A 108,962-nucleotide genomic window follows, 5' to 3' on the forward strand; every position below is an offset into this window, starting at 1 on the left:
CAGGTTTCCACTGAGGACTTCCAGGACGGCCACACGCGCTTTGGACATGACCCATGACTGTCACCTATGACGCGGCTTATCGACCATCACTGCAGATGTCACCCATGTCCCGACTCATCTGTCACCTATGTCATGAACTCACACACCTCCGCCACCGCCATGAGTCGGCTGCGTTTTGCGCTCACCCCCTCCCGTTGACTCTGCGTCCACCAGGCATCCCACTCGGACTTCTGCCTGGTGAGCGCAGAGTCAACGCTTAAGAGCGGGGGATCTGTGCGGTGATGGTGTTCATCAACGCGCTATAGCGTTTGACCTCCGGATCCTGCCCGGGCTTGCCGCTGGAGATCAGCCCGGCCGACAGGCCGCGCTCGGGGTCGGTCCAGATGGCGCAGTTGACCAGCCCGAGATGCCCGAACGCGGCGGGGGCACCGCGGCCGAACGGCCCGAACCGCTCCGAGCCCAACATGAATCCGGTGCCCCAGCGCAGCGGTGCCAGTCCCGTCGCCACGTCCGGGCGCAGCCGTCGGCACTGCGCGGTGGCGGCCCGCAGGGTCTGCGGCGCCAGCACCCGCACTCCGTCGAGTTCGCCACCGCGGCGCCAGATCTCGGCGAACCGGGACAGCTCGAACGCGGTGGAGATGGTGTTCGACGACGGCACCACCGTGGTGAGGAAGAACTCGCTGTTGGTGACCGGAATGATCTCGTGCACCGAGCCGCCGATCGCCTTGCGGAACACCGCAACCGCCGCGCCCGCAGGTTGGCTGCCGGTCGCATGACTGGGCGCCACCCGTGGAATGTCTTGCGGTGCAACACCGTAATTGGTCCACCGGAAGCCCAGCGGATCCAGGATCTCCGTTGCCAGGATCTCCCGGATGTCCCGGCCGGTGGCGGCCCGCACAATCTCGCGGGTCAACGGGCCCCAGGTCAGCGCGTGGTACATGTGCAGCAGCCCGGGGCGGTACAACGGTCGCAGTTTGGCCAGCTGCGCCTGGGCATACTCGGGGTCGTCGGCGCGGTTCAGGTCGGGCTTGGGACCCGTTGCCAGCGGAACTCCGGCGCTGTGCGTCATCACGTGCCGAATGGTGGTGCGGTGCTTGCCATGACTGGTGTAGCCCGGCAGGTAGTCGCAGACCTTGTCGTCCAGCGCGAAGGCGCCGCGCTCGGCCAGCATGTGCATCACGGTGCTGGTGATGGCCTTGGCGGTCGAATACACGCAGAACGGGGTGTCGACGCCGACCGGAATCCGTTCGGCGTCCGCGGGGTCGTCCGGGCCATTGCCCCACCCGTGCCCGATCGCGCGGTTGAGCACCACGCGGCCGTTGTGGCGCAGACACAACTGGATGGCCGGGTGCAGGCCGCCGGCATACCAGTGCCGGGCCGCCTGCCAGATCCGCTCCACGGCAGCCGGGTCGATACCGGAGTGGTCCTCGTCGCCGACAGCGGTGACGGTGTCGAGATCGGTGGGGACGCGGATGGCGCCCTGGGGTGTCATGTCGCCAGGTTACGTGGGCGGGCCGGCGGGCCTCAGCGCCGTGCCCCGCGGCCGAAATAGAGTTCCTGCGTCGCCAGGCACACCAGCTGCCCCGCCCGGTTGTACATGGTCGAGGTGGTCAGACCGCGCCCGGCGATGCCGCTGGGCGTGAACTGATCCGAAAGCACCCAGTCACCCAGGTCGACGGGGCGTTGAAACCACAGCGCGTGGTCGATCAGAGCATTGAAGGTGCTGGCCTGGTCGGTGCGTCGCATGGCCAGCGCCGCCTCGACCATCTTCGTTCCGGACAGGTAGGTCAGCAGGGCGCTGTGCATCACCGGATCTGCGGGCACCGCCTCCACCGGCTTCCACCACATCCGCAGCCGGGGCGACGGCTGGCCGCTGTGCGCTGCCAGGCGCGGCGGCGTGTCGACATAGCGCACGTCGAACGGGTGGGGCTGCACCCAGTAGCCGCCCAGTTCTTCGGCGAAGGCCGCGTGTTGTTGCTGCGCGGTCGGCAGCGACTCCGGCTCGGGGACTGCCGGCATCGGCTGCTGGTACTCAGGGGCGTCGACGGCCGTGGTGAACGACGACAGCACTTCCAGCAGGATCTGGCCGTCCTGGCGGGCGGTGACCTGCCGCGTCGACAGCGTGCCGCCGTCGCGGGCGACCTCGACGTGCAGGTCGACCGGGCGCCGCGCATCCCCGGCCCGCAGGTAGTAGACGTGCATGCTGTGCGGCACCCGGTCCGGCGCGGTCCGGCTGGCCGCGATCAGCGCCTGACCGGCGATATGCCCGCCGACGATGTGGTGGGCGGGATTGTCCATTTGGGTGGCCACGAAGTGTTCGTCGTCGCGCCGGTCGACGTCAAGGGTGGCGATGATGTCGGCCAGCTCCGGTTGACGGTGCGGCATCCGGTCGGTCATGTGTGTGCGCCGATCTCCAGCAGGTAGACCCCCGCGCCGATCAGCACCACGCCACCGGCCATCGTCGGGGTGAACGGATCGTCGAACAGGAACCGGGCCAGCACCGCGGTCAGCGTCAGCCCGACGCCCGACCACACTCCGTAGGCCACACCCACCGGGACGCCCCGTTTGAGCACCATGGCCAGCAGCACAAACGACACCACGTAGCCCACGGCGACCGGCAGCGCCCACTGCCATCGGCTGAAGCCGTCGGAGGCGCGTAGCGACAGCGTCCCGGCAACCTCGAACCCGATTGCGCCGAGCAGCAGCAGCCAGGCCATCACTCGCCGGTGAAATGCGGCTTGCGTTTGCCCATCATGGCGCCGATACCCTCCAGCAGGTCCTTCGACGCCAGGAAGGCCGAGTTCCAGGCCGCGACGTAACGCAGGCTGGCCGACACCCGATCGGTGCGCTGCTGATCCAGCACGTCTTTGATGCCGTTGATCGTCAACGGCGGGTTCGCGGCGATCTCGGCAGCGGTCGCGTGCGCGGCGGCCAGGCTGGCCTCGGCGTCGGGGTAGACATCGTTGACCAGGCCGATCTTCTCCGCCCGTGCCGCGTCGATGTCCTTGCCCGTCAGCGCGAGTTCGCGCAGGTGACCGTCGGACAGGATCATCGGCAGCCGCGCCAGGCTCCCGACGTCGGCGACGATCGCCAGCTTGACCTCGCGGACGCTGAATTTGGCGTCGGCAGAGGCATAGCGGATGTCGACCGCGGAGATCAGGTCCACCCCGCCGCCGATGCACCAGCCGTGGACCGATGCGATGGTCGGCGTGCGGCAGTCGGCCACCGCGGTGATCGAGGCCTGCATGCGCTGCAGGTCGCGGTGGAACTCCGCCCGCGGCCGGGCCAGCGCGCCTTCAGCCAGCATCGGGGTCATCGTGCCGCCCATGGCGGCCACGTCCAGCCCGTAGCTGAAGTTGTTTCCCGAGCCGGTCAACACGATCGCCCGCACATCCTGGTCGGCATCGAGTGCGGCGAAGGCCTGCGGCAACTCCGCCCAGAACGCAGGGCCCATCGCGTTGCCCTTGCCCGGCCCGATCAAGGTGACCTGGGCGATGTGGTCTTTGATCTCTACGGTGAGCGACTCATAGGTCTCGGCCATACCACAGACCGTAGCGTGGTCATATGGCCTCCGATCTGCGACCCGGTCCCAACGATCCGCCAGCCGACGAGCTCGCCGCCGCCGAAGCCGCGTGGGCGGTGCTCGAGCAGGTGCTCAGCGGTATCGCCAGCGACCAGTGGTCCAATCCGACACCGTGCTCGGAGTTCGACGTGGCGCAGCTGACCGAGCATCTGCTGCGCTCCGTCACCCTGCTCGGCGGCGTGGCGGGCGCGCAGTTCGGGACCGGCGACCCCGGCGAGACGCTCGCTGCGCGAGTCGGCGCGAAGGCCCGGCCCACCCTGGACGCCTGGCAACGCCGCGGGCTGGACGCAACCGTGACGATCGGCGAGCACGAGCTGCCGGCGCGGGTCGCGGCCGGAATTCTGTCGGTGGAATTCCTGGTGCACGCTTGGGACTACGCGGAGGCCACCGGCCGCGGCGTGGACGCCGGCGAGCCGCTGGCGGAGTACGTGCTGGGCTTGGCCCGCGCGATCATCACCCCGCAGGGCCGGGTGCAGGCGGGGTTCGACGAGCCTGTCGCGGTCGCCGACACCGAACCGGCCTTACGCCGGCTCCTCGCTTTCACCGGCCGGTCATAGCCTCGCCACCTGCGCGCCAGCCGCCTGTCGCCCACGCCGTCTACCGTGGGGGACACATGAACGTCACGGGGTGGGTTTGGGGGCTGACCGTCGTCGGCCTGGTGGGGCTCGTGGTTTTCGACTTCGTCTTCCACGTGCGGGAACCGCACGTCCCGACGCTGCGGGAAGCCGCGATCTGGTCGGCCGGCTACGTCGGCATCGCGGTGGCCTTCGGGCTCGGCCTGCTCGTGTTCGGCGGGGGCGTCGCCGCCTCGGAGTACTTCGCCGGCTACATCACCGAAAAGGCCCTCTCGGTCGACAACCTCTTCGTCTTCCTGGTCATCATCACCTCGTTCGGTGTTCCCCGCGAACAGCAGCAGAAGGTGCTGCTGTTCGGGATCACGCTCTCCCTGGTCGCCCGGACCGGCTTCATCTTCCTCGGAGCCGCCCTGATCAGCACCTTCTCCTGGGCTTTCTACTTCTTCGGGCTGATCCTGCTGCTCACGGCCCGCAAAATGCTGCAGTCGGGCCGGCGCGAAGCGTCGCACCAGGCCCATGCCGGCGTCGTCCGGTTGGCCCGAAAGGTCGTCGGGGGCCCGATGCTGCTGGTGATGATCGCCATCGCCGGCACTGACGTGATCTTCGCCCTCGACTCGATCCCGGCGATATTCGGGCTCACCCAGCACACCTACATCGTGTTCACCGCCACCGCGTTCTCACTGCTGGGCCTGCGGCAGCTCTACTTCTTGATCGACGGCCTGCTCGACCGGCTCGTCTACCTGTCCCAGGGCCTGTCGGTGATCCTCGGGTTCATCGGGGTGAAGCTGATCCTGCACGCGCTGCACGACAACAACCTGCCGATCATCAACGGCGGCAGACCGGTCGGCGTCATCGAGATCGGCACCGGGCCGTCACTGCTGGTGATCCTGGGCGTACTGATCGTCACCGTCGTCGCGTCGTTGGGCCACCGACGGGAAGCGCGGGACGCACATCGCAGTGCGACCGGGCGCCATCCAGAGCTTGCGCGGCGGCGCTGACTCCCTGATCGCCGCCCAACGGCTTTACCGGCGGTCGCCCTCGGTGTCGTCGAAAAACCGCCACTGGCCGTCGAGGTCGACTTCCATCCGCCACCCCAATTCGGTGTTGTCGGCCTTGACGTCGACAAACCAGGCGTGCGCGTCTTCGGCGCTGGCGATGTCTTTGGTGTCCACGACTTCGCCCTGTGGGTCCAGTACTCGATAGGTTGACATGCGTTGGGGGTTCCCGCACGCCGGCGCGGCGAATCGTGGTTGTCCGCCGCAATCACGCTTAAGCGCGGCCCTACACCCGCTCGAGATAGAAGTAGAAGTACTTGCCGTTGTCCAGCACACCTTTGCCGTTCATGATGCCCAGCACGGTGTCCTGGTCGATCCGCTTGAAGTGATCATGCGTGGGCTGGCCGTCGTAGACCATGGTCGCCACCACCTCGCCGCGGAACTCCTCGGCCCACAGGCTCGCCTCGCCCTTGCCGAGCTTGACGTTGGAGAACTTGTTGCCGTCGTCGTCCAGGCACACCAGCGGCTGCACATCGGTCACCGAGTTGAAGGTCTTGCCGAACCACCGGGCCTTTTCCAGCAGGCCGTTCATCCGATGGCCGGTGACGAACTCCCCGCCGCGCCACTCGCCGATCATCTGGTCGAGGGTGGCCGGCGGCAGCAGCGCCCAGAACTCGTCGATCTCGGCGTCGGGGATCTGCCCGGTGCGTTCCCGCAGGGCGCGGAAGGTGGTGCGGGCCTGTTCTTCGTTCATCGTCGACATTCCTTTCAGGCCTTTCAGGAGGCCTTGTTCACGGCCCGCTTGAGGCCGAACAGCAGAGCGTGGGACAGCACCGTGGCGATCCCGGGCAGCCGATTGTCGGCGCTGACCGTGTAGCGGATCTCGGTTCCGGATCCCGTCGACCGCAGAGCCACCTCGCCGACGTAGTTGCGGAACGGGATACCCGACACGCCCCGGTAGCTCAGCCGCTGTTCGGGCTCGAACGCGATGATCTCCTCCACCAGCGGCGCCATCCCCGGCACGGCCTGGATGCGACGCTGGGCGCCGACGCCGTTGGGTGCCGGGGTTCCCGGCGCGATCACGGTGATCTTCAGTCCGGGAGCCCAGCCGGACATGCCCTCGTAGTCGGTGAGAACCGTCCACACGTCGGCCGCGGATGCGGTGACGGTGGCAGTCGCGGTCCCGTGCATAAGTTCCTCCTCAGCGGTACGTCTGTGCGAACCGTAACAGCGCGTCGTTCTCCTCGGGCGCGCCGATGGTGACCCGGACGCCGTCCTGCCCGTAGGGGCGGACCACGATGGCCGCCGCTGCGGCGGCGGCCACGAAATCACCGGTGCGTTCGGCCAGCGGCAGCCACACGAAGTTGGACTGCGAATCGGGCAGGGCGAACCCGGTCGCACGCAGTGCGGCGGCAACCCGGGCGCGTTCGGCCACCACCGCGTCGGTGCGGGCCATCAGCTCGTCGGCGGCGTCCAGCGAGGCGATGCCGGCGACCTGCGCCACGCTGGAGACCGTGAACGGCACGTAGACCTTGCCCAGCGCGGTGATGATCTCCGGATCGCCGACCGCATAGCCCAGGCGCAGGCCGGCCAGCCCGTAGGCTTTCGAGAAGGTCCGCAGCACAACTACATTCGGGTACTGGCGGACCAGACCCAGGCTGTCGGGAACCAGGCCGTCGCGAATGTACTCCACGTAGGCCTCGTCGATGGCGACCAGAACGTGCGAGGGCACCGCGGCGACGAACCGGGCCAGCGCGGCGGGGTCGACCACGGTGGAGGTCGGGTTGTTGGGATTGCACACGAAGATCAGCCGCGTGCGGTCGGTGATGGCGGCCAGCATCGCGTCCAGGTCGTAGGTGTGCTCGCGCAGGGGCACCTGCACCGGCACAGCGCCGGCGGTGCGCACCTGCAGGGGGTAGATCTCGAAGCTGCGCCAGCCGAACACCACCTCGTCGCCCGCGCCGGCGGTGATCTGGATGAGTTGCTGGCACAGGCTCACCGACCCGCAGCCCGCGGCGACGTGTTCCGGACCGAAACCGACGTGCTCGGCCAGGCGGGCGCGCAGGGCGGCGTAGCCGTTGTCGGGGTAGCGGTTGGTGTTGGCCAGGGCGGCCTCGACGGCCTTGACCACGCTGGGCAGCGGACCCAACACCGTCTCGTTGCTGGCGAGTTTGATCGAGCCCGGGACCGTCTTGCCCTCGACGTAGGCTGGCAGAGCGGCCATCTCGGGGCGCAGTCTGGCGGTCACGGACCACAGCATATGTGGGCCGTTGCTGGCGTTGTGCCCCGCGGTTTCAGAACTGGGGGAGTGATCCGGTACCCTCAACGAGTTCGAGGAGGCGTGCCAGAGCGGCCGAATGGGACTCACTGCTAATGAGTTGTCCTCTTTACGGGGGACCGGAGGTTCAAATCCTCTCGCCTCCGCAACGGCCGAGCCTGCTCGACCGACAACTGAAGACCGGCGCCCGTAGCTCAACGGATAGAGCATCTGACTACGGATCAGAAGGTTGGGGGTTCGAATCCCTTCGGGCGCACAAGAAAGACCCCTCCGACCTGTGTCGGAGGGGTTTTCTGTGTCCGGGCGCGCCGGTCTCAGACGGGAGCCTGCGTCGACCTGGAGTCACGCCCGAGCACGCTGCTACGGGTCAGAAGGTTGGGGATTCGAATCCCTGGGGGCGCACTCATCGCTCGCCGCTGCGCGGTTGGGCCGGAACCACGCTTTCTTGGCCTGCCACGAGCGCGCCAGTCCGTAGGCGAAGATCCCCACCGACAGGCAGACGCAGACCCAGATCACCGGCCCGGCGTAGCGGCCGATCGCGATGGAGATGATCGCCACCACGCAGGCGGTCACCGCGAAGGCCATCGCCGCCAGGTACAACACCAGCGTGGCTCTGGCTCGGTGGTCGGGGCGCAGGGCCACCATCAGCCGGCCGACATAGCCGCTCAGGAACAGCAGCAGTGCGCCGGCGGCCACCTCGAATGCCGTCAACCAACGATCACCGTTGAGGCGAATGAACATGTCGGGCTCGAACTCCCGCTCGGAATTGAAGAACGCGACCAGCATCACCGCGATCCCCAGGCCGACCGGTACCAGGAGGTGCTTGCGCATCACCGGCCACACGTGCGGAGCCGCGGTGAGCCGCACCAGCATGTGGTAGATGTTGCCCATCACCCCGGCGATCAGGCACAGCCAACCCGCCACCTGCTGAACGTTCCACAACCCCAGCAGACTGTGCAGGGCCGGGCCCAGCTGGGTGGCGGCCCATGGGGTCAGCAGGAACAGCGCGCACCCCTCCATCGCGATGGCGAAGGTGGCGCCGGCCTCCCACCGTGACCGCCAGGTGTCGCGGCGAACCCACAGGCAGTAACCGACGATCGCCAGGGTGGCCGCGGCGATGGCAGATATCAGCATGCGCCGGTCACCGCCCCCTGCCGCCGGAGGTGAACCAGGCGCTCTTGGCCTTCCAGGATCGCGCAGAGCCGTAGGCGAAGGTTCCCGCCGCCAGGCAGATGCAGAACCAGATCCCGGGGCTGGCGTCGTCCCCGGCGACCCAGGACGAGCCGACCACCAGAAGGGACGCGGCGATGGCGGCCGTCATCGACACCAGGTGCAGATCCAGGGTGCGCCTGGCGCGCGGATCGTGGCGCAACGTCAGCATCAGCCGGCTGGAGTAGATGCTGAGGTAGAAGGCCAGCGACCCCCCGACCAGGAAGTACGTCACCATCCAGCCATCGGTACCGGGGCTGGCGAGCACATCGGGCTGGTAGGTCTGATCGGACCGCAGGTAGGCCAGCACCATCACGGCAACGCCCAGGCCGATGGGGATCAGCAGGTGGCGGCGCATGATGACCCGCACCTGAACGGGGTCGGCGAGCCGCAGCAACATGTGATAGATGTTCGCCGTCACCGCCACGAGCAGGCATAGGTGGCCGATCAGCGCCTGGGCGTTCCACACCCCCAGACCGTCGTGGAGCACCGGGCCGATCTCGGCCGCGGCCCACGGCGACATCAGGAGCAGCGCAAAAGCCAGGAGCGCCAAGGTGAGGGTGGCGGCGTTCTCCCAGCCTGTCGACCAGGTGTCGCGGCGCACCCAGAGGCTATAGGCGAGCAGCGCCAAGGTGGCGATCAGGAGTGCTGTCATGGCGTGATCTCAGGACAGGGCTTGCGGGGGTTTCGGCTGTGCCACCGGACGTTCGGAGCTGCTGAACCACGCCGCCTTGGCCTGCCAGGACCGAGCCGACCCGTAGGCGAAGATGCAGATGGCCGCGCACACACACAGCCAGACCAGAGTGCTCAGGTCGGCGTGGATCCAGGTGGTGCTCAACTGCACCAGCATGGCTGCCAGGCCGAAGGCCGACGACAGCGTGTAGAGCTCGACGGTCTCCTTGGCCCGCGGATCCGCCCGCGATATCAGCAACAGCCGGGTCGCGACGATACCCAGGTAGATCAGCGTGGAGGAGACCACCGCCCAGTACGCGGCGTGCCAGTGGTTGGAGTCCACCGTGGCGAAGCCGTCCGCGCTGTATCCGGAGGCGGCGGCCGGGAACAGCGCCACCATCGCGACCATGGCGAACTGGACCGGGCGCACCACCCTGTGTCGGAACCAGGGGCGCATCTGGTCCAGCGAGGCCACCCGCGCCAGGACGTGATAGGCGTTGGCCGCGATGGCGATGACGAAGCAGAGGTGACCGGCCAGCTGCTGCAGGTTCCATATCCCGGTGGCCCGGTACATCAACGGCCCGAGGGTTTCGGAGACCCAGGGCGACATCAACGCCAGTCCGATGGTCTCCAGCGCCAGGGCCAGGGTGACGCCGATCTCCCAGCGCGACCACCAGGTGTGGCGGCGCACCCACAGGCTGTACAGCGTCACCAGCACGGTGACACCCATGAGGGCCGACATCATGGGTCGACCGTACTTGGTGGCGGCGCCGTTATACGGGCGGTTTGTCCAGATTGGCTTTGAGGTCGCCCAGGCGCAGCGTGGGCGTCGGGGGCGGCGCCGTTTCCAGGTATTCGGCCACGGCGTCGTGCTCGATCAATCCGAACCGCACCTGAAGGTCGACGGGATTGAGCCCGAAGTACCTCGCCACTCGGATCAAGTTGTCCGCGCTGATCAGCCGCCCTTCATGTGCCGCCTTGTAATAGGCGGACTTGCGGTAGCCGAATGCCTCGTAGACCTCGCTCGCGCCGAGCGGCCTGCCCACAAGGTATGGCAACACTACGGTTGGGTCTTTGTGACGATCGTCCACAGCAATACACCTTAGCTCTCGTTCGTGGACCGCACAAGTATTTTAGCGACTCGGCGGAGCGTAATTCCTACTAGGACCGACTGGGAGTAAGCAATTCAAGCATCCCACGGGCCGCAATCCTGGTTCCGGCTGGGATAGCGGAAAGGTCGACCACATAGTCCGGCGAATGCGGGGTATAAGGGAACAATTCGCCCCGTTCAGCGCACTTCTCGTACACCTTCGGATCGGCGATTCCGACCAGGAGATACGCCAGCGGCACCTCAAGATGCGGCCCTTTGAGCAAGTGACAGTCCTCCGAGCCCGTCATCGCCGGCAGGTCGCGCAGGACGTGGGATTCGCCCAGCAGATCGCCCAGCGCGGCGGCCACCCGATCGGTGAGAGCAGGGTCGTTGACCAACGGCGGGGCGCCACCGGCCATGGTGATGGTGGGCAATCGATCGTCGGGCATGCCGACGCTGCGCGCGATCCCGGTGCAGATCGCCCGAATGCCGGTCAGCATCTGCTCGCGCACCTGCGGATTGAACCAGCGCAGGTTGACCTTGAGCAGCGCCCGGTCCGGGATCACGTTGTAGGTGCCGCCGGCCTGCACCGAACCGACCGTCAGCACCGCGGTCTCGCTCGGCGCGATGGTGCGGCTGACGATGGACTGGAACTGCACGACGGCCTGCGCGGCCATCAGCACCGGGTCGCGGGCCAACTGGGGCATCGACCCGTGCCCGCCGACGCCGTGGAAAACCACGTCCAGCTGGTCGGTGCCGGCCATCCGCTCGCCGCCGACCGCGGCCACCATCCCCACCGGTATCGGGGCGGTGTGCATCGCCAGGAAGGCATCCGGCCGCGGGGCGACGTCGTACAGGCCCGCGGCGACCATGGCCGCCGCGCCACTGATCAGCTCCTCGGCCGGTTGACCGACCAACACCGCCGTACCCGACCACGAGTCGGTGGTCTGGGCGAGCACCTTGGCCATCCCCAGCATCCACGTGACGTGCGCGTCGTGCCCGCACATGTGGCCCAATTCCGGGATGCTGCTCGCGTAGTCCAGTCCGGTGGCCTCCGGCACGCGCAGCGCGTCCATGTCGGCGCGATACATCACCACCGGGCCCGGGCCGTTGGCCAGCACCCCGACCACCCCGGTCTGGCCGATTCCGGTGGTCACCGTCAGGCCCAGGTCGCTGAGTGCCTGGGCGACGGTCCGCGCGGTACGCACTTCGTGAAACCCCAACTCGGGGTGGCGATGCAGATCTTTGAAGATCTCGACCAACCGCCGGGTGTCGGCGGCGACGATGTCTTCGACGCGGTCGGTCAGGCCGGTCACGTCGCACCGACCATCCAGGTGCTCTGGGCGCGCTCGAAAAGCCAGACGGCGGCCTCGTGCAAGGTCTGGCCGACTTCCCGGTCGGCCATCCCGGCGCAGGCTCGTGCCAGCGTTCCCTCGATCACAATGGCCAGTTTGAACCCGGCCATCACCGTGTACCACCCGATCTGCGACAGATCGCGGGAGCTGCCCGCGGCGTAGCGCTGCACCAGATCATCGGTGGAGGCCAGCCCGTCCATACCGGTCAGCGTGTGGCTGAACACGCTCGACCCGTCGTCTTGGCGCCAGGTGGCCAGCAACCAGCCCAGGTCCAGCAGCGGGTCACCGATGGTCGACATCTCCCAGTCCACGATCGCCGCCACTTCCGGTCCGGTGGGCGAGAACATCACGTTGGCGGCGTGGTAGTCGCCGTGCAGGATTCCCGGTTGCCAGGATGTCGGCACATTGTGCTGCAGCCAGGCGGCGACCTCGTGCAGCCCCGGCAGGTCCGGCCCCGGGTAATTCTCGAACTGCCCGTAGGAGTCCAACTCGGCCAGCCAACGCGGAACCTGGCGTTCCAGGAAGCCGTCCGGCTTTCCGTAATCCGCCAACCCCACCGCGACATGGTCGACGGCGCCGAGCTTGGCCAGCGCGTCGGCCATCGACAGACCCATCCCATACCGGACCGTCGGATCACCGGCGTGCAGGGCGGGTAAGTCGCCGCTGGCGTTGAACCCGTCGACGGGCTCCATCAGATAGAACACGGCGTCGCCGAGCACCGCCGGGTCGTCGCAGACGGCGATCAGGCCCGGGTGCGGCACGTCGGTACCGGCCAGCGCGGCCAGCAGCCGGGTCTCGCGCAGCATCACCGCGTTGCTCCGCGGCCGCAGGTGCCGCGGACCGCGCCGCAGGACATAACTGCGGCCGGCTCGGGTGAACCGCAGCATGACGTTCTGCGTGCCACCGGACAGTTCGGTGACGTCATCCAGCGGGCCCTCGCCCAGGCCCTGAGCGGACATCCACGCCGCCACCGCTTCAAGGTTCACGGGGGGAAACCTACCCGTCACCGCAGTGCGCTTGAGTGGATTTGCCGACCCGCGTCAGCTTTTCGGCCGCGCCTGCTGGGAGATCGTCTGCACCCGAATCGAGTCGTCTCCGAACACGAAGGTGTCCACCCCGTCGACTTCGAATGCCGCAGCGGCCAGCGACCATTCCAGCAGCAGCACATCGCCGCTGTAGGTCTGCGACTTGATCTCGAACTCGGCGTCGGCCAGTGCGGCGGACAACTGGCTGAACGCGGCCCGGATTGCGCTTCGGCCGCGCGCCACACCGGCGGCGGTGATCAGCTCCGAGTCGTCGGTGTAATCGACCAGCAGCTCATCGACATCGCCGGCGAGCAGCGCCTTGAGGTGGTGGTCGAAGATCTCTTGCGGTGAACGTGCCATCGGAAGAACATAGCCGCGCGACCGACATACTGGAAGGCGATGACGGCGCCACGGGGATCGGTCGAGCGTGTGATGATGGCGCGCGCCGACGGAAAGCCCATCACCGTGCTGGTGGTCGACGACGAGACGGTGCTGGCCGAGATGGTGTCGATGGCGCTGCGCTACGAGGGCTGGACCACGGTGACCGCCGGTGATGGAGCCTCGGCGATAGCCGCCGCCAAAGCCGAGCGTCCCGATGTCGTGGTGCTCGATGTGATGCTTCCCGACATGAGCGGGCTGGACGTGCTGCACCGGCTGCGCGACATCAACCCGCGGCTGCCGGTGCTGTTCCTGACGGCCAAGGACGGCCTCGAGGACCGCCTCGCGGGGCTGACCGCGGGCGGCGACGACTACGTCACCAAGCCGTTCAGCATCGAAGAGGTGGTGCTGCGGCTGCGGGCACTGCTGCGCCGGTCCGGGGTGAGCACCGCCGAATCCGGCGCTCAGATCGTGGTCGGCGACCTGGTCCTCGACGAGGATTCCCACGAGGTGACCCGCGGCGGTGACCCGATCACATTGACGTCCACCGAGTTCGAGCTGCTGCGGTATCTGATGCACAACGCCAGACGGGTGCTGTCCAAGGCGCAGATCTTGGACCGGGTGTGGGGCTATGACTTCGGCGGGCGGGCCAATATCGTCGAGCTCTACATCTCCTACCTGCGGAAGAAAATCGACAACGGCCGTGAACCGATGATCCACACGCTGCGCGGCGCCGGCTATGTGCTCAAGCCGGCTGGGTAAGTCGCCGCACGCCGGCACCTGGCGCGACTGGTCGCTGCGGGCGCGGCTGCTGGTCAGTCAGATCGTCCTGCTGACCGTGGCCTGCCTGGGGATCGGCGCGGTCACCGAACTGGCCCTGCACCAGTTCTTGGTCAGCCAGCTCGATCACCAGCTCCAAGATGCCTCGCGTCGCTCGGCGCGGCTGCACGGTCATCCGCTGGCCGCGCACCGGCATCACCGGCCCCGTCCGGGTCCCGGCCCGGACTTCCTGGACGCGCCCGGGCAGCCGGCGGGCATGGTCGGCGCGGTGGTGGATCCCGGTGGCCCGACCGCAGAAGGTCCCGATGTGCAGGCCGGCTATCTGAGCACCTCCGGGCAGCGCGAGCAGCTGAGTCCTTCGGCCGCAGTTCAATTGAGCGAGGTGACTGCGGGCGCCCCGCCGGTGACGCGCCGGCTCGAGGGGATCGGCCGCTACCGCGTGGTGGCGACCACCACCCGTCGCGGTGATGTGGTGGTCACCGGGCTGCCGCTGGCGGCGGTGGAGGACACCTTGGTCCGGGTGCTGCTGATCTTCGGGCTGGTAACCCTGGTTGCGGTGGCTGCGGTGGCCGCGGCCGCAGGCGTGGTCACCCGGCGCGCGCTGGCGCCGCTGCGCCGCGTCGCGCAGACCGCGGGCGAAGTCGCCGGCCTGCCCCTGGACCGCGGCGAGGTGACACTGCCGGTGCGGGTCGCCGAATCCGACGCCAACCCCCGTACCGAGGTCGGGCAACTGGGCGCCGCGGTCAACCGGATGCTCGATCACATCGCCGCCGCCCTGGCGACCCGCCAGGACAGTGAGACCCGGGTGCGTCAGTTCGTCGCCGACGCCAGCCATGAGCTACGCACGCCACTGACCGCGATCCGCGGTTATACCGAACTGGCGCAGCGCATTCCCGTCTCGGACGGTGCGGACTCCGCAGCGCTGGCGCACGCGCTGAGCCGGGTGCAGTCCGAGACCGAGCGGATGACTCAACTGGTCGAAGATCTGCTGCTGCTGGCGCGGCTGGACTCCGGCCGCCCCTTGGAGCACGAGCCGGTGGACCTGTCCCGGCTGGCGGTCGACGCGCTCAGCGATGCCCACGTCGGCGGCCCGGAGCATCACTGGCGCCTCGAGCTGCCCGACGAGCCGGTGATCGTGCCCGGCGACGCCGCCCGGTTGCACCAGGTGGTGGCCAACCTGCTCACCAACGCCGGCGTCCACACCGGTCCGGGCACCGTGGTGACCCTGCGGCTGGGCGTCGACGGCCAGGAGGCGGTGCTCAGCGTCACCGACGACGGTCCGGGCATCCCGGCGCAGTTCGTGGCGGAGATCTTCCAGCGGTTCGCCCGCGGGGACACCTCGCGGTCCCGCACCGGCGGCAGCACCGGGCTCGGGCTGGCGATCGCCTCGGCGGTGGTCCGGGCGCACCGCGGGTCCATCGCCGTCAGCAGCACACCCGGCCGCACCGTGTTCACCGTTCGGCTGCCCCGCTAGCCGTATCAAGGGTTTGCGCCCGGCGCCCGGCGGGTAGGCGATCGGGATGAATCCCGAAATGCCGCCCGAACCGGGCCGGCCGGACGAGCCGCCTGAGCGCCTGGCGCCCGCGGAGGCACCGGAACGCCTGGCGCCGAGCGAAGTGCCGGAACGGCTGGTCCCCGAAGACCCGCCGGAGGATGCGGCGCAAGCGGTGAGCGATGCGCGCTGAAGAAGGCGACGAGTCGATCCGCGACTACGCCCGCGAGGCACGCGAGACCCGCGACCGGGTGGCGCGCCCCTCGTGGCCGACGCGGCTGCGCCACGCATTGACCGCGTTTCGGCGGCGCCGCTGACGCCTGTGGCCCGGCCGGCAGTGGCAAGCTTGCGCCATGGAGAACCAGCCGGTCAGCGCGTCGATCGAGGCCGCCCACGCGCAGCTGCGCGCAACACTGCCCTTCGATGACACCGCAGACTTCGCCGATGCCGACCGCGGGTTCATCGCCGCCCTGACGCCCTGCGTCATCACCGCCGCCGACGGCCGGGTGGTCTGGGACAACGACAGCTACGACTTTCTGGCCGGCGATCCGCCGACATCGGTGCATCCCTCGCTGTGGCGGCAGTCCCAACTGGCCGCCAAGCAGGGGCTCTACGAAGTGGTCGAGGGCATCTACCAGGTGCGCGGCTTCGACATCTCCAACATCACCTTCGTCGAGGGCGACCACGGGATCATCGTCATCGATCCGCTGATCTCCACCGAGGTCGCCGCGGCGGCGCTGGCGCTCTACCGCGCGCACCGCGGCGGCGACCGGCCCGTCACCGCGGTCATCTACACGCACAGTCACATCGATCATTTCGGCGGCGTGCTGGGCGTGACTTCCCAGGCCGACGTCGACGCCGGCCGGGTGGCCGTGATCGCCCCGGAGGGCTTCATCGAACACGCCGTGGCCGAAAACGTCTACGCCGGCACCGCGATGCTGCGCCGGGCCGGCTACATGTACGGCACCGTGCTGGCGCGGGGCCCGCGCGGGCAGGTCGGCTGCGGGCTGGGACAGAACACCTCGACCGGGGAGGTGTCGGTCATCGTCCCCACCGTCAGCATCTCCCACACCGGCCAAACACTGGACGTCGACGGCGTGCGGATCGAATTCCAGATGGCGCCGGGAACCGAGGCGCCCGCGGAGATGCACTTCTACTTTCCGCAGTTCCGGGCGCTGTGCATGGCCGAGAACGCCACCCACAATCAGCACAACCTGATCACGCTGCGCGGTGCGCTGGTGCGCGACCCGCGGGCCTGGGCGGGCTATCTCACCGAGGCCATCGACACCTTCGCCGGGCGAGCCGATGTGGTGTTCGCCTCGCACCACTGGCCGACGTGGGGAACCGAACGGATCGCGCAATATCTGGGGTTGCAGCGCGATCTGTACGCCTACCTGCATGACCAGACGTTGCGCCTGCTCAACCGCGGTTTCACCGGAGCCGAGATCGCCGAGGAGTTCGCGCTGCCGCCCGCCCTGGACAACGCCTGGCACGCCCGTGGCTACTACGGGTCGGTGAGCCACAACGTCAAAGCTGTCTATCAGCGGTACCTGGGCTGGTTCGACGGCAACCCCGCCCGGCTGTGGCCGCACCCTCCCGAAGCCCTGGGCCCGCGCTACACGGCGGCTTTGGGCGGGCTGGACCGGGTGGTCGAACTGGCCGCGGCCGCCTTCGAAGACGGTGATTTCCGGTGGGCGGCAACACTGCTCGATCATGCGATGTTCACCGACGCCGAGCACGCCGGGGCGCGGGCGCTCTACGCCGACACGCTCGAACAGCTGGCCTTTGGCTCGGAGAACGCGACTTGGCGCAACTTCTTCCTGTCCGGGGCCACCGAACTGCGGACCGGCACCTTCGGGACTGCCGGCAACGTCACCTCGGCGGCGCTGCTCGCCCAGCTGAGCCCCGAGCAACTCTTCGACGCCCTGGCGATCCGGGTCAACGGGCCGCGGTCCTGGGACCTGGAGCTGGCCCTAGACGTCGTATTCAACGACACCGGGAGCAACTACCGGCTCACCCTGCGCAACGGGGTGCTCGTGCACCGCAAGACGCCCGCGGACCCGGCCAGCGCGGACCTGACCGTCACGGCGGCCGACAAGTCAGCACTGCTGGTGGCACTGGTGGGCGGCGGGACCGTGGAGTTCTCCGGCGACCCGACCGCCTGGACCACCCTGCGCGACGTGCTCGAGCACCCCGACCCGAACTTCAACATCGTCACCCCGTGATACCGGCCGCAACCGGCCCCTTAGGGTGGCAGTCGTGCAGTTGCTGCTGATCCGCCATGCGCTCCCGCTGCGCAGTGAGTATGGCCAGGGCTCAGACCCGGAGCTGTCCGAGACCGGATTCGCCCAAGCCCGGCGCCTGCCGGATGCGTTGGCTCGCTTCCCGATCACCCGCCTGGTCAGCAGCCCGCAGCGCCGGGCGATCCAGACCGCCGAGCCGCTCGCGGCGCAGCTCGGTCTCGGTATCGACATCGACGAGCGGTTCGCCGAATACGACCGGGAACTGGCCGGCTACCTGCCGATCGAACAGCTGCGCACCGAGCGGCCCCAGGACTGGGCGCGAATGGCCCAGGGGCATCTGCCCGCCGGCGTCGACGAGGCCGCGTTCTGCGCGCGGGTCGCCGCCGCCCTCGCCGATGTGGCCGCCGGCGCGGCACCCGACGACACGATCGCGGTGTTCAGCCACGGCGGTGTGATCAACGTGGTGCTGCACCAGATTCTGGGCACCGCGCGGCTGCTGTCGTTTCCCATCGACTACGTGTCGATCACCCGGCTGCTGTACTCCCGGTCGGGTCAGGCCGCGGTGGCGTCGACGAACTGCACCGAGCACGTGTGGGACCTGCTGCCACGCAACCAGGCCCGGTTGCCCGGCGGACAGCACGCCGCGGGCTGAGCGGCGGGTTACCGCTGAGCCGCGATGTTGCGTTTGGCGGCGCGCCGCAGCTGGAAGATTCGCGCGGTGCCGACCAGGGCGGTCAGCAGGCCGCCGCTGATCGCAGCCAGCAGGATCGCCACCCCCTTGGGCAGGCTCCAGGTCCAGGCAAAGAATGCCAGGTCGACCGGACCGGTGTTCTGCATGATGAACACCAGCAACACGATCAGGATCAGGAACCCGCCGATCAGCGCGCTCCAAAGCGCACCGGCACGGGTGAACGGCATCGACGCCGACTGCGGCGGCGGTGCACTGTGCTGGCCCTGCGGGTCGACGGGCATTGTCGAGTCGCTGCTCATAAGGACATCTTGCCGGTTTGGCGCCCGAAATGAATCGGATCTTGCGGGTTTGCGCACCGGGGGCCGGTCTGCGGACCGTGGGCCGGTCCCTTACGGTGGGCTGATGAGCGCAGCCCCCTCCGGCCCGTGGCCAGCGATTTTGACCTGGCGGGCGCCCGACGCCTCCCGGATGGAGTCGGTGCGGGTGCAGCTCTCGGGAAACCGGATCAGAGCCAATGGCCGGATCGTGGCCGGAGCCACCGCCGAGCATCCGGCGTTCGGTGTCTACTACGACCTGCACACCGACGAGTCCGGCGCCACCAAACGGCTGGGGCTGACCGTCACGCTCGCCGAACGGGAACGTCAGCTGGTGATCGCCCGCGACGAGGAGAACATGTGGCTGGTCACCGACGCCCGGGGACAGTCCCGCGCCGGGTATGACGGCGCGCTGGACGTCGACATGCTGTTCAGCCCGTTCTTCAACACCCTGCCGATCCGGCGGGCCCGGCTGCACGAGCGGGCGGCGGCGATCACCTTGCCCACGCTGTACCTGAACCTGCCCGACATGTCCGTGGTGGCGGCGACCGCCAGCTACAGCAGTGCCGGAACCCAGCCGGGGATCAAGGTGACCACCCCGGGAACCGACGCGGGCGGCACCACCGTGACCGTCGACTCCGAGGGGTTCGTCATCGACTATCCCGGGTTGGCAACGCGGATCTGATCACCCCGCCGGCCCGGCCCGCGGCGGCCAGCTCCCGGCGCCAGTCCTGCGCTCCGACCACGACCGTGACGATCTCGCTGCGCGGAAAGTTGTCGTAGCGGGTGCGCGCGGCGTGCCCATGATTGACCAGTTCGGCCACCGAGTCCGACGCCGACAGCGAGTCGCGCGCATCGGACAGCAGGGCGATGGCGCGGTCCAGCGCCGGCAGCAGGCGTCGCCAGTTGGCCTCGCACATCGCCCGGACCAGGTCCGGTGCCGTCCCGGCCACCCGGGTGCCATCCCGGAATGATCCGGCGGCCAGGGCGAACGCCAGCGGGACGTCGGCCGCGGTGACGGCCAGTGCCTCGGCCAGCAGATGCGGCAGATGGGAGATGGCGGCCGCGGCCGCGTCGTGCTCCTCCGAGCGTGCGGGCACCGCCACCGAACCGCAGTCCAGAATCAGGTCCAGCACGGTGGTGAACACCGCCGGATCCACATGGTCGTCGACGCTGATCACCCACGGTGCGCCCTTGAACAGATCTGCGTGCCCGGCCGGCCAGCCGGAGTGGGCGGTCCCGGCCATGGGGTGGCCGCCGACGAAACGGGCCTGCAGTCCGGCGGCGGCGATCTCGTCGAGGACCGGGCTCTTGACGCTGGTGACGTCGGTCAGGGGGCAGTCGGGGGCGAGCCGGCCGATGGGGCCGAGCAGCATCGGCAGCGCCGGCACCGGTACCGCGATCACAATCAGCGCACCGGTGTCAGCGGCGCGCGCCAGGGCCGTGTCCAGCTCGGTGGTGGCGTCGAAGCCGTCGGCTATCGCGGCGTTCACCCCGTCCGCCGACCGGTTGTAGCCGAACGCTGTGCGGCCCGCCGCGGCGGCCGCGCGCAACACCGAGCCGCCGATCAGCCCGAGCCCCAAGACACACACCGGAGTTTTCACTGTGCTTACCGCCACTTGTCCAGGTTGGCACACGCTGGTCAAGGGCGTGGACGGCGACTACCGTAGGCGCCCATGGAAGCACAGGGTCCGTCCACGCAGGACCGTCCAGCCGGCACGCTGGACGGTTTCGGGGTGGCCGTTGTGCGGGAAGACGGCCGCTGGCGTTGCACGTCGATGCGCGCCGCGGCGTTGACCAGTCTGGCCGGGGCGGAGACGGAGCTGCGCGAGTTGCGCAGCTCGGGCGCGGTGTTCGGTCTGATCAACGTGGACCACGAATTCTTCGTGATTGTGCGCCCGGGTCCGGCCGGTACCCGGCTGCTGCTCTCGGATGCCACGGCCGCCCTGGACTATGACCTGGCCGACGAGGTGCTCGAGGCGATCGACGCCGATATCGACGCCGACGATCTGGAGGATGCCGACCCGTTCGAGGAGGGCGACCTGGGGCTGCTCGCCGACATCGGGCTGCCCGCCGCGGTGCTCAGCGTCATCCTGGATGAGGCCGACCTGGCAATCGAGGAGCAGCTGCACCGGATCGCCAGCGAGATGGGATTCGACGACCAGCTCAGCGCGGCACTGCCGCGACGCCGTCGGTGACCGGCCCGCCCAGCGACGAGGACCTGATCCGCGCGGCCCTGGTGGCTGCCGGGCAGGCCGGGCCCCGCGACGTCCCGGTGGGAGCGGTGGTGGTGGGCCCCGACGGCACCGTGCTCGCCCAGGCGGCCAACGCCCGAGAAGCCCTGGCAGACCCCACCGCGCACGCCGAAATGCTGGCGATCCGCGCCGCGGCCGCCGTGCTGGGCGACGGTTGGCGGCTGACCGGTGCCACCCTGGCCGTCACGCTGGAGCCGTGCACCATGTGCGCGGGCGCACTGGTGGCCGCGCGGGTGGCCCGGCTGGTGTTCGGGGCGTTCGAACCCAAGACCGGCGCGGTCGGCTCGCTGTGGGACGTGGTGCGCGATCGCCGGCTCAACCACCGGCCCCAAGTGCGCGGCGGGGTGCTGGCCGCGGAGTGCGCTGCACCACTGGAGGAGTTCTTCGGCCGGCAGCGATTGGGCTGAGAGCCCCTTTGTTGGGTACGCTGTCCCGCGGTGGCGTGTCCGAGCGGCCTAAGGAGCACGCCTCGAAAGCGTGTGTGGGGTAACCCCCCACCGAGGGTTCAAATCCCTCCGCCACCGCCAAGTGATGAGCTACCTCATCCGTCACGGATTTCCCCGGCTTCGTGCCGGGGTTTTCTGTTTGTCGAGCCGCATGCAGTGATGCCGCACCGCGGCTCAGCCGCCGCGCCGTGAACCGGTGCCGGGCGCCGGCTTGGGCCGCACATTGGCCAGCACCATCTGCAGAAACGGTGTGTGGAGGTCTTCGCCGTCCAGGTGGGAACCGATGGTGATGCCCTCATTGGTGGCGATCAGCACCTTGGCCAGCTGGCGGGCCGGCAGCGCCAACTCTCCGCCGAGTCGGCTGATGTGCTTGTCGATGTAGTCGGCCAGCGAGTCCAGCGCCTGTTGCCGTTTGCCGGCCAGGCGTTCGCGAGCCTCGGGATTGCGCAGCAGGAACAGCGAGAACTCATGGCCCAGGGCGGCGCTGTCGGGACCGCCCGTCACCAGTTCGCGCCACCGCTGGGCGAACTGCGTCACGTCGAGTTCCCCCAGGGTCTCGAAGGAGCTGATGACGTCTTCGAAGCTGGTCAACAAGCGCTGCAGGTGCCGCTCGATGACGGCCAGGAACAACTCCTCCTTGGCCCCGAAATGCGAGTAGATCGCGCCGCGGGTGTAACCGGCGGCATCGGCGATGTCCTCAAGCGCGGCCCCCGCGTAACCCCGTCGGGCGAACACTTCCTCGGCGGCGTCCAGCAGCACGCTGCGGGTATGTTCCACGCGCCGTTGCCGGGTCCATCGCTGCGCCACGCGACTCATTGTCCCAGTCCAGTCGCCGTTGCACCCATCAACACCGCCAAGCCCTAGATGCGAAGCTGTATTCAATATACAGTTCTGTATGTGAGGCTGACGTGTCGTACGGCTCGCCCCTGCCGAGCCGGCTGCGGAACTCGTCGCTTTCCGCCAATCGTCTTGCACCACAACCTGTTATGCGAGGGAGGTCCGCTGTGAAGCTGGAAGACCGGATAGCCAAGCACCGCCGGATGGCCGAGAGCTACCGCGACAAGTACGTACTGCAGCAGGTGCAAGACGGCCAGACCTACGACGAGTGGGAGTTCACCGACGACGCGGTCTACACCTCGCCGTACTTTGTGGCCGATCAGGAGTTGGTACTCAAAGAGGTAGCCACCCATTGGAGCATCGCGGCCACCATCGAAGCCAAGGCCTACGGGTTGACCTTCCCGGACTGGAAACCCGTGGAGTTCAAAGTCTGGCCGGCGGAAAACGGTTTCGTCCAGCGCTATCGCTGGGAGGGAACCAACGTCAACACCGGCAAAGTTCAGGGCTTCTACTCGATCAGCTTCGTGGAGACCGACGACGACTGCAAGATCGTGCACTGGTCGACCTATGTCAACGACGACGAGTACGGACCCTTTCTGGAGGCGGCGATCGGCGCCCGTGGACCGTTCCACGGGGACGGCTATATGCAAGCCCTGGCAAGCCATTTCGAGAAGCACGGCATCACGTTCTAGTCACCGGGGCGGTGCGCTGGAGCGCGGCGCCGGGCCTGCGACTGGTATTCGGACGAAGGAACACACCATGACCACCAGTGCCGTCGACGAGTTGTACTACGACCCGTGGGACGCCGACCTCAACGCCGACCCGTACCCGATGTTCAAGCGGTTCCGGGACGAAGCGCCCGTGTACTACAACGCCGCGCACGACTTCTGGGCGGTGAGCCGCTTCGATGACGTCAACCGGACGCTGCTCGACCACCAGACGTTCAGCTCCGCGCGTGGCGTGGTGCTGGAGATCATCAAGTCCGGTATGGAGATCCCGCCGGGCATGCTGATCTTCGAGGACCCGCCGATCCACGACATCCATCGGTCGCTGCTGGCGCGGGCGTTCACCCCGCGCAAGATCAGCGCCCTGGAGCCCAAGATCCGGGAGTTCACGCGAAAGTGCTTGGACCCCTTGATCGGCGGTGACCGGATCGACTTCGTCAAAGACCTGGGATCGGTGATGCCGCTGCGGGTCGTCGGGATGCTGTTCGGAATCCCCCAGGACTACCAGCGCCGCATTCAGGAAGACGGCGACAAGCACGTGCGCACCCAGCGCGGCGGGCAGATGACCGACAACGCCGACGGCGTCCTGGCCGACGGCCAATTGTTCGCCGAGTTCATCGACCATCGCGTCCGCCACCCGGCAGACGACCTCACCACCGAACTGCTCAACGTCGAGTTCGAGGACGAAACGGGAACCACCCGAAAGATGCGCCGCGACGAGCTGCTGATGTTCATGAACGTCGTCGCCGTTGCCGGCGCCGAGACCACCACCCGGCTTATCGGATGGACCGGCAAACTGCTCTCCGAACATCCCCACCAGCGCCGCCACCTCGCCGCCGACCGCTCCGCGCTGCCGCAGGCGATCGAGGAGATCCTGCGCTACGAGCCGCCGGCGCTGCAAGCAGCCCGCTACGTGACCCGCGACGTCGACGTCGCCGGAACCACCATCCCTGCCGGCAGTTCCATCCTGGCCCTGGTCGGTGCGGCCAATCGCGACGAGCGGCGGTTCGGGCTCGACGCCGAGCACTTCGATGTTCTGCGGCCACCGCGCAGCCACCTGACCTTCGGCGTCGGCGCGCACTACTGCCTGGGCAACGCCCTGGCGCGCATCGAAGGACGGATCGCCCTCGACGAGATCCTGAACCGCTTCCCGGACTGGACCGTCGATCTGGACCAGGCGGTCTTCTCGTCCTCCTCGGCCGTGCGCGGGTGGGACAGCATGCCCGCCCACCTCGGCACCTGACGGCCTACGCCGCGGCGCCCCGTCGTCGGCCGGGAATCATCGCGGCCGGTCCACCGCGTAGGTCCCGGCGTCGTCGGCGAACTCCACCAGCACCTGGCGTAAGGCGCCGCCGACCAGCACCGTGCAGGTGAAGCTGGCGCCCCTGCGCACCGTCGGGTTGACCCCGTTGTTGCATCGGACGTCGGTCACGTCGTCGCGGCCGTAGCCGTTGACCGGGTCGGTCAGCACCCGTCGGACACCGTCTTGGGCTGCCCGCACGTCGAGTTGTATCTGCTCGGAATCGCCGACGGTGGTGACCAGCACCCAGGCCAGGAGTACACCCAGGGCGAGCAGCGCGGTGACGCCCGCGGTGATCAACAGGGTCCGATTCGACGGGCGTTGCAGGTCGGGTTTCTGCGCGGTGGCAGCCGGGGAGACCTGCGCGGGCCGCGGACGCGGCGCGTTGGTCAGCGGCCGCGGGCCCGGCGGCGGCCGGTGGGTCCGCGGCGGCGGTGCCGGCCGGCGGAACTCCAGATACCAGGGTTGCTCGGGCGGGCGTGGGCGCTGGTTTGCGGGCCCGGGCGGCCGGTGTGGTTGCTGTGGTGGCCGCGGTATCGGCCGCCCGTGGGGCGGCTTGCGCGGATCTTCCGGAGCGTTCATGACCGGCCGCTCATCCCGGGAACCGCTCGAAGCAGCCGTCGGTGTCGCCGTAGAGCCCCGACCGGAAGGCCAGGATGCGGGTGAAGCCCGCCGGCACGGTGTTGTCGTCGGCGTCACTGGCGACGATGCCATTCATCAGCAGACCGGTGACCGCCTCATCGAGGTCGCCGCCGGCCAGCATCAGACCCGGTCCGCCGGACACCGTCATCGGTGCGGACATCCGGCGCTGCGCCACCCCGCTCAGACACGCGGTCCGCAACGCCGCGGTCGCCGACTCCAGGCTCACCTCGCGCTCACGCTGCACCGCCAGCGCATAGCGCGACGTCACGGCCGACAAGCCGGTGTTGTCGCCCTGCGGCATACCGAGGGTCGATTGGTCTGTCGGCGCGCTGAGCTCCTGCAGGCCGGCCATGTCGACGACGATGAGGTTGGACTCCGGGCAGTAGGCCACCGGATCGGGATGGTGGCCGCTGGGGCACTTGCCCGAGGTGGACAGTTCCGGCGGGCGGGACAGGCCGAAGATCTGGCCCAGCTGTTCCATCAGGGTCGACAACACCGACTGGTCGATCGTGAGATCGCTTTGGGGAGTCTGCGCGTCGAACAGCGAGCCCGGCAGGTTGCCGCGGCGCTTGCGCACATCGTCCATGGTGATCTCGGCGCACATCTGCGCGTCGCCGTCGAAGCCGGTCTGGAAAGCGCCGACCCGGTCCAGCGCGGTGCCGTGTTCATCGGAGACCGACACCGGATTGTCCGCCGTCGACACCGGGTCGCGGATCACGATCAGGCCGGCCAGCACGTGGTTGAGGCCGTCGCCGGTACTCAGTTGCAGCCGCGGCGAATTGCCCGCCGCCACCCAGCGCAGGTACACGCCGGCGAAGCAGTCGGCCTGCTGTTCGCGGACCAGGGTGCGCGTCAGCGGGTTGACGGTACCGGCCATGTGCTGCAGGGCGTGGCCGTATTCGTGCGCCAGCGTGCCGCTGATTGCCATGTCGCCGAAGTACTTTCGTGCCGTGGGTAGGAACTTGGCGCGGTCCCAGGCGAGAGTGTCGGGCTTTCGGCAGTACATCGCGTTCGGCAGGTGGTAGACGTCGCCGCCGCACACCGGCGGGCCGTCGGGATCGGTGGAGTCGTAGGACATCAGCGTCGAGACCGGCTCGAAACGCCCCGGCAGCATCTGCGCGTAGTGCTGCCTCCAGAAATCCTCGATGTCGTCGATGGCCAGCAGCGACAACCGGTCGATCTGCCCGCCGTCGCTGTTATGCACGCGGGGGGTGACCGGGCCGACCTCACCGCGCGGCCCGCTGGGGCCTTCCGCGGTGGGCAAGCCGCCGACCCGCCCGGGATCGTACAACATTGCCATCGCGCGACCGGCGATCACCGTCGGTGCGGTCGGCTCGGCGCAGGAGCACAACGCCAGCATCAGGGCCGCCACCCCGAAAAGCGTTGCGGTCCGTCGGTGAGATCTGCGTCGCGGCATTCTCACCTGCTCAGGTAGGCCACGATTCCCGTGGCGACGGCCGCGGCGTACTGCGCTCGCCCGTCGGCGCTGTCCAACAGCGCCGCGTCCTGCGGGTTGCGCATGTTGCCCAGCTCGACCAGCACCGCCGGATATTCGGCCAGGTTCAGCCCGGCCAGATCCGCCCGCCCGTAGAGGCCGTCGGCGCCCAGGTAGCTCGACGGTGCAATCCCGGCGGCGCTCAGGGCATCCCGGATGTCGCCGGCCAGCGCCACGGCGGGGCCGGACTGGGCGTCGTTGAGCGGCGGGCTGGAGTAGTTGACGTGAAAGCCCCGGCCCGAGGCCGGCCCGCCGTCGGCGTGGATGGACACGATCGCGTCCGGGCGCGCGGCGTTGGCCGCGGCGGCCCGGGCGTCGATGCACGGGGCGGGCGAGGAATCGTCGCCGCGTGAGAGCTCGGTGTGCACGCCCAGGCTCTCCAGTTGCGCCCGGATCCGGTTGGTCACGTCCCAGTTCAGGCTGTGCTCGGGGTAGCCGGCGTCGGTGGCGGTTCCGCTGGTCTGGCACGGCTTGGTGCCGCCGCGGCCGTTGGGGACCTGCCGGGAGCTCGAAGCATCGTTGGCACCGCTGTGCCCCGGGTCCAGAAACACCGTCTTGCCGGCAACGCCGGGATCGGCCGATGCGGTGGGCGCCACGATGCCGACCGCGAGTAAGCACGCGGCCGAGGCGATGCACACGGTCCGGCGACGCACGGGCCAAGACTAGCAAGCGGCCAACGGGTGGGCCGGGGTGTAATGGATCGATGCAGCTGATGTCACCGCTCGATTCAGTCTTCCTGCTGACCGAGACGCGCGAGCATCCCATGCACGTCGGCGGGCTGATGCTGCTGGAGCCGCCCGAGGGCGCCGGGCTGGAGTTCGTCGGCGAGATCTACCGGGACATGCTGGGTGCCCGGGACCTGCAGCCGGCTTTCCGCAAGCGCCCGGCGTCGCCGCTCGGGGGAGTCTCCAGCGTGGCCTGGGCCTTCGACGACGACGTCGACCTGGAGTACCACGTGCGGCGCTCGGCGCTGCCGGTGCCGGGCCGGGTGCGCGATCTGCTGGAGCTGACCTCACGGCTGCACGGCAGCCTGCTCGACCGGCACCGCCCGCTGTGGGAAGCCCATGTGGTCGAAGGCCTCAACGACGGCCGGTTCGCCGTCTACGTCAAGGTGCACCACAGCCTGATCGACGGTGTCTCGCTGTTGCGGCTGCTGGGCCGCACCCTCTCGACCGATCCACGCGATCCGGAGCTGCGGACCCCGTGGACGGTGCGGCCCTCGTCGCGGCCACGCCGCCCCGCCCCGTCCCGACTCGGCGAACTGGCTCAGCTGGTCAAAGACACTGCGGCCCTAGGGCCGTCGACGGTGAAACTGGCACGTGCCGCGCTGCTCGAGCAGCAACTGACCCTGCCGTTCGAAGCGCCGCGAACCATGCTCAACGTCAAGATCGGCGGTGCCCGCCGGTGCGCGGCGCAGTCCTGGCCGGTGCAGCGCGTGGCCGCGATCAAAAGGGCGGCCGGGGTCACCCTCAACGACGTGGTGCTCGCGATGTGCGCCGGGGCGCTGCGGGCCTACCTCGACGAGCGCAATGCCCTGCCGGAGCATCCGCTGGTGGCGATGGTCCCGGTGAGCCTGCGCACCGAAGCCGAGGCCGACTCCGGCGGCAACCTGGTCGGCACCATCTTGTGCAACCTGGCCACCGACCTGAGCGACCCCGCTGCGCGGCTGGCGACCATCAGCGAGTCCACCCGCAGCAACAAGAAGGTGTTCAGCGAGCTGCCGCGCGCACAGGCGCTGGCGCTGTCGGCGGCCAACATGGCGCCGCTGGCGCTGGCCGCCGTGCCCGGTTTCGTCTCGGCGGCCAAACCGCCGTTCAACGTCGTCATCTCCAACGTGCCCGGCCCGGCCGAGCCGCTGTACTGGCGGGGTGCCCGCCTCGACGGCAACTATCCGATGTCGATCGCCCTGGACGGGCAGGCGCTGAACATCACGGTCATCAGCAACGCCGGCAACCTCGACTTCGGGCTGGTCGGCTGCCGGCGCTCGGTTCCGCACCTGCAACGGTTGCTCGGGCACCTGGACACCGCGCTGGCAGACCTGGAACGCGCCGTGGGTGTGTGAGTGTGGCCAAGCGCAGCGCTGGACTGCTGCTCTACCGATGGGGGACCGGCGGTGGCGTCGAGGTGTTGATCGCCCACCCCGGCGGACCGTTCTGGGCGCGCAAAGACGACGGCGCGTGGTCGATCCCCAAAGGTGAGCAACCCGACGGTGAGGACCCGTGGCAGACCGCACGCCGGGAATTCGTCGAGGAGATCGGCCTGGCGGTACCCGACGGCGAGCCGATAGAGCTCGGCGTGCTGCATCAGGCCGGCGGCAAACTGGTCACGGTGTTCGCGGTCTGTGGCGACCTGGACGTCACCGACGCCCGCAGCAACACCTTCGAACTGGAGTGGCCGCCGCGGTCGGGGAGGCGCCAAGAGTTTCCCGAGGTCGACCGGGTCGGCTGGTTCCCGATCGAGCAGGCACGCGTCAAACTGCTGGCCGGGCAGCGCCTCGCCCTGGACCGGTTGACGAGTCGTCTGGGGATCGAGCCCTAACCCTGGACCGGCGGTGTTCCCTGTTGCTGCTGACGCCGCTGCGCCAAGCTGGACACGATCATCTTGGCCAGCGTGCTCGCTCCCGTTGGCGGCGGGGATGCCACGGCCGGCGTCGCCGCCGCAGCATGCCACTGCGCCAGCGCATTCAGTTCGCCGGCGAGGAACTGGCGCCGGCATTCGGCCCGCTGAATCTTGCCGCTGGAGGTGGTGGGCACCCGCATCGCCGGCACCAGCAACACGTCATGGGTCTCCAGGCCGTGCTGCTCGCGGACCGCCGCGCGGATGGACTCCATGATCGCGGCGTACTCGCTCTCGGCAACCTGCTGCCGATAGTCCAGTTCCTGCACGACCACCAGTCGGGTGTCGTCATTCGGTTTCGGTTGCACCGCGAAGACCGCGCCGCGGTCAGCCAGCAACGCCGGGTGGCTGGCCTGCACCGTCGGCTCGATGTTGTTCGGGTAGTAGTTGCTGTCGCCGATGGTGACGAGGTCCTTCCACCGCCCGGTGACGAACACCTCGCCCTGGCAGAGGAATCCCATGTCGCCGGTGCGCAGGAAGGGGCCCTCACCGGTGTCGGACAGGAATCCGGCAAAGCTGTGCCCGTTCTCTATCGGTCGTGCCCAGTAACCCTGCGCAACGCTGGGTCCGGATACCCAGATCTCGCCGACCTCGTCCGGCCCGAGACAGCGGCGGGTCTCGGGGTCGGCGATCACGACCCGTTGGCCGTACACCGGTGGGCCGCAGCTGACCACGGCGACGGCGTCGGTGGTGGCGTCGACGTCGACGGTGCGGTTCTCGCTCAGCGCCTTGCTGTCGAGGTAGCGGACGCCGGCGACGTCCGGGCTGGGGTCGGCGGAGACCAGCAGGGTGGCCTCGGCCAGGCCGTAGCACGGCAGAAACGACGGGATGCGGAATCCCGCCGGAGCGAACGCGTCGGCGAACTCCTGAATGGTCGAGGCGTGGATCGGCTCGGAACTGCTCGCGGCGGTGGTCCAGTGCGACAGATCCAGCGCCGCACGCTCGTCGGGGGTGCTGTTTTTGACACACAGCCGGTAGGCGCTGTTCGGTGCCGCGGTCGTGTTGGCCTTGAACCGGGACATGGCCTCCAGCCACGCCATGGGCCGCTGGAAGAAGACGATCGGTGACATCAACACGGTGGTGCAGCCGACGTAGATCATCTCCAGGACTCCGCCGATCAGTCCCATGTCGTGCTGCTGCGGCAGGAAGTAGACGCTCGTCTCGTGCTCGTTGCCGTGGTAGGCCCGCCGGATGGACTCCAGGTTGTGCATGAGGTTGCCGTGCGTGACCACCACGCCCTTGGGGGATTTGGTCGAGCCGGAGGTGTACTGGATCATCGCCGTGCTGCTCGGGGTGATGTCGGGCGGCTGCCACGCGTCGGGGTCGACGCCTTGGTCGGTGGCTGACCACCGCAGCGCCGACATGCCGGGCACATCGGCGGCCGCCATCTTGAGTTGGGTCTGGGTGGTGGAGGTCGCCACCGCGAAGGTTGCCTGTGCGTCGGGCGCGACCAGTCTCAGGCGGGCCAGCGGAGTGTCGACCGGGACCGCGATCGCCCCCGCGTAGAAGCAGCCGAAAATGCTGATGATGCTGTCCAGGCCCGGGCGGCAGATCGCCAGCACTCGTTGCCCGGCAGCGCCCTGGCGCTGCAGGTCGGCCGCCACCGCCCGAGCCTGGGCGTCGAGTTCGCGATACGTCAGGCTGGCCGTGACGTTGTTGCCGTCCGGGGCGAAGCGGAACGCGACTTTGTCCCCATACCGCTCGGCTTGTAGCCGCAGCATGTCCACTAAGGTGTGGGCGTTTGGCATGAACTGCTCTGGCATCCAGACACCATAATGCGTGCGGCCCGCGGCGGGGCTAGGAGCGTGGCGACTCCGCGTGGCCGGCGCACCACTGATCGGGCGGCACCTGCGCGCGTACGTCGGCGATGTGGTCGCCGCAGCCGTCCCAGGTGATCTTGCCGCAGACCCGACACGGCACGGGATAGCACATCGGCGGCTCCTTTCAGGTGGCGGGAAACGCAACCGCCAGAGTATCGATGACGTTGCGGATCTTTTCGCTCACCTCGGCGGCGATGTCCCCCAGCGCCGGGTTGTCGACGATCTCGGCCATCAGCTGCGGGTTCATCGCCTCCACCAGAACCGTGCCCGGGTGCTCGGTGTCCTCGCGGACCACGACGTTGCACGGCAGCAGCACCCCGATGCGTTTCTCGGCCGTCACGGCGCGGTGCGCCAAAGGCGGGTTGCAGGCGCCCAGGATCAGGTAGCGCTCGATCTGCTCGCCCAGCTTGGCTTTCAGTGTGGCCTGCACATCGATCTCGGTCAACACGCCGAAGCCGTTGTCTTTCAGAACCTCTCGCGTCTTTTCGGTAACCGCGTCGAAATCGGCGCCGGTCACAGCGGTGCTCAATGCCACGGACATGGGAACCTCCTCGGTTGGGATGCAATCAGTGTATCAGACACCCCCGGGGGTATATACGCGCCCGGTATCGTCGCCCCATGTACACCCTGCGCACGCCCGAGGACAGGTTCGCCGGCCTCCCGGATTTCGCCTACCCGCCGCAGTTCTGCGACCTCGACGACGATGACGGCGGCACGCTGCGGGTGGCCTGGGTGCACGACGGTCCCGAAGACGGCGATCCGGTTCTGATGCTGCACGGTGAGCCGTCGTGGTCGTTCCTGTACCGCAAGATGATGCCGATCCTGGCGGAGGCCGGATATCGGGTGATCTGCCCGGATCTGGTCGGGTTCGGCCGGTCCGACAAGCCGGCCCGCGCTCAGGACCACACCTATGCACGCCACGTCGAGTGGATGCGCGCCCTGGCGTTCGACGTTCTCGATCTGCATGAGGTGACCCTGGTGTGCCAGGACTGGGGCGGGCTGATCGGGCTGCGGGTGCTGGCGGAGAACCCGGACCGGTTCCGCGGCGTCGTCGTGGCCAACACCGGACTGCCCACCGGCGACATCGCGATGCCGGAGGTCTGGTGGCATTTTCGGGAGGCGATCCAGGCCGCGCCCACGATCGACGTCGGCCGGTTCGTGCAGGCCGGGTGCCGCCGGCCGATGAGCGATGAGGTGCGGGCCGGCTACGACGCCCCGTTCCCCGACGACAGTTATTGCGTGGGACCGCGGACCATGCCGTCGCTGATCCCGACCAGCCCCGAGGACCCCGCGGCCCCGGCCAACCGGGCGGCGTGGGCCGCGTTGTGTGCTTCGCAGATCCCGATGCTGGTCGCGTTCAGCGACGGCGACCCGATCACCGGCGCCATGGGGCCGATCTTCCAGCGCGAGATGGCCGGTGCGCGGGGCCGCTCCCACCCGGTGATCGAAAACGCCGGGCATTTCCTGCAGGAGGACGCCGGCGAAGAACTCGCGCGCCACGTGCTGGAGTTCCTGCGCCGCTGAGCGTGTGCGTCCACCGGGGAGTGATCCCGCCGGCGAGGCATTGTGAAGTTTGCCCGCCTTTGAGCGACAACGTCCGCTGGTCCGGCGCGGGCGCGCTGCGGTTTGTCGCTCAGAGGTGGGCAACAGACACATCACCCGCCGCGCCGTGAATTCTGTGACAGACGAGGTCGCAGCATCCATCATGGACAGCATGGACCTGCCCGTGGCCCCACCGGTGGCTCCGATGCTGGCCAAGGCGGCGGCCAAGGTTCCCGCCGAGCAAGGGGCAGCCGGAGCCTGGTCCTACGAACCGAAATGGGATGGCTTTCGTGTCATCGTGTTTCGCGACGGCGACGACGTGCTGCTGCAGTCCCGCAACGGCAAACCGCTGAGCCGCTACTTCCCCGAACTGCTGGACGCAGTGCGTGCCGAAGTCGCCCCGCGTTGCGTGCTCGACGGTGAGGTGGTGGTGCCGCGCCAGGTCGGCGGCCGCACCCGCCTGGACTGGGACTCGCTGAGTCAGCGCATCCATCCCGCCGAGAGCCGCGTGCGCCTGCTGGCCGACCAGACGCCGGCGCAATTCATCGCCTTCGACGCACTGGCCGCCGGCGACACCGCCCTGCTCGACGAGCCGTTTCGGGTGCGGCGGGCGGCCCTGTCCGAGCTGATCACCGGTGGCGCCAGCTGTCACGTCACCCGCGCCACCGCGGACCCCGAGCAGGCCATGCGCTGGCTCACCACCTTCGAGGGCGCCGGGCTGGACGGGGTGGTGGCCAAGCGGACCGACGGGCCGTACCTGCCGGGCAAGCGGGAGATGGTCAAGGTCAAGCACCACCGCGACGCCGACTGCGTGGTGATGGGATACCGCATCCACAAGAGCGGTGCGGGTATCGGCTCGCTGCTGCTGGGGCTCTACCGTCCTGACGGCGAGCTCGCGATGGTCGGCGGCGCGGCCTCGTTCAGCGACGCCGACCGGCTGGCGTTGCACCGCGAGCTGGAGCCGCTGCGCATCGGCGACGTCCGCGATGGCGAGCCCAGCCGGTGGAACTCGGCTGCCGACAAGCAGTGGGTTCCCATCCGGCCGGAGCGCGTCGCCGAGGTCGCCTATGACCAGATGGAAGGCGACCGCTTCCGGCACACCGTGAAGCTGCTGCGGTGGCGCCCCGATCGGGACCCGGCCAGCTGCACCTTCGACCAGCTTGAGGTGCCGCTGAACTACGACCTCGCCGACGTGCTGGTGACCTGACATGGCCGAGCCCGAGGTGGTGGACGTCGACGGTGTCGCGGTCCGGGTCACCAGCCCCGACAAGGTGTATTTCCCCCGGTTAGGCGCGGGGGGCACCAAGCGGGCGCTGGCCGCCTACTACCTGGCCGTGGCGCGCGGCCCGCTGCTGCACGCCCTGCGGGACCGGCCCAGCCACCTGCAACGGTTCCCCGACGGCATCGACGGCGCGGAGGTCTACCAGAAGCGACTGCCCAAGGGGCACCCGCAGGAGCTGGAGACCTGCCGGGTCACGTTCCCGTCGGGGCGTACCGCCGACGCTCTGAAGGTCACCCGGCCCGCCGACATCCTGTGGGCGGTGCAGATGAGCACCGTGACCTTCCACCCGTGGCCGGTGCGCTGCCCCGACACCGACCACCCCGACGAACTGCGCATCGACCTGGACCCGCAGCCCGGCACCGGATTCGACGAGGCGCGGGCGGTCGCGCTGCAGGTGCTGCGCCCCCTGCTCGACGAACTCGGGCTGATCGGCCACGTCAAGACCTCCGGTGGCCGCGGGCTGCACGTGTACCTGCGGATCAAGACCGACTGGGACTTCATCGCGGTCCGCCGGGCCGGTATCGCGCTGGCCCGCGAAGTGGAGCGGCGCGCGCCGGACGCGGTCACCACGTCGTGGTGGAAGGAAGAACGCGGCGCGCGGATCTTCGTCGACTTCAACCAGAACGCCCGCGACCGCACCATGGCGTCGGCCTATTCGGCGCGGGCCACGCCGATCGCCACCGTCTCGACTCCGTTGACCTGGGACGAGTTGCCCGAAGCCGACCCCGACGACTACACCATTGCCACGGTGCCGGATCTGATCGCGCGGCGCGGCGATCCTTGGAGCGCCATCGACGACCTCGAACAGTCCCTCGACCCGCTGCTGGCCCTGGTGGCCGACGACGAGGCCCGCGGGCTCGGCGACCTGCCCTACCCGCCGAACTATCCGAAAATGCCGGGCGAACCCAAACGGGTGCAGCCGAGCCGGGACACCGCCCATCGGGAGGCCTGAGCTGTTGCGGCCGCGGCCCTGGCCTCGGCGGCGCTCAGTCCTGCCCCAGCAGCCCGACGCAGGTGGCGGTGAGCAACCGGGTCAGGGCGGTGGAGAAGTCCAGGTTCCAATCGGGCGGAACCTGAGTCTCGGTGGCGTAGGCATCGGCGAGGTCCGCCGGTGGATGGGCGATCTGCCACAGCGGCGCCGCCAGCGAGTACGACGCCAGCAGCAGATCCAGTGCGCCCTCTTTGCCCAGGGCCGGCAGGGCGCGTTCGATGGCGTCGGCCATCGCCAGGCCCGCCGCGGAGCTTCGCCGGCGGACCTCGAGCACCCGGTCGACCTCGACTTCGTGTTCGAGGTGCAGGTGCAGGTTCGCCAGCATGTCGCAGAACAGCGGGTCGGCCACCAATCCGCTGGTCAAAGCGGTCGCGACCCGCCCGGGGGACATCGGGCCGGGTTCGCTCAGGGCGGTGCAGACGCTGTCCGACCAGCGTTCCCAGCTCTCGGCGGCCAGCAGCAGCAGCACCTCTTTGTGCGAGCTGAAGTAGCGCCGTACCGCCGAATAGTGCACGCCGGCGCGACTGGCGACGGCGGTCAGCGTCACCGACGCGACCCCGGTCTCGGTCGCGACCGATCGGGCCGCCTCCATCAGCGCTTCGGCCCGCTGGCGCTTCTTCTCTTCGCTGCGGGCGCGTTGGAAGGTCGCCTGACGCACAGCGACGAGGATAACGCACGTGATGTGCGTTGCAGGTCTCCGCGGAAGTGCTGTAGCGTGCGCTTACGCTCGTGAACGTGGGTTAGGGTACCCAAAGAATGCTTGGCGAAGGGGACTCCGATTATCAAGGTATTGAGTCGGGTGTGGATACCCCTGGTGATACTGGCCGTGGTCGGAGTCGCCGCATTTTCGGTAACGCGCATCCACGGCTTGTTCGGCTCCGAAAAGCGCCCCTCCTACTCTGACGGCCAACTCGACGAGACCAAGCCCTTCAACCCCAAGCGATTGACCTACGAAATCTTCGGGCCGCCCGGAACAATCGCCGACATCAGCTATTTCGACGTCAACTCCGAGCCGCAGCGCGTCCAGGACGTCGCGCTGCCGTGGCATCTGGACATCGTCACCACGCTTCCCGCGGTGGTGGGCAGCATCATGGCGCAGGGCAACAGTGACAGCATCGGCTGCCGCATCACCGTCGACGGCGAGGTCAAGGCCGAACGCATCTCCAACCAGGTGAACGCCTACACGTTCTGCCTGCTGAAGGCCGCATGAGCGGGCCCGGGACACACGGCGCCGGCGCACAGCCCCAGCGACCGTTCATCGCACGCACCATTCGGCGATTCGCGATTCCGATCATCTTGGGCTGGCTGGCGCTGATCGGCGTCCTGGTCGCCACCGTTCCGCCGTTGGAGGTGGTCAGCAAGCAGAACGCCGTCTCGGCGAGCCCGACAGACGCGCCCGCCATGCAGGCCATGACCGAGATGGGTCGGGTCTTCCAGGAGTCGGACTACGACAGCACCGCCATGATCGTGCTGGAGGCCGACCACGAACTGGGCGACGCCGAACACGCCTACTACGCCGAACTGGTCGACAAGTTTCGCGCCGACACCGCACACGTCCAGCATGTGCAGGACTTCTGGGGCGATCCGATGACCGCGGTCGGCGCCCAAAGTCCGGACGGCAGAGCCACCTACGTCCAATTGAACCTGGTCGGCAACATCGGGCAGTCCGCCGCGAACGAGTCCGTCGAGGCGGTCCGCGACATCGTGGACTCCGTCCAGACCCCGCCGGGGCTGACCGTCTACGTCACCGGTACCGCCGCGCTGGCCGCCGACATGAACCATGCCGGCGACAAGTCGATGTTCAAGATGATGGCGGTCACCATCCTGGTGATCCTGACCATGCTGCTGCTGGTCTACCGATCGATCACCACGGTCGTGCTGCTGCTGGGCATGGTCTATATGGAGATGAACGCCGCCAGCGGGGTGGTGGCGTTCATGGGCCATCACCACTGGGTCGGATTGACGACGTTCTCGGTGAACCTGCTGGTGTCGCTGGCGATCGCCGCCGGCACTGACTACGCGATCTTCCTGATCGGCCGCTACCACGAGGCGCGCCAGGCCGGCGAGGACCGGGAATCGGCGTACTACACCGCATTCCAGGGCGTCGCTCACGTCATCCTGGGCTCGGGGCTGACCATCGCCGGAGCGGTGTTCTGCCTGCACTTCACCCGCATGCCCTACTTCGTCACGCTGGGTATCCCGTGCGCGGTGGGGATGACCATCTCGGTGCTGGCGGCGTTGACGCTGGGTCCGGCGTTCATCACCGTCGGCAGCCGGTTCGGCCTGTTCGACCCCAAGCGCGCCACCAGCACCCGCGGCTGGCGGCGGGTCGCCACGGTGATCGTCCGCTGGCCCGGCCCGGTGCTGGTCGCCTCGCTGGCCGTCGCGGCCGTCGGCCTGCTGACCCTGCCCGGATACGCCCCGGCCTACGACGACCGCAAATACATCCCCGCCGACATCCCCGCCAACGAAGGCTTCTCCGCGGCGGACCGGCATTTTTCGCAGTCCCGGATGCTGCCGGAGATCTTGCTGATCGAGGCCGACCACGACATGCGCAACCCGTCGGACTTCCTGATCATCGACAAGCTGGCCAAGTCGGTGTTCAAGGTCGTCGGCATCTCGCGGGTGCAGGCGATCACCCGGCCGCAGGGGACGCCGCTGGAACACACCTCGATCCCGTTCCAGATCAGCATGCAAAACGCCGGTCAGCTCCAGACCATGCAATTCCAGAAGAAGCGCATGGACGACATGCTGACCCAGGCCGAGGCGATGGCGCAGACCATCGCCACCATGCGCCAGATGTACGGCTATATGAGTCAGATGGCCGGCATCACCCACGAGATGATCGTCGACATGGACGAGCTGCAGGCCCAGATCTACGACATCCGCGACCACATCGCCGATTTCGAAGACTTCTGGCGGCCCATCCGCAACTACTTCTACTGGGAACCGCACTGCTACGACATCCCGATCTGTTTCTCGCTGCGCTCGGCGTTCGACATGGTCGACAGCGTCGATCCGATGAGCGCGAGCATGGACAAGATGATCGCGCACATGGGCGACATGGACGCACTTCTGCCGCAGATGCTGACCACGTTCCCGCCGATGATCGAGACCATGGAAACCATGCGGACGATGATGCTGACGATGCACAGCACCATGTCCGGCATCTTCGAGCAGATGGACGAGATGAGCGACAACGCCACCGCGATGGGTAAGGCGTTCGACGAGTCCAAGAACGACGATTCGTTCTACCTGCCGCCGGAGGTCTTCCAGAACCCGGACTTCAAGCGTGCGATGAATATGTTCTTCTCCCCAGACGGCAAGGCTGTCCGGATGATGATCTCGCACCGCGGCAATCCGGCTACGGCCGAAGGAATTTCGCACATCGACAAGATCCGCGTCGCCGCGGAGGAAGCGCTCAAGGGAACGCCGCTCGAGGACGCCAAGATCTATCTCGGCGGAACCGCATCGCTGTTCAAGGACATGCACGACGGTTCCAACTACGACCTGCTGATCGCCGGAATCGCTTCGCTGTGCCTGATTTTCATCATCATGCTGCTGATCACCCGGGCATTGGTCGCCGCGCTGGTGATCGTCGGCACGGTGGCGCTGTCGCTCGGTGCCTCGTTCGGCCTGGCGGTGCTGTTCTGGCAGTACCTCATCGGCGTGCCGCTGCATTGGCTGGTGCTGGTGATGAGCGTGATCGTCCTGCTGGCGGTGGGCTCGGACTACAACCTGATGCTGGTCGCCCGGCTGAAGCAGGAGATCCACGCCGGCCTGCATACCGGCATCATCCGGGCGATGGGCGGCACCGGCAAGGTGGTGACGTCGGCCGGGCTGGTGTTCGCCTTCACCATGACCTCGATGGCCGTCAGCGACCTGCAGATCATCGGCCAGATCGGCACCACCATCGGTCTGGGGCTGATGTTCGACACGCTGATCGTGCGGGCGTTCATGACGCCGTCGATAGCGGCGCTGCTGGGGCGCTGGTTCTGGTGGCCCATCAACGTCCTGCCCCACGTGGGCGGGAAAGCGGCCCGGCACCGAGCCGCTGCCGCCCGCGCGCGGGGCGAGGACGCCGAGACGGCCGAGAATCTGGCCCCCAACCGGTAGCCGGCGGCGGCTGCTCACGGCACCGGAGACCGAAAACTAATTAGGTAGCATGGCTAAAGTTATGTAGCATTGGGCATCGCGCCCGGGAGCCGTACGGCCCTCCGCCGCCGCACCCACCTCGCCGGATCCACCCGGCTCAGAGGCCCCATCGGCGGGTTTGGTGCTCGACAAACTCACAGAGGAAAGGACCGGGGGAATGGCTACAGTGGATCGCATGCGTATGCACCGCTCGACTCTCCGCGGGGCCGCCGTGGCCGCTGCCGCCGCAGGCGCGGCGGTGGCCGCAGTGTTGCTGCCCGCCACCGCCTCCGCCGACGCAACCGACGACTTTCCGATCCCGCGGCGGGTGATCCACACCGACTGCAGTGCCGAGCAGATGCTGGCCGCCAGCCGTGACCTGTCGCCGATCTACTACGAGCGCTACATGATCGACATGCACAACAAGCCGGTGCAGGTGCAGCAGGCCACCATCGACAAGATGCACTGGTTCTTCTCGCTCAGCCCCGAGCAGCGCCGGGCCTACTCGGAGGAGCTGGCGACCAATTTCGCCGACCCGCTGACGGTGGCCTGGCCCAACCACGCCAAGATCTTCTTCAACAACAAGGGCGTCGTCGCCAAGTCGACGCAAGCCTGCGATCAGTACCCCCGCGACGACATGTCGGTGTGGGACTGGGCCCCCAAGCCCTAGCGGCAAGACCAGCGGTCGACACGCACGCCGGCCCGGACTCGGGCATCACGGGTTCGCGCTGAGCCCCTGGTAGCGGCGCGTCAGGGCCAGCGCCTGCTGAGCCCGGTGTTGGTTGTCGGTCGCCGCGTCGGAGACCACCCGGTGAATCTCGCGCGTCTTGGCGGTCAGGAACTGCTGGAATTGGCGGCATCCGGCGGGTGTGTCCAGCCCCGGCCAGGTGCCGGCCGATTCGCGGACCTCGGCCTCGATGGCATCCAGACGCTGCCGGGCATCGGCGTTGCTCTGCACGGCCTGTCGTAGCAGCGTTTGAAGCTCCTGGTCGGCCGCCGCCGACGCCGCCAATTGCTGCGCGAGCGCGTCGTGGCGCGCGCGTGCCGCATCCGCGGAGCTGCCGGGATTCTCGGCCATAGCGCTCAGGGTAGTCGGGCCGGATCGGACTTAGTTGTCCTTTTTCGCCCGCCGCTTGCCGGACGGGCGCGGTTTGTCAGTCGTGGCGGCGGCCGTCTCAGGTGCTTCCTCGCCCGCCGATTCGTCCTCGGGGGTTTCGGCGTCGGCGGTTTCGTCGCCCGCCTCGTCGGGGGTCTCGGCGTCAGCGGTCTCGTCGTCGCCGGTGTCTTCGTCGGTGTCTGAGTCCTCGGCCGCCTCGGCGTCGGCCTTCTTGTCCCGCCGGCGCTTGCGCTGCTTTTCTGCCTTCGGCTTGATCGGTTTCGGTGGCGGCGGCGGCATCTCGGCGACAAACGCCAGGTAGAACGCGCCGATACCCAGCAGGGCGATCGCGGCCGCGGCCCCGTAGATGCCGAACAACCACGTGCCCGCGTCATCCAGCGACAGCCAGATCTCGCTGACCGCGGTGCCGGCGATCAACACGGCGGCCACCGCGTGCGCCACGATCGAGCCGGTCAGCAGAGTCAGCGCCAGCTGCGGGGTGCCGAACTCCGGCTTGCGGGCCTGCTTCAACACGGCGGCCACCGGCAGGGCCATCGCCCCGATCAGCACGCCCAGGAGCACCCGCATCACGGTGCCCAGCGTGTGCGGGCTGAAGCCGGTCAGCTCCCACCATCGGGGCAGCACGAACAGGAAGTAGAGGATGGCGGCCAGTGTTGCGAGTGACGCGTGCCAAACCGTGGCGACGGTACGACTCACGCCACCTCCCATGTTCGTCAGCTAGTGATTCAGGTGCGACCGGACCGTGGAGCCGAGGTCCGGTCGCACCTGAATCGGGTGCGGAGGATGCGGGATTTGAACCCGCGAGGGCTATTAACCCAACCCGCGTTCCAGGCGAGCGCCATAGGCCACTAGGCGAATCCTCCGTCGGCAATGGTAGCTGAACCCCGGACGAGCTCCGCACGCTGCTCATATCCGCCCGGCTTCGCCGCGCTCGCGACCACCGCTGTGCCCGATGGCGGTGGCCCGCAGCGCCCGGCTTCGCCGCGCTCGCGACCACCGCTAGACTTGCGGGCGGACCCCGCGCGGCGTCCATCCTGTGAACTCCCCCAGGGCCGGAAGGCAGCAAGGGTCAATGGGCTCTGGCGGGTGCGCGGGGTCCCCTCATGTCGGGCCTTCGACGCTGAAAGGCGCACCCGTGTCGCTGCAATCCCTCAACCGTGCCGACCTGACTGCGCAGCATGAGCGCTACCAGCGGGAATACGCCGAACTGCAGGCCAAGAAGCTCTCCCTGGACCTCACCCGCGGCAAGCCGGCGCCGGAACAGCTCGACCTGGCCAACGGGCTGCTGGCTCTGCCCGGCCCCGACGACTTCCGGACCGACGACGGCACCGACACCCGCAACTACGGCGGCCTGCAGGGCCTGCCCGAGCTGCGGGCCATTTTCGGCGAGCTGCTGGGCATCGCGGTGCCCAACCTGATCGCCGGCAACAACGCCAGCCTCGAGTTCATGCACGACGTGGTCGTGTACTCGATGCTGCACGGGGGCGTGGACTCGCCGCGTCCGTGGGCCCAGGAGCCGGCCGTGAAGTTCTTGTGCCCGGTCCCCGGTTATGACCGGCACTTCGCGATCACCGAGACGCTGGGCATCGAGATGATCCCCGTGGCGATGCGCGAGGACGGCCCAGACGTCGACCTGATCGAGGAACTCGTCGCCGCCGACCCGGCGATCAAGGGCATGTGGACGGTGCCGGTGTTCGGCAACCCGACCGGCATCACCTATTCCTGGGAGACGGTGCGCCGGCTGGTGCAGATGCAGACCGCCGCGCCCGACTTCCGGCTGTTCTGGGACAACGCGTACGCGGTGCACACCCTGACCACCGAGTTTCCGCACCAGATCGATGTGCTCGGCCTGGCCGCCGCCGCGGGAAACCCCAACCGGCCGTACGTGTTCGCCTCCACCTCGAAGATCACCTTCGCCGGTGCCGGTGTCAGCTTCTTCGGCGGCTCACTGGGCAACATCGCCTGGTACCTGCAATACGCCGGCAAGCGTTCGATCGGACCGGACAAGGTCAACCAGCTTCGCCACCTGCGGTTCTTCGGCGACGCCGACGGCGTCCGGGTGCACATGCGCCGTCACCAGGAGATCCTGGCCCCGAAGTTCGCGATGGCCGCCGAGATTCTGCAGCGGCGCCTCGCCGACGCCAAGATCGCGTCGTGGACCGACCCCAAGGGCGGCTACTTCATCAGCCTGGACGTCTGGCCGGGCACGGCACGCCGCACCGTCGCGCTGGCCAAAGACGCCGGTATCGCGGTCACCGAGGCCGGGGCGTCCTTCCCGTACCGCAAAGACCCCGAGGACAAGAACATCCGGATCGCGCCGTCGTTCCCGTCCACCGACGACCTGCGCGATGCCGTCGACGGTCTGGCCACCTGCGCGCTGCTGGCCGCCGCCGAGCACATGTTGGGCTGAGCGTGTCGAAACCGGCGTCCACGCCGGTGTCGCCGCCTAGCATTCTCCGAAGTTGTGTCAGCGAGGCTGTCGAGAGTCCGGTGGAGGCCCGAGGAATGGCGATCAAGTTCGGTGTCTGCGGCTGCGCGGCGCTGGCGATAGGTCTTAGCGCGCTCGCGCAGGCGCCCGCCGTACTGGCAGATCCCGTGCTCGACGTCTCCTCCGCGCAGGCGCTGGACATCGCCCCCGACCCCGCCGTGTCGGCGATGCCGCCGCGGGCCGCCCAGGAGCTCGACGTCTTTCGGCGTGCCGCCGCCGATGCCGGGCTGGGGCATCCGGTGATGTACGGCGACGGCCAGTGCTACCCGCTGGTCCAGGAGTACATCCACGCGGTGGGCTCCTCGTGGCGCAACAGAGACCCCAGCGGCAACGCCTTCGACCTCTACGAACATTTCCCCACCAACGGACTGGCCCAGTTCTTCGACCAGGTTCCGTTCGCCGGCGGCCTCAACGAGCCGCAGGTCGGGGACATCGTCGTCTACGGCCCGGGTGGCTATGTCAGCGAGCACGGGCACGCCGCGGTGGTCACCGATGTCCGCGGCAGCGGCCCCCTGCTGAGCTATGAGGCGGCCGAACAGAACTCCGGCGGCCGGCTGTTCGTGACGCTGAACTGGCGCGATTACAACCCCCTGTACAACACGTTGGGCTATCTGCGCCCGAAGCTCTAGCGCTGTGCCTGCCGGGCCTGCACCGCCGTCGGCCCGAGCAAGTAACCTGCTGGCGTGGCGCTCTACCGCAAATACCGGCCGGCAACCTTCGCCGAAGTGGTGGGGCAGGAACACGTCACCGACCCGCTGTGCACCGCCTTGTCGGCGGGCCGGATCAACCACGCCTACCTGTTCTCGGGGCCTCGGGGCTGCGGCAAGACGTCCTCGGCGCGCATCCTGGCCCGGTCGCTGAACTGTGCCGAGGGCCCCACGCCGACGCCGTGCGGAACCTGCGACTCATGCGTGGCGCTGGCCCCCAACGGGCCCGGCAGCATCGACGTCGTCGAACTGGACGCGGCAAGCCACGGCGGTGTCGACGACACCCGCGATCTGCGGGACCGCGCCTTCTACGCCCCGGCTCAGTCGCGCTACCGGATCTTCATCATCGACGAAGCGCACATGGTGACCACCGCGGGTTTCAACGCGCTGCTCAAGATCGTTGAGGAGCCGCCCGACCACCTGATCTTCATCTTCGCCACCACCGAGCCCGAGAAGGTGCTGCCGACCATCCGGTCCCGCACCCACCACTACCCGTTCCGGCTGCTGGCGCCGCGGACCATGCGCGAGTTGATCGGGCGGATCTGCGCCCAGGAGCGAGTCGCGGTCGACGACGCGGTCTATCCCCTGGTGATCCGTGCCGGCGGGGGATCGCCGCGAGACACCTTGTCGGTGCTCGACCAACTGCTGGCCGGTTCGGAGCCGATGCCCGACAGCCCCGACATCAGCCACGTCCACTACCAGCGGGCGCTGGGCCTGCTGGGCGCCACCGACGTCGCCCTGATCGACGAGGCGGTCGACGCCCTGGCGGCCGGGGACGCCGCGTCGCTGTTCGGGGCGGTGGAATCGGTGGTCGACGCCGGTCATGACCCGCGCCGCTTCGCCGTGGACCTGCTGGAGCGGTTCCGGGACCTGATCGTGCTGCAGGCCGTCCCCGACGCGGCGGCCAAGGGTGTGGTGGACGCGCCGGAAGACATGTTGGAACGCATGCATGAGCAGGCCACCCGGCTGGGCCCGGCCACCCTGGCCCGCTATGCCGAGGTGGTGCACGCCGGCCTCGGCGAGATGCGGGGTGCGACCGCGCCCCGGCTGCTGCTCGAGGTGGTGTGCGCCCGGCTGCTGTTGCCGTCGGCGTCGGACACCGAAGCCGCACTGCTGCAACGGATCGAACGCATCGAGGGCCGCCTCGACATGTCGATTCCCGCGGCGCCGGCACGGCCCGGCTCCCCCGCGGGCGCGTCGCCGGCGGCTGCCGAAGCCGCGCCGGCGGCCAAGCAGTTCACCCGCCGCTCTTCCCGCGCCGCTGAGCCCGAACCCGAGCCCGTACCGGCAGCCCCGGTAACCGCGCCGGCAGCCCCGCCCGCTCCAGTAGCCCCGCCGGCACCGGTTGCCTCACCCGCTGCACCGGAACCGGCGCCTGCACCGGTTGCCGAACCGCAACCCGCACCCGCGCCGCGGCCCGTTCCCGAACCCGCGCCGGCACCCGCGGCGGCAGCCACTCCCGGCGAGCCGGACGTGGCGGCCGTCCGCGCGATGTGGACCACGGTGCGCGACAAGGTGCGTCAGCGCAGCCGCACCACCGAGGTGATGCTGGCCGGTGCGACCGTGCGCGCGGTGGACGGCAACACCCTGGTGCTGACCCACGAGTCCGCGCCGCTGGCCCGGCGGCTGTGCGAACAGCGCAACGCCGAGGTCATCACCGAGGCACTCAAGGACGCCCTCGGGGTGAACTGGCGGGTCCGGTGCGAAGCCGGTAGCCCGGCACCGGAAGCGGGCCGTGCGCCCGCGCCCGCCGAGGTCGACATGGAGTCGGCGCGGCGTGCCGACGAGGAGGCCATGCTGGCCGAGGCCGCCGCGGGCTCGGAGGCCGCGCCGCGGCGCGATCCCGAAGAAGTGGCGCTGGAGCTGTTGCAGAACGAGCTGGGCGCCCGCCCCATCCGCGGCGAGTGATCTAGGGCTGCCACCAGGGCCGCAGCGGCAGATCGTCGTCGCCGTCGCCGTCGACATTGCTGGCCAGCACCTGGTGCAGCTGAAACAGGTTGCGCTCGAAGCACAGCACCGACGCCGCCATGTACAGTCCCCACACCTTGGCCCGGCCCAGCCCCACCTGGGCGACGGCCTCGTCCCAGTGCGACACCAGGTTGCTGCTCCACTGCCGCAGTGTCATCGCGTAGTGGTGGCGGAAATCCTCTTCGTGCAGCACCTCGAGTCCGGTCTGCTGGATGTCGGAGATCACCCGTCCCGAGCCGGTGATCTCCCCGTCGGGAAAGACATACCGGTCGGTGAAGGCGTCGCCCCGGTAGATCGAGTTGTCCGGCAGTGTCACGCATTGGTTGAGCAGCAGCCCTCCGGTGCGCAGCTTCGACTTGAGGCAGCCGAAGAAGGTCCGGTAGTTCTTCACTCCGATGTGCTCGCTGACCCCGATGCTCGAAACGGCGTCGAAGCCCGTCTCGCGCACATCGCGGTAGTCGCTGTGGCGGACCTCGGCCAACTCCGACAGGCCCTCGTCGGCAATGGCGCGCTGCGCCCACGCCACCTGCTGGCCGGACAGACTGACCCCCAGAGCGTGGACGCCCCGGCGGGCGGCATAACGAACCATGCCGCCCCAGCCGCAGCCCACGTCGAACAGGCGATCACCGGGCTGCAGGCGCAGCTTTTCGAAGATCAGCCGGTACTTGTTCTCCTGGGCCTGCTCCAGGGTGGCATCGGCCGTCGGGTAGATCGCGCAGCTGTAAGTCATCGACGGACCCAACACCCATTCGTAGAAGGTGTTGGAGACGTCGTAGTGGTGATGGATCGCGTCGGCGTCACGGGTCTTGGAGTGCCGCAGTCCCTCGGCTGCCCGGCGCCATTTGGGCGGCGCCTCCTCGGGCGGCGGCGCGATCGGCTTGAGGTTCTTCAACCCGATGGACCGGACGATATTGGCCAGGTCCCGCGGTGACGGGTGCTTGAACTCCAGATCCGTCAGGGCGTTGAGCACCGGATACGGATTGCCCGGATGCACCCCGTGCAGTTCCAGGTCTCCCGCCACGTAGGCGCGGGCGATCCCGAGTTGACCCAACGAGGTGGCCAGATAGTTGGTGGCGCGCGGAGTCAGCAGCTCCACGCCCAGGGTCGCATCCGGCGGTCCGACGCTGCTGCCGTCATAGGCCGAGATCCGCAACGGTGGCTGCCCGCCGCCGGCGAGCAGCATCAAAACCTCGGCCAAGCCGAGCCTGTCCGTCTGGGTAACCGTCATCGCCGCATCCCCCCGGCGATACCGACAATGGCCCGCACCCCTCCGCGGTGGGCATCGCCTGCCAAAGAGCCTAGGGCCGGCCTATCCGCTGAGCAAGACCGCCGCGGAACCGTGAAGGAACCCGTATGGCGTGCCCGCTGTTGTCTGCCCGGTAGCGTGGGCTGGCGTGACTGACACCACCACATGCGCGATCGTCGGTGGTGGGCCGGCCGGAATGGTCCTGGGCCTGCTGCTGGCACGAGCCGGCGTGCGGGTAACGCTGCTGGAGAAGCACTCCGACTTCCTGCGCGACTTCCGCGGCGATACCGTGCACCCCAGCACCCTGCGACTCCTCGACGAACTCGGCCTCTGGGAGCGCTTTTCGACGTTGGCGCACAGCGAGATTCACCAGGTCCGGCTCGACATCGGCGGACGCGACACCACCGTGGTCGACTTCGGCCGGTTGCGCCGCCAGCCGCACCCCTACATCGCGATGGTGCCGCAGTGGGACCTGCTCAATCTGCTCGCCGAATCCGCCCAGACCGAGCCGACATTCACCTTGCGCATGCGCACCGAGGTCACCGGCCTGCTGCACGAGAACGGGCGGGTCGCCGGGGTCCGCTATCAAGGCGCCGACGGACCCGGTGAACTACGCGCCGATCTCACGGTGGCCTGCGACGGCCGTTGGTCGGTCGCACGGCACGAAGCGGGCCTGCACTCGCGGGAGTTCCCGGTGAACTTCGACGTGTGGTGGTTTCGCCTGCCCACCCGCGCCGCCGCCCAACCCACCCTGTTGCCCCGCCTCGCCCGGGGCGCGGTCGCGATCATGATCCCGCGGGACAACTACTTTCAGGTCGCCTACCTGGGGCGCAAGGGTACCGACGCAGACATGCGGGCGCGCGGCATCGAGGCCTTCCGGCGCGAGGTGGTCGAGCTCATTCCCGAGGCCGCGGACTCGGTGGAGGCGCTGCGCAGCCTCGACGACGTCAAACACCTCGACGTGCGGGTCAACCGGCTGCGGCATTGGAGCATCGATGGACTGCTGTGTATCGGTGATGCCGCGCATGCCATGTCCCCGGTCGGCGGTGTCGGCATCAACCTGGCGGTGCAGGACGCGGTGGCCGCGGCGCGGATTCTGGCCGAACCGCTACGGCAAGGCCGGGTGAGTCGGCGTGACCTCGCCGCCGTGCAACGCCGCCGGGAATTTCCCACCGTCGTCACCCAGTCGATTCAGCGGGTGGCCCACCGGGCGCTGAACCCGATCCTGCGGGGTGAGGATCTGCGCCCGCCGGCGGCCGCGGGCGCCGTCTTGGCCGCATTGCCGTGGCTGGCGGCTGTTCCGGCCTATCTGGTGGGCGTGGGGGTGCGCCCCGAACGCGCCCCGGATTTCGCGCGCCGCAGGGCCTGATCGCGGCGACCCGCGGCGCCCGGCTTCGCCGCGCTTGCGATCGCCGCAGGGCCTGATTGCGGCGACCCGCTAGGGCTGCCACCACGGCCGCAGCGGCAGATTCTGCGCACCGGCCCCGTTGGCCGCCAGCACGTGGTGCAACTGAATCGCGTTGTGTTCGAAGCCAAGCCGGGAGCCGGCCATGTACAGGCCCCACACCTTGGCGGTGGCCAACCCGACCTCGGCGACGGCGTCATCCCAGTGCGCCACCAGATTCGCGCACCAATCGCGCAGGGTCAGCTCGTAGTGGTTGCGCAGGTTCTCGTTGTGCAGCACTTCCATGCCGGCGTCCTGGATCTCGCTGATGATGCGGCCGGACCCGGCCAGTTCCCCATCGGGGAAAACGTAGCGGTCGATGAAATAGCCTGCCGTCGCAGTGGACTTGTTGTCGGCCCGCGTGATGCAGTGATTCAGCAGCAGCCCCCCGCGACGCAGCTTGGACTTCAGGAAGCCGAAATATGCGGGATAGTTGGCGACGCCGATGTGCTCGGTCATGCCGATCGAGGAGACCGCGTCGAAACCGGACTCGCCGACATCGCGGTAGTCGCAGTGCCGCACCTCGGCCAGCTCGGACAATCCCTCGTCGGCGATCGCGCGCTGGGCCCATCGCGCCTGCTCCGCCGAGAGGGTGGCGCCGATGGCGCGCACTCCTTGCCGGGCCGCGTAGCGCACCATGCCGCCCCAGCCGCATCCCACGTCGAGCAGGGTGTCACCGGCGGACAACCGCAGCTTGTCGAAGACCAGCCGGTACTTGTTCTCCTGGGCCAGCTCCAGGGTCGCCTCCGGGTGGGGGTAGACGGCACAGGTGTAGGTCATCGACGGTCCCAGCACCCACTCGTAGAAGTCGTTGGACACGTCGTAGTGATGGTGAATGGCCTCGGCATCGCGGGATTTGCTGTGCCGCAAACCTTCTGCGATGCGCCGCCAACGGGGGAGGGCCTCTTGGGGTGGCGGGGCGATCGGCACCAGGTGCTCGATGCCGATCGAGCGCACGATGTTGGCCAGCACACGCGGCGAGGGCCGTTTGAAGTGCAGCTCGTCGGCCAGCGCCTTGAGCAACAGGTAGGGATCGCCCGGGTGCACCCCGTGCACGCCCAAGTCGCCGGAGACATAGGCGCGGGCCATCCCCAGATCGCCTGGAGCCGTGGCCAGGTAGGTGGTGCCGCGCGGGGTCAACAGCTCCAGGCCGAGGGGTGCGTCGTCGGGTCCGGTGCTGCTGCCGTCGTAGGCGGTGAAGCGCAGCGGCAGGTGGTTGTCGGTGGTCAGGGTCTCCAGAACCTGGGCGAGGTTCAGTCGGCCGGTCGCAATGCGCAGCTGTTCGCTTTCGATCGTCATCGTCGTCGCACCGCCTTGGCGTAGAGGTCCAGGAGCCGGGAGTCGGGGTCGTAGGTCTGCTTGATCGCCCGGTAGGTCTCCCCGCCGTAGAGCTCGTCGAACTCGCTGGGGGTGTAGTAGGCGTCGGAATACAGCGACTTGTGGCCGTCGAGTTCACTCACCTTGGCCTCGATGAGGCGGTTGGTGGCGCCTTCGGTGGCACCCGCCGGGACCGACGACCAGAATCCGACGTTGACATAGGTGCGGTTGGGCCGGATCGGGTACAGCGGCCACTGTTCGTCGCCGCGCAACCGCAGCGGGCACAACCACACCGGCTCGATCGGCACGTGAGCCAAGAACCAGTCGAGGAATTCCCCACAGCGTTCCAGGGGGACTTCGATGTCTTGCACCACGCGCTCCCGCGGTGGGCGGTTATGCCGCTTTTCGATCCGGTCGGCGATGGAGAACCGCTGGTCGTAGGCGATCAGCTTCGAGTAGACGCTGCTGCGCCGGTAGCGCCGCGGCCACCACCGGCGTATCAGGGGGCGTTGGGCCCCGAACGCCCGCGAGCACCAGAACCAGTCGGTGTCCCAGCGCCAGAGGTAGTCGTGAATGGTCAGCCGGTCGTCTTTGATGCCGCGGCCATGCCGGATCGAGCGGTAGTAGATCTGCTGGCCGGTGTAGTCGCTGACCGCGCCGGGGGAGTCGGTCTGGATACCGACACACAGGTAGCTCTCCCGCGGGCTGAAGACCACTCCGTCGAGGTAGTCCACCGGGACGCCCTCCAGCCCGCCGGTGTCGATGATGCGGTCCATCGTCGACACCAGCTCGTCCAGGGAGTCGAAGCGGATGTGCCGCAGGGCGACGAAGGGCTTGACGGCTTCCAGCTCGATGCGCAGGCGGGTCGAATACCCCAGGGTCCCGTAGGAATTGGGAAACGCGTGGAACAGATCCTCATGCTGCCCGCGCGACACCGTGAGCAGTTCGCCCGCTCCGGTCAGCACGTCCATCTCCAGCACCGACTCGTGAGGGAGGCCGTTGCGAAACGATGCCGACTCGATTCCCAGGCCGCTGACCGCGCCGCCCACCGTGATCGTCTTCAGTTGCGGGACCACCAGCGGGGCCAGGCCGTAGGGGAGGGTGGCGGCGACCAGATCTTCATAGGTGCACATGCCGTCGACATCGGCAGTCCGGTTCTCCGCGTCGACGGCGATGACGCTGACCAGCCCGGAGGTGTCCAGGCCGGGCCCCTGGCGCTTGGCGCGCGCCCGAAAAAGGTTGGAGGTGGGCTTGGCCAGCCGGACCGCTGCGTCAGCGGGGATGTTCCGGTAGCTGTCCAGCAGGCGTTGCACCCCCCGCGTGTGGGATGTCGGTGTATCGGCCGGCCGAACGGACATCACTTTCCACGCTAACGGCGGATCGGCAGATGTGCACGTAGCACCGCCGCGGGTCAGGGAAGCAGCGTTTGGCTGCTCAGAAAGCTGGCGACGCCCCGCGCGACGGCGTCGGCGTAACGCTGCCGGCCCGCCGGGCTTTCCATCAGGGCGGCGTCGGCAGCGTTTTTCATGTTGCCGAGCTCCACCAGGATCGACGGGTACTCGGCCAGGTTCAGCCCGGCCAGGTCGGCTCGCCCTTTGAGACCGTCGGAGCCGATGTAGTTGGCCGGGGGGATGCCGGCGGCCTGCAACTGCCCCCGCATCACCTGCGCGAACCGTACCGCCGGGCCCTCCTGGGCCGGGTTGAGCGGCGGTGCGGAGTAGTTGACGTGGAAACCGCGGCCGCTGGGCGCCCCGCCGTCGGCGTGGATGGACACGATGGCGTTGGGATGCAGGGAGTTGGCCATCGCGGCGCGCGCATCGATGCAGGGAGCCGGACCGGTGTCGTCGCCGCGCGACATCGCGGTGCGAACCCCCAGACCGGTGAGTGCCTGCCGGATCCGCAGCGTGGTGTCCCAGGCGAAGCTGTGCTCGGGGTAGCCGGAATTGGTGGCGGTGCCGCTGGTCTGACAGTTCTTGGTGCCGCCCCGGCCGTTGGGCACCTGGCGGGCCAGGGCCGCGGGGTCGCCCCCACCGCTGTGTCCGGGGTCGAGGAACACGATCATCCCGGCGATGCTGCCGGGAGCGGCCGAGGTCAGCGGGGCGCTCGGTACCGCGGCGGCCACCACCACGCCGGCGGTGATCGCGATACCGACACGGACAAGAACTGGTACGCGCACACCGCCAACGTAGGCTGGGGCCGACTACGCTGGGTTTCTCACACGCAGCGGGTCTCTCCAGCTGAGACCAAGCCGCAACCCGGTCGAGACCGAGCTCACCACAACGCAAGGAGTGTCATGCAACCAGGAGGCCCGCCCGACATGTCGGCGCTGCTGGCCCAGGCTCAGCAGATGCAGCAGCGACTGCTGCAGGCGCAGCAGGAGCTGGCCGCCACCGAGGTGCACGGAGAAGCCGGCGGCGGCCTGGTCAAAGTCACTTCCAACGGCAGCGGCGAGGTGCTCGCGGTGCAGATCGACCCGAAGGTCGTCGACCCGGACGACATCGAGACGCTGCAGGACCTGATCGTGGGTGCGCTCGCCGACGCCTCGAAGAAGGCGCACACGCTGGCCCAGCAGCGGCTGTCGCCGTTGGCCGGCGGCATGGGCGGCGCGCTCGGCATGCCGGGGGTCTAGGTGTTCGAGGGTCCGGTTCAGGACCTGATCGACGAGCTGGGCAAGCTGCCGGGCATCGGCCCCAAGAGCGCCCAGCGGATCGCCTTTCACCTGTTGTCGGTGGAGCCCCCGGAGATCGATCGGCTGACCGCGGTGCTGACCAAGGTCCGCGATGGCGTGCAGTTCTGCGAGGTGTGCGGCAATGTCGCCGATGCGCAGCGGTGCCGGATCTGCGGGGATCCGCGCCGTGACTTCGCCCAGATCTGTGTCGTCGAGGAACCCAAGGACGTGGCGGCCATCGAGCGCACCCGGGAGTTCCGGGGCCGCTACCACGTGCTCGGCGGTGCGCTGGACCCGCTCTCCGGCATCGGCCCTGAGCAGCTGCGGGTGCGTGAGCTGCTGAATCGGGTCGGCGAGCGGATCGACGGGGTGGACGTCAGCGAGGTGATCATCGCCACCGACCCCAACACCGAGGGCGAGGCCACCGCCACCTACCTGGTGCGGGTGCTGCGCGACATCCCCGGTTTGGCCGTGACGCGTCTGGCGTCCGGGCTGCCAATGGGCGGTGACCTGGAATTCGCCGACGAGTTGACGCTGGGCCGGGCCTTTACCGGCCGGCGCGCGATGGCCTGACGTCCCGGCCGCTCGCCGCTACCGGGGACGGGCCACTTCCACCATCTCGAAATCGGCCTTGGCCGCACCGCAGTCCGGGCAGCTCCAGTCCTCGGGGATGTCGGCCCAGCGGGTGCCGGGGTCGATGCCGTCCTCCGGCCAGCCCAGCGCCTCGTCGTATTCGAATCCGCACTGCAGGCACCGGAACAGCTTGTAGTCGGTCATAGGTTCGCTCCCGTCGATTCGTACCCGCAGCCCGGGCACTGGTATGCGGCCATCAGGGGACTGTCTGGTAGCGGGCCAGGATCTCTTCCCGGCGGCGCGGCGAGATGTTGACCCGGGTGATGTCGCCGTCGTAGTGCGCGAGCACCCGGTGGTCCATCAGCCTGCGCCACAGCGGCGGGAAGTACGTCACCCCGATCAGGGCTCCGTAGCCGGCCGGCAGGTTCGGCGAGTCGTCGAAACTGCGCAGCGTCTGGTAGCGCCGGGTCGGATTGGCGTGGTGATCGCTGTGCCGCTGCAGGTGGTAGAGGAACAGGTTGGTGACGATGTGGTCGGAGTTCCAGCTGTGCTGCGGTGTGCAGCGCTCGTAGCGGCCGTTGTCCCGCTTCTGCCGCACCAGCCCGTAGTGCTCCAGGTAGTTCACCGACTCCAGCAGCGAGGCTCCGTAGACCGCGTTGATCGCGACATAGGGCAGCAGGGCGACGCCGAACACCGCGACCATGACGCCCCAGAACACCACCGACATCGCCAACGCGTTGACCACGTCGTTGTCCGGCCAGGTCCGGGGGTTCCACGGGTTCTTGCCGGTCCGGCGGATGCGTTGCGCCTCCAGCTGCCACGCCGAGCGGATACCGCCGACGACGGTGCGCGGCAGGAACTCCCAGAACGACTCGCCGAAGCGCGCCGACGCGGGGTCTTCCGGGGTGGCCACCCGGACGTGATGGCCGCGGTTGTGCTCGACGTAGAAGTGCCCGTAGCAGACCTGGGCCAAGGTGATCTTGGCCAGCCAGCGCTCGAGCTTCTCGCGCTTATGGCCCAGCTCGTGGGCGGTGTTGATGCCCACCCCGGCCACCGTCGCCGCGGTGAACGCCACCCCGATCTTGCCCAGCCAGCCCAGCGAGCCGTCGTAGCCCAGCCAACCCAGGTCGGAGGCGGTGAACAGGTAGGCGCCGAAGATGGCGGTGGCGTACTGGAAGGGGATGTAGGCGTAGGTGGCGTAGCGGTAGTACTTGTCCTCCTCCAGCGCCGCCATCACCTCATCCGGCGGGTTCTGCCCGTCGGCGCCGATCCAGAGGTCCAGCGTCGGAAGCAGCACGTAGATCAGGAACGGCCCGACCCACAGCAGGATCTGCGACGCGATCTGCCAGCCGGCCTGGTTCATCGCCCACACCAGCGGCAGCACGGTGAACAGCATGGTGGGCGCGATCAGGCCCAACAGCCACAGGTGACGCTTCTTGTCCTGCCAGATCGCCGGCTCGCCGGCCACGTCGGTACTCACCGCGGTTCACCCTTTCGTCTGGGTCACGCCACCGCACCGGTGGATGCCCTGACGTTAGAGGGGGCCGTGGCCGCGCCGCTCGTCCCGTGCAGCCGGAATTCGGCGGGCTATATGTCCGCAGAGGACAACACGGCAGCGCCGTACCACTGGCACAGCAGCAGGGCGATCTCGACGTCGAGACGGTCCTCGGCGATCGGGCGCCCGCGTCGCTCCACCGCCCGCTGCACCCGGTACTTCACCGTGTTGACATGCAGGTGAAGCTGTTCGCCGGCCGCTTTGAAGCTGGACCCGGTCCGCAGGAACACCCGCAGCGTCTCGCGCAGCCGGCCGTCGGCCTCGGTCGCGCAGGCCAGCGGGCCGAGCACCTCGCCGACCCACGCCCGCGCGCCCGCCAGATTGTCGCCGCCGAGCAGCGCCGCAGCCGACAGTCCGGGGTCACCGGCCGCGCTGACGCGAGCGGCGGGTTCGCCGGCGGCGACCGCCAGCCGGTGCGCCGCCATCGCCTGCTGGTGTGAGCGACGGAAACCCTCGACACCGGCGAGCGGATCACCGATGGTCACCCAGGGCTCGTCGTCCGCGGCGAGCGCGCAGGCCCGGATCTGTTCCACCACATCGGTTTCGGCCGCCGACGGCAGCGGAAGCCAGGCCCATCCGCATGCGCTGTCGGCCGGAACGAACAGCGGCGCCCCGCGCACCGGCAGTGAGTCGGCCAGTTGCTTGACGAAACTCTCCGCTGCCGCCAGCCGGTCGCCGGCGGAGTCGGGATACCACACCACCACCCCCACATGGGTGCGTCGCAGCGGGTAGCGGATCGCGGTGGTCATGGCGTCGACGTCGAGGCTCTCGTCGGCAAGGATTTCGCGGACCCGCAACGCGCGCACCGCGTTTCGGCTCTCCAGCCAGCGCTCCCGCTCGGCCTGGTAGACGGCGGACACCTGTTGGGACATCTCGTCGACGTAGCCGAACATCAGCGTCGACATGCTGCCGAGGACGCTCAGGCTCAGATCGGGGTCCAGCTCGGCGGCACGGATCTCCGCCAGCACCAACTGCAGCGCCACCGAGTGGCCCAGCCGGTAGCCGCGCACCAAGGCGTTGACCGGCACCCCGCGCTGGGCCAGCCGGCGGGCATGCTCCAGAGCGACTGCGGGAGCCGCGATCTCGGTGACCGGGATGTTGTGGCGGATCGCCGAGAAGTACGCCTCGACATTGGCTGCGACGGTCTCATGCAGCAGTTGCAGCAGCGACGAGTCGCTGGTCAGGTCCGGCGACTGCTTGGCAACCAGATCCTCGATCACCGCGATCGTCTCGGCCAGGCGATCGTAGAGGCGCTGCGAGATGGCGATCGCGGCCTCGGCGACGTTCGCGTCGTCGGTGGGAGCGGCCATAGCCAGACCGTAGTCGCCGGCTCGGCGATTGCAACGCGCCGGGCGACGCGGCTCAGGCCCGCCGGGGTGCGGCCAGCCGCTCCCGGCGCAGCAGGTTCACTTCCGGCAGCTCCAGGGCGGGCAGGTCGCCGACCACCTTCGACAGCAGCAGATCCGCCAGCTCGGGGTTACGGGCCAGGCACGGGCCGTGCAGATAGGTGGCCACGACGCTGCCCTGCACCGCGCCGTCGTAGCCGTCGCCGTCCCGGTTGCCGGCGCCCTTGGTGACCGCACTGAGCGGCGCGGCGTCCGGTCCCAACACGGTGCCGCCACGGTGGTTCTCGAACCCGGTCAGCGGCGCGCTCAACCCCGCCAGCAGCGGGGTGGCCACCACTTCGCCGATGCTGCGCGACTCCTGCGGCGAGGTGGTCACGTCGAGCAGCCCGACCCCGTCGACCCGCTCCCCGGCCGAGGTCTCATACCAGTGCCCGAGCACCTGGATGGCTGCGCAGATCGCCAGCACGGGCGCGCCGCGTGCGGCCGCGCGCTGCAACCCCGGGTGGGTGATCAGATGCCGGGTGGCCAGCCGCTGCGCGTAGTCCTCGGCGCCGCCCAGGGTGTAGAGGTCCAAGGATTCGGGCACCGGCTCGGCCAGGGTGATCTCGACGATCTCGGCGGGGATGCCGCGCAGCAGCAGTCGCTGCCGCAGCACCACGGCGTTGCCGCCGTCGCCGTAGGTGCCCATCACGTCGGGCAGCACCAGCCCGATCCGCACGGTGCTGATCGCGCTGTCAGCCATTGCCCAGCCTCCGCTGCAGTTGCAGGAACGCGGTGTAGTTGGCGACTACCTCGACCGGCCCGGGTGGGCAGGATGCGATCGCCGCCAGGGTGTCGTGCACCAGCGTGTGCGCCACCCCGGCATAGCCGAGCCGCACCGCCAGATCGGTGCCGCGCTCACCGGCGGCCACCACGTGGACACCCTCGAAGTGTTCGAACCGGACGTCCCACAGCCACGAGAGGTCTTCGCCGTCGGGCACCTGCCCGTTGACGGCGATCACCACCCCGGCAGCATGCTTGTCGACCATCGACAGGGCTTCCTGCCAACCGGCCGGGTTCTTGGCCAGCAGCATCCGCACGGTGTGGTCGCCCACCTGGATGCTGCGGTAGCGGCCGGCCACCTCGTCGACCGCGGACACCGCCGCCACCGCTTTGGCGGGATCGGCGCCCAGCGCCACCGCCGCCGCGACGGCCTGGGCGGCGTTGCCGCGGTTGACGGTGCCGGGCAGCGCCAGATGCATGGGCAGCACCAGGCCGTCCGGTCCGTACAGGGAGTCGTCGTCGAACCACCACTGCGGGGTGGGGCGGCTGAATTCGCTGCCCGTCGAGCGCCAGTGCTCCTCGAGGCGATCGATCACCTCGCCGCTGCGCGGGCAGCTGACCGAGTCGCCGGACCAGCCGGCGCGTGCGGAGACCCAGACCACGTTGGGGCAGTCGTAGGCGGCCGAGGTCATCAGGACGTCGTCGCAGTTGGCGACCACCACGGTCTGCGGGTGACGCGCCAGTCCCATGCGCAGGGCGCGTTCCACGGCGTTGATCTCGCCGACGCGGTCCAGCTGGTCCCGCGACAGGTTGAGCAGCACCACCACGGCCGGTGACACCGCGTCGGCGACGTGCGGGACATGCATCTCGTCGACTTCGAGCGCCGCCAGTTGCGCGCCCCGGTCGGCGGCCAGCGCCGCCACCAGCCCGGCGTCCATGTTGGCGCCCTCGGCATTGGTGGCCACCGCGCCCAGATCCTGCAGGGCAGCGGCCAGCATGCGGGTGGTGGTGGACTTGCCGTTGGTGCCGGTGACGATGGCGGTGCGCCGCCCCGTCCCGAGCTGACGCAGGATCGAGCGGTCCAGGGTCATGGCGACCAGTCCGCCGATCATCGCGCCGGCCCCGCGCCCGGTCACCCGCGACGCCCACCGGGCACTCGCCCCGGCGGCCAGCGCCATGCGTCCGCGGGCGGTGATCATGGCCTGATTTTAGGGTGGCGGCAAGCCCGGGGCGTGCGCCGGGCAGTTCGAGCGGCGACACGGGCGGCGGCACCCCGTCTGGGACTCCCCGTCATGCCATCCTCGTCACATGAGTGCTCGGTGGGGCCGCCCGGCCCGCGAAACCGGCGACGGTTGGGTGGTCGTCGACGTCGAGACATCGGGCTTTCGGCCCGGGCAGGCCCGGGTGCTCAGCCTCGCCGCGCTGGTGCTCGACCCGCAGGGCCGGGTGGAACATTCGGTGTCGCATCTGGTGAATCCCGGTACCGACCCGGGCCCCACCCACGTGCACGGGCTGACCGCCGAGATGCTGGCGGGGCAGCCACGATTCGCCGACGTCGTCGACGAGGTCGCCGCGCTGCTGCCGGGGCGCACTCTGGTGGCCCACAACGTGACGTTCGACTACACGTTCCTGGCGGCCGAAGCCGAGATGGCCGGTGCAGAACTGCCCGTCGACTCGGTGATGTGCACTTTGGAGCTGGCCCGCCGGCTGGACCTGGGTCTGCCCAACCTGCGGTTGCAGACGCTGGCCGCGCACTGGGGCGTGGTCGCGACCCGGGCGCATGACGCACTCGATGACGCCCGGGTGCTGGCCGGGGTGCTCCAGCCCGCGCTGCAGCGGGCCCGGGAACGCGACGTGTGGCTGCCGGTGCGGCCGGTGAGCCGCCGCCGCTGGCCCAACGGCCGGATCACCCACGACGAACTGCGGCCGCTGAAGGCCCTGGCCTCGCGGATGCCGTGTGCGTACCTCAACCCGGGCCGCTATGTGCGGGGGCGCCCGCTGGTGCAGGGCATGCGGGTGGCGCTGTCGGCGGAGTGCACCCGCACGCACGAGGAACTCGTGGAACGCATCCTGCACGCCGGCCTGGCCTACAGCGACGTCGTCGATGCCCACACCTCGCTGGTGATCTGCAACGAGGAGCGGCCCGAGCAGGGCAAGGGCTACCTGGCGCGCGAGCTGGGTGTGCCGACGGTCTCCGACCGCGACTTCATGGCCTGCGTCGAGCGGGTGGTTGACGGCACCGGCATCGAGGAGTTCGTCGACGCCGGTGCGGCCGGTGAGCAGATTTCGCTGTTCTGACGCAACTTCCTCGTCCGTCACTGCAGCCGCTTCTGCCTCGACTGTCAGCGCTGGGCGGGCGTAATGCGTGTGCCCGCCTCTGAGCGACAACCCCGACAACCACCGCCGTGGCGGCCGTTGTCGCTCAGAGGTGGGCGCAGGTCACCCAGCCGATCCGCGGTTGCCCATGGGGCGGATGTGGCGCTGGGGAACTGTTGGGGAACTTCAGCCGAGCCGGGCCGCCCGGTTCACCGCGGAGACCACCGCCCGCAGCGACGCGGTGGTGATCGACGGTGCGATCCCGACGCCCCAGACGGTGTTGTCGCCGACCCGCGCCTCCACGTAGGCCGCGGCCTGGGCTTCCTCGCCGGCACTCATCGCGTGCTCGGAGTAGTCCAGCACGTGCACGACCACGCCGACATGACTCAGCGCGTCGACGAACGCGGCCAGCGGGCCATTGCCCGCCCCGGTGATGGTGGTCTCCTCGCCGTCGACCTTGACCACGGCTTCGATGCGGTCGATACCGTCGTCGGTCTCGGCGGCGGTCAGCTTCTGGTGCATCCGCTCCAGCGGCCGGATCGGGTTGAGGTACTCCTCGGCGAAGGCGTCCCACATCTGTTTGGGGGTGACCTCGCCGCCCTCCCCGTCGGTCAGTTGCTGGATCACCTTGGAGAACTCGATCTGCAGCCGGCGCGGCAGCACCAGCCCGTGATCGGTCTTCATCACATACGCCACGCCGCCCTTGCCGGACTGCGAGTTGACCCGGATCACCGCCTCGTAGGTGCGGCCCACGTCGCGGGGGTCGATCGGCAGGTAGGGCACCTGCCACAGCATGTCGTCGACGTCGGAGTCCGCGGCGTCGGCGTCGATCTTCATCTGGTCCAGGCCCTTGTTGATGGCGTCCTGGTGGCTGCCGGAGAACGCCGTGTAGACCAGGTCGCCTCCGTAGGGGTGGCGCTCGGGCACGCCCAGCTGGTTGCAGTACTCGACCGTGCGGCGGATCTCGTCGATGTTGGAGAAGTCGATCTGCGGGTCGACGCCGCGGGAGAACATGTTCAGGCCCAGCGTCACCAGGCAGACGTTGCCGGTGCGTTCGCCGTTGCCGAACAGGCAGCCCTCGATCCGGTCGGCGCCGGCCTGGTAACCCAGCTCCGCGGCGGCCACGGCGGTGCCGCGGTCGTTGTGCGGGTGCAGGCTCAGGATCACGCTGTCCCGGCGCTTGAGGTTGCGGCTCATCCACTCGATCGAGTCGGCGTAGACGTTGGGCGTGGCCATCTCCACCGTTGCCGGCAGGTTGAAGATGATCGGGTTGTCCGGCGTCGGCTCGATCACATCGCCCACCGCGTCACAGACCGCCTTGGCGTATTCGAGTTCGGTGCCGGTGTAGGACTCCGGCGAGTACTCGTAGCGCCACCGGGTGTCGGGATACTTGGCGGCTTCCTCCAGGCACTTGCGCGCCCCGGCCACCGCGATGGCCTGCACCGCGGCCTGGTCGGCGCGGAACACCACCCGGCGTTGCAGGACCGACGTCGAGTTGTAGAAGTGCACGATCACGTTCTTCGCGCCCGCGCAGGCCTCGAAGGTGCGCTCGATGAGCTCGTCGCGGCACTGGGTCAGCACCTGCAGGGTGACGTCGTCGGGTACCGCGCCGGTCTCGATGATCTCGCGGACGAAGTCGAAGTCGGTCTGGCTGGCCGACGGGAAGCCGACCTCGATCTCCTTGTAGCCCATGGCGACCAGCAGGTCGAACATCCGGCGTTTGCGGGCCGGACTCATCGGGTCGATCAGGGCCTGGTTACCGTCGCGCAGGTCGACCGCACACCACAGCGGCGCGCGATCGATGACCCGGTCGGGCCAAGTGCGGTCTGCCAGGGTGATCGCCTCGACCTCGTCGGCGAAGCTGCGATAGCGGTTGACGGGCATGGCCGAACCGCGCTGGGGGTTCCAGACGGGCTGGCCGGGGGCGCGCGGCCCCGCGGGTTGGGTGATGGCGCGCGCGGACGTGAAGGCGTCCGGGCTCGAGGGGCTGGAATAGGTAGTCACGATTTTCGCTCCGGCTTGTGAGGGCTTGTCCAAAAAGACTCAGACCGGCGCATCGGCGAAACCCGCGACGGGAAGCCGGTCCTGGTCAGACCCCGTCGCGGCGTCCGAGCAGGAGCGCGCGCAGCACGTCGAAGAGTTTACACGCCGATGGCATGGCCCCGGCGCGATGTCCTCGCACGATGCCGCTCCGGAGGCCGAGTGAACGGGCGAAATGCTTCCCCTATCCTTGTTGAGGTTATAGAGGCCCGATCAGTCAAATCGGCGGAAAGGACGACCGTGGCGCTCGTCGTGCAGAAATACGGCGGATCGTCGGTGGCCGACGCCGACCGGGTTCGTCGGGTCGCCGAGCGCATCGTCGAGACCAAAAGGGCCGGCAACGAGGTCGTGGTGGTCTGTTCGGCGATGGGCGACACCACCGACGACCTGCTGGACCTGGCGCAGCAGGTCTGCTCCGCGCCGCCGGCCCGTGAGCTGGACATGTTGCTGACCGCCGGGGAGCGGATCTCCAATGCGCTGGTGGCCATGGCCGTCGAGGAGCTGGGCTGCAACGCGCGTTCCTTCACCGGCTCGCAGGCCGGCGTCATCACCACCGGGGCCCACGGCAAGGCCAAGATCATCGACGTCACACCGGGCCGGCTGCAGGCCGCCCTCGGCGAGGACCAGGTGGTGCTGGTCGCCGGCTTCCAGGGCGTCAGCCAGGACACCAAGGACGTCACCACGTTGGGCCGCGGCGGCTCGGACACCACCGCGGTGGCCCTGGCCGCGGCGCTGCACGCCGATGTCTGCGAGATCTACACCGATGTCGACGGCATCTTCAGCGCCGACCCGCGCATCGTGCCCAACGCCAAGCGCCTGGACACCGTCACCTTCGAGGAGATGCTCGAACTCGCCGCCTGCGGCGCCAAGGTGCTCATGCTGCGCTGCGTGGAATACGCCCGCCGCTACCACCTGCCCATCCACGTCCGGTCCTCCTACTCGGACAAGCCCGGCACCATCGTTTCCGGATCGATCAAGGACATCCCCATGGAAGACGCCATCCTGACCGGAGTCGCGCACGACCGCAGCGAAGCCAAGGTGACCGTGGTCGGCATCCCCGACCTGCCCGGCTACGCCGCCAAGATCTTCCGGGCCGTCGCCGACGCCGACATCAACATCGACATGGTGCTGCAGAACGTCTCCAAGGTCGAGGACGGCAAGACCGACATCACCTTCACCTGCCCCCGCGACAACGGCCCGGCCGCGGTGGCCAAGCTGGAGTCGCTCAAGAGCGAGATCGGCTTCGCCGAGGTGCTCTACGACGCCAAGGTGGGCAAGGTGTCGCTGATCGGCGCCGGGATGCGCAGCCACCCGGGTGTGACGGCCACGTTCTGCGAGACGCTGGCCGACAACGGGGTCAACATCGACTTGATCTCCACCTCCGAGATCCGGATCTCGGTGCTGTGCGCCGAGGACGATCTGGACAAGGCCGTCGTCGCCCTGCACGAGGCGTTCGCGCTCGGCAGCGACGAGGCGGCCACCGTCTACGGCGGGACGGGGCGCTAAATGGTTGCCATCGGTGTGGTCGGTGCCACCGGCCAGGTCGGCCAGGTGATGCGCGCCCTGCTGGAGGAGCGCAACTTCCCGGCCGAAGAGGTGCGGTTCTTCGCTTCGGCGCGCTCGGCCGGACGCAAGCTGGCATTCCGCGGCGCCGAGATCGAGGTCGAGGACGCCGAGACCGCCGACCCGGCCGGGCTGGACATCGCGCTGTTCTCCGCCGGGGCGACCATGTCGCGGGTGCAGGCGCCGCGGTTCGCCGCCGCCGGTGTCACGGTGATCGACAACTCGTCGGCGTGGCGCAAGGACCCCGAGGTACCGCTGGTGGTCTCGGAGGTGAACTTCGACCGGGACGTGCGCGGCAAGACGTTGCCCAAGGGCATCATCGCCAACCCGAACTGCACCACGATGGCGGCGATGCCGGTGCTCAAGCCGCTGCATGAGGAGGCCGGCCTGACCCGGTTGATCGTCTCCACCTACCAGGCGGTCTCGGGCAGCGGGTTGGCTGGCGTGCAGGAGCTGGCGACCCAGGTCCGGGCGGTGCTCGACGGCGCCGAGCAGCTGGTGCACGACGGTGGCGCGGTCGATTTCCCGGCACCGAACAAGTACGTCGCCCCCATCGCGTTCAACGTGGTGGCGCTGGCGGGTTCACTGGTCGACGACGGCTCGGGCGAGACCGACGAGGACCAGAAGCTGCGCTACGAGAGCCGCAAGATCCTCGGTATCCCCGAGCTTTTGGTCAGCGGCACCTGTGTCCGGGTACCGGTGTTCACCGGCCACTCGCTGTCGATCAACGCCGAGTTCGCCCGGCCGCTGTCGCCGCAGCGCGCCGCTGAGCTGCTGGCGCAGGCTCCGGGTGTGACGGTGACCGACGTGCCGACCCCGTTGGCCGCCGCGGGCGCCGACGACTCGCTGGTGGGCCGGATCCGGGTCGACCCGGGTGCTCCCGACGGGCGGGGCCTGGCCCTGTTCGTCTCCGGCGACAACTTACGTAAGGGCGCGGCGCTCAACACGATTCAGATCGCCGAGCTGCTGGCTGAGGCTTCAGGCTCCTAACGCGGCTCCCCCCAGGCGCCGAACGTGTACTCAGCCCGAAATTCTCCAGGATTTTTCGGGCTGAATACACGCTCGGCGGGGTCGGCGGTGATGGCACTGCTGTTGGCGCTGCCCGCGACGGCGCACGCCGAGCCGCCCGCACCCATCCCGCGTCCGGTGCTGTGGCCGCTCGCCGAGGGCCAAGTGGTGCGCATCGGCCCCACCGCCGGAACCGGCACGCCCACCGGCGATTACGGGATCGGCGCCACCGACCTGTGCGAGTTCATGGAGTTCCCCAGCGCGGTGCTGCAGATCTGCGGCGACAGCTTCGCAGGGCAGGGCGTGGGCTACGGCGGCTGGTATTCGCCGATCGCGCTGCGCGCCGATCCCGACTCGGTGGATGACCCCGCCGGGGTGCGCTACACCGGGGTGCTGGGAGTGGACAAGCCGCTGCTCGCCGACCCGGCGCCGGTGGGCGCAAACCAACTGCCGGCCGGGATCGTGTCGATCAACCGGACCAACTATCTGCTGGTGACCACCGCGAAGATGCTGGTGCCACAGAGCTCGCGGCTGGTGAAAGCCGATCCGGCGCAACCGGGTTGGCAGACGGTTCCCGGATCGGTGCGACCGGCCTCCTATCAGGATCACGGCCAGTCCCAGATCAGCGGCTACTACGACCCGGTGCCGACGCCGGACTCGGCCACCGGCTGGGTGTACATCGTCGCCAACAACTTCGACCGCAGCGCCGCGGTGACGCTCTACCGGGTCGCCCCGGCCCGGTTCACCGACCGCAGCGCCTGGCAGGGCTGGTCGGCGAGCGCCGGCTGGGGACATCCGCCCACACCGCTGTGGAACGACCAGATCGGTGAGCTCAGCCTGCGCCAGGTCGACGGCAAGCCGGTGCTGTCCTACTTCAACGGCACCACCGGCAACATGGAGGTGCGGGTCGCCTACGAGCCGACCGGGCTGGGCACCGCCCCGGTGACCACGGTGGTCCAGCATGCCGAGTGGCCGGATCCGCCGGTGCCCGTCGAGACCCTGCCGTCACCGTTCGACAACCGCCTGGCTCAGCCCTACGGCGGCTACATCTCCCCGGGATCGACGCTGGACGAGCTGCGGGTGTTCGTCAGCCAATGGAACACCCAGCCGCGGGACCGGGCGCCCTATCGGGTCATCCAGTTCGCGGTCAACCCGTTCAAGCCCTGGTCGGTCAGTCCACCGTCGTGATCGAGTCCCCGGTGATGCCGGCGGCACGGCGCGCCGCCAGCCGGCGCTTCTGCGGCTCGATGGTGTAGCGCGGGTCCTTCGCCGAGGCCATGCCGGCCTCGAAGATCCCGAACCGGGTCAGCGCCGAGGCGCCCAGCAGCGCCAGGCCTGAGAGCGCCGCAAGGCCGCGGCGCCGCCCGCCCACCAGCGTCCCGAGCCCGCCGGCGATCGCCAGCCGTTCGCTCCACCGCAGCATCGCCCCGGCGCGGCCGCGCCGCAGCGGCTCGGCGGCGGTCGGGTCCATCCGGTGTTCCATGGCGCGCATCGCGATGAGGTCGCCGAGGACCCCGAGCACCGCCAAACGCCGGGCCGGCCCGGCCTCGCGCACCGGCGTGGTCAGCATCGCCAGACCGCCGGAGGCCAGGCCGGCCGAGCTGACGAACACGAACGGCAGGTCGCGGTGCGCGCCGTGCCAGGTCGGGGTCGCGGTGTCGCCGAGCAACACCGCGGTGTAAACGGCCAGCGGTGCGGCGAACACCCCGGCCTCCAGACCGGCCGGTCCCTCCGCGGCCCGCAGTGCGCCGCGCAGCGGCCCCAGGGGCAGCCGCCGGCCGGTCAGCCGATCCACCTCGGCGGCGGCCGCGACGCCGGTGCCCGCGCCGAACGCCGACAGGATCCACGAGCCCATGCTCATCGGCGAGGTCAACTTGATGGTGCGCAGCATGTTCACGAAGCGCTCCGGGCGGCCCAGGTCGCTGATCAGGGCGGCAGTGCTCAGGCCCAGAGCGCCGAGAGCAGACAACCGGGCGTTGCGCCGCAACACCTTTCGGCCGGTGAGTTGGGCGCCGGCGGCCAGCAGCCCGGATCCGCCGGCCACGCCGCCCAGGAAGAGGTATGCGGCTATCTCGTGGGACCACGGCGCCGGCTTGACCACCGGGCGCCCGTAGTAGGAGCTGAACTGCACGTCGGGAACCATCGCCATCTCGCGGCCACCGTCCCCGCCGCCGCGGCGCTTGCCGTCACCGCGGCGTGGCCCACCGGCGACCGCGCTCATCGGCGTCCCCCCCAGAAGGCGACGGCCGCCGCGGCCAGCATTCCCGCCGCCGCCATCGCCGAGCGCTTGAGCATGGCCGGCAGGTCGGCGGTGCCCACCCGCGGGTCGGGCGGAAGCCCATACACCTCCGGCTCGTCGAGCAGCAGGAACACCGAACCGGTGCCGCCCACCCCGTCATGCTCATTGGCCCCGTACAGCCGGGCCTCGGTTCGGCCCTGGGCGTGCAGCTGGGCCACCCGCTGCCGGGCCCGCTCCACCAGCTCGTCGTGGTCGCCGTACCGGATGGACTGCGTCGGACAGGTCTGCGCGCATGCCGGCGGCGCCCCGTCGACCAGCCGGTCGTAGCACAGCGTGCACTTCTGGGCGACGCCGTTGTTAGGCACCGGTTCCGGGCCGCGGGCGGTCCGGGGCTCGGCGATGCCGTCGGTGCGCCGTTCGATCACCCCGAACGGGCACGCCGGCACGCAGTTGCCGCAGCCGTTGCAGACGTCGGCCTGCACCACCACCGTGCCGAACTCGGTGCGGAACAGCGAACCGGTCGGGCACACATCCAGGCAGCCCGCGTGCGTGCAGTGCTTGCAGACGTCCGAGGCCATCAGCCAGCGGAACTGATCGGTGTCCGGCGGTGCGAGATCCGGCGTGGCGTCTGGGTCATGGGGCATCTTCGGCATGCCCAGGCCGATCAGTTGGCGCCCGGACTCCCGGGCCTCCTCGATGCGGTCACGGTTCTGCTCGATGAACGCCACGTGCCGCCAGGTGCTGGCGCCCAGCGCGCCGGTGTTGTCGTAGGACGAGCCGAGCAACTCCAGCGGACCGTCCTGGGGGTTGTGGTTCCACTCCTTGCACGCCACTTCGCAGGCCTTGCAACCGATACAGATCGACGTGTCGGTGAAGAACCCCTTGCGCGCCTGTTGCGCCGACCACCGGGCGTCGGCGGCCGGGTCGGTCGGCCCGGACAGTTGGCCCATCAGTCCCGCCCTTCCGGATCAATGGCATTGTTGCCGGTCTGCGGCGTTGTGCCAGAACGGCTTTGGTATTCGGCGATCAGGTGCAGCAGCTCCTGCCCGTGTGGGCGCCGGCCCGGGCGGATGTCGCACGCGCCGACCTTGGACTCCTGGATCTGCACGTTGGGATCCAGGGTCACCCCCAGCAGATCGTTGGCGGAGTCGCCGCTGACCATCGCATCCCCGCCGACTCCCCAGTGGTAGGGCAGCCCGATCTGGTGCACGGTATGACCGCCGACGATCAACGGCGTCATCCGGTCGGTCACCAGCACCCGTGCCTCGATCGCCGCGCGCGGCGAAACGATGGTGGCCCAGCCGAAGTTCTCCAGGCCCCGTTCGGCGGCCAGGGCGGGGGAGACCTCGCAGAACATCTCCGGCTGGAGTTCGGCCAGATACGGCAGCCAGCGACTCATGCCGCCGGCCGTGTGGTGCTCGGTGAGCCGGTAGGTGGTGAACACGTACGGGTAGACGTCCACAGCGGGCTCCCCGGCGCTGGGAGCCGTCAGATTGTCTTTGCGTGGGAAGGTGATTCGCGCGGGGTTGCGCTGCTGGTGGTAGACCGCGTTGGCGATCGGCGACTCCTGCGGCTCGTAGTGGGTGGGCAACGGGCCGTCCACCACGCCCTTGGGCGCGAACAGCCAGCCCTTGCCGTCGGACTGCATGATGAACGGGTCGTCGCCGGCCAGCGCGTCCGGGCCGCCCAGAGTCGAGTCGGGCCGCGCCCCCGGGGCGCGGTCGACGATGAAGTCGGGCACGTCGTGACCCACCCAGCGGCCCAGCTCGGCGTCCCACCAGACGTAGCGCTTGCGTTCGCTCCACGGCACCCCGTCGGGGTCGGCCGAGGCCCGGTTGTACAGGATCCGCCGATCGGCCGGCCATGCCCAGCCCCACTCCGACTGGCTGGGGCCCGGCCCGCCGCCGGGGACCCGGCGGGCCGCCCGGTTGACGCCGTCGGCGTAGACCCCGGCGTAGATCCAGCAGCCGGCGGCCGTGGATCCGTCGGCGCGCAGCTCGGCGAAGCCCGAGACGCACCGGCCGGCATCCGGGCCGGTCAACCGCCGCCCGTTGACTTCGGCCAGCACGAATTCCGGGTCGGGGTCGCCGTGCTCGTCGACGGGATAGTCCCAGACCAGATCCAGCAGCGGCCGGTCCCGGGGATCGGTCGACGCGGCGAGCTTCTCGCGGATGCGGCTGCCCAGCCTGACGAAGAACTGCAGCTCGCTGATGCAGTCGCCCGGCGGTGCGACGGCCTGGTGTCGCCACTGCAGCAGGCGCTGGGTCTGGGTGAATGTCCCGGCCTTCTCGACGTGGCTGGCCGCCGGGAGGAAGAACACCTCGGTCTCGATGTCTTCGGTGCGCAGTTCGCCGGAGGCGATCTCGGGGCCGTCCTTCCACCAGGTGGCCGACTCGATCAGGTTCAGATCCCGCACCACCAGCCATTTCAGATGTGACATGCCCAGGCGCTGCTGGCGGCCGTTGGCCGAACCGACGGCCGGGTTCTGCCCGAGCAGGAAGTAGCCCTCCACCTCGTCGTCGAGCATGCCGGTCACGGTCTGGTAGGTGCCGTGCGCGCCGGTCAGCTTCGGCAGGTAGTCGAACGCCCAGTCGTTCTCGGCGGTCGCGGCGTCGCCCCACCACGCCCGCAGCAGGCTGACCAGATAGGCGTCGGCGTTGGCCCAAAAGCCCTTCTGGCTCTTCGAGCCGACCCGGTCCAGGTATTGGCCGAGGGTGTCGTCGCGCCCGGCCTTGGGCATCGGCAGATAGCCGGGCAGCATGTCGTAGAGCGTCGGGATATCGGTGGAGCCCTGAATGCTGGCATGGCCGCGCAGCGCCATGATCCCGCCGCCCGGCCGGCCCACGTTGCCCAGCAGCAGCTGCAGGATCGCGGCGGTGCGAATGTATTGGGCGCCCAGGGTGTGCTGTGTCCAGCCCACCGCGTAGGCGAAGCAGGTGGTGCGTTCGCGTCCTGAGTTTTCCGTCACCGCACGGGCCAGGTAGGCGAACATCTCGGGATCGATGCCGCAGACCTCGCGGACCATCTCGGGGGTGTAGCGCGCGTAGTGCCGCTTGAGGATCTGGAAGATGGTCTGCGGGTGCTGCAGGGTTTCGTCGCGCAGCACCCGGGGGTGTTCGAGCGGCGCTCCGGCAGCGCCGAGCGTCTCGCCGGCCGCGCGCGCCGAAGCGCTGCTGCCGTGCTCGTGTCCGCCGCCGGGGGAGCCGATGACACCGGCGTCACGGCTCTGATACGCCCAACTCGTCGGGTCGTACTGCCCGGTCTCGGGGTCGAACCCGGAGAACAATCCGCCCAGGTCCTCGGTGTCGCGGAAGTCCTCGCTGATCAGCGTCGCGGCGTTGGTGTAGGCGAGCACGTAGTCACGGAACCACAGGTCGTGGGTGAGCACGTGGTTGATCAGCGCACCCAGCAGCACCACGTCGGAGCCGGCCCGGATCGGGATGTGCTTGTCGCACACCGCCGAGGTCCGGGTGAACCGCGGATCGACATGGATCACCACCGCACCGCGGGCCTTGGCCTCTTCCACCCACTGGAATCCCACCGGATGGCATTCGGCCATGTTCGAGCCCTGGATGACGATGCAGTCGGCATTCGCCATGTCTTGCAGATATTGCGTCGCGCCACCGCGACCGAAGGAGGCTCCCAGACCGGGAACCGTGGCGGAGTGTCAAATACGAGCTTGGTTGTCGATCTGTATCACGCCGGCGGCGGTGAAGAGTTTCTTGATGACGTAGTTCTCTTCGTTGTCCAGGGTCGCACCGCCCAGCGAGGCGATGCCCATGGTGCGCCGCACCGGCCGGCCCGCGCTGTCGTGCTCCTGCCACTTGCTGCGCCGCGACGCGATGAACCGGTCGGCCACCATGTCGATCGCGGTGTCCAGTTCCAGCGGCTGCCACTGCGTGGCGCGCGGTGCCCGGTAGAGCACGGCGACCTGGCGGCCCGGCGAGTTGACCAACTGTTCGCTCGCCGCGCCTTTCGGGCACAGCCGACCGCGCGAGATCGGCGAGTTCGGATCGCCCTCGATCTGCACGACCTTCTCGTCTTTGACGTAGACGCGCTGGCCGCAGCCCACCGCGCAGTACGGGCAGACGCTGCTGACCACCCGGTCGGCGGTCGCGGTTCGCGGCGCAACGCTGCGGGTCTGCTCGGAGGTCACCGCCGGGCCGCGGCCGAACACGTCGCCGGTGCGCAGCTGCCGGATCACCGGCCATTCCAGGAATTTTCGCTGAGCCATCCTCGTAGCGTAGTCCCGCTGATCGCGTGTGACGCCCCCTTCGTCGGCAACCGGGCGCCGCGGCCGAAACCGACCCGCGATGATGGAGCGATGAGTCGGATAACGCAGCGCCGGCGGGTCAGCCGCCTCGTCGCAGGGGAGGCGACGCAGCGGCTGGAGACACTGGCGGTGGAGGAGCCGCTGGAAATCCGGCTGGACGGCCGGCCGCTCACCGTCACCATGCGCACGCCGGGATCCGATGTCGAGCTGGCGCAGGGCTTCTTGCTCTCCGAGGGGATCATCGCCGGGCGGGACGACGTACAGAGCGCGCGTTACTGCGGCGAATCGGGGTCCACCGACACCTACAACGTGCTGGACGTGACGCTGGCGCCGCACGTGCCGCCGCCGGTGGTGGACATCTCCCGCAATTTCTACGCCACCTCCTCGTGTGGCATCTGCGGCAAGGCCGCCCTGGACGCGGTGCGTCTTTCGAGCCGATACCGCCCGGGCGACGACCCGGTCCAGGTGCCCGCGGCGGCGTTGACCGCGCTGCCCGAGCAGTTGCGGGCCGCGCAGGACGTCTTCGCCCGCACCGGAGGTCTGCATGCCGCGGCGCTGTTCGACTTCACCGACGGCGGCACGATGCAGGTCGTCCGGGAGGACATCGGCCGGCACAACGCCGTCGACAAGGTGATCGGCTGGGCGCTGGAGCGCGGCCGGGTTCCGTTGACCGGGTCGGTGCTGCTGGTCAGTGGGCGGGCTTCGTTCGAGTTGACGCAGAAGGCGGTGATGGCCGGGGCACCCATCCTGGCTGCGGTGTCGGCGCCGTCGTCGCTGGCGGTCGACTTGGCTGAGGAATGCGGGTTGACGCTGGTTGCGTTCCTGCGGGGTGACTCGATGAACGTCTACAGCCGACCCGACCGCATCACCGGTGGCGATCTGCCGCAATAGATCGAAAACCTAGGTAAACGGCGTAGCATCAGGCCTCAGTTATCGACCGGACCGATTGCGTGCCGTCCGGGAAAGCGCTCCGTGCCCCCGCGATCGGCCCGGTTGCATCCTCGAGGGAACCCGAGCGGCCCGGTCCGCGACTAATCGGTAGTTGAGGAATAGGGGTGTGGAGATGAGCTTGTTGGATGCGCATATTCCGCAGTTGGTTGCCTCGGAGTCGGCGTTCGGCGCCAAGGCGGCGTTGATGCGGTCGACGATGGCGCAGGCGGAGCAGGCGGCGATGTCGGCGCAGGCGTTTCACGTCGGTGAGGCGGCGGCGGCGTTTCAGGGGTCGCATGCGCGGTTTGTGGCGATGGCGGCGCGGGTGAATGCGTTGCTGGACATGGCGCAGGTCAATCTGGCCGATGCCGGTTCGACGTATGTGGCGGCCGATGCGGCTGCGGCCTCGGGTTACACCGGGGTTTAGGGCTATCGGGGCCAGAGACAGGAGAACAGTCTGATGTCGCAGATTATGTACAACTACCCGGCGATGCTGGCGCATGCCGCGGAGATGAACACCTACGCCGGGACGTTGCAGGCCGTGGGTGCCGATATCGCCAGTGAGCAGGCGGCGTTGTCGGCGGCGTGGCACGGCGATACGTCGATGACGTATCAGGCGTGGCAGGCGCAGTGGAATCAGGCGATGGAGGAGTTGGTGCTGGCCTATCGGGCGATGGCCACCACGCACGAGACCAACACCTTGATGATGAACGCGCGCGACACCGCCGAAGCCGCCAAGTGGGGCTGACGGGGGCCGGGGAGCGGGCTTCGGCCGCGGTTCCCGGGGTGTTGCACCGTGCTCGGGTGGGGAGGGCGACATGCCGTTGATGCGCAGTGAAGGCGACAGCTGGGACATCACCAGCAGCGTGGGTTCGACCGCGCTGTTCGTCGCGGCGGCCCGGGCGCTGGAAGCCGCCAAACCGGAGCCGGCGGCGGTCGATCCCTATGCCGAGCTGTTCTGCCGGGCGGCCGGTGGAGACTGGGCGGCGGTGCTCGACGGCAGCCTGCCCGACCACGAATTGATGTCCAGTGATTTCGGGGAGCCCTTCGTCAACTTCCAGGGCGCGCGTACCCGCTACTTCGACGAGTACTTCAGCGCGGTCATGGCGGCCGGGGTGCGCCAGGTGGTGATTCTGGCGGCCGGGCTGGACTCCCGGGCGTACCGGTTGCCGTGGCCGGACGGGACGACGATCTACGAGCTGGACCAGCCGCAAGTGCTCGCCTTCAAGAGCTATGTGCTGTCGCAGCGCGGTATCCGGCCCAAGGCGGAGCGTCGTGAGGTCGCTGTCGACCTGCGGGAGGACTGGTCGCAGGCGCTGCGTGACGCCGGCTTCGATCCCACGAAACCCTCGGCGTGGATCGCCGAGGGCCTGCTGATCTATCTGCCCGCTGAGGCCCAACAGCAGCTGTTCGCCGGTATCGAGCGCCTGACGGCCCCGGGCAGCTATGTCGCGGTCGAGGATGGCGCGCCGATGTCCCCGCAAGACTACGAAGCGGCCGTGGCCGCCGAAGTCGAGGCGGGCGACGACGCCCGCATCTTCCATCGGCTGGTCTACAACGAGCGCCACGCGCCCGCCGATCTGTGGTTCGGCGCGCGCGGGTGGACCGCCACCGTGACGCCGTTGGAGTCCTGCCTGCGGGAGCTGGGTCGCCCGGTCCCGGAACCGGACACTCCGGCGGGGCAGATGATCCGGCGGAACTCCCTGGTGCGGGCCGTCAAAGGCTAGCTGCGGTCGTCAGAGCGAACCGTTGCCGACGAGTGGGCCGGCATGCGGTAGCGTGCAAAGCAATCGAAAATGATTTTCAATAAGGAGTCGGTCAATGGGTTGGAACGACGTCGGTGCGCCTACGTCCGGTCCGGGGGCGGTATGGCGCCTCGCGGCAGTGATGGAAGTCGCTCGGCGATCGTCTCGATCGACCTCGACAGTTAGCTTATGCAATGCTAACTTCAGCCGAATTGGTTCAGTCAATGACAGTGAAGGGGCGAGCCACGCATGAACAACGGTGATGCGGCTCTGCTCACCCCGCAGCCACGGGTCGACGAAGAAACCCTCAGCCGGTTCGCCACCTGCTGCCGGGCGCTGGGCATCGAGGTCGACCAGCGCAAACGCCCCGCCGACCTGGTCGCGGCCCGCAGCGGCTTCGCAGCGCTCACCCGGATCGCCCACGAGCAGTGCGACGCCTGGACCGGCCTGGCCGCCGCCGGCGACCAGTCGCCGCGGGTGCTGGCCGCCATCTCGCAGACCGCCCGCAGCTCGGGCGTTCTGCAGCGGCGCCTCGACCTCAAGCAAGGTGAACTGGGCTTTCACTACGACACCGGGCTCTACCTGAAGCTGCGCGCCACCGAACCCGACGACTTCCACCTCGCCCACGCCGCCCAGCTGGCGATGGCCGGCCGGTGCGCCGAGGCCAACGCCGTGGTCTCCGAGATCAGCCAGCGCCGCCCCGGCTGGAACGACGCCCAGTGGCTGGCGATCGCGGTGAACCACCACGCCGGACGCTGGTCGGACATGGTCAAGCTGCTGACCCCCATCGTCAACGACCCCGGGCGCGACGAGCTGTTCACCCACGCCGCCAAGATCGCCCTGGGAATCGCCCTGGCGCGGCTGGGCATGTACGCCCCGGCGTTGTCCTACCTGGAGGAGCCGGACGGGCCCATCGCCGTCGCGGCGACGGACGGAGCGCTGGCCAAGGGCCTGATCCTGCGCGCCCAGGACGACGAGGAGACCGCGGCCGAGGTGCTGCAGGACCTCTATGCCGCCAACCCGGAGAACGAACAGGTTCAGCAGGCGCTGCTGGATCACAGCTTCGGGATCGTCACCACCACCGCGGCCCGCATCGAGGCGCGCACCGATCCGTGGGACCCCGCCACCGAGCCCAGCGCCGAGGACTTCGTCGATCCGTCCGCCCACGAACGCAAGGCCGAACTGCTGGCCGAGGCCGAGCGCGAACTCGGCGAGTTCATCGGGCTCTCGGAAGTCAAGAACCAGGTGCAGCGGCTCAAGAGCTCGGTGGCCATGGAAGTGGTGCGCAAGCAGCGCGGGCTCGCCGTCGGCCAGCGCGCCCACCACCTGGTCTTCGCCGGACCGCCCGGAACCGGTAAGACCACCATCGCCCGCGTGGTGGCCAAGATCTACTGCGGCCTGGGGCTGCTGAAGAAAGAGAACATCAAAGAGGTGCACCGGGCCGACCTGATCGGCCAGCACATCGGCGAGACCGAGGCCAAGACCAACGCCATCATCGACAGCGCCCTCGACGGCGTGCTGTTCCTCGACGAGGCCTACGCGCTGGTGGCCACCGGCGCCAAGAACGACTTCGGTCTGGTCGCCATCGACACCCTGCTGGCGCGGATGGAGAACGACCGTGACCGCCTGGTGGTGATCGTCGCGGGTTACCGCGCTGACCTGGACCGGTTCCTGGACACCAACGAGGGTCTGCGCTCGCGGTTCACCCGCAGCATCGAGTTCCCGTCGTACCAGCCGCCGGAGTTGGTCGAGATCGCCGTGAAGATGGCCGAGCAACGCGACAGCCGTTTCGAGCAGACCGCGCTCGAGGAGATGCAGGCGCTGTTCGGTCAGCTTGCCGCCGCGTCGCACCCCGACGCCAACGGCATCGACCGCCGCAGCCTGGACATCGCCGGTAACGGCCGGTTTGTGCGAAACCTGGTCGAACGCTCGGAGGAAGAGCGCGAATTCCGGCTTGACCATTCCGAACAGTCCGGCACCGGGCTGTTCACCGATGAGGAGCTCATGACGATCACGACCGAAGACGTCCGCAACTCGGTGGCGCCGTTGCTGCGTGGCCTGGGCCTGGAGGCCAACCAATGAGCGCCCCGTTGGAGCGGCCCGAGGACCAGCGGCGCTCATTCGCCTCGCGCACCCCGGTCAACGACAACCCCGACCGGGTCGAGTACCGGCGCGGGTTCGTCACCAAACACCAGGTCAGCGGCTGGCGTTTCGTCATGCGCCGGATCGCCTCCGGCGTCGCCCTGCACGACACCCGGATGCTGGTGGAGCCGCTGCGCTCCCAGACCCGCGCCGTGTTGATGGGTCTGCTGGTACTGGCCACCGTGGTGGGCGGCTGCTTCGTGTTCACCCTGATCTGGCCCAACAGCGCGGCCAACGACGACCCGGTGCTGGCCGACCGCACCACCTCGGCGCTGTACGTGCGGGTCGGCGACCAGCTGCACCCGGTCCTGAACCTGACGTCGGCGCGCCTGATCGCCGGGCGACCGGTCAACCCGACCATGGTGAAAGGTGCTGCGCTGGACAAATTCGCCCGCGGCAACCTCATCGGCATTCCCGGCGCCCCCGAACGCATGGTGCCCAATAGCACCCGCGACGCCGAGTGGACGGTGTGCGACGCGGTGTCGGGTTCGACCGCCGGTGTGACGGTGATCGCCGGCCCGTTGGATCACAGCGGTTCGCGTGCCGGTGTGCTGGGCGCTGACGCAGTGGTGCTGGCCGACAACGGATCCGGCGCCTGGATGCTGTGGGACGGCAAGCGCAGCCGCATCGATCTGTCCGACCGGACCGTCACCGCGGCACTGGGCCTCGGTGAGCGCGGCGCGGCGGTCCCCACGCCGCGCACGATCGCCACGGGCCTGTTCAACACCGTTCCGGAGGCGCCGGCCTTGGTGGCGCCGGTGATCGCCGGCGCGGGCGCCAAACCGTCCTACGACTTGCCGGCAGCCGCCCCCGTGGGCGCCGTGGTGGCCGCGCACGTGCTCGACGGCGGCTCCGAAGCCGCGTTGCGCTACTACGCGGTGCTCGAAGACGGCTTGCAGCCGATCTCGGGAGTGCTTGCGGCGGTGCTGCGTAACACCGATTCGCATGGTTTGGAGCGGCCGCCGGTGTTGGGCGCTGATGACATTGCGCGGTTGCCGGTGTCGCGGCAGTTGGATGTCGCGCGTTTCCCGGAGCGGCCGGTGCATGTGGTCGATGGTGTGTCGGCGCCGGTGACGTGCGCGCAGTGGAGCAAGCCCGCCGGCGCGAGCACCAGTTCGTTGACGTTGCTGTCGGGTTCGACGCTGCCGTTGCGCGAGGGTGTGCGCACGCTGGATCTGGTGGGTGCCGGAGTGGGCGGCACGGCCGCCCGCGTCGCCCTGACCCCCGGAACGGGGTACTTCGTCCAGAGCGTCAGCAGCGATCCCACGGCCGACGCGAAAGCCGGTCCGCTGTTCTGGATCTCCGACACCGGTGTGCGGTACGGCATCAACACCGAGGCCGGCAGCGCCGGCGGTGACGGCGACACGGTCTCTGCTCTCGGTTTGAGTGAGCCGGCGTTGGCCGTTCCGTGGTCGGTGCTGTCGCAGTTCGCCCTTGGACCTACTTTGTCGCGTGCTGATGCGTTGCTGGCTCATGACGGGTTGGCGCCGGATCCGAGTCCGGTCCGTCGTGCCACCACTGAGCTGGGTACCGCTGCTAACGGGGGAGAGACCCGATGAGTCGTTTGATTTTCGAGGCGCGTCGTCGGTTGCCGGTGCCGCCGGTGGATCGGGGTGCGATCACGGTGGAGGCGCCGCCGGAGTTGCCGCGGTTGGTGCCGGCGTCGTTTTTGCAGCGGGCGTTGCCGGTGGTGATCGTGATCTTGATCGTGGGCATGGTGATCGCCATGGTCGCGACGGGGATGCGGTTGGTGTCTCCGGTGATGTTGTTCTTCCCGTTTGCGTTGTTGGTGGCGGCGGCCGGTATTTATCGGGGCGGGGATAAGAAGACGCGCACCGTGGAGATCGATGCCGAGCGGGCCGATTATCTGCGGTATCTGTCGGTGGTCCGGGACAACATTCGCGGTGCTGCGGCTAAGCAGCGGGCGGCGGCGGAGTGGTCGCACCCCGATCCTGCGGATTTGGTGGCGGTGCCGGGTTCGCGGCGGCAGTGGGAACGCGATCCGCACGACGAGGACTTCCTGGTGGTGCGCACCGGGCGGCATGTGGTGCCGTTGGCTGCTGCGGTGCGGGTGGCCGATATCGCCGATGAGATTGATCTGGAGCCGGTCTCGCACAGTGCGTTGCGGTCGTTGCTGGACACCCAGCGCACGGTGCGTGATGTGCCGGTGGGGCTGGATGTGGCGAAGTTGTCGCGGGTCACGGTGCTCGGTGAGGGCGAGGATGCCGCTGATGAGGTGCGGGCGGCGTTGCGGGCGTGGGTGGCTCAGGCGGTGACGTGGCATGACCCGACGGTGTTGGGGGTGGCGCTGGCCTCACCGGAGTTGGAGTCGGCGGCGTGGTCGTGGTTGAAGTGGTTGCCGCACGCCGATATCGCCGGTCAGGTCGATGGGGTGGGCCCGGCCCGCTACCTGGCGACCAGTGCCGCGGAGTTGGTGGGGTTGTTGGCGCCGGAGTTGGCGTCGCGTCCGGCGTTCACCGGTGAGACGGAGGCGGGCCGGCATCTGTTGGTGATTGTTGATGACCCGGATTTCGATGTGGCGGGTTCGGTGTTGGGGGCCGCGCGGGCCGGGGTGACGGTGGTGCAGCGGGTGGCGGCGGCGCCGCATCGCGAGCAGTACGCCGACCCCGAACGCCCGATCCTGCGGGTGACCGCCGGTGGGGTGGCGTTGGATCGTTGGCAGGGCGGGGCCGGCTGGGTGCGTTATGTCGATGCCGCGGATTCCTTGGGCGCTGATGAGGCTGCGCATGTGGCGCGGCGGTTGTCGCGCTGGGATTCCAACCCGACCCATGCGGGGTTGCGGTCGGCGGGCACCCGTGGGGCCACGTTCACCACGTTGTTGGGGATCGCTGATGCGTCGCGGTTGGATGTGCCGGCGTTGTGGGCGCCGCGCAGCCGCGAGGAGGAGTTGCGGGTCCCGATCGGGGTGACCGCGACCGGTGAACCCCTGTTTTTCGATCTCAAGGATGAGGCCGAGGGCGGGATGGGCCCGCACGGGTTGATGATCGGCATGACCGGCTCGGGCAAGTCGCAGACGTTGATGTCGATCCTGTTGTCGTTGTTGACCACGCATTCGGCCGATCGGCTGATCGTGATCTACGCCGACTTCAAGGGCGAAGCCGGCGCGGACATCTTCCGGCATTTCCCGCAGGTCGTGGCCGTCATCTCGAACATGGCCGAGAAGAAGTCGTTGGCCGATCGCTTCGCCGACACGTTGCGTGGTGAGGTGGCGCGGCGGGAGTTGTTGTTGCGTGAGGCCGGTCGCCGGGTGCAGGGCAGTGCGTTTAACTCCGTGACCGAGTATGAGGCGGCGATCGCCGCCGGTCATGATCTGGCGCCGATCCCGACGTTGTTCATCGTGGCCGATGAGTTCACGCTGATGCTGGCCGATCATCCGGAGTATGCGGAGTTGTTCGACTATGTGGCCCGCAAGGGCCGGTCGTTCCGCATCCATATCCTGTTCGCCTCGCAGACATTGGATGTCGGCAAGATCAAGGACATCGACAAGAACACCTCGTACCGGATCGGGTTGAAGGTCGCGAGCCCGAGTGTGTCGCGGCAGATCATCGGCGTCGAGGACGCCTACCACATCGAATCGGGTAAAGAGCACAAGGGCGAGGGCTTTTTGGTGCCCGCTCCGGGGGCGGCGCCGATCAAGTTCCGCTCCACCTATGTCGACGGGATCTATGACCCGCCACGGGCGGCGCGGTCGGTGGTGATGCATGCCCTGCCCGAACCGAAACTGTTCACTGCGGCCGCGGTGGACTCCGGTGCGGAGACGGTGGTGGTCGGTGAGGTCGAGGAGGAGGTGCTGGGTCCGCCCCGCAAGCTGATCGCCACCATCGGGGATCAGTTGGCGCAGTACGGGCCGCAGGCTCCGGCGTTGTGGTTGCCGCCGCTGGATGAGCCGATTCCGTTGGCGGCGACGTTGGCCGCCGCGGGGATCGGGGCGCGGCAGCTGCGCTGGCCGCTGGGTGAGATCGACAAGCCGTTCGACATGCGGCGCGACCCCCTGGTCTTCGATGCCCGCTCCGCCTCGGGCAACCTGCTGATCCACGGTGGCCCGAAGTCGGGCAAGACCACGGCGTTGCAGACGTTCATCTTGTCGGCCGCGCAGCTGCATTCGCCGCGGGAAGTCAGTTTCTATGTCCTCGATTACGGCGGCGGGCAGCTGCGGGCCTTGCAGGATCTGGCCCATGTGGGCAGTGTGGCCTCAGGGTTGGAGCCCGAGCGGATCCGGCGGACCTTCGGTGAACTCGAGCAACTGTTGGCTGCCCGTCAGCAGCGGGAGGCGTTCCGCGACGGCAGTGTCGGGGCGTTCAACGATGGTTACGGTGAAGTGTTTTTGGTCATCGACAACCTGTATGCGTTCAGCCGCGACAACACCGATGCGTTCAACACCCGCAACCCGTTGCTGGCCAAGGTGACCGAGCTGGTCAACGTCGGTTTGGCCTACGGCATCCATGTGATCGTCACGACCCCCAGCTGGCTGGAGGTGCCGTTGGCGATGCGTGACGGGCTGGGGTTGCGTCTGGAACTCAAACTCCACGACGCCCGCGACAGCAATGTGCGGGTGGCTGGGGCGTTGACCCGGCCCGCGGAGGCGGTGCCGGCCAACCAGCCCGGCCGGGGTCTGACCATGGCTGCCGAGCATTTCTTGATCGCCCTACCGGATCTGGGTCAGATCGCGGCGATCAACGCCGGCTATCCCGGGCTGGCCGCACCCCCGGTGCGGCTGCTGCCGACCAACCTGGCTCCCGAGGAGGTCGGGCCGCTGTATCCGGCACCGGAACGCATCGTCATCGGGGTCCGCGAAGAGGACCTGGCCCCGGTGCAGGTCGACTTCACCGCCAACCCGTTGCTGCTGGTGCTCGGGGATGCCAAGTCGGGCAAGACCACTTTGTTGCGGCACATCATCCGCACGGTGCGGGAGCATTCCAGTGCCGAGCAGGTGGCGTTCACCGTGCTCGACCGGCGCCTGCATCTGGTCGATGAACCGTTGTTCGACGACAACGAATACACCGCCAACATCGACCGGATCATCCCGGCGATGCTGGGCCTGTCCGCGCTGATCGGTTCGCGGCGGCCCCCGGCGGGGTTGTCGGCGGCGGATCTGGCGGCCTGGAGCTATGAGGGGCACACCCATTACCTGCTCATCGATGATGTCGACGCGATCCCCGACACCCCGGCGTTGACCGGGCCCTATGCCGGGCAGCGTCCCTGGACCACCCTGATCGAACTGCTGTCTCAGGCCGGGGATCTGGGACTGCGTGTCATCGTCACCGGCCGGGCCACCGGCTCGGGTCACGCCCTGATGACCAACCCGTTGCTGCGCCGCCTCAACGACCTGCAAGCCACCACACTGATGCTGTCGGGCAACCCCGCCGACAGCGGCAAGATCCGAGGCCAACGCTTCGCACGCCTGCCCGCAGGCCGCGCAATCCTGCTCAGCGACAACGACGAACCCACCTACCTACAACTCGTCAACCCCACGTTCACCGAAAGCCTCACCAACTGACACGAAAGTGCGGAAGGAGTAACTGTCATGACGCTCAACGTGGTTCCCGAAGGTCTCGCCGCAGCCAGCGCAGCGGTTGAAGCGCTGACCGCCCGCCTGGCGGCCGCGCAGGCCAGCGCCGCCCCCCTGATCACCGCGGTGGTGCCGCCGGCGGCCGACCCGGTGTCGCTGCAGACCGCGGCCGGTTTCAGCGCCCAGGGCAGCGAGCACGCCGCAGTGGGCGCTCAGGGCGCCGCCGAATTGGGCCGCGCCGGTATCGCTGTCGGTGAGTCCGGTGTCAACTACGCCGCCGGTGATGCCGCGGGCGCGTCGACGTACTTCTTGGGCGCGCGGGGCTGATGGCCCTCGCCCCGGTCTGGATCGCCTCCCCGCCGGAGGTGCATTCAGCATTGCTGAGCAGCGGCCCCGGTGCGGGTCCGCTGTTGTCGGCTGCCGGGGTGTGGAATGCGCTGAGCGTCGAATACGCCTCGGCGGCAGACGAACTCACCGCGCTGCTGGGTACGGTGCAGGCCGGTGCGTGGCAAGGTCCCAGTGCCGAGCAGTATCTGGCGGCGCACGTGCCCTATCTGGCATGGCTGACTCAGGCCAGCGCGGACAGCGCCGGGGTAGCCGCCCAGCACGAGGTGGCCGCAGCGGCCTACACCAGCGCGCTGGCCACGATGCCGACCCTGCCCGAGCTGGCCGCCAACCGCATGACGCACGGGGTGTTGGTCGCCACCAACTTCTTCGGGATCAACACCATCCCGATCGCACTCAACGAAGCCGACTACGCCCGGATGTGGATCCAGGCGGCGACCACGATGGGCACCTACCATGCGGTCTCCGGTGCGGCACTGGCCTCGGCGCCGCGACCGGTGCAGGCGCCACCGGTGCTGAAAGCGGACTCCGCTGCGCCCGCGGCGGACTCCCCGCCCGCCAGCGGGGATTTCTTCACCGATCTGTGGAACCAGCTGGTTCGGCTGTTCGAGGACCCGATCGGGACAATCCAGGCGATTCTGGCCAACCCCTCCGCCTGGCTCCCACTGCTGTTTGTCGTTGGCTACCAAGCGATCTTCCAGCCCGTCGGCTGGACAACGTGGTCGCTGGTCTTCGCCAGCCCCGCCCTGCTGGCGATCATTCTCGGGGCGGCGCTGAACCTGCTGGCCGACGGAGAGATGTTTGCCCCCGTGGCCGTCGCCGCGCCGGTGCCGGCGGGCGTGGCCCCGGCGGCCGACCGCATCGCCGTGGTCGCGGGCTTCGGCCCCAGCGTTGCCACCCCCGGTGCGGCGGGTGTTCCCGGACCGCCGGCCCCGTCGGCGCCGACCGCACCCGCGCCCGCTGCCGGAACGACGGCCTTCGGATACCTGGTGGCCGGGGCGCATCCGGGCAGCGGAGTGGGCCCCACCCTGACCGGCCGGGACAAGGCGCAGGCACCGGCCTCGCGGGTGCCCGCGCCGGCGGCCGCCGTAGGCGTGTCGGCCAGGGAAAAGGCACGTGCACGACGGCGCCGCCGCGCGGTGATGCGGGACCACGCCGACGAATTCATGGACCTCGACGCCGGGGCGGCCGCGGATGCCGCGCCCCCGCAGGCAGCCCATTCGGCCGCGGCCGGCTCGGACCGCGGAACCGGGGCGCTCGGATTCACCGGAACCGTGGGCCCGCAGGCCGCTGCGACCGCGGCAGGGCTGGCCACGCTGGGCGACGGTTTCGGGGGCGGTCCCAATATGCCGATGTTGCCCGATAGCTGGGGCGAGCAGGACTTTGCCGACTCCACAGGGGAGCCGGAACCCGAACCGAAGAAGAAGTAGAGAAAGGGGTGTGGAGATGAGTCTGTTGGATGCGCATATTCCGCAGTTGGTTGCCTCGGAGTCGGCGTTCGGCGCCAAGGCGGCGTTGATGCGGTCGACGATGGCGCAGGCGGAGCAGGCGGCGATGTCGGCGCAGGCGTTTCACGTCGGTGAGGCGGCGGCGGCGTTTCAGGGGTCGCATGCGCGGTTTGTGGCGATGGCGGCGCGGGTGAATGCGTTGCTGGACATGGCGCAGGTCAATCTGGCGGATGCCGGTTCGACGTATGTGGCGGCCGATGCGGCTGCGGCCTCGGGTTACACCGGGGTTTAGGGCTATCGGGGCCAGAGACAGGAGAACAGTCTGATGTCGCAGATTATGTACAACTACCCGGCGATGCTGGCGCATGCCGCGGAGATGAACACCTACGCCGGGACGTTGCAGGCCGTGGGTGCCGATATCGCCAGTGAGCAGGCGGCGTTGTCGGCGGCGTGGCACGGCGATACGTCGATGACGTATCAGGCGTGGCAGGCGCAGTGGAATCAGGCGATGGAGGAGTTGGTGCTGGCCTATCGGGCGATGGCCACCACGCACGAGACCAACACCTTGATGATGAACGCGCGCGACACCGCCGAAGCCGCCAAGTGGGGCTGACGTCCATGATCTGCTCGGCGAGGGAAAGCAGCGATGGGTACTGAGCCCAACGCCGCCGAACTGACCGTCGAGCAAGCCTGGTACATCGCGGAAACCGTGGGTGCCGGGTCCTTCCCGTGGGTCTTGGCGATCACCATGCCCTACACCGATGCCGGGGAGCGCGGCGCGTTCATGGCGCGCCAGCGCGACGAACTGACCCGGATGGGAGTCGTCTCGCCGGACGGCACGGTCAACCCGGCCGTGGCCGAATGGATCCGAGTGGTGTGTTTCCCCGACCGGTGGCTGGACTTGCGCTACGTGAGTTCAGCCGCCGGCGGGACCCCGGAGATGCTGCGGGGCATCGTCGCGCGCCGCGATCAGCCCGGCAAGCCCGGCCGCACGGTGGTGGCACTGCGCAATGCGCAACTGGTCACCTTCACCGTGATGGACATCAACGACCCCCGCCTGCTGGTCCCGGTGCTCGGCGCGGGACTGCGCCAGCGCCCGCCCGCCCGTTTCGACGAGTTCACGCTGCCCGCCCGGGCCGGCGTGCGTGCCGACGAGCGCCTGCGCGCCGGTGCACCACTCGCGGAAGTGCTTGACTACCTAGGCATTCCCGCCTCGGCGAGGCCGATCGTCGAGTCGGTGTTCACCGGCTCGCGCAGCTATGTCGAGGTGGTGGCCGGATGCGCGCGCGACGGTCGGCACACCACCACCGAAGTCGGGCTGAGCCTGGTCGACTCCGACGCCGGCCGCATCCTGGTCACCCCGTCACAGGCGTTCGACGGCGAATGGGTCTCGACCTTCCGCCCCGGAACCGACTTTGCGACCGCCGTCGCGATCGAGCAGTTGACCGCCACCCTGCCCGAAGGCAGCTGGTTCCCCGGCCGGCGCCTGACCCGAGATTTCACCCCCCAGCTGTCCTAGACAGCGCAAACATCCCCAACAGCGAACACAACGACCTCGTAGAGAACAGAACAGGGAACACCAATGACCGAAGCCCCGGTGCTGACCAGCGCCGCCATGCCGATTGTCCGCATCGCGGTGCTGGCCGACAGTCGGTTGACCGAGATCGCCGTGCCCGCGGAGCTGCCGCTGCGTGAGATCCTCCCGGCGGTGCAACGCCTGGTGGCCCCGGCCGCCGGCGACGACACCGAACCCGGGGACGGTGCCACGACCCGGCTGAGCCTGGCGCCCGTCGGCGGCGCGCCGTTCAGCCTGGACGCCAGCCTGGACACCGTCGGAGTCGTCGACGGCGACCTGCTGGCGCTGCGGCCGGTACCGGCGGGCCCGGCGGCCCCCGGCATTGTCGAGGACATCGCCGATGCGGCCGTGATCTTCTCGGAGTCGCGGCGCAAACCCTGGGGAGCCAAGCACATTCAGCGTGCTGCGCTGGCCGCCGGAGCGGGCTTGGTGCTCGCCGCCACCGGGCTGGCCACCGCGCACAGTGCGGTCACCGGCGAACCGGCCGGTCTGTTCGCGACCGGGGCCATCGCCTTGCTCACGGTGCTCGCCGCGCTGCTGTGCCGCACCCGGTCGGCCGAAGCCGCCCTGACCCTGTCGATCGCGGCGCTGGTACCGCTCGCCGCGGCGGGCACCCTGGCCGTGCCGGGCCTGTTCAGCCCCGCCCACGTGGTGCTGGGCGCGGCCGCGGTCAGCGCCTGGTCGCTGATCTGCCTGATCCTGCCCCCGGGCGGCCGCGGTGAGCGCGGGATCGCGTTCTTCACCGCGGCGGTGGTCGTCGGTGTCGGCGTGCTGGCCACGGCTGCGATCAAGACGTTCTGGGAGCTGCCGCCCGTCAGCCTCGGATGCGGATTGATCACCGCGTCGCTGCTGTTGACCGTTGCCGCGCCGCAGGTTTCGGCGTTGTGGGCACGTCTGCCGTTGCCGGTGATCCCGGCGCCGGGTGACCCCACCCCGTCGGCGCTGCCGGAGAGCGTGCTTGCCGACCTGCCGCGCCGGGTCCGGGTCACCGATGCCCACCAGACCGGCTTCATCGCCGGCTCGGTCCTGCTCGCGGTGCTCGGCTCGATTGCCATCGCGTATGCGCCCGAAGGGCTTTCGGGCTGGGCTTGGTACGTGGTCGCGGGTATCGCGGTTGCCTCGGTGCTGCGGGCCCGGGTGTGGGACTCGGCGTGGTGCAAGGCGTGGCTGCTGGCCGAGCCGCACCTGACGGCGATCGCGCTGCTGGCCGTGTACGCGGCCACCGGCCGCTACTCGGCCGCCCTGGGCGCGGTGCTGGTGCTGGCCGCCCTCGCGGCGGTGTGGGCGGTGGTCGCGCTGAGCCCGACCGTCGCCTCGCCGGAGAGCTACTCGCTGCCGGTGCGGCGCCTGGTGGGCTTTGCGGCCTCCGGTGTCGACGCCACCCTGATCCCCGTCATGGCCTACCTGGTGGGCATCTTCGCCTGGGTTCTGTCTCGATGACCGGTGCCGCTCAGCGCAGCCGCGGCAGGTCGGCGGTCCGCGGGCTGGGCGCCGCGACGCTGGCCGCGCTGCTGACCAGTGCACCGGCGCTGGCGATCACCCCGCCGACGGTGGACCCGACCGTACCGCCGCCCAGCGGGGCGCCCGGCCCGGTCGCGGCCATGGAACAGCACGGGGACTGCGCCAGCTCGCTGCTGATGCCCGGCAGTGACGTCAGCACCGCAACGGCCGGGCAGCGGATGCTCGATCTGCCCACCGCGTGGCAGTTCTCCCGCGGCGAGGGCCAGACGGTGGCCGTCATCGACACCGGGGTCCGGCCCGGACCACGGTTGGGGGCGGTCGACTCGGGCGGTGACTACATCGGCACCACCGACGGCCTGACCGACTGTGACGGGCACGGAACACTGGTCGCCGGCATCGTGGCCGGCCAGCCCGGGGAGGACGGCTTTGCCGGAGTGGCCCCGGCGGCCCGCCTGCTGGCACTGCGGACCGCCTCGGCGACCATCTCCCCGCGCCTGGCCGGCGAAGACCCGCGAACCGCCCGCGTGATCACCGACATCACCGCATTGGCGCGTGCCATCGTGCACGCCGCGGACCTCGGTGCGCGGGTCATCACCGTCTCCACCACCACCTGCCTGCCGGCCGACCGCAACGTCGACCAGACCGCGCTGGGCGCGGCCCTGCGCTACGCGGCGGTGGAGAAGGACGTGCTGATCGTGGCGGCCGCCGGCGACGCCGGGCAGACCGGATCGGTGGGCGGCGGCGGCGAGGCATGCGAGTCCAACCCGCTCACCGACCTGAGCCGGCCGCAGGACCCCCGAAACTGGTCCGCGGTGACATCGGTGTCGGTGCCGTCCTGGTGGCACCCCTACGTGCTGTCCGTGGCGTCGCTGTCCTCGAGTGGTCGGCCGTCCGGATTCACCATGGCCGGGCCGTGGGTCGGCGTGGCCGCGCCCGGCGAGGACATCGTCTCGGTGAGCAACCGTGAGGACGGCGGGCTGGCCAATGCGCTGCCGGGCAACCAGGGCAGGCCGGTGCCGCTCAGCGGTACCGGTTACGCCGCCGGCTATGTGGCCGGGGTGGCCGCGCTGGTCCGCAGCCGCTACCCGGACCTCAACGCGATGCAGGTGGCGCACCGCATCGTCTCCACCGCCCATAACGCCGCACGCGCCCCGTCCGACGTGGTGGGCGCCGGGATCGTCGATCCGGTGGCCGCCCTGACCTGGGAACTGCCGCCGGCTGCGGATCCGGCTGCCTCGCCCGCCAAGAAGATCTCCCCACCCGCGCCGCCGCAACCGGAGAACCCGGCCCCCCGGATCGTGGCCTTCGCCGGAACCGCGCTGCTGGCCGGGCTGGTCGTCGCGGTCGCCACCGGCGCTGCAGCGGCCGCCCGCCGACGAAAGGAAGACCAGTGAGCTCCTACCGAACCACCGTTCCACGCCCCGGGCCGGCCCGGATCTGTCTGGTGCTGCTGGCCGTGGTGCCCGCGGTGATGGCCAACCCCTGGGAGACCACCACCCAGCGCTGGGTGCTGGCCGTCGGTGTTCTCGTCACGATCCTGCTGCTGGGCTGGTGGCACGGACTGCACTTCACCACGATCGCCCGCCGCCGCCTGGCCATGCTGCGCGCGCGGGGCGGCGCCCACGCCGACCGGCCGGAAGTGGCCAACACCCGGACGACGGCGGCCCTGCGGATCACCGAGCCGGGGGCCGAGCCGGGCCTGCCGCTGCCGCTGATCGCGGGGTACCTGAACCGCTACGGCCTGCGGGCCGACACGGTCCGCGTCACCAGCCGGGTGTCGCGGTCCGACAGTGGCGCCACAACCACCGACACCTGGATCAGCCTGACGTACTCGGCCGAGCCGAACCTGGCTGCGCTGCAGGCGCGTTCGGCCGCTATTCCGCTGCAGCGCACCGTCGATGTCGCCGCCCGGCGCCTCGCCGACCATCTGCGCGAAATCGGTTGGGACACCACGATCGTCGCCGGCGAGGAGATTCCGTCGCTGATCGGCGCGAAGGCCCGGGAAACCTGGCGGTGCCTGGAAGACGGCTCGGGCGACCATGTCGCGGCCTACCAGGTGGGGATCGACGCGGCGCTGGCCGACACCATCAGCCGGATTCAGGCGGTCAACGCCGATGAGGCCTGGACGGTGCTGGAGTTCGCCGAGGACAACGGTCAGCAGACCGTGGCCGCGGGCTGCGCCCTGCGTACCGGTTCGGCACCCGACGGCGGCGCCCCCGTGGCGGGACTGCAGCCGCAGCAGGGCGACCACCGCCGCGCCCTGCTGGGCCTGCACCCGTTGTCCGGCAGCCGCCTGGGCGGTCACGCCCCGCTGAACGACGACGAGATCGCCGCACTGCGGTGGCCCGTCGCGGCGACGGTTGCGGCCGCGCGTTAGCGCGCGGGTCTAGAACATGTAGGGCCGCAGGAACGCGGTCATCCTGCGCAGGTAGGCCGGCTGGCTGACGTGCAGTATGTGGTTTCCCGGGAACCAGTGCAGGGCACAGCGGTCCCAGTGGTGCCACAGCATCTCGGACTGCTCCGGCGGTGCCAGCCGGTCGCCGAGGCCGGTGATGATCAGTCGGCGTTCCCGGGCCACCAGCGGGGCGTAGTTCAACGGCGAGTGGAAGGCCGTCGCGGCCCCGAACTCATCGCCGCCGACCCGCCCGAGCCGTTGGCCACCTGCGAGCACCATGTTCGCCGGGAACCAGTCGCGGATCTCCGATTCCACGGAGACCACCGGCACATTCGGGACGACGGCCTGCAGCCGGGGCTCGACGGCGGCCAACAGGGCAGTGGTGTAGCCGCCCAGCGACAGGCCGGTCAGCGCGAAGCGGTCGACACCGGTGGACTCCAGATAGTCCAGCATCGAACGGAAGTCGTGGACCGCCTGGGCCATCGCTTCGGCGAATCCCGAAGCGCCGTGCGAGAAGTAGCCGTATCCGCTGAAGGGGGAATACTTTTCGGCGCGCCGACCGTGGAACGGCAGGGTGAACAGGGCGACATCGTAGCCGGATCGATAGAACCACGGCAGTGAGAAGAACAGGCCGTTGAACAGGTACGCCGATCCCATGAACCCGTGGATGACGCACAGCGTCGGCCGCGGCCCGTCCTCGTGGCGCCAATGCTGAAACCGCGCGGTGTTGTTGTTTCCCAGGGCGCTCCAGGAGTCGCGCATCGCCGGGTTGACTGCTTCGAAGCTGGAGCGGAAGGAGACGTTGTCCACGGTGCCGCGGGCAATCCGCTCGGCGATCGGGTTGGCCCGTCGCGCGGACACCCGCGGCGGCTTTGTCGGTGCGGGAAAGGATCGAGTCGGGTCCTGCGCCGATGCCAGCTCGGCGTAGAACTCCAGCCGCTCCCGCTCCTGCCGCGACTGCTTGCCGCCGACCGCCGTGGTGAGCACCGACGGAAACATCGCAGCGGCAACCATGGACGCGACACCGGTGCGCAGCCCGATATCGGCGAAAGCCGAGGCGTCCACGATCAGCTTCTCCCGCAACGACAACTCGCTACGGTGCGGCAGGCCCTGCGCGCCGGCGTCGGCGCCGGGAACATCGGGTACCGGAATAGGCGGCTGGATCGGGGTGAGGTCGGTGGGCACGGTCGCGGGCCTTTCTCGGGTGCGGGGCACGCCCTGGCCCCTACGGTCCCGGGTGCAACGGGGATGGTAACTCGATAGCGAACAGCTGCGCGGCGTTGTCGTGCAAAACCCCACGTAGCCAGCCCTCGTCGACCCCGGGAAGCGCGGTGAGCGCGTCCAGCGCCTCGCGGTAGCCGTAGGGGATGTTCGGGAAGTCGCTGCCGAACAGGATGCGCTCGCCCGCGTCGCGCAGTCGCGGGTCGGTGCCGATCGGAAACGGCATGAGCTGGTCGACGAACGCGGTGAAGACCATCGTGGTATCCAGATGTACCGCTTGCGATTCCAGGCAGATGTCAAGGAAGTCGTCGTACTCCGGCATGCCCATGTGCGCGACGATCAGTGTCAGACCCGGATGGCGGCGCAGCAGCCGGCGAACCGGGCCGGGACCGGTGAACCGGCCGGGCTGCGGGCCGGAGCCGCAGTGGATCACAACGGGGATGCCACTGTCTGCCAGCGATCCCCAAACCTCGTCGAGCAAAGGGTCATTGGGGTCGTAGTCGCCCACCTGGATGTGTGCTTTGAAGACCTGGGCCCCTCCACTGATGGCGGCGCCGACATAGCCGGCGGCGCCGGGCTCGGGATAAAACGTCGCTGTCGCCAGGCAATCCGGTGTCTCACGGGCGAATTCGGCGGCCCACTGGTTGAGCCAGGCAGCCATCTGGGGTTTGTGCGGATACACCAGTGAGGTGAAACGGCGAACCCCGAAGGCGCGCAGCGTGGCCAGGCGAGCGGCCTCGTCGGCCCGGTAGTTGATGGGCCAGGGCCGGCCGAGCAGCGGGCCGGCCGAGTCGAAGTACTGCCACACCTTGTCCAGCACCGGCTTGGGCATGAAATGGGTGTGCACGTCGATGATCCCCGGCAGCCCCAGCGTGGACCAGACCTGGCGAACCGCCGCCGCTTCGGCGCCGCCTGTCACGCGCTGTCCCAGGTGTTCTCGGAGACGAACTCACCCAAGGGCTGTCGGTAGGCCCACTGGTCGATTTCCAGGGCCGGCCGGTCCGGGAACTCCGGTACCGGGCCCAGACACAGGATCGCCACCGGCTCGGCATCCGGTGGCATGCCCACCAGCCGGGCCAGTGCCGCGGGTTCGAACAGCGACACCCATCCCATGCCGAGCCCTTCGGCCCGGGCGGCCAGCCACATGTTCTGGATCGCGCACGACACCGATGCCAGATCCATCTGCGGCAGGGTGCGGCGGCCGAAGATGTGGGCCTGCCGGCCGTCGCGCAACGCCACCACCAGAAGTTCGGCGCATTCCCGAATGCCTTCGACCTTCAGCGCCAGGAACTCCTGTTCGCGACGGCCCAGCGCCTCCGCGGTGCGATGACGCTCCTCGTCGACCAGGGCATGGATCCGCTGCCGCAAGGTGGAGTCGGTGATCCGGATGAACCGCCACGGCTGCATCAGGCCCACACTCGGCGCGGCGTGGGCCGCGGCCAGCAGTCGCGCCAGGACGTCGGGTTCGACGGTGCTGCCGGGTGAGAATCGCCGCATGTCCCGGCGTTCGGCGATCACCCGGTACACCGCTTGGCGCTCCTGCTTGGTGAACGATGGATCAGCCACGGGATCATGGTAGGAGTCACACGAAAGGACGCTCGTGATGAAACGTTCGCAAATGCTCGACCAGTTGGGCGCCGAGGACCCCGGAGCTCTGGTTTACGGCGAACCCCACCAGACTCCCGACGGGGCGACCGTGATCACCGCGGCGCGAGTCACCACCTCGGGTCCCGGCGGTTCGCAGGTGACGGCCACGCCGCTCGGGGCCATGGTGATCCGTGGTGAGCAGGCCAAGTGGGTGGCGGCGGTCGATGCGAACCGGATCGCGTTGGTGGGCGTGCTCACCGGACTGCTGGCCGCCGTCATCACGTCCCTGGCCGTCCTGCGCCGCCCGCCCTGGCCGGACCTGCGGGCCGCCGGGACGCGTGGGCAGGGAACGCAGTCGTGACACCTTCGGCGGCGCGGGCGGCGGCCCTGGGCTCGGTGGTGGGCGCGGCGGCGGTGTACGTGCTGATGTTGGTCGGCTACCGGCAGGGCTGGGGCTGGCTGGCCGGTATCGATGGCTCCGCGCTTCAGACGAGCTACGACATCGGGGTCAAACACCCGCTCTGGGTACGGATTTGGGACGGCATCTCGACGGTGTTCGCGCCGGTGGTGTTCCGGGTGGTCAGCATGGTGGTGGCCGTGGTCGCCGCCCTGCGTCACCGGGTGCGCGCCGCGGTGTTCCTCCTGGTTGCCGTCGAGACCAGCGGGACGCTGACCGCGCTGGCCAAGAACTCCGTCGACCGGCCGCGTCCGGTGACGGCCCTGGTCTCGGCGCACTCGACGGCTTTCCCGTCCGGCCACGCGCTGGGGGTGATGGTCGGAGCCGGAGCGCTGCTACTGCTGGCGCTGCCGATGTTGCGGGGCAGGGCCCGGCTCGCGGCGGTGCTGCTCGCAGCGCTGGTGGTCGGTGCGGTCGGCGTCTCCCGGGTGGCGCTCAACGTCCACCACCCCTCCGACGTGCTGGCCGGGTGGGCGCTGGGGTGGGCCTATCTGACGGTGTGGGCGCTGCTCCTGCAACCCTGGCGGCGACCCGAGCCCGTCCCGGTGCCCGCCGCGGGATCCTCCTGATGACCGGCTGCGGCGCCGACCCGGTGGGTGCGCTGATCTGCTCACGCAAGGGCTGCAGCGCCGACGCGGTCTACGGCATGTTGTGGAACAACCCGAAGCTGCACACACCACAACGGCGCAAGGTGTGGCTGACCTGCGCGCAGCACCGGGAGTACTTCCGTGACTACCTGGGCTCCCGTGGCCTGCTCAAAGGTGAGGCGCCGGTCGACGAGCTGCCGCGGCGCCCGGAGTAGTCCCCGGCGCGCCGTCAGCGGTGTTTGACCCGCTGCTGGGGTACGCAGATGATGAGCCGATGCGCCGCCTCGTGAGCCTGTTCAGCGCTGCTGTGTTCGGCGCCGCCGCGGTGATCGGCGTGCCGGGCGCCCACGCCGACGTCACGCCCTGGTTCGCCCGCTCGGTGGGCAACGCCACTCAGGTGATCTCCGTTGTCGGGGTTGGTGGTTCAGACGCCAAGATGGACGTCTACCAGCGCAGCGCCGCGGGCTGGCAGCCGGTGGCCGCCGGGATCCCGGCCCACGTCGGCTCGGCCGGCATGGCGGCCAAGGCCAAGAGCGGGTATCCGGCCACCCCGATGGGGGTTTTCACGCTGCCCTATGCGTTCGGCACCGCGCCCAACCCCGGTGGGGGACTGCAGTACGTGCAGGTCGGTCCCGACCACTGGTGGGACGGCGACGACCACAGCCCGACGTTCAACACCATGCAGGTGTGCAAGAAGGCGCAGTGCCCGTTCAACACCAGCGAGAGCGAGAATCTGCAGATCCCGCAGTACAAACACGCTGTGGTGATGGGCGTCAACACCGCGCGCACTCCCGGCGACGGGGCCGGCTTCTTCTTTCACACCACCGACGGCGGCCCGACCGCGGGTTGCGTGGCCATCGACGACGCCAAGCTGGTGCAGATCATCGGGTGGCTGCGCCCCGGCGCGGTCATGGCGATCGCGCAGTAGCGGCAGGAGTCCTCAGGCCTGTTCGCAGTACGCGGCGTGGGCGATGCTGACGAACTGGGACGCTCTGGTGAGGGTCAGGCTGGGGTTGGCGTTCTTCACGGCCTTGGCCGCCTGGTTGGTGGTGTGGCCGCCGACGAGGTAGTCGCACACCGAATGCCCGCCGGCGACGGCGTCGGCGGCGTCGGGGTAGGAGATGCCCATTTTTTCCAGTGCGCTCAGAAACTCGCTGTCGCCGGGATCGGCGGTCGCCGGCGCGGCCAGGCCGAGCAGGCCGGCTACGGCGAATGCGGCCAATACGGGTTTGCGTGCCCCCATCGTTTCCTCCCTCATTCCATCGATTCGGGGCAGAACGCCGCTTGTGAGAACGTGACGAACCGGGCGGCGTTTTTGACCGACATCGCGCGGTTGGAGATCCGCACCGCGCGTGCCGCCGCGTCTACGTGATGGCCTGCCCCCAGGTAGGCGCAGACTTCGCGGCCGACGGCCACCGCGTCGGCGGCATTCGTGTACTCGATCCCCGCCTGTTCGATGGTGCTGATGAACGCGGCGTCGGGATCGGGCTCGGGGTCGGCAGACGCCGGCGTGGCCAGGCCTGTCAGGGCCGCGGCGGTGGCCGCGGTCACGATCCATCGGGCGTGTTTCACAGTCTCGGAGCATCCTCGCCGCGGATTAATCCGTCGCAGCGACGGCATGAACGACGGATGAATACCGCCAGCCTGGCAAGTGCCTGACAGGTAGCTGGCGAAATGACAATTCACAGACTTTCGCCCGTTTGAATGCCCTGCTGTAACCCGCAATTTACCGGTTGCGCGTTTGCTAAGCGCCAGCGAGCTAACAACCAGCTGGCCACAATGACGGCTCTTGCCGAGGGGGTGTGATGTTCGGGGACTACGGCGTGCTTCCGCCGGAAATCAATTCGGGGCGCATGTATTCCGGACCCGGATCGGGTTCGTTGCTGACCGCGGCTTCGGCCTGGGAGACCCTGGCCGCTGAGCTGCAGACCGCCGCGTCCAGCTACGACTCGGTGACCTCGGGTCTGGTCGCCGGGGGGTGGACCGGCCCGTCGGCGGCGGCGATGGCGGCCTCCGCCGCGCCGTATGTGACGTGGCTGCGCAGCACCGGCGCCCAGGCCGAACAATCGGCCCGCCAGGCCGCGGCCGCGGCCGAGGCCCACTCGACCGCGGTGGCGGCGGTGGTACCCCCACCGGTGATCGCCGCGAACCGGACCCTGCTGACGCAGCTGGTCGCCACCAACTTCTTCGGCCAGAACTCTCCGGCGATCGGGGAGGCCGAACTCCAATATGCGCAGATGTGGGCGCAGGACGCCGCCGCGATGTACCGCTACGCCGGCTCGTCGGCGGCCGCCGCGAACCTGGCCGCGTTCGACACCCCGCCGCAGACCACCAACGCCGCCGGGCCGGCCGCCCAGTCCGCCGCGGTCACCCAGGCGGCTTCGGATGCCGCGGCGGCCGGGCCGACGGACTTCATGAGCTGGCTGACGTCGCTCATCGGCCAGGTATCTCCGTTCACCGGGCTGACCACGCAGGGCCTGAGCGCGACCATGACCAGCTGGTCGGGTACGGCGAACATGCTCAGCAATGTCAACAACGGAATCGGCCTGGCCGCCTTTCAGGCTGAAAACCCCGGCGGCCTCGACGAGATCCTCCACCCGCCCAAGATCGGCCCGGCCGGCCTGGGCCTGGGCGGGCTGGGACTGGGCAAATCCGGACTCGGCAGTGCCGGGCTGGGCGGCGCCGCGACGTCGGCGGGCTCGGGTACCGCACTCAAGATCGGCGCGTTGTCGGTGCCTCACGCATGGGCGATGCCCGTCACGCTGACGGCGGGCGGTACGCCGCTGCCGCCGTCTGTCGCGCCGCCGGCCGCGGCTGTGGCCGGCGGCGTGCCGGGTGCGGCGTTCGGCGAGACCATGCTCGGCACCCTCGCCGGGCGGGGGCTGGGAGCGGCGACGTCGCGCGCCGCCGCTTCGCGCCGCACCGTGGTCCCGCGTCCGCCGGCGGCCGGCTAGTGGCCGCCGCCATGGACTTCGCGCTGCTTCCCCCGGAGATCAATTCCGGCCGGATGTACACCGGCCCCGGCGCGGGACCGATGCTCGCCGCGGCGGCGGCCTGGGATGCTGTGGCCGCCGAACTGGAGACCGCCGCAACCGGCTACTCCGGGACGATCTCGGCTCTGCTCGGCCAGGCCTGGGCGGGCCCGGCGTCCGCCGCGATGGCCGGCGCTGCCGCACCCTACGTGGCGTGGCTGCAGGCCGGCGCCGCCAACGCCGAACAGACCGCGATCCAGGCCAAGGCCGTCGTGGCCGCCTACGAGGCCGCGTTCGCCGCGACGGTGCCGCCGCCGGTGATAGCCGCCAACCGGGCGTTGTTGGCCGCCCTGGTCGCCACCAATTTCTTCGGCCAGAACACCCCGGTCATCGCCGCCACCGAGGCGGCGTATGCCGAGATGTGGGCGCAGGACGCCGTCGCGATGTACGGCTACGCGGCGGCGGCGATGCCGGCCAGCGCGTTGCCGGAACTCGACCAGGCCCCGCAGACCACCAACCCGGCCGGCCCCGGTGCGCAGTCGGCCGCGGTCGCGCAGGCTGTGGGCAACGGTCCCGCCACGACCCAGCTCAACGGTGCCGTGCAGACGGCCCTGCAGCAGGTGCTCCAGCCGGCGGCCGCCGCCACCGACCCGCCGTCGTGGTGGCAGACCCTGGTAGCCGACCTGGGCCAGGTGTCGCCGTACACCAGCATCGCCTCCAGCGGGCTCAGTTTCGACTCCAGCCTCTACACCGTGGTGAGCAACGGCGCCGGCTGGGGGCGCCTGGTGTATGTGCGCGGTGGCGCCGAGGGTGCGTTGACCTTCGATGGGATCGGGCCACGCGGTGTGCTGTCGGCTGCCACGACGCCGGCGGTCGGTCCGGGTATCGGCCGGGCGATGCCGGTCGGCGGCCTGTCGGTGCCGCCGAACTGGGCGACCGCCGCCCCGGAGCTCAAGCCGGTGGCCTACACGCTGGCCGCCGCGCAGTCGCCGATGCCGGGCGCCGCCGGCGGACTGCCGCCGGGGGTGGCCTGCCAAGAGGCCATGATGGGCACCACCGCGGGGCAGGGTGCCACCGCCGAGACGGCCAGTCGCCGCAACCAGAAGACCAACGACAAGGACACCGATCGCGAGGGCAAGCCGACGCTGGACGGCAACGGCTGGTTGGCGGCGTCCTTGGCGTATCACAACCGGCCGCGTGACGGGCAGCCGCTTCCGGCGCACTGGCGGACGGGTTAGCGCTCCTCGAGCCGGCCGGGTTCGCGTTGCAGATAGCGCACGACCATGTCGATCAACACCCGCCGCTCGGCCTGCCAGTCGAAGGGCCCACCGATGATCATCTGCGCCATCACGACGCCGCGCAGCGCCGCCCAGATCACCTCGGCGACGCCCGCGTCGGCGGGATCATCGGAGACCAGCCGGCCCAAGCGGCTGATCGCGTCGTTCATCTGCAACAGGTGCGCGTGCGACTGCTCGCCGAGGCTGCCGCGGGTGGCCCGCAGGATCTCGAACGCCGCCAGCGAGGTGGGGCTGGCATAACAGCGCCACGCGGTGTCGACGACGGCTTCGATGCGCTCACGCAGACCGAGTTCGCGGACGTCGACGGCGGACAGGCTGGCCAGCAACGCGGCCACCCCGTCGTCCACCACGGCCATCAGCAGGCCGTTGCGGTCGCCGAAGTGGTACTGGATGACCCCCCACGTCACCCCGGCGCGTTCGGCGACGTGTTTGGCGGTCGCGGCGCCGAAACCCTCTTCGGTGATGCAGCGCACCGTCTCCTCGATGATCCGGGCGCGGGTGTCGTCGCCGCGCTTCCGGGGCGCGCTTGTTCGCCGAGTGGGGGCGGACGGCCGGGCGGGACCAGCGGAAACAGGCATTGTTGACTTTATAACATAGTCAGAACTATTTTTTACCGCGTGACCGAATCCAGGTATGCGTCGCTGTCCCGCGACGAGTTGGCCGTGCTGGTACCCGAACTGCTGTTGATCGGGCACATGATCGACCGATCCGGAATGGCCTGGTGCATCTCGGAGTTCGGCCGCGAGGAGATGGTGCAGATCGCCATCGAGGAATGGGCGGGCGCCAGCCCGATCTACACCCAGCGCATGCAGCGCGCGCTGGGCTACACCGGCGAGGACATCTTCACCATCTTCAAAGGCCTGCAGTTCGACATCGGTTCACCGCCGCAGTTCATGGACTTCCGCTTCACCGTGCACGACCGCTGGAACGGTGAGTTCGAGCTGGCCAGCTGCGGCGCACTGCTCGATGTGGAGCCGATGGGCGACGAGTACGTCTTCGGCATGTGCCACACCATCGAGGACCCGACCTTCGACGCCACCGCGGTGGCGACCAACGTCCACGCGCAGGTCCGTCCCGTGCACCGGCCGCCCCGCACCCCCTCGGACCGGCAGCCGCACTGCCACTGGACCGTCATCATCGACGAGTCCTATCCCCCGGCCCAGCCGATCCCCGCATTGGCGGTGATCAGCCAGACCCGGGCGGCGACATGGGAGCTCGACGACATCGACCCCGCCGACGAGGGCTTGGCGGACTACAGCGGGCCGCTGCTGAGCGACGTCGACTTCACCGCGTTCTCCCATTCGGCGCTGGTCCGCATCGCCGACGAGGTGTGTCTGCAGATGCACCTGCTCTATCTGTCCTTCGCGCTGGCAGTGCGTGCCCGGGCCGGCACGGACGAGCTGGCCGCCTCGGTGGGCCGGCGTCAGCTCACCGGCCTGGCCGGGCTGGCCGCGATGCGCATCAAGAACGCGCTGAAGCTCCCGGCCGACATCGCCGGCGCGCAGCGGGTGTTCGAACTGCACCCGTTGTTCAACCCCATCGGCTACGTGCGCGCTGACTTCGGCGACAACTCGGTGACGGTCCATCCGTCTCCCGCGCATACCGACGGCGCCTGGATCACGCTGTGCTCCCCGCAGGAGACCGTTGCGCTGCAGGCCATCGCGACCGCGGTCAACCCGCACCTGCGGGTGCAGCTCGACGGGTCCGACGAGCAATGGACGGCCCGCCTGGTCGAGGACGACACCGCGGCCAAGGAGCTGCCCGAAGTGATGGTCGCCAAGGTGAGCAGCGGCGCGGAGTTCGTGTTCCGCCCCCGCACGTCACTGCCGCTGACGGTGGTATGAATCGGCTGATAGCCCGCAAACCGCCGGTGTGTCGCCAATCCGCGCCGCCGCCGCCCCGCCTAGGGTGAGGGCCATCCCAGCCGTTGCCGATCCAAGGTAGTCAGCCATGCCCGACCCGCAGGACGACGAGGCCACCCGGGAGGCGCACGCCGTCGACGCGACCGACATGGCGCCGACGGTGATGTCGACTCCCGAGTCCGGTGCTGTCGTCGGCGCCCTCGCCTGGTCGCAGGAGGACGGCAGCGCCGGCGCCGAACCGGTGCCCTACGTCGACGACTTCTACGAGCACGACCTGGGCACCGGCCGCCGCCCGACGGTGGTGGTGCCCGCCGCGCCGGCTCCGGCCCCGCGAGCACCCTCCCGGCTGCCGCGAATCGCCCTCGGCGCGGGCATCCTGGTCGCGCTGATCGCCGTGGCCGGAGTGCTCGCCAGCCTGATCGGCAGCCACCACGACACGACACCGGTCACCCCCGAGAGCAGCGCCGTGGTGCCGCCACCCAGCGCGCCACCGCAGCCCAGCGCACCGGTGCCCCCGCCGGTCGCCACCACCTCTGTTGCGCCGCCGCCCACCACGTCTGCTGCGCCGCCGCCCACCACCACGGTCACCACGACCACCACCGTGCCGCCGACCACGACCACCACCACCAACCCGCCGACGACCACCACCACCACGGCGCCGCCCACCACGACCACCACCGCGCCGCCGACCACCACGGTTCCGCCGACCAGCGAGCCGCCCACCACCACGGTGGCCCCGACCCCCACCACCGTGCCGATGACCACCGAGTATCTGCGCATTCCGCTGGTGCCGGTGCCCATCCCGATCACGGTTCCGCAGAACTAGTCGCGAGCCGGTCCCCGGGTCCGGGAGACCAGCACCCGTTCGGCGGCCGCCGGCGCATGGCCGGAATCGCCGGGCGCAGGCACACTGGGTGTGGCACCGCGGTGAAAGGGGCTCGCAATGGGCGACAACGGGGCGTTCGGATTCGACGCCGACGACTTGGATCGAATGATGCGTGAGGCCGGTGAGGGGCTGCGCGCGGCCTTCGACCGCTTCGCGGGAACCATGGGCACCGGCCGGGAGCGGGCCGGCTGGGGGGCCGTCTTCGCCGACCTGGCCCGTGCCGCGCGCGCGGAGCCGACGACTGCCGGTGAGACCGGGGACGGAGTCTGGGCCATCTTCACCGTCGGTGACGACGGCGCCGCCCGCGTCGAACAGGTCTACGCCACCGAGATCGACGCCCTGCGGGCCAGCCAGCGCAATCCCGATCCGAAACGCCGGGTGCGGTTCCTGCCTTACGGGATCGCCGTCGGGGTGCTCGATGACAACGCCGACAACGATGAGGTGACATAAGGCACCCGCTCGGGCTTGTCCCGTTTGACACCGGTGCGGCGTGGGTTACATTGCCACCGTGCCCGAGATCAACCGCCGCCAAATAATGATGATGCTGGGTGTCGGCGCCGCCGCCGCCGTAGCTCCCGGCCCGGTGGCCAGAGCCGTTCCCGCGGCGCCCGGCGAGCCGGCTGGACCCGCTGCGCCTGGGAACCCCTCGGCGCCGGTGGCCAAGACCGCCGGCTTTTTGTGGCACGACGAGTTCGACGGCCCGGCCGGTTCGGCGCCCGACCCCTCGAAGTGGACGATCTCCAACCACCGCACCCCGATCCGGCGTCCGGTCGGTTGGGACCGGCCCGAGTACTTTCACCAGTACCGCGACAGCCGTAAGAACGTCTTCCTCGACGGCAATTCCAACCTGGTGATCCGCGGCACCCAGGAGGGTGAGCGCTACTTCGGCGGTTTGGTGCACGGCAACTGGCGCGGCGGCATCGGTACCACCTGGGAGGCGCGCATCAAGCTGAACTGCCAGACCTCCGGTGCCTGGCCGGCCTGGTGGCTGTCCAACGACGACCCGGGCCGCGAGGGTGAGATCGACCTGATGGAGTGGTACGGCAACGGCGAGTGGCCGTCGGGCACCACCGTGCACGCCAACCCGTACGGCACCGCGTTCGAAACCTTCGCCTTCCCGGTCGACGGCAACTGGCACACCTGGCGGGTCACCTGGAACCAGAGCGGCATGTACTTCTGGCAGGACTACGCCGAGGGCATGGAACCCTACTTCTCGGTCCCTGCCGTCGGCATCGAGAACATCGACGAGCCGGGCCGGGAGTGGCCGTTCAACGACCCGGGCTACACCGTGTTCCCGATCCTGAACCTCGCCATCGGGGGATCCGGGGGCGGCGACGCGCGCGCCGGGACCTACCCGGCGGACATGCTGATCGACTGGGTCCGGGTCTTCTAGAGCGGACTGGCCGCTCCGGCTTCTCCGGGCGCCGTGCCCGCCTGCCGTGCCTCAAGCCACGCCACGCCGGCCCGGGCCGCACGAATCAGTGCGCCACGCTCGCCGAAATAGCTGGCGAGCAGGCCGAGCCCCGGCAGCGACCGCAGGTGCTGGTAGAGCTTCTTGGGGTGCGGGCGCTTGCCCACCTCATCGAACGTCGCCCGCAGGATGCCGGCCAGCTGCCACACCGTCCGGGTCATCACCACCGGGGCCGACGACGTGATGGACTTCAGCGGTTTCCAGCCCGGCGGGGGAGTCTCGGGCAGTGGCGGGGGCTCGGACGGCGCCGGCACGTCGAGGCTCTCGGGCAGGTGCCGTCCGCACAACACGTCGGCCAGCAACCGCACCTGATCGCTGCGATCGGTGACGCCGTACTCGCGGGCCAGCGCGCACAGCACGACGGCCTGGTTGACGAATCCGGCCAGGTCCCCCACCGGCACCATGCGGGCCAGCCACCCGAAGACTCCCGGGGACGCCACCACCAGCGTGTTGAGGGCACCGACCCGGTGCACCCACCAGTGCGCGCGCTGCTCGCGGCTCATGCGCTCCCAGGCCGCGGTGCCGGGAAGGTCGGCGGCATTGATCAGCTGCGCGCCGGCGTTGAGGGCACGGTCGGCGGCGCTGGGGCCGCGGCCGGCGTCGTGGCGGCGCCGCCGCAGCCGGAACCGGCGGATGCGGTGCGTCAGTCCGTGCGGCGGGGCGAGTAACCGGCGGGTGCGTTGGCGCAGGCCGATGGGATCGGCCTGGGCCAGCAGGTCCAGCAGTGGGTTGATGACCGTGACGGCGCGGCTCAGCGCATCGGCGACCTCGGCGTCGGTCAGGGTTGCGTGCGGTTTCGGAAACAGACCCATACTCCGATTGTGGCGGGGTCAGCCGGGCTGGGGGCGGTTTGGGGCCGTGATCACCCCGGCCCGGGTGCGCGCCGGGGTGCCGGCGGGGGCGCGCCGCAGGTCACCACCAGCACCTCGGCCGGCTCCGTGCCGACCTGCCGCAGTTTGTGCGGCGCGGCTGCGTCGAAGTAGGCGCAATCGCCGGTGCCGAGGGTGACGAGGTGGCCGTCGTGATCGAGTTCCACCTCGCCGGCGTGCACGAACACCAGTTCCTGACCGAGGTGGGTGGAGTGGGGGTGGGCGGTGAAAGTCCGGCCTGGGCGCACCACGAATGGTGACATCGACTTGCCCAGCATCCGCGCCGCGATCGGGCGATGACGCTCGGCGCCCCGTTCGGCGGCCCGCTCGACGCTGATGGTGGAGACCTCCGGATCGTCGGAGAACAGCTGCGCCACATCGACATCGAGCGCGCGGGCGATCTTCAGAGCGGCGGCGATAGACGGAACACTCTGTCCGCGCTCGACCTTCGACAGATAGCTCTTGGTCAGGCCGGTTTCGGCCGCCAGGACGTCCAGCGTCATACCCCGCTGTTGGCGGACGGCTCGCAACGGACCACTCACGAAAGTCAAGATACATCATTGACTACAGGAAACCTTGTGTCATACAGTTCCTGATGTGTCATGAGGTGCCGATATCGGCGGAAGGGAGCTTCTGATGGCGGACACCTTGGGTGACTCCAAGGCCGACCTGATGCGCCGCGCGCTGGATGACCTGACGCGCAACGTCGCCGAATCCCGGCTCACGCTTCGGGAGAAGCTGGCCTTGACCTGCCGTGCACTGTTCGACGCCGGGCACGACTCCGGCCTGGCCGGCCAGATCACCGCCCGCGCCGAAGAGCCGGGAACCTACTACACCCAGCGTCTGGGCCTGGGCTTCGACGAGATCACCGCCGGAAACCTGCTCGTGGTGGACGAAGATCTCCGGGTGATCGACGGCGACGGAATGCCTAACCCCGCCAACCGATTCCACTCGTGGATCTACCGGGCCCGGCCGGACGTGAACTGCATCGTGCACACCCACCCGTTTCATGTGGCGGCGCTGTCGATGCTGGAAGTTCCGCTGATCGTCTCCCAGATGGATATCGCGCCGCTCTACGACGACTGCGCATTCCTGCCCGACTGGCCCGGCGTTCCGGTCGGAAACGAAGAGGGCGAGATCATCTCGGCCGCACTGGGAGACAAGAAGGCCATCTTGCTGGCCCACCACGGGCACGTGGTCGCCGGAGCCAGCGTGGAGGAAGCCTGTTCGCTGGCGATGCTGATCGAACGCGGCGCCCGGCTGCAGCTGGCCGCCATGGCCGCGGGCACCATCGCGCCGCTGCCCAGCCGGCTGGCCCGCGAGGCCCACGACTGGACTCTGACGCCCAAGCGCAGCCAGGCGAACTTCGCCTACTACGCCCGCCGCGCCCTGGTCCACCACCCCGACGCCCTCGACCTCTGATCCCGCGACCCGAAAGACGCCCTGATGACAGACACCCCGGCAATCCACGGCATCATCGCCTACCCCGTCACGCCTTTCACCCCTGACGGGCAGGCGATCGACACCGCGGCGCTGGCCGCTCTGGTTGAGCGGCTGGTCGACGCCGGCGCGCACGCCATCGCCCCGCTGGGCAGCACGGGGGAGTCGGCCTATCTGAGCGAGGCGGAGTTCGACACCGTCGTCGACACCACCGTCGGCGTGGTGAACGGCCGGGTGCCGGTGATCGTCGGGGCATCGGATCTGACGACCGCCAACACCATTCGGCGTGCCCAGCATGCCGAGCGGGCCGGTGCCGACGCGCTGATGATCCTGCCGGTCTCCTACTGGAAGCTGACCGACCGCGAGATCGCCCAGCACTACGCCAGCGTCGCCGCCAGTGCCGGACTGCCGATCATGGCCTACAACAATCCGGCCACCAGCGGGATCGACATGAGCCCCGAGTTGCTGGTGCAGATGTTCACCGACATCGACAACCTGACCATGGTCAAAGAGTCCACCGGCGACCTGACGCGCATGCAACGCATCAAGGCGCTCTCCGCGGGGCAGCTGCCGTTCTACAACGGCAGCAATCCGCTGGTGCTCGATGCGCTGAACGAAGGTGCGGCCGGCTGGTGCACGGCGGCCCCGAACCTGCGGCCGCAGCCGTGCCTGGAGCTGTACCGCGCGGTGCGCGCCGGGGACCGGGCCGGCGCCCAGCAGATCTACGACGACCTCGCACCGCTGCTGCGCTTCATCGTTGCCGGTGGCCTGCCGACCACGGTCAAGGCGGGGTTGCAGCTGCTCGGCTTCGATGCCGGAGACCCCAGGGCGCCCCTGCTGCCGCTCGACGAGACCGGCCGCGCCGAGCTCAAAGCGATTCTGGCGCAACTGCCGGAGTGACTAGGGCTGTGCGGGTGGCTGCCCGGACGCCGGGTGCAGCAACCCCTGCAGCGCGACCGTGCTCAATCGCCGGGCGTGATCCTCGGTGAGCGGGCAATGGCCGGTCATGCGGCGAAAGATCAGCGGCCCGAACAGCAGATCGATGACGTCGTCGATGTCGGTATCGGCGTCGACGTCGCCGCGGGCGACGCCGCGCTGCCACAGTTCGGTGATCGCGGCCCGGCGGCCGTCGAGGAAGTACTCGCGGAAATAGGCTGCCCCCGCTGCGTCGTCGACGCACGCGGCGAGCAGCTGCGCGAACACCTCGCCCCGGCGGCTCGCGTAGAACGCCGAGACCCGCACCACCTGCTGCGTGAGGTCGCCGACGGTGCTGCCGGTGTCCGGCAGGGGCAGCTCCTGGGCCATCATCGCGCCGAAAGCCTCGGCTGCCACCGCTGTTCGTGACGGCCAGTGCTTATAGATGGTGGCCTTGCTGGCCCCGGAGCGGGCGGCTAGCGCGTCGACCGTCGTCGCGGTGTACCCGCCCTCGTCGAGCAGTTGGGCCGCAGCGTCCAGGATGGCTTGGTGGATGCGGTCGCTGCGGGGACCGGTCGGCCGGACGAAGGTGGGCTCGCCGGGCCCGCCTGCCTCAGGCGGCATCGTCGAAGTCGGTCGATGCCGAGACGCTGCGCCACTGGGCCAACTCGGCCCGCACGTGGTCGAGCTTGGCCTCGACGGCTGCGATGGTGTCGTTGCCCAGCAGCAGTCGCACCGGAGGGCGCTCGGACTCGACCACGTCGATGATGGCCGCGGCCGCCTTGGCCGGGTCGCCCGGCTGGTCGTGGTTGCGCTGATCCGCCGTGACGCGCATCTGGCCGGCGGGGCCGGTGGTGTAGTCGTCGATGGTGTTCTGCTGGATCTGCAGGCTCGACGAGTCGAGGAAGTCGGTGCGGAAGTAGCCGGGTTCGACCACCATTGCGTGGATTCCCAGGGGTTGCAGTTCGGCATGCAGGGCCTCGGAGAGTGCCTCAACGGCGAATTTCGTGGAGGCATACACGCCCCAACCCGGTGAGCTGACGAACCCGCCCACCGAGGAGATGTTGACGATGGTGCCCGACCGTTGGGCCCGCAGCACCGGCGTGACCGCGCGCGTGACGGTCAACAGGCCGAACACATTGGTCTCGTAGACCGCCCGCACCTCGGCGTCGGTGGCCTCCTCGACCGCGCCCAGCAGGCCGCGGCCGGCGTTGTTGATCAGAACGTCGATGCGCCCGAAGCGCTGCACCGCGGCTTGGACGGCTTCGCGGGCCTGCGCCTCGTCGGTGACGTCGAGCGCGACGGCGAGCAGATCCGGGTTCTCGCCGAGGGCGTCGGTGACCGCCGCCGCGCTGCGTGCGGTCGCGACCACCTGGTGGCCGCGCTGCAGCAGATCGCGGGCGATCTGCAGGCCGAAGCCCCGGGATGCTCCGGTGATGAACCAGACGCTCATGTTTGCCACCACTCCGTCGAAGTAAACTGTACGGATAGTTTAGATCTGTGCGGGTCGGTGGCGCAAGGGGTGGGGAGTCAGGATTTACGGCGGAGGTGCCTGGCGCTCCGCCGGATCACTGAGCGCGCGCTGGCAACAGCGCCACGACCTCGCCAGAGTTCATTTGCTGTTGCAAAGGCAAAACATAGATGACACATAACGTCATTACCGTTCGCCCTATGAAAATCGGCATAACAGCGATATTGCTTGCTGCCGCGCTCACGGGCGTGGCCACACCGGTGACAGCATCTGCGGCTTGCGGAGACCCCGGCGACGCGCCGTGCACGGGCCCCGCTCCCACCCCTGACGAGGTACTCGGGGTGATGGCGGAGTTGACCGATGCGAACATTCCCGCCCTCAACAAGTCCAATATCGTCACGCCCGGGTTCAGCCCCGCCGAAGCGCAGACGATCGATCAGCGCCTGAGGGAGACCCAGGACGCCGGGCTGCTGCCGTACCACTTCGTGGTCAGCAACATCCAGCCCGCGCCGGACAACTTCGCCGGAGCGACTGTCACCTCCGTGGGGGGCTTTCACGAAGAGAGCGCGCCGGAGTCCATCGTGCTGTCCAACCAGGGCGGGCGGTGGCTGATCACCCACGACACCGCGGTGACCGTGCTCGAGCACTTCTGGCACAACGCCAACCGCCCCTTTGTCCCGATCGTTCCGTGGGTGAAGTGAGCCGGTTTCCGGATGATTGTTCGCGGGCGCCCGACCGTGACATGCGGGACTACTTGGCGCCCCCTGATGACGCGGGCCCGGCCCTGAGCCGGGCCGGCGTCCGGGGCCGTCAGCGCGCGTTGTGGCTGCCGTGTGCCTGGGGTGTCATCGACGACCGGTGATGTGTTCGGCCACCGCACGTGTCGGTGCCCGCGGATAGCCTCGCGGCCATGACCAGCACCGGCAACCCGTGGGCAGCGAGGTCTCCAGCGGGGGTGTCCTGGGCGCTGATTGTCGCCGCCTGGGCCGTCTTCGGCGCCGCGCTCGGGGCCGCGCCAGCCGACGCCGCCCCGCGCTGCCTGTTTCAGGGCGACTGGAACTGTGAAGGCACCCCGCCCTACCACGGGCCGCTCCTGCCGACCTGGAACACGCCCGGAACCTACGGCGGCTGGACCACCAACCCGGTCGAATGCGATCTCGTGACCAGGCAATGCCGGCAGGTCACTACCGCGCCCTGATTTGTGGGCGGCGGGCGCGGCCCACCGCATTTCGGCCCTCCTCCCACGCGGTTGGCCAGCCGAGGATGGCGTCCGCGAACTGCGGAGCACGCAGTCCCGTCCAAACCTATGCTGCCCACATGAGCGGGTTTCAGGTGTCGCAGCCGCCGGATCTTCCCGGTATCCCCTCGGCTGAAGGGCCCCTGCCCGGCCCGGATCGATTGGTCGGGCGCCCTCGCGCGTTGGGGGTGGACCTGCTGGGTGAATTGCACGGCCCGCTTTTCTACGCGGACTTCAACGGCGGCGTCAGGAAGCTCTACGCGTGTTCGCCGGAGCTCGTTGCCGAGCTCTGCGACGAGAGCCGCTTCGCCAAGAACCTCACGGCAACCCTCGCCCGAGTCAGGCCGTTGGCCGGTGACGGCCTGTTCACGGCATACCACGGCGAACCGAACTGGCAGCGAGCCCACGACGTCCTGTTACCGGGCTTCAGCTACGCGGGATTACGCGCGTATCACGCTGCGATGCTGGACATCAACTGCAAGATGATCGAGCGGTGGGACGCCAGCGCCGGAGTCGGGCCGGTGGATGTGTCGAACGACTTGCAGAAGCTGGCCATGGACACTGTGGCGCTCGCGGGATTCGGTTCGCGGTTCGACTCTTTCGACTGCCCCGGCCTGGCTCCGATCCCGCAGAGTTTCACAACCGCACTGGGGGAGCTGATATCGGCCGAGCCGACGCCGGTGTTCACCGAAGAATTGGCGACTCTGCACACGTTCATCGACGGACTCCTAGCAGAGCACCGATCCGGCGACACGGAGTTTCACGACTTGCTGGCGCTGATGCTGCAGCAGGATTCGGACGGCAGACCAGTGCTGGAAACGGAGAATATCCGCAATCAGATCCTCACTTTCCTGATCGCCGGTCAGCTCACCACGTCGGAGTTGATGCCCAACGCGCTGTACAACCTCGTCAGTGATCCGGCGGTGCTGCATCGGGTGCAGGCCGAGGTGGATGCCGTGTTCGGGACCGAAGACGACTACCTGCCCGACTACGACGACATCGGCAAGCTGGCCTACCTGCGGCAGGTTATCGAGGAAACCCTGCGCTTATCCCCGCCGGTGCTGCATTTCGATCGAATGGCCCTGGAAGACACCGTGATCGGTGGCAAATATCCGATTCGGCGCGGCGAGGCGGTCACAGTGCTCACCGGCGCGCTGCACCGCCAGCCGCAATGGGGAGACAACGTCGAGCTCTTCGATCCCGACCGCTTCGCTCCCGAACGTTCGGCGGCCCGTCCCGCCGCGTTGTTCAAACCATTCGGAACCGGCGCACGATCATGCATCGGCCGGCAGTTCGCGCTGCATGAGGCGGCCATGGCACTGGCCCGGATCGTCCACCGCTACCGCCTCCTCGACACGCACCACTATGTGCCGCAGTGGGAGGCTCCGACCAGCCGCCGGCCGGTCGGATTCTCACTCGATGTCCTGCGGCGCACACCGCAGGACCGCCGCACCGCCGCACCGAACATCGAGGCCGCTGCCGGACAGGATCCAGCGCGGCACTCGACGGCGATAATGGCCGGCACCAGGCTGGCCATCTTGCACGGCTCCAACCTGGGTACCTGCCGCGCGCTGGCCCGGCAATTCGCCGACGATGCCACCGCTCTGGGTTGTGTGGCGACCGTCGCGCCACTCGACGATGCCGCCGGCGGCCTCCCCGAAGCCGAGGCCGTCATGATCGTCGCGTCCTCCTACAACGGTCAGCCGACCGACGACGCGCGCGAGTTCCTCGCCTGGCTGCTCGCAGAGGATGCCACGCTGAGTCCGGCACCCAACGTCGCGGTTCTCGGCGTGGGTGACCACAACTGGGCCGACACCTACCAGGCGATCCCGCAGCGCATCGATGAGCGCCTCGGCGAGCTGGGGGCCAACCGATTGGTCGCGCGGGCGGCGGCCGACACCTCGGGGGATATGGTCGGCACGATCGAGGAATTCGCCGCCGCACTGTGGTCATCGTTGGCCGAACACTTCGGCGACCCCGACGCCGCGCCTCTCACCGATGATGCGGCCGAGCCGCTCTACGAGTTGCGCCAGATCGTCGGCCCGGTGACGGCGGCGATGGACGCTCGGTCGGCGGTGATCCCGATGACCGTCGCCGGGAACACCCAGCTGGTCAGTCCCGGGCTGGGTCAGGCCAAAGCCAATGTCCACGTCGACCTTCCGGATGGCGTCGACTATCAAACCGGCGATCACCTCACGGTGATGGCCGACAACCCACCTGAGGCTGTCGACGCCGCCTTGGCCCAGCTCGGCATTGACCCCGGACTGCGGCTGTCGATCAATCCTCGGCGCAGCTCTCGGCGGCTCATCGCGCTGGATCGAGAGGTCAGCGCACGAGAACTGCTCACGCACTTCGTCGAATTGCAGAAACCACTGACGAGCAGTCAATTACGCCGTCTTGCAGCGGCCAACACCAACCCTGCGGAGCGCCAGCGGCTCACCGAACTCGCCGAAGACCCCGATGGGTGCCCGCTCAGCGTGCTGCAGTGCCTCGACGAATATCCGGCTTGCGTTCTCACCGGTGCCGAACTGCTCGAACTGCTCGACCCCATGGTGCCCCGGCACTATTCGATCGCGTCGTCGTCACGGCTGTCACCCCGCACGGTGGGATTGATCGTCAGCGTGCTGGATGCGCCGGCCCGTTCCGGTCGCGGATCGTTCAAAGGTGTCGCGTCCAACTACCTCGCGACAGTCCAACCCGGACAGGTGATCCGGGCCCGCGTGGACCCGGCCCGCCAGGCGTTCCGGGCCGGTGCCGATCCGGCCAAGAACGTAATCCTGGTCAGCGCCGGGAGCGGCGTCGCACCCTTCTGCGGTTTCCTCGGTGACCGGCTGGCCGCACAGAGCGCCGGAGCCCCCGTAGAGCCTGCGTTGTGCTTCTTCGGGGTCCGTGACCCGCAAGTCGATTACATCTTCCGAGACAAGTTCGAGCAGGCCGAGGCCATCGGGATCGTGCAGATGCGCCCCGCCTTCTCCCGCGCGCCGCAGGACGGGGTCCGCTATGTGCAGGATCGCATCGCCGCCGACGCCGACGACGTGTGGGACCTGTTGGGCGATCCGGCCAAGGACACCCACGTCTATGTGTGCGGCGACGGCGCGCGGATGGCGCCGGCGGTGCGCGGGGCTTTCCTTGACATTTACCGGGCGCGTACGGGCGCCGACGACGGTCAGGCCCGTGACTGGTTGAACGGTCTCATCGAATCCGACCACTACGTCGAGGACGTGTGGGCCGGGTGAAATTGCTGGGTCCCTGGCAGCAGAACGGAAGCACCACCGGCGACCAAGCATCAAAACCAGGAAACGGATTGACGGTCACGCGGCGGTCGTACAGATGCCTTGCTCAGCTTGGGTTTGTTGGAGCCGAAAACGGGAATCGAACCCGCGTATTCAGCTTGGACATTATTTCCATGGCCGAACGGGTGTTCGCATAGGTGGAGCTAGAGGCTGTTTTGCCCTACCGCAGTTGAAGTTCTAGCAGCGCTTTTAGTGCGATTGGTGCTCGGCTGGGGTACGGCCCCGTGCGGGTGCAGTTCGGCTGGATACAAGGGACCAATAAGGGACGGCGCACGGGATGTGCACGTGTGTTCAATTATCTGGACTAAATCTCACCAAGTGGTCATGACGGAGGTCGTGGGATCGCTATTCTGGATAGTGCCCCGTGGGGTGGTGGACTTCGGATCGGCGTGAGTCACGCGTGGTGATCAACGAGTCATGCTGGATGCT

The 108,962-nt window shown here is 69.1% G+C and carries 111 protein-coding genes, 4 tRNA genes and 1 other RNA gene; 65 read left to right on the forward strand and 51 right to left on the reverse strand.

Features of this window, described 5'->3' with window-relative positions; genetic code table 11:
• Positions 1–256: 256 nt before the first annotated feature.
• From lipE to AWC02_RS13990, 4 genes are read right to left on the reverse strand one after another with little or no spacing between them, the layout of a single operon-like run.
• The gene (gene lipE / locus AWC02_RS13975; RefSeq protein ID WP_085129366.1) at positions 257–1,492 is read right to left on the reverse strand and encodes a lipase LipE; all 1,236 of its coding nucleotides are present in this window, start codon (positions 1,490–1,492) and stop codon (positions 257–259) included.
• A gap of 32 nt (positions 1,493–1,524) precedes the next feature.
• Complete coding sequence (locus AWC02_RS13980) at positions 1,525–2,397, reverse strand: acyl-CoA thioesterase (protein WP_085129367.1); 873 nt, start codon at positions 2,395–2,397, stop codon at positions 1,525–1,527.
• Positions 2,394–2,717, reverse strand: a complete 324-nt coding sequence (locus AWC02_RS13985; RefSeq protein ID WP_085129368.1) for a DMT family transporter — start codon at positions 2,715–2,717, stop codon at positions 2,394–2,396. Before AWC02_RS13985 ends, AWC02_RS13980 begins: the two co-directional genes overlap by 4 nt.
• Complete coding sequence (locus AWC02_RS13990) at positions 2,717–3,541, reverse strand: crotonase/enoyl-CoA hydratase family protein (RefSeq protein WP_085129369.1); 825 nt, start codon at positions 3,539–3,541, stop codon at positions 2,717–2,719. Before AWC02_RS13990 ends, AWC02_RS13985 begins: the two co-directional genes overlap by 1 nt.
• 23 nt (positions 3,542–3,564) lie before the next feature.
• Here AWC02_RS13990 and AWC02_RS13995 point away from each other — a divergent pair, with 23 nt between their 5' ends.
• Together AWC02_RS13995 and AWC02_RS14000 are read left to right on the forward strand one after the other, a co-directional pair.
• Positions 3,565–4,140: a TIGR03086 family metal-binding protein gene (locus AWC02_RS13995; RefSeq protein WP_085129370.1), complete on the forward strand. Its 576-nt coding sequence runs from the start codon at positions 3,565–3,567 to the stop codon at positions 4,138–4,140.
• A gap of 56 nt (positions 4,141–4,196) precedes the next feature.
• Entirely contained in the window at positions 4,197–5,156 is a 960-nt protein-coding gene (locus AWC02_RS14000; RefSeq protein ID WP_085129371.1) for a TerC family protein, read from the forward strand.
• Positions 5,157–5,180: 24 nt separating this feature from the next.
• On the opposite strand, the gene AWC02_RS14005 is transcribed toward AWC02_RS14000, so the two are convergent.
• The 4 genes from AWC02_RS14005 to hisC form a co-directional block, all read right to left on the reverse strand.
• Positions 5,181–5,369: a hypothetical protein gene (locus AWC02_RS14005; RefSeq protein ID WP_085129372.1), complete on the reverse strand. Its 189-nt coding sequence runs from the start codon at positions 5,367–5,369 to the stop codon at positions 5,181–5,183.
• A 70-nt stretch (positions 5,370–5,439) separates the two neighbouring features.
• Positions 5,440–5,907 carry a DUF4334 domain-containing protein gene (locus AWC02_RS14010; RefSeq protein WP_085129373.1) on the reverse strand — a complete coding sequence of 156 codons (468 nt, stop codon included), beginning with the start codon at positions 5,905–5,907 and terminating at the stop codon, positions 5,440–5,442.
• 23 nt (positions 5,908–5,930) lie between these two features.
• Positions 5,931–6,344 carry an SRPBCC family protein gene (locus AWC02_RS14015; RefSeq protein ID WP_085129374.1) on the reverse strand — a complete coding sequence of 138 codons (414 nt, stop codon included), beginning with the start codon at positions 6,342–6,344 and terminating at the stop codon, positions 5,931–5,933.
• 10 nt (positions 6,345–6,354) lie between these two features.
• Positions 6,355–7,401, reverse strand: a complete 1,047-nt coding sequence (hisC, locus tag AWC02_RS14020; protein WP_165757909.1) for a histidinol-phosphate transaminase — start codon at positions 7,399–7,401, stop codon at positions 6,355–6,357.
• A gap of 87 nt (positions 7,402–7,488) precedes the next feature.
• Between hisC and AWC02_RS14025 the strand changes: the two genes are divergently transcribed.
• Together AWC02_RS14025 and AWC02_RS14030 are read left to right on the forward strand one after the other, a co-directional pair.
• Positions 7,489–7,577, forward strand: a tRNA-Ser gene (locus AWC02_RS14025).
• A gap of 37 nt (positions 7,578–7,614) precedes the next feature.
• Positions 7,615–7,687, forward strand: a tRNA-Arg gene (locus AWC02_RS14030).
• Between the two features lie 104 nt (positions 7,688–7,791).
• Here AWC02_RS14030 and AWC02_RS14035 read toward each other — a convergent pair.
• The 7 genes from AWC02_RS14035 to AWC02_RS14065 all read right to left on the reverse strand — a co-directional run bounded on the left by AWC02_RS14035 (position 7,792) and on the right by AWC02_RS14065 (position 13,142).
• Positions 7,792–8,565 (reverse strand): hypothetical protein, encoded by a 774-nt coding sequence (locus AWC02_RS14035; RefSeq protein ID WP_085129376.1) that lies wholly within the window; start codon positions 8,563–8,565, stop codon positions 7,792–7,794.
• 7 nt (positions 8,566–8,572) lie between these two features.
• Complete coding sequence (locus tag AWC02_RS14040; RefSeq protein ID WP_085129377.1) at positions 8,573–9,295, reverse strand: hypothetical protein; 723 nt, start codon at positions 9,293–9,295, stop codon at positions 8,573–8,575.
• A 9-nt stretch (positions 9,296–9,304) separates the two neighbouring features.
• The gene (locus AWC02_RS14045) at positions 9,305–10,057 is read right to left on the reverse strand and encodes a hypothetical protein (protein ID WP_085129378.1); all 753 of its coding nucleotides are present in this window, start codon (positions 10,055–10,057) and stop codon (positions 9,305–9,307) included.
• 28 nt (positions 10,058–10,085) lie between these two features.
• On the reverse strand, positions 10,086–10,403 hold the full coding sequence (locus tag AWC02_RS14050; RefSeq protein WP_085129379.1) for a hypothetical protein: 318 nt from the start codon (positions 10,401–10,403) through the stop codon (positions 10,086–10,088).
• A 70-nt stretch (positions 10,404–10,473) separates the two neighbouring features.
• Positions 10,474–11,718 carry an amidohydrolase gene (locus AWC02_RS14055; RefSeq protein ID WP_085129380.1) on the reverse strand — a complete coding sequence of 415 codons (1,245 nt, stop codon included), beginning with the start codon at positions 11,716–11,718 and terminating at the stop codon, positions 10,474–10,476.
• Complete coding sequence (locus AWC02_RS14060; RefSeq protein ID WP_085129458.1) at positions 11,715–12,716, reverse strand: phosphotransferase family protein; 1,002 nt, start codon at positions 12,714–12,716, stop codon at positions 11,715–11,717. Before AWC02_RS14060 ends, AWC02_RS14055 begins: the two co-directional genes overlap by 4 nt.
• 81 nt (positions 12,717–12,797) lie before the next feature.
• Positions 12,798–13,142 (reverse strand): nuclear transport factor 2 family protein, encoded by a 345-nt coding sequence (locus tag AWC02_RS14065; RefSeq protein WP_085129381.1) that lies wholly within the window; start codon positions 13,140–13,142, stop codon positions 12,798–12,800.
• Positions 13,143–13,217: 75 nt separating this feature from the next.
• Between AWC02_RS14065 and AWC02_RS14070 the strand changes: the two genes are divergently transcribed.
• From AWC02_RS14070 to AWC02_RS14085, 6 genes are read left to right on the forward strand one after another with little or no spacing between them, the layout of a single operon-like run.
• A complete protein-coding gene (locus tag AWC02_RS14070) occupies positions 13,218–13,922 on the forward strand; it encodes a response regulator transcription factor (RefSeq protein WP_085129459.1) in 705 nt (234 codons plus the stop codon).
• Complete coding sequence (locus AWC02_RS14075) at positions 13,900–15,414, forward strand: sensor histidine kinase (RefSeq protein WP_085129382.1); 1,515 nt, start codon at positions 13,900–13,902, stop codon at positions 15,412–15,414. Before AWC02_RS14070 ends, AWC02_RS14075 begins: the two co-directional genes overlap by 23 nt.
• Positions 15,415–15,460: 46 nt before the next feature.
• Complete coding sequence (locus AWC02_RS21975) at positions 15,461–15,625, forward strand: hypothetical protein (RefSeq protein WP_165757910.1); 165 nt, start codon at positions 15,461–15,463, stop codon at positions 15,623–15,625.
• Positions 15,615–15,749 (forward strand): hypothetical protein, encoded by a 135-nt coding sequence (locus AWC02_RS22900; RefSeq protein ID WP_272818990.1) that lies wholly within the window; start codon positions 15,615–15,617, stop codon positions 15,747–15,749. Before AWC02_RS21975 ends, AWC02_RS22900 begins: the two co-directional genes overlap by 11 nt.
• 36 nt (positions 15,750–15,785) lie before the next feature.
• A complete protein-coding gene (locus tag AWC02_RS14080) occupies positions 15,786–17,657 on the forward strand; it encodes an alkyl/aryl-sulfatase (protein WP_085129383.1) in 1,872 nt (623 codons plus the stop codon).
• 34 nt (positions 17,658–17,691) lie between these two features.
• A complete protein-coding gene (locus tag AWC02_RS14085) occupies positions 17,692–18,327 on the forward strand; it encodes a histidine phosphatase family protein (RefSeq protein WP_085129384.1) in 636 nt (211 codons plus the stop codon).
• 8 nt (positions 18,328–18,335) lie between these two features.
• Here AWC02_RS14085 and AWC02_RS14090 read toward each other — a convergent pair whose 3' ends face one another.
• Complete coding sequence (locus tag AWC02_RS14090) at positions 18,336–18,665, reverse strand: LapA family protein (protein WP_085129385.1); 330 nt, start codon at positions 18,663–18,665, stop codon at positions 18,336–18,338.
• A gap of 103 nt (positions 18,666–18,768) precedes the next feature.
• On the opposite strand from AWC02_RS14090, the gene AWC02_RS14095 reads away from it, so the two are divergent.
• Entirely contained in the window at positions 18,769–19,365 is a 597-nt protein-coding gene (locus AWC02_RS14095) for a putative glycolipid-binding domain-containing protein (protein WP_085129386.1), read from the forward strand.
• On the opposite strand, the gene AWC02_RS14100 is transcribed toward AWC02_RS14095, so the two are convergent.
• Entirely contained in the window at positions 19,331–20,272 is a 942-nt protein-coding gene (locus AWC02_RS14100; protein ID WP_237160472.1) for a prephenate dehydrogenase, read from the reverse strand. The genes AWC02_RS14095 and AWC02_RS14100 overlap by 35 nt on opposite strands.
• 84 nt (positions 20,273–20,356) lie before the next feature.
• Here AWC02_RS14100 and AWC02_RS14105 point away from each other — a divergent pair, with 84 nt between their 5' ends.
• From AWC02_RS14105 to AWC02_RS14115, 3 genes are all read left to right on the forward strand, one after another.
• Complete coding sequence (locus AWC02_RS14105) at positions 20,357–20,878, forward strand: tRNA adenosine deaminase-associated protein (RefSeq protein WP_085129388.1); 522 nt, start codon at positions 20,357–20,359, stop codon at positions 20,876–20,878.
• On the forward strand, positions 20,875–21,342 hold the full coding sequence (locus tag AWC02_RS14110) for a nucleoside deaminase (RefSeq protein WP_085129389.1): 468 nt from the start codon (positions 20,875–20,877) through the stop codon (positions 21,340–21,342). Before AWC02_RS14105 ends, AWC02_RS14110 begins: the two co-directional genes overlap by 4 nt.
• A 29-nt stretch (positions 21,343–21,371) precedes the next feature.
• Positions 21,372–21,462: transfer RNA gene (locus AWC02_RS14115), tRNA-Ser, on the forward strand.
• 93 nt (positions 21,463–21,555) lie between these two features.
• Here the strand turns inward: AWC02_RS14115 and AWC02_RS14120 are convergent.
• Complete coding sequence (locus tag AWC02_RS14120) at positions 21,556–22,188, reverse strand: TetR/AcrR family transcriptional regulator (protein WP_085129460.1); 633 nt, start codon at positions 22,186–22,188, stop codon at positions 21,556–21,558.
• Between the two features lie 197 nt (positions 22,189–22,385).
• On the opposite strand from AWC02_RS14120, the gene AWC02_RS14125 reads away from it, so the two are divergent.
• On the forward strand, positions 22,386–22,910 hold the full coding sequence (locus AWC02_RS14125; RefSeq protein WP_085129390.1) for a nuclear transport factor 2-like protein: 525 nt from the start codon (positions 22,386–22,388) through the stop codon (positions 22,908–22,910).
• Between the two features lie 67 nt (positions 22,911–22,977).
• Entirely contained in the window at positions 22,978–24,186 is a 1,209-nt protein-coding gene (locus tag AWC02_RS14130) for a cytochrome P450 (protein WP_085129391.1), read from the forward strand.
• 36 nt (positions 24,187–24,222) lie between these two features.
• Here AWC02_RS14130 and AWC02_RS22185 read toward each other — a convergent pair whose 3' ends face one another.
• The 3 genes from AWC02_RS22185 to AWC02_RS14145 are packed head-to-tail and all read right to left on the reverse strand — an operon-like array spanning position 24,223 to position 27,033.
• Positions 24,223–24,825 carry a DUF4333 domain-containing protein gene (locus tag AWC02_RS22185; protein ID WP_085129392.1) on the reverse strand — a complete coding sequence of 201 codons (603 nt, stop codon included), beginning with the start codon at positions 24,823–24,825 and terminating at the stop codon, positions 24,223–24,225.
• A 10-nt stretch (positions 24,826–24,835) separates the two neighbouring features.
• Entirely contained in the window at positions 24,836–26,302 is a 1,467-nt protein-coding gene (locus AWC02_RS14140; RefSeq protein WP_085129393.1) for a neutral zinc metallopeptidase, read from the reverse strand.
• Positions 26,303–26,304: 2 nt separating this feature from the next.
• Positions 26,305–27,033: an Rv3717 family N-acetylmuramoyl-L-alanine amidase gene (locus AWC02_RS14145; protein WP_085129394.1), complete on the reverse strand. Its 729-nt coding sequence runs from the start codon at positions 27,031–27,033 to the stop codon at positions 26,305–26,307.
• Positions 27,034–27,083: 50 nt separating this feature from the next.
• Here AWC02_RS14145 and AWC02_RS14150 point away from each other — a divergent pair, with 50 nt between their 5' ends.
• Both AWC02_RS14150 and AWC02_RS14155 read left to right on the forward strand, forming a co-directional pair.
• Positions 27,084–28,442 (forward strand): WS/DGAT/MGAT family O-acyltransferase, encoded by a 1,359-nt coding sequence (locus AWC02_RS14150; RefSeq protein WP_085129395.1) that lies wholly within the window; start codon positions 27,084–27,086, stop codon positions 28,440–28,442.
• 2 nt (positions 28,443–28,444) lie between these two features.
• Entirely contained in the window at positions 28,445–28,918 is a 474-nt protein-coding gene (locus AWC02_RS14155) for an NUDIX hydrolase (protein ID WP_085129396.1), read from the forward strand.
• Here the strand turns inward: AWC02_RS14155 and AWC02_RS14160 are convergent.
• The 3 genes from AWC02_RS14160 to AWC02_RS14165 form a co-directional block, all read right to left on the reverse strand.
• Positions 28,915–30,717: a fatty acyl-AMP ligase gene (locus tag AWC02_RS14160; RefSeq protein ID WP_237160470.1), complete on the reverse strand. Its 1,803-nt coding sequence runs from the start codon at positions 30,715–30,717 to the stop codon at positions 28,915–28,917. The two genes, AWC02_RS14155 and AWC02_RS14160, sit on opposite strands and share 4 nt — an antisense overlap.
• A 76-nt stretch (positions 30,718–30,793) precedes the next feature.
• On the reverse strand, positions 30,794–30,928 hold the full coding sequence (locus AWC02_RS22905; RefSeq protein WP_264079878.1) for a hypothetical protein: 135 nt from the start codon (positions 30,926–30,928) through the stop codon (positions 30,794–30,796).
• Positions 30,929–30,940: 12 nt separating this feature from the next.
• Positions 30,941–31,357, reverse strand: coding sequence for a DUF302 domain-containing protein (locus AWC02_RS14165; RefSeq protein WP_085129397.1), 417 nt, complete (start codon positions 31,355–31,357; stop codon positions 30,941–30,943).
• A gap of 77 nt (positions 31,358–31,434) precedes the next feature.
• Between AWC02_RS14165 and AWC02_RS14170 the strand changes: the two genes are divergently transcribed.
• From AWC02_RS14170 to AWC02_RS14180, 3 genes are all read left to right on the forward strand, one after another.
• The gene (locus AWC02_RS14170; protein ID WP_085129398.1) at positions 31,435–32,340 is read left to right on the forward strand and encodes a haloalkane dehalogenase; all 906 of its coding nucleotides are present in this window, start codon (positions 31,435–31,437) and stop codon (positions 32,338–32,340) included.
• A gap of 181 nt (positions 32,341–32,521) precedes the next feature.
• The gene (locus tag AWC02_RS14175) at positions 32,522–33,565 is read left to right on the forward strand and encodes an ATP-dependent DNA ligase (protein ID WP_085129462.1); all 1,044 of its coding nucleotides are present in this window, start codon (positions 32,522–32,524) and stop codon (positions 33,563–33,565) included.
• Position 33,566: 1 nt separating this feature from the next.
• Entirely contained in the window at positions 33,567–34,592 is a 1,026-nt protein-coding gene (locus AWC02_RS14180) for a DNA polymerase domain-containing protein (RefSeq protein ID WP_085129399.1), read from the forward strand.
• A gap of 34 nt (positions 34,593–34,626) precedes the next feature.
• Here the strand turns inward: AWC02_RS14180 and AWC02_RS14185 are convergent, their stop codons facing one another.
• On the reverse strand, positions 34,627–35,289 hold the full coding sequence (locus AWC02_RS14185) for a TetR/AcrR family transcriptional regulator (protein WP_085129400.1): 663 nt from the start codon (positions 35,287–35,289) through the stop codon (positions 34,627–34,629).
• Positions 35,290–35,421: 132 nt separating this feature from the next.
• Between AWC02_RS14185 and AWC02_RS14190 the strand changes: the two genes are divergently transcribed.
• The 3 genes from AWC02_RS14190 (at position 35,422) to AWC02_RS14200 (ending at position 39,435) form a co-directional block, all read left to right on the forward strand.
• Positions 35,422–35,841: an MmpS family transport accessory protein gene (locus AWC02_RS14190; RefSeq protein ID WP_085129401.1), complete on the forward strand. Its 420-nt coding sequence runs from the start codon at positions 35,422–35,424 to the stop codon at positions 35,839–35,841.
• Positions 35,838–38,747, forward strand: a complete 2,910-nt coding sequence (locus tag AWC02_RS14195) for an MMPL/RND family transporter (protein WP_085129402.1) — start codon at positions 35,838–35,840, stop codon at positions 38,745–38,747. Before AWC02_RS14190 ends, AWC02_RS14195 begins: the two co-directional genes overlap by 4 nt.
• 220 nt (positions 38,748–38,967) lie before the next feature.
• Positions 38,968–39,435 (forward strand): DUF5078 domain-containing protein, encoded by a 468-nt coding sequence (locus tag AWC02_RS14200; RefSeq protein ID WP_085129403.1) that lies wholly within the window; start codon positions 38,968–38,970, stop codon positions 39,433–39,435.
• A 45-nt stretch (positions 39,436–39,480) separates the two neighbouring features.
• Here AWC02_RS14200 and AWC02_RS14205 read toward each other — a convergent pair whose 3' ends face one another.
• From AWC02_RS14205 to AWC02_RS14215, 3 genes are all read right to left on the reverse strand, one after another.
• A complete protein-coding gene (locus AWC02_RS14205; protein WP_085129404.1) occupies positions 39,481–39,843 on the reverse strand; it encodes a DUF4226 domain-containing protein in 363 nt (120 codons plus the stop codon).
• 30 nt (positions 39,844–39,873) lie between these two features.
• Positions 39,874–40,578 carry a lipid uptake coordinator LucA gene (lucA, locus tag AWC02_RS14210; protein ID WP_085129405.1) on the reverse strand — a complete coding sequence of 235 codons (705 nt, stop codon included), beginning with the start codon at positions 40,576–40,578 and terminating at the stop codon, positions 39,874–39,876.
• Positions 40,579–40,659: 81 nt separating this feature from the next.
• Positions 40,660–40,745, reverse strand: a tRNA-Ser gene (locus AWC02_RS14215).
• A 147-nt stretch (positions 40,746–40,892) separates the two neighbouring features.
• Between AWC02_RS14215 and ffs the strand changes: the two genes are divergently transcribed.
• The 4 genes from ffs (at position 40,893) to AWC02_RS14235 (ending at position 44,985) form a co-directional block, all read left to right on the forward strand.
• An RNA gene (ffs, locus tag AWC02_RS14220) (signal recognition particle sRNA small type) lies at positions 40,893–40,987 on the forward strand.
• Between the two features lie 30 nt (positions 40,988–41,017).
• Positions 41,018–42,292, forward strand: coding sequence for an aspartate aminotransferase type Ic (locus AWC02_RS14225; RefSeq protein WP_085129406.1), 1,275 nt, complete (start codon positions 41,018–41,020; stop codon positions 42,290–42,292).
• A 95-nt stretch (positions 42,293–42,387) separates the two neighbouring features.
• Positions 42,388–42,999 carry a CHAP domain-containing protein gene (locus AWC02_RS14230; RefSeq protein ID WP_085129407.1) on the forward strand — a complete coding sequence of 204 codons (612 nt, stop codon included), beginning with the start codon at positions 42,388–42,390 and terminating at the stop codon, positions 42,997–42,999.
• Between the two features lie 54 nt (positions 43,000–43,053).
• Positions 43,054–44,985 (forward strand): DNA polymerase III subunits gamma/tau, encoded by a 1,932-nt coding sequence (locus AWC02_RS14235; protein ID WP_085129408.1) that lies wholly within the window; start codon positions 43,054–43,056, stop codon positions 44,983–44,985.
• Between the two features lies 1 nt (position 44,986).
• On the opposite strand, the gene AWC02_RS14240 is transcribed toward AWC02_RS14235, so the two are convergent.
• The gene (locus tag AWC02_RS14240; RefSeq protein WP_085129409.1) at positions 44,987–46,273 is read right to left on the reverse strand and encodes a class I SAM-dependent methyltransferase; all 1,287 of its coding nucleotides are present in this window, start codon (positions 46,271–46,273) and stop codon (positions 44,987–44,989) included.
• A gap of 166 nt (positions 46,274–46,439) precedes the next feature.
• On the opposite strand from AWC02_RS14240, the gene AWC02_RS14245 reads away from it, so the two are divergent.
• On the forward strand, positions 46,440–47,660 hold the full coding sequence (locus AWC02_RS14245; protein WP_085129410.1) for an FAD-dependent oxidoreductase: 1,221 nt from the start codon (positions 46,440–46,442) through the stop codon (positions 47,658–47,660).
• Positions 47,661–47,729: 69 nt separating this feature from the next.
• Here the strand turns inward: AWC02_RS14245 and AWC02_RS14250 are convergent, their stop codons facing one another.
• From AWC02_RS14250 to AWC02_RS14260, 3 genes are read right to left on the reverse strand one after another with little or no spacing between them, the layout of a single operon-like run.
• Positions 47,730–49,034: a class I SAM-dependent methyltransferase gene (locus AWC02_RS14250; RefSeq protein WP_085129411.1), complete on the reverse strand. Its 1,305-nt coding sequence runs from the start codon at positions 49,032–49,034 to the stop codon at positions 47,730–47,732.
• On the reverse strand, positions 49,031–50,410 hold the full coding sequence (locus tag AWC02_RS14255) for an FAD-binding oxidoreductase (RefSeq protein ID WP_085129412.1): 1,380 nt from the start codon (positions 50,408–50,410) through the stop codon (positions 49,031–49,033). The genes AWC02_RS14250 and AWC02_RS14255 overlap by 4 nt, the downstream gene beginning before the upstream one ends.
• 53 nt (positions 50,411–50,463) lie before the next feature.
• Positions 50,464–51,228: an Rv3717 family N-acetylmuramoyl-L-alanine amidase gene (locus tag AWC02_RS14260; RefSeq protein ID WP_085129413.1), complete on the reverse strand. Its 765-nt coding sequence runs from the start codon at positions 51,226–51,228 to the stop codon at positions 50,464–50,466.
• A 117-nt stretch (positions 51,229–51,345) separates the two neighbouring features.
• On the opposite strand from AWC02_RS14260, the gene AWC02_RS14265 reads away from it, so the two are divergent.
• Both AWC02_RS14265 and recR read left to right on the forward strand, forming a co-directional pair.
• A complete protein-coding gene (locus AWC02_RS14265; RefSeq protein WP_085129414.1) occupies positions 51,346–51,681 on the forward strand; it encodes a YbaB/EbfC family nucleoid-associated protein in 336 nt (111 codons plus the stop codon).
• On the forward strand, positions 51,682–52,293 hold the full coding sequence (gene recR / locus AWC02_RS14270; protein WP_046316084.1) for a recombination mediator RecR: 612 nt from the start codon (positions 51,682–51,684) through the stop codon (positions 52,291–52,293).
• An 18-nt stretch (positions 52,294–52,311) separates the two neighbouring features.
• Here the strand turns inward: recR and AWC02_RS14275 are convergent, their stop codons facing one another.
• The 5 genes from AWC02_RS14275 to AWC02_RS14295 all read right to left on the reverse strand — a co-directional run bounded on the left by AWC02_RS14275 (position 52,312) and on the right by AWC02_RS14295 (position 57,155).
• A complete protein-coding gene (locus AWC02_RS14275) occupies positions 52,312–52,497 on the reverse strand; it encodes a rubredoxin (protein WP_046316088.1) in 186 nt (61 codons plus the stop codon).
• 52 nt (positions 52,498–52,549) lie between these two features.
• Entirely contained in the window at positions 52,550–53,773 is a 1,224-nt protein-coding gene (locus AWC02_RS14280; protein ID WP_085129415.1) for an alkane 1-monooxygenase, read from the reverse strand.
• Between the two features lie 107 nt (positions 53,774–53,880).
• A complete protein-coding gene (locus tag AWC02_RS14285) occupies positions 53,881–55,158 on the reverse strand; it encodes a PucR family transcriptional regulator (RefSeq protein WP_085129416.1) in 1,278 nt (425 codons plus the stop codon).
• Between the two features lie 52 nt (positions 55,159–55,210).
• Positions 55,211–55,936 carry a type 1 glutamine amidotransferase gene (locus tag AWC02_RS14290; protein WP_085129417.1) on the reverse strand — a complete coding sequence of 242 codons (726 nt, stop codon included), beginning with the start codon at positions 55,934–55,936 and terminating at the stop codon, positions 55,211–55,213.
• The gene (locus AWC02_RS14295; RefSeq protein WP_085129418.1) at positions 55,929–57,155 is read right to left on the reverse strand and encodes a Mur ligase family protein; all 1,227 of its coding nucleotides are present in this window, start codon (positions 57,153–57,155) and stop codon (positions 55,929–55,931) included. The genes AWC02_RS14290 and AWC02_RS14295 overlap by 8 nt, the downstream gene beginning before the upstream one ends.
• Before the next feature lie 109 nt (positions 57,156–57,264).
• On the opposite strand from AWC02_RS14295, the gene AWC02_RS14300 reads away from it, so the two are divergent.
• Entirely contained in the window at positions 57,265–58,254 is a 990-nt protein-coding gene (locus AWC02_RS14300; RefSeq protein ID WP_085129419.1) for a DEDDh family exonuclease, read from the forward strand.
• A gap of 204 nt (positions 58,255–58,458) precedes the next feature.
• Here AWC02_RS14300 and leuA read toward each other — a convergent pair whose 3' ends face one another.
• Entirely contained in the window at positions 58,459–60,276 is a 1,818-nt protein-coding gene (leuA, locus tag AWC02_RS14305; RefSeq protein WP_085129420.1) for a 2-isopropylmalate synthase, read from the reverse strand.
• A gap of 276 nt (positions 60,277–60,552) precedes the next feature.
• On the opposite strand from leuA, the gene AWC02_RS14310 reads away from it, so the two are divergent.
• The 3 genes from AWC02_RS14310 (at position 60,553) to AWC02_RS14320 (ending at position 64,071) form a co-directional block, all read left to right on the forward strand.
• Complete coding sequence (locus tag AWC02_RS14310) at positions 60,553–61,818, forward strand: aspartate kinase (RefSeq protein ID WP_085129421.1); 1,266 nt, start codon at positions 60,553–60,555, stop codon at positions 61,816–61,818.
• Complete coding sequence (locus AWC02_RS14315) at positions 61,819–62,865, forward strand: aspartate-semialdehyde dehydrogenase (protein WP_085129422.1); 1,047 nt, start codon at positions 61,819–61,821, stop codon at positions 62,863–62,865.
• 90 nt (positions 62,866–62,955) lie between these two features.
• Entirely contained in the window at positions 62,956–64,071 is a 1,116-nt protein-coding gene (locus AWC02_RS14320) for a DUF4185 domain-containing protein (RefSeq protein WP_085129423.1), read from the forward strand.
• Here the strand turns inward: AWC02_RS14320 and nrfD are convergent.
• The 3 genes from nrfD to fdh are packed head-to-tail and all read right to left on the reverse strand — an operon-like array spanning position 64,055 to position 69,356.
• Positions 64,055–65,104 carry an NrfD/PsrC family molybdoenzyme membrane anchor subunit gene (gene nrfD / locus AWC02_RS14325; RefSeq protein WP_085129424.1) on the reverse strand — a complete coding sequence of 350 codons (1,050 nt, stop codon included), beginning with the start codon at positions 65,102–65,104 and terminating at the stop codon, positions 64,055–64,057. The two genes, AWC02_RS14320 and nrfD, sit on opposite strands and share 17 nt — an antisense overlap.
• A complete protein-coding gene (locus tag AWC02_RS14330; RefSeq protein ID WP_085129425.1) occupies positions 65,101–66,072 on the reverse strand; it encodes a 4Fe-4S dicluster domain-containing protein in 972 nt (323 codons plus the stop codon). The genes nrfD and AWC02_RS14330 overlap by 4 nt, the downstream gene beginning before the upstream one ends.
• Positions 66,072–69,356, reverse strand: a complete 3,285-nt coding sequence (fdh, locus tag AWC02_RS14335) for a formate dehydrogenase (RefSeq protein ID WP_085129426.1) — start codon at positions 69,354–69,356, stop codon at positions 66,072–66,074. The genes AWC02_RS14330 and fdh overlap by 1 nt, the downstream gene beginning before the upstream one ends.
• Positions 69,357–69,446: 90 nt before the next feature.
• Here fdh and fdhD point away from each other — a divergent pair, with 90 nt between their 5' ends.
• From fdhD to eccE, 15 genes are all read left to right on the forward strand, one after another.
• Positions 69,447–70,286, forward strand: coding sequence for a formate dehydrogenase accessory sulfurtransferase FdhD (fdhD, locus tag AWC02_RS14340; RefSeq protein ID WP_085129427.1), 840 nt, complete (start codon positions 69,447–69,449; stop codon positions 70,284–70,286).
• 172 nt (positions 70,287–70,458) lie between these two features.
• Positions 70,459–70,752 (forward strand): type VII secretion protein EsxS, encoded by a 294-nt coding sequence (locus AWC02_RS14345; RefSeq protein WP_067968459.1) that lies wholly within the window; start codon positions 70,459–70,461, stop codon positions 70,750–70,752.
• 33 nt (positions 70,753–70,785) lie between these two features.
• Complete coding sequence (locus AWC02_RS14350) at positions 70,786–71,073, forward strand: WXG100 family type VII secretion target (protein WP_046322721.1); 288 nt, start codon at positions 70,786–70,788, stop codon at positions 71,071–71,073.
• A 79-nt stretch (positions 71,074–71,152) separates the two neighbouring features.
• Positions 71,153–72,052: a class I SAM-dependent methyltransferase gene (locus AWC02_RS14355; RefSeq protein WP_085129463.1), complete on the forward strand. Its 900-nt coding sequence runs from the start codon at positions 71,153–71,155 to the stop codon at positions 72,050–72,052.
• 267 nt (positions 72,053–72,319) lie between these two features.
• Positions 72,320–74,152: a type VII secretion AAA-ATPase EccA gene (gene eccA, locus AWC02_RS14360; protein ID WP_085129428.1), complete on the forward strand. Its 1,833-nt coding sequence runs from the start codon at positions 72,320–72,322 to the stop codon at positions 74,150–74,152.
• Positions 74,149–75,771: a type VII secretion protein EccB gene (eccB, locus tag AWC02_RS14365; protein WP_085129429.1), complete on the forward strand. Its 1,623-nt coding sequence runs from the start codon at positions 74,149–74,151 to the stop codon at positions 75,769–75,771. Before eccA ends, eccB begins: the two co-directional genes overlap by 4 nt.
• Entirely contained in the window at positions 75,768–79,730 is a 3,963-nt protein-coding gene (eccCa, locus tag AWC02_RS14370; protein ID WP_085129430.1) for a type VII secretion protein EccCa, read from the forward strand. The genes eccB and eccCa overlap by 4 nt, the downstream gene beginning before the upstream one ends.
• A 27-nt stretch (positions 79,731–79,757) precedes the next feature.
• Complete coding sequence (locus AWC02_RS14375; RefSeq protein ID WP_085129431.1) at positions 79,758–80,069, forward strand: PE family protein; 312 nt, start codon at positions 79,758–79,760, stop codon at positions 80,067–80,069.
• Complete coding sequence (locus AWC02_RS14380; RefSeq protein ID WP_085129432.1) at positions 80,069–81,517, forward strand: PPE family protein; 1,449 nt, start codon at positions 80,069–80,071, stop codon at positions 81,515–81,517. The genes AWC02_RS14375 and AWC02_RS14380 overlap by 1 nt, the downstream gene beginning before the upstream one ends.
• Positions 81,518–81,533: 16 nt before the next feature.
• A complete protein-coding gene (locus AWC02_RS14385; RefSeq protein ID WP_067968459.1) occupies positions 81,534–81,827 on the forward strand; it encodes a type VII secretion protein EsxS in 294 nt (97 codons plus the stop codon).
• Between the two features lie 33 nt (positions 81,828–81,860).
• A complete protein-coding gene (locus tag AWC02_RS14390) occupies positions 81,861–82,148 on the forward strand; it encodes a WXG100 family type VII secretion target (RefSeq protein WP_046322721.1) in 288 nt (95 codons plus the stop codon).
• 33 nt (positions 82,149–82,181) lie between these two features.
• A complete protein-coding gene (locus AWC02_RS14395; protein ID WP_085129433.1) occupies positions 82,182–83,054 on the forward strand; it encodes an ESX secretion-associated protein EspG in 873 nt (290 codons plus the stop codon).
• A gap of 63 nt (positions 83,055–83,117) precedes the next feature.
• The gene (gene eccD / locus AWC02_RS14400) at positions 83,118–84,551 is read left to right on the forward strand and encodes a type VII secretion integral membrane protein EccD (RefSeq protein ID WP_085129434.1); all 1,434 of its coding nucleotides are present in this window, start codon (positions 83,118–83,120) and stop codon (positions 84,549–84,551) included.
• Positions 84,548–85,966, forward strand: coding sequence for a type VII secretion-associated serine protease mycosin (gene mycP / locus AWC02_RS14405; RefSeq protein ID WP_085129435.1), 1,419 nt, complete (start codon positions 84,548–84,550; stop codon positions 85,964–85,966). Before eccD ends, mycP begins: the two co-directional genes overlap by 4 nt.
• Positions 85,963–86,949, forward strand: a complete 987-nt coding sequence (gene eccE / locus AWC02_RS14410) for a type VII secretion protein EccE (protein WP_085129436.1) — start codon at positions 85,963–85,965, stop codon at positions 86,947–86,949. The genes mycP and eccE overlap by 4 nt, the downstream gene beginning before the upstream one ends.
• 9 nt (positions 86,950–86,958) lie before the next feature.
• On the opposite strand, the gene AWC02_RS14415 is transcribed toward eccE, so the two are convergent.
• The 3 genes from AWC02_RS14415 to bluB are packed head-to-tail and all read right to left on the reverse strand — an operon-like array spanning position 86,959 to position 89,754.
• Entirely contained in the window at positions 86,959–88,152 is a 1,194-nt protein-coding gene (locus AWC02_RS14415) for an alpha/beta hydrolase family protein (RefSeq protein ID WP_085129437.1), read from the reverse strand.
• A gap of 40 nt (positions 88,153–88,192) precedes the next feature.
• The gene (locus AWC02_RS14420) at positions 88,193–89,107 is read right to left on the reverse strand and encodes an amidohydrolase family protein (RefSeq protein WP_085129438.1); all 915 of its coding nucleotides are present in this window, start codon (positions 89,105–89,107) and stop codon (positions 88,193–88,195) included.
• Complete coding sequence (gene bluB, locus AWC02_RS14425) at positions 89,104–89,754, reverse strand: 5,6-dimethylbenzimidazole synthase (RefSeq protein WP_085129439.1); 651 nt, start codon at positions 89,752–89,754, stop codon at positions 89,104–89,106. Before bluB ends, AWC02_RS14420 begins: the two co-directional genes overlap by 4 nt.
• Positions 89,755–89,791: 37 nt before the next feature.
• Between bluB and AWC02_RS14430 the strand changes: the two genes are divergently transcribed.
• From AWC02_RS14430 to AWC02_RS14445, 4 genes are read left to right on the forward strand one after another with little or no spacing between them, the layout of a single operon-like run.
• Entirely contained in the window at positions 89,792–90,136 is a 345-nt protein-coding gene (locus tag AWC02_RS14430) for a hypothetical protein (protein WP_085129440.1), read from the forward strand.
• Positions 90,133–90,801 carry a phosphatase PAP2 family protein gene (locus AWC02_RS14435; RefSeq protein WP_237160471.1) on the forward strand — a complete coding sequence of 223 codons (669 nt, stop codon included), beginning with the start codon at positions 90,133–90,135 and terminating at the stop codon, positions 90,799–90,801. Before AWC02_RS14430 ends, AWC02_RS14435 begins: the two co-directional genes overlap by 4 nt.
• The gene (locus AWC02_RS14440; RefSeq protein ID WP_085129441.1) at positions 90,801–91,034 is read left to right on the forward strand and encodes a hypothetical protein; all 234 of its coding nucleotides are present in this window, start codon (positions 90,801–90,803) and stop codon (positions 91,032–91,034) included. The genes AWC02_RS14435 and AWC02_RS14440 overlap by 1 nt, the downstream gene beginning before the upstream one ends.
• 59 nt (positions 91,035–91,093) lie before the next feature.
• Positions 91,094–91,747 carry a L,D-transpeptidase family protein gene (locus AWC02_RS14445; RefSeq protein WP_085129465.1) on the forward strand — a complete coding sequence of 218 codons (654 nt, stop codon included), beginning with the start codon at positions 91,094–91,096 and terminating at the stop codon, positions 91,745–91,747.
• Between the two features lie 12 nt (positions 91,748–91,759).
• Here the strand turns inward: AWC02_RS14445 and AWC02_RS14450 are convergent, their stop codons facing one another.
• Together AWC02_RS14450 and AWC02_RS14455 are read right to left on the reverse strand one after the other, a co-directional pair.
• Positions 91,760–92,062: a DUF732 domain-containing protein gene (locus AWC02_RS14450; RefSeq protein WP_109561017.1), complete on the reverse strand. Its 303-nt coding sequence runs from the start codon at positions 92,060–92,062 to the stop codon at positions 91,760–91,762.
• Positions 92,063–92,073: 11 nt separating this feature from the next.
• A complete protein-coding gene (locus AWC02_RS14455) occupies positions 92,074–92,391 on the reverse strand; it encodes a DUF732 domain-containing protein (RefSeq protein ID WP_085129443.1) in 318 nt (105 codons plus the stop codon).
• A 233-nt stretch (positions 92,392–92,624) separates the two neighbouring features.
• On the opposite strand from AWC02_RS14455, the gene AWC02_RS14460 reads away from it, so the two are divergent.
• Positions 92,625–93,773, forward strand: a complete 1,149-nt coding sequence (locus AWC02_RS14460) for a PPE family protein (protein WP_085129444.1) — start codon at positions 92,625–92,627, stop codon at positions 93,771–93,773.
• A gap of 11 nt (positions 93,774–93,784) precedes the next feature.
• Positions 93,785–95,029: a PPE family protein gene (locus tag AWC02_RS14465; RefSeq protein ID WP_085129466.1), complete on the forward strand. Its 1,245-nt coding sequence runs from the start codon at positions 93,785–93,787 to the stop codon at positions 95,027–95,029.
• Here AWC02_RS14465 and AWC02_RS14470 read toward each other — a convergent pair.
• Positions 95,026–95,667 carry a TetR/AcrR family transcriptional regulator gene (locus tag AWC02_RS14470; protein WP_085129445.1) on the reverse strand — a complete coding sequence of 214 codons (642 nt, stop codon included), beginning with the start codon at positions 95,665–95,667 and terminating at the stop codon, positions 95,026–95,028. The genes AWC02_RS14465 and AWC02_RS14470 overlap by 4 nt on opposite strands.
• 39 nt (positions 95,668–95,706) lie before the next feature.
• Here AWC02_RS14470 and AWC02_RS14475 point away from each other — a divergent pair, with 39 nt between their 5' ends.
• The 4 genes from AWC02_RS14475 (at position 95,707) to AWC02_RS14490 (ending at position 99,230) form a co-directional block, all read left to right on the forward strand.
• Positions 95,707–96,933, forward strand: coding sequence for a hypothetical protein (locus AWC02_RS14475; protein ID WP_085129446.1), 1,227 nt, complete (start codon positions 95,707–95,709; stop codon positions 96,931–96,933).
• 106 nt (positions 96,934–97,039) lie between these two features.
• A complete protein-coding gene (locus AWC02_RS21980; RefSeq protein WP_085129447.1) occupies positions 97,040–97,777 on the forward strand; it encodes a hypothetical protein in 738 nt (245 codons plus the stop codon).
• 117 nt (positions 97,778–97,894) lie between these two features.
• Complete coding sequence (locus AWC02_RS14485; protein ID WP_085129448.1) at positions 97,895–98,287, forward strand: hypothetical protein; 393 nt, start codon at positions 97,895–97,897, stop codon at positions 98,285–98,287.
• An 85-nt stretch (positions 98,288–98,372) separates the two neighbouring features.
• Positions 98,373–99,230: a glycoside hydrolase family 16 protein gene (locus AWC02_RS14490; protein WP_085129467.1), complete on the forward strand. Its 858-nt coding sequence runs from the start codon at positions 98,373–98,375 to the stop codon at positions 99,228–99,230.
• Here the strand turns inward: AWC02_RS14490 and AWC02_RS14495 are convergent.
• Both AWC02_RS14495 and AWC02_RS14500 read right to left on the reverse strand, forming a co-directional pair.
• A complete protein-coding gene (locus AWC02_RS14495) occupies positions 99,227–100,120 on the reverse strand; it encodes a hypothetical protein (RefSeq protein ID WP_085129449.1) in 894 nt (297 codons plus the stop codon). The two genes, AWC02_RS14490 and AWC02_RS14495, sit on opposite strands and share 4 nt — an antisense overlap.
• Before the next feature lie 50 nt (positions 100,121–100,170).
• Positions 100,171–100,719: a helix-turn-helix domain-containing protein gene (locus tag AWC02_RS14500; RefSeq protein ID WP_085129450.1), complete on the reverse strand. Its 549-nt coding sequence runs from the start codon at positions 100,717–100,719 to the stop codon at positions 100,171–100,173.
• 94 nt (positions 100,720–100,813) lie between these two features.
• Here AWC02_RS14500 and AWC02_RS14505 point away from each other — a divergent pair, with 94 nt between their 5' ends.
• Together AWC02_RS14505 and AWC02_RS14510 are read left to right on the forward strand one after the other, a co-directional pair.
• The gene (locus AWC02_RS14505) at positions 100,814–101,599 is read left to right on the forward strand and encodes an aldolase (RefSeq protein ID WP_085129451.1); all 786 of its coding nucleotides are present in this window, start codon (positions 100,814–100,816) and stop codon (positions 101,597–101,599) included.
• A gap of 24 nt (positions 101,600–101,623) precedes the next feature.
• Positions 101,624–102,517, forward strand: a complete 894-nt coding sequence (locus tag AWC02_RS14510) for a dihydrodipicolinate synthase family protein (RefSeq protein WP_085129452.1) — start codon at positions 101,624–101,626, stop codon at positions 102,515–102,517.
• Here the strand turns inward: AWC02_RS14510 and AWC02_RS14515 are convergent, their stop codons facing one another.
• Positions 102,518–103,156 carry a TetR/AcrR family transcriptional regulator gene (locus AWC02_RS14515; protein WP_085129453.1) on the reverse strand — a complete coding sequence of 213 codons (639 nt, stop codon included), beginning with the start codon at positions 103,154–103,156 and terminating at the stop codon, positions 102,518–102,520.
• Complete coding sequence (locus tag AWC02_RS14520; protein ID WP_085129454.1) at positions 103,146–103,985, reverse strand: oxidoreductase; 840 nt, start codon at positions 103,983–103,985, stop codon at positions 103,146–103,148. Before AWC02_RS14520 ends, AWC02_RS14515 begins: the two co-directional genes overlap by 11 nt.
• A 218-nt stretch (positions 103,986–104,203) precedes the next feature.
• On the opposite strand from AWC02_RS14520, the gene AWC02_RS14525 reads away from it, so the two are divergent.
• The 3 genes from AWC02_RS14525 (at position 104,204) to AWC02_RS14535 (ending at position 108,476) form a co-directional block, all read left to right on the forward strand.
• Complete coding sequence (locus AWC02_RS14525; protein WP_473086853.1) at positions 104,204–104,704, forward strand: MTB12 C-terminal domain-containing protein; 501 nt, start codon at positions 104,204–104,206, stop codon at positions 104,702–104,704.
• Between the two features lie 209 nt (positions 104,705–104,913).
• Complete coding sequence (locus AWC02_RS14530; protein ID WP_133055643.1) at positions 104,914–105,201, forward strand: hypothetical protein; 288 nt, start codon at positions 104,914–104,916, stop codon at positions 105,199–105,201.
• A 119-nt stretch (positions 105,202–105,320) separates the two neighbouring features.
• A complete protein-coding gene (locus AWC02_RS14535) occupies positions 105,321–108,476 on the forward strand; it encodes a bifunctional cytochrome P450/NADPH--P450 reductase (RefSeq protein ID WP_085129457.1) in 3,156 nt (1,051 codons plus the stop codon).
• Positions 108,477–108,962: the final 486 nt, after the last annotated feature.

This window comes from Mycolicibacter engbaekii (assembly GCF_002101585.1).
In the GTDB taxonomy this organism is placed as follows: Bacteria; Actinomycetota; Actinomycetes; order Mycobacteriales; family Mycobacteriaceae; genus Mycobacterium; species Mycobacterium engbaekii.

Coding starts and splice junctions, on each gene's coding strand:
- AWC02_RS14150 (WP_085129395.1), top strand. CDS start 27,084: ATGCAGCTGATGTCACCGCTCGATTCAGTCTTCCTGCTGACCGAGACG.
- AWC02_RS14525 (WP_473086853.1), top strand. CDS start 104,204: ATGAAAATCGGCATAACAGCGATATTGCTTGCTGCCGCGCTCACGGGC.
- AWC02_RS14315 (WP_085129422.1), top strand. CDS start 61,819: ATGGTTGCCATCGGTGTGGTCGGTGCCACCGGCCAGGTCGGCCAGGTG.
- AWC02_RS14290 (WP_085129417.1), bottom strand. CDS start 55,936: ATGGCTGACAGCGCGATCAGCACCGTGCGGATCGGGCTGGTGCTGCCC.
- AWC02_RS14160 (WP_237160470.1), bottom strand. CDS start 30,717: ATGCTGCGGCTACAAGCCGAGCGGTATGGGGACAAAGTCGCGTTCCGC.
- AWC02_RS13980 (WP_085129367.1), bottom strand. CDS start 2,397: ATGACCGACCGGATGCCGCACCGTCAACCGGAGCTGGCCGACATCATC.
- AWC02_RS14040 (WP_085129377.1), bottom strand. CDS start 9,295: ATGACAGCACTCCTGATCGCCACCTTGGCGCTGCTCGCCTATAGCCTC.
- AWC02_RS13985 (WP_085129368.1), bottom strand. CDS start 2,717: ATGGCCTGGCTGCTGCTGCTCGGCGCAATCGGGTTCGAGGTTGCCGGG.
- eccB (WP_085129429.1), top strand. CDS start 74,149: ATGAGCGCCCCGTTGGAGCGGCCCGAGGACCAGCGGCGCTCATTCGCC.
- lipE (WP_085129366.1), bottom strand. CDS start 1,492: ATGACACCCCAGGGCGCCATCCGCGTCCCCACCGATCTCGACACCGTC.
- nrfD (WP_085129424.1), bottom strand. CDS start 65,104: ATGAGCGCGGTCGCCGGTGGGCCACGCCGCGGTGACGGCAAGCGCCGC.
- AWC02_RS13990 (WP_085129369.1), bottom strand. CDS start 3,541: ATGGCCGAGACCTATGAGTCGCTCACCGTAGAGATCAAAGACCACATC.
- AWC02_RS14490 (WP_085129467.1), top strand. CDS start 98,373: ATGATGATGCTGGGTGTCGGCGCCGCCGCCGCCGTAGCTCCCGGCCCG.
- AWC02_RS14170 (WP_085129398.1), top strand. CDS start 31,435: ATGTACACCCTGCGCACGCCCGAGGACAGGTTCGCCGGCCTCCCGGAT.
- AWC02_RS14430 (WP_085129440.1), top strand. CDS start 89,792: ATGAAACGTTCGCAAATGCTCGACCAGTTGGGCGCCGAGGACCCCGGA.
- eccD (WP_085129434.1), top strand. CDS start 83,118: ATGACCGAAGCCCCGGTGCTGACCAGCGCCGCCATGCCGATTGTCCGC.
- AWC02_RS14380 (WP_085129432.1), top strand. CDS start 80,069: ATGGCCCTCGCCCCGGTCTGGATCGCCTCCCCGCCGGAGGTGCATTCA.
- AWC02_RS14505 (WP_085129451.1), top strand. CDS start 100,814: ATGGCGGACACCTTGGGTGACTCCAAGGCCGACCTGATGCGCCGCGCG.
- AWC02_RS14285 (WP_085129416.1), bottom strand. CDS start 55,158: ATGGCCGCTCCCACCGACGACGCGAACGTCGCCGAGGCCGCGATCGCC.
- AWC02_RS14465 (WP_085129466.1), top strand. CDS start 93,785: ATGGACTTCGCGCTGCTTCCCCCGGAGATCAATTCCGGCCGGATGTAC.
- AWC02_RS14105 (WP_085129388.1), top strand. CDS start 20,357: ATGGAAGCACAGGGTCCGTCCACGCAGGACCGTCCAGCCGGCACGCTG.
- eccCa (WP_085129430.1), top strand. CDS start 75,768: ATGAGTCGTTTGATTTTCGAGGCGCGTCGTCGGTTGCCGGTGCCGCCG.
- AWC02_RS14345 (WP_067968459.1), top strand. CDS start 70,459: ATGAGCTTGTTGGATGCGCATATTCCGCAGTTGGTTGCCTCGGAGTCG.
- AWC02_RS14130 (WP_085129391.1), top strand. CDS start 22,978: ATGACCACCAGTGCCGTCGACGAGTTGTACTACGACCCGTGGGACGCC.
- AWC02_RS14535 (WP_085129457.1), top strand. CDS start 105,321: ATGAGCGGGTTTCAGGTGTCGCAGCCGCCGGATCTTCCCGGTATCCCC.
- AWC02_RS14045 (WP_085129378.1), bottom strand. CDS start 10,057: ATGATGTCGGCCCTCATGGGTGTCACCGTGCTGGTGACGCTGTACAGC.
- AWC02_RS14520 (WP_085129454.1), bottom strand. CDS start 103,985: ATGAGCGTCTGGTTCATCACCGGAGCATCCCGGGGCTTCGGCCTGCAG.
- AWC02_RS14255 (WP_085129412.1), bottom strand. CDS start 50,410: ATGTCCGTTCGGCCGGCCGATACACCGACATCCCACACGCGGGGGGTG.
- AWC02_RS22905 (WP_264079878.1), bottom strand. CDS start 30,928: ATGTGCTATCCCGTGCCGTGTCGGGTCTGCGGCAAGATCACCTGGGAC.
- AWC02_RS22185 (WP_085129392.1), bottom strand. CDS start 24,825: ATGAACGCTCCGGAAGATCCGCGCAAGCCGCCCCACGGGCGGCCGATA.
- AWC02_RS14200 (WP_085129403.1), top strand. CDS start 38,968: ATGCACCGCTCGACTCTCCGCGGGGCCGCCGTGGCCGCTGCCGCCGCA.
- fdhD (WP_085129427.1), top strand. CDS start 69,447: ATGAGTCGGATAACGCAGCGCCGGCGGGTCAGCCGCCTCGTCGCAGGG.
- AWC02_RS14070 (WP_085129459.1), top strand. CDS start 13,218: ATGGCGCGCGCCGACGGAAAGCCCATCACCGTGCTGGTGGTCGACGAC.
- AWC02_RS14240 (WP_085129409.1), bottom strand. CDS start 46,273: ATGACGGTTACCCAGACGGACAGGCTCGGCTTGGCCGAGGTTTTGATG.
- AWC02_RS14445 (WP_085129465.1), top strand. CDS start 91,094: ATGCGCCGCCTCGTGAGCCTGTTCAGCGCTGCTGTGTTCGGCGCCGCC.
- AWC02_RS14140 (WP_085129393.1), bottom strand. CDS start 26,302: ATGCCGCGACGCAGATCTCACCGACGGACCGCAACGCTTTTCGGGGTG.
- AWC02_RS14530 (WP_133055643.1), top strand. CDS start 104,914: ATGACCAGCACCGGCAACCCGTGGGCAGCGAGGTCTCCAGCGGGGGTG.
- AWC02_RS14485 (WP_085129448.1), top strand. CDS start 97,895: ATGGGCGACAACGGGGCGTTCGGATTCGACGCCGACGACTTGGATCGA.
- eccA (WP_085129428.1), top strand. CDS start 72,320: ATGAACAACGGTGATGCGGCTCTGCTCACCCCGCAGCCACGGGTCGAC.
- AWC02_RS14075 (WP_085129382.1), top strand. CDS start 13,900: ATGTGCTCAAGCCGGCTGGGTAAGTCGCCGCACGCCGGCACCTGGCGC.
- AWC02_RS13995 (WP_085129370.1), top strand. CDS start 3,565: ATGGCCTCCGATCTGCGACCCGGTCCCAACGATCCGCCAGCCGACGAG.
- AWC02_RS14450 (WP_109561017.1), bottom strand. CDS start 92,062: ATGGGGGCACGCAAACCCGTATTGGCCGCATTCGCCGTAGCCGGCCTG.
- AWC02_RS14375 (WP_085129431.1), top strand. CDS start 79,758: ATGACGCTCAACGTGGTTCCCGAAGGTCTCGCCGCAGCCAGCGCAGCG.
- AWC02_RS22900 (WP_272818990.1), top strand. CDS start 15,615: ATGCGCGCTGAAGAAGGCGACGAGTCGATCCGCGACTACGCCCGCGAG.
- AWC02_RS14165 (WP_085129397.1), bottom strand. CDS start 31,357: ATGTCCGTGGCATTGAGCACCGCTGTGACCGGCGCCGATTTCGACGCG.
- AWC02_RS14180 (WP_085129399.1), top strand. CDS start 33,567: ATGGCCGAGCCCGAGGTGGTGGACGTCGACGGTGTCGCGGTCCGGGTC.
- AWC02_RS14515 (WP_085129453.1), bottom strand. CDS start 103,156: ATGCCGCCTGAGGCAGGCGGGCCCGGCGAGCCCACCTTCGTCCGGCCG.
- AWC02_RS14330 (WP_085129425.1), bottom strand. CDS start 66,072: ATGGGCCAACTGTCCGGGCCGACCGACCCGGCCGCCGACGCCCGGTGG.
- mycP (WP_085129435.1), top strand. CDS start 84,548: ATGACCGGTGCCGCTCAGCGCAGCCGCGGCAGGTCGGCGGTCCGCGGG.
- AWC02_RS14060 (WP_085129458.1), bottom strand. CDS start 12,716: ATGTCCGCTCAGGGCCTGGGCGAGGGCCCGCTGGATGACGTCACCGAA.
- AWC02_RS14065 (WP_085129381.1), bottom strand. CDS start 13,142: ATGGCACGTTCACCGCAAGAGATCTTCGACCACCACCTCAAGGCGCTG.
- AWC02_RS14000 (WP_085129371.1), top strand. CDS start 4,197: ATGAACGTCACGGGGTGGGTTTGGGGGCTGACCGTCGTCGGCCTGGTG.
- AWC02_RS14460 (WP_085129444.1), top strand. CDS start 92,625: ATGTTCGGGGACTACGGCGTGCTTCCGCCGGAAATCAATTCGGGGCGC.
- AWC02_RS14320 (WP_085129423.1), top strand. CDS start 62,956: ATGGCACTGCTGTTGGCGCTGCCCGCGACGGCGCACGCCGAGCCGCCC.
- AWC02_RS14300 (WP_085129419.1), top strand. CDS start 57,265: ATGAGTGCTCGGTGGGGCCGCCCGGCCCGCGAAACCGGCGACGGTTGG.
- AWC02_RS21980 (WP_085129447.1), top strand. CDS start 97,040: ATGCCCGACCCGCAGGACGACGAGGCCACCCGGGAGGCGCACGCCGTC.
- AWC02_RS14010 (WP_085129373.1), bottom strand. CDS start 5,907: ATGAACGAAGAACAGGCCCGCACCACCTTCCGCGCCCTGCGGGAACGC.
- AWC02_RS14205 (WP_085129404.1), bottom strand. CDS start 39,843: ATGGCCGAGAATCCCGGCAGCTCCGCGGATGCGGCACGCGCGCGCCAC.
- AWC02_RS14175 (WP_085129462.1), top strand. CDS start 32,522: ATGGACAGCATGGACCTGCCCGTGGCCCCACCGGTGGCTCCGATGCTG.
- AWC02_RS14350 (WP_046322721.1), top strand. CDS start 70,786: ATGTCGCAGATTATGTACAACTACCCGGCGATGCTGGCGCATGCCGCG.
- AWC02_RS14250 (WP_085129411.1), bottom strand. CDS start 49,034: ATGACGATCGAAAGCGAACAGCTGCGCATTGCGACCGGCCGACTGAAC.
- AWC02_RS14035 (WP_085129376.1), bottom strand. CDS start 8,565: ATGCTGATATCTGCCATCGCCGCGGCCACCCTGGCGATCGTCGGTTAC.
- AWC02_RS14495 (WP_085129449.1), bottom strand. CDS start 100,120: ATGGGTCTGTTTCCGAAACCGCACGCAACCCTGACCGACGCCGAGGTC.
- AWC02_RS14090 (WP_085129385.1), bottom strand. CDS start 18,665: ATGAGCAGCGACTCGACAATGCCCGTCGACCCGCAGGGCCAGCACAGT.
- AWC02_RS14005 (WP_085129372.1), bottom strand. CDS start 5,369: ATGTCAACCTATCGAGTACTGGACCCACAGGGCGAAGTCGTGGACACC.
- AWC02_RS14470 (WP_085129445.1), bottom strand. CDS start 95,667: ATGCCTGTTTCCGCTGGTCCCGCCCGGCCGTCCGCCCCCACTCGGCGA.
- AWC02_RS14080 (WP_085129383.1), top strand. CDS start 15,786: ATGGAGAACCAGCCGGTCAGCGCGTCGATCGAGGCCGCCCACGCGCAG.
- AWC02_RS14355 (WP_085129463.1), top strand. CDS start 71,153: ATGCGCAGTGAAGGCGACAGCTGGGACATCACCAGCAGCGTGGGTTCG.
- AWC02_RS14275 (WP_046316088.1), bottom strand. CDS start 52,497: ATGACCGACTACAAGCTGTTCCGGTGCCTGCAGTGCGGATTCGAATAC.
- AWC02_RS14385 (WP_067968459.1), top strand. CDS start 81,534: ATGAGTCTGTTGGATGCGCATATTCCGCAGTTGGTTGCCTCGGAGTCG.
- AWC02_RS14015 (WP_085129374.1), bottom strand. CDS start 6,344: ATGCACGGGACCGCGACTGCCACCGTCACCGCATCCGCGGCCGACGTG.
- AWC02_RS14510 (WP_085129452.1), top strand. CDS start 101,624: ATGACAGACACCCCGGCAATCCACGGCATCATCGCCTACCCCGTCACG.
- AWC02_RS14440 (WP_085129441.1), top strand. CDS start 90,801: ATGACCGGCTGCGGCGCCGACCCGGTGGGTGCGCTGATCTGCTCACGC.
- AWC02_RS14265 (WP_085129414.1), top strand. CDS start 51,346: ATGCAACCAGGAGGCCCGCCCGACATGTCGGCGCTGCTGGCCCAGGCT.
- AWC02_RS14195 (WP_085129402.1), top strand. CDS start 35,838: ATGAGCGGGCCCGGGACACACGGCGCCGGCGCACAGCCCCAGCGACCG.
- AWC02_RS14390 (WP_046322721.1), top strand. CDS start 81,861: ATGTCGCAGATTATGTACAACTACCCGGCGATGCTGGCGCATGCCGCG.
- AWC02_RS14295 (WP_085129418.1), bottom strand. CDS start 57,155: ATGATCACCGCCCGCGGACGCATGGCGCTGGCCGCCGGGGCGAGTGCC.
- AWC02_RS14095 (WP_085129386.1), top strand. CDS start 18,769: ATGAGCGCAGCCCCCTCCGGCCCGTGGCCAGCGATTTTGACCTGGCGG.
- AWC02_RS14395 (WP_085129433.1), top strand. CDS start 82,182: ATGGGTACTGAGCCCAACGCCGCCGAACTGACCGTCGAGCAAGCCTGG.
- AWC02_RS21975 (WP_165757910.1), top strand. CDS start 15,461: ATGAATCCCGAAATGCCGCCCGAACCGGGCCGGCCGGACGAGCCGCCT.
- AWC02_RS14230 (WP_085129407.1), top strand. CDS start 42,388: ATGGCGATCAAGTTCGGTGTCTGCGGCTGCGCGGCGCTGGCGATAGGT.